The organism is Nocardia carnea NBRC 14403, from assembly GCF_000308515.1.
In the GTDB taxonomy this organism is placed as follows: Bacteria; Actinomycetota; Actinomycetes; order Mycobacteriales; family Mycobacteriaceae; genus Nocardia; species Nocardia carnea.
Map to the genome: position 1 here is coordinate 57,672 of NZ_BAFV01000007.1, position 111,555 is coordinate 169,226.

The window sequence follows — 111,555 nt, forward strand, 5'->3', positions numbered from 1 at the left end:
ACTGGTGGTCCAGCGGGACGTGTGCTGCGGTTGCGTGAGGGTGTTGGACAGGCCACCGCCGCATTTGCCGATCGAACCGTTCAGGATCGCCTTACCGGTGTCGTTCAGGACGGCGTCGAGTACGGGCCGGGTTTCGGGGTAATCGGCGGCGATACCGTTGAGGATCCACGCGATGGCGGGCGCGACCCCGGGCATGCCGTCGCTGCGCGCGATATATTCCGCGGGACCGGCCGGGGGGCCACCCACATAGGCGCCGCGGATGTTCAACTCGGGGGCATACACCGGTTGCAGTTCGGCCGCCGCCGCTGCTGCCATCCCGCCCTGCGAGTAGCCGTAGAGTACGACCGGCGAGCCGGGATGGAAGCCGCTGCCGGGCAGGTGCAACGCGGCACGGGCGGCATCCAGGACCGCGTAACCCTGGGTTTTGCGATTGAGGAAGTTGTGGACACCCGGGGCGGCGAGGTCGTGATAGTCGGTCATCATCACCGCCATGCCCTGGGCCAGCAGGTATTGGATCGCCATGACGTCGTATTCGAAAACCATATCGGCCGGCGGCTGGAACCGGACCACCTGCGACACCATCGCCGACGGCGCGCATTCGGGGCCCTGCCCCTGCGTACCGCCCGCATAAGCGACCAACGGGCGTTCCCCCGGACCGCGCCACGGCGCGGTCGGCTCCATGTACGTGCCCACCACCGTGGTCGGGGCATCATGGGTATCGCTGCTGGCATAGGTGAGCCGTGTCGACCGCACCGGTGTCGTTCCGGGCAGCCCCGGCACGGGCAAGGCCACCTGCGATACCTCGGTACGAAGAATCTCGCCCCCGGGGCCTTGCGACTGCGATAGCCCCGGTTGTGTCCAGGCGGATGGTGCGACCGCCACGGCGCCGGCGACCATGAGAGATCCCGACAGCACTGCGACCCACGCGCGTTTTCCGGACTTCATAGCGATCCTCCTGCGTACGGCTGGTCCCGGCAGCTATCGAACCGAAAGGCGCCGTGAACGCGAGCGCAACACCAAGGGCTTCGAGCAGAAAACGTGGCGCCTCGACTCGATAGTTCTAGATCGACTTGCGAGTATCGCTGGTCGAACGCGGAACCGGGCATATATGCACGTCGTGTCGCCGAAGAATCCGAGACCGGGCTCCGGCCGGGTAACAGTTCGGTCCCGGTTCGGTCGACCGGGCTCGGGCCGATTACACCGCAGTAGCGGCGGGTTCAGTCCCGCCGGGTGTCGGGATCGACGCGAACCCGACCGAACCCCTCGTCCAGGAGAGCTGCGCGGTCCGCCTTTCCGCCCGACCGCACCCACTCGCCGGATACGGCGTCGAGCACCGCGGTCGCTGCGTTGGTGAGCAGATCCGCGGTGTAGGCGTCGATATCCGCACCCGAGCGAGTTCGCAGTGCTTCGCTGACGCGCCGGCGCCATTCGGTGCGCCGGTGGTGCAGCCCGCCGACGAGCGCGGGTGTTGTTTGGATGAGGCGGAGGGTGGCGAATGCCTGCTCGCCGGCGTGGATCTCGTCTTGCCAGGCCCGCAGGACATGGTGCAACGCCGCCCAGGGGTCTTCTTCGGGGGGCCGGGCGGCGATGCCGGCGACCACCTTCTCTCCGGTGAGGTCGATACCGTCGAAGACGACGTCTTCTTTGGTGGGGAAATATCGGAAGAAGCTGCGTTTGGTCATCCCGGCCGAGTCGGCGATCTCCTCGACGGTCGTCTCGTCGAACCCCTTACGGACAAACAGGTCGAGGGCTACCTGCGCGATTTCGGCCTGGACTGCTCGGCGGGTCCGTTCACGCAGTCCTTCTGTCATGCACTCAGACTACTTTGTGTCATTTGGTGGCTATAATGTCACCAAGTGACAGCCGATTGGAGTGGTGAGAATGGAAGGCAAAACCGTGCTGGTGACCGGAAGCACCGGAGGTATCGGGAAGGAGACCGCACGAGCCCTGGCCGGTCTGGGCGCCGGCGTCATCCTCGTCGGTCGCGACAAGGGTCGTGCCGATGCGGCCGTGGACGAGCTCCGCACCTCCACCGGAAATCACCGCATCGCAGCGATCACAGCCGATATGTCCCGGCTCGGCGACGTCCGGCGCCTGGCCGAAGAAGCCGCTGCCCGGACCGGTGGCGTGGACGTGTTGATCAACAACGCGGGGGCGACGCGATCGCACCGAACACTGACCGAGGACGGCATCGAAACCGCGTTCGCGGTCAATGTGGTCGCGCCGTTCTGTCTTGCGCACTGGCTGATGCCGGCTCTGACGGCCGCCGGGTCGGCCCGGATCATCAACATCACCGGTGGTATCCCGAAGGGGCGGATCGACCTGGACAATCTGCAAGGCGAGCAGTCCTACATCGGACTGTCGTTCTACAACCAGACCAAGCTGGCGCAGATGGCGATGAGCTACCGCTTCGCCCAGGAGCTCGACGGCACACGAGTGACGTTGAACGTGGCTTATCCCGGGCACGCGTACACGTCGATGAACAAGGACCTCACCGCCGAAACCTATCCGCCGGCGGCACGCCCGATCGTGCCCGTCCTGCGGCTCGCCATGCCGATCTTCTACGGTCGCCGGGCACTGGTCAGGGCCACTCGCTCCAGTGTGTATCTCGCGTCCAGTCCGGAAGTCGAGGAGGTGCACGGCAGGTACTTCAACAGCAAGGCCGCGCCGGCCCGATGGCCCGATGCTGTTCTGGACAAGAACACGCGACGCGTTGTCTGGGAACTGTGCGAGGCCCAGCGCGACCGCCTGGCCACGTGGTGATCGGGCGCCGAGGTGGGATTCCGGTGCGGACGATGGTCGGCGCTCGGCCGGCCGCCGCGCCTCCCACGACTTCTGTGCCGCCGCATTAGCATCCAAGATCGTTGGCTTCGCAGTATCGGTTTCCGCAGATCGTCGGCGTACGGCTCAGGAAAGCAGGTCGATGAAAACCCTTCTCGCGCTGCTCGTTCGAATCGGCCTGGTATTCGTCTGCCTGGGCCTCGGTTCCGCGGCCTCGCCGGCGGCGGTCGCCCAACCCGGCCCTACGGTATCGAATCCCGTACTGGTGATCGGCGGATTCGATGCCGACCAGGGGATTCTGGAGAAGCTGCGCGAGGCTTTGGACGAATGGGGATATTCGGCTTATTCCATGGTTCTTCCCGCGGTGCCGTCCCTCTCCGGGGCGCCGACGGGGTCGGCTCCCATCGCCGAATCGGCAGCCGCGGTCGCGCAGGCCGTGGAGGAGATCCGGCGGGAGACCGGTGCGGCGCGGGTCGATGTCGCCGCGCATTCGATGGGCGGGCTCGCCGCCCGGCACTGGGTCAAATTCCTCGGCGGCGGCGAATCTGTCGGTACCTACGTCGATTTCGGCACGCCGAATTCGGGCCAGTCGCTCGGCTTGCTCTGTTCGCTCTTCTGGCCCGGATGCCTGGATATCGCGCCCGGTTCGCCGTTTCTGCGGGCACTCAACGAACCACCCGCGGTTCCGCCCGGACTCACCGCCTACCACCTGTTCTCGGAAAACGAAGGCCCGGAACGTGAGCCGCTGCCGGGCGCGTTCAACGCCGGCGTTCAGGATTTCTGCCCGGGCCGGCACGTGATTCACCGCGATGAACCACGCGACGGCGCGTTCCAGGAGCTGATCGTCTCGGCCTTGCGTGGAGGCCCGCTGGCCACCAGCTGTCCGTAGCAATACTGCTCCCGGAGCGCAGAACTCGATCAGCCATGCACGCTGGTGCGTCCGGCTAGGACGCGTCCGCCAGGACTCGCGTCATGGTGGCGAGCGGGCCCGGCGTACGTGCTCACGGAACCTCGTCCCGATCCGTTCCGAATCGATCGTTCGGGTCCGTTCCTGATCGCTCCCGCAACTACCTCACCTTCCGGAGCGTGGCTGTCCATCGCAGGCGATTTCGATGCGCTACTGAACAAGGCCGACTACCGGCGGTGATCAGGTGGTTCGCTGGAGGTGGCCGACGACTTTCAGATCGTCGGCCACCACAGCGTGGAACGTGTCAGTCGGCGTAGGTGAGGACCACGTCTCCCAGCACCGGCGCGTCGTCGCGGTCGACGGCCGTGGCGCTGATGGTCAACGTGCCCGGTTCCTGCCAGATGCGTGACCGCAGCGTCTCACCGGGGAACAGGACCCCGGCGAACCGCGCCTTGAAACCGGTGACCCGTGTCGCCGCGGACTCCAGCACCGTATCGGTGGCGGTTTTGCAGATGATCCCGTACGTGCACAGCCCGTGCAGGATCGGTGCCGGGAAACCGGCTCCCTTGGCGAATTCCGGGTCCGAGTGCAGCGGGTTGCGGTCGCCGCAGAGACGGTAGAGCAGCGCCTGCTGCGGCAGGGTCGCGGTGGTGACGTCGAAATCCGGGGCCCGGTCGGGGAGTTCGGCCTTGTTGCTGGGGCCGCGTTCGCCGCCGAAACCGCCTTCGCCGCGGGCGAAGATGGAGGACCGTTCGGTCCACAGGGCTTCGCCGTCGGAGCCGGTGACGGTGAATTCCTGCACGATCACCGCGTTGGATCCCTTGTCCCAGATCTCGCTGATCCGGCCGGTGCGGGTCGCTTTACCCGAGGCGGGCAGCGGCCGGTGCACCTGGATCTCCTGTGCGCCGTGAACCACCTTCGCGAGGTCGATATCGACGCCCGGGAATTTCACCTTCGGCGGGTCGGTATCGCGCAGGGTGTGCGCGACGGTGGCGAAGGTGGGCAGGACTTGCGGCTCCCGATCGTCTAGGTAGCGCAGTTCGGCGGGATCGGTCCAGCGGTGACCGGCGCCGATACCCAGGTGGTAGAGCGCGATATCGGAGGCGGTCCAGGAGAATTCCTTGCTCGGCAGTTCCGCGCCGAGCGCTACCTGTGGATCGATGGGCATAACTTCTCCTCGGCTCAGGCCTCGGCCGGTGACGCGGCGGACCCGGCCTTCTTGCGGTCGATGATGTCGTGGACGGCGAGGTAACCGAAGGCGATGGCCGGGCCGATCGTCGCGCCGGGGCCGGCGTAGGTGTGGCCCATCACCGGGGTCGACACATTGCCGGAGGCGTAGAGGCCGTCGATCGGGGTGCCGTCCTCGCGGAGTACGCGGGCCGCGGTATCGGCGACCAGGCCACCCTTGGTGCCGAGATCGCCGGGCACCATCTTGGCGGCGTAGAACGGCCCCTGGACCAGCGCGGCGAGGCACGGGTTGGGTTTGACGGTGGGGTCGCCGTAGTAGCGGTCGTACTGGCTGTCGCCGCGGTGGTAGTCCTCGTCCTTGCCGGAATCGGCGAACTTGTTGAACCGTTCGACGGTGGCGGCGAGTTTATCGGCGGGAACCCCGATCTTCTCGGCCAGTTCCTGCAGGGTCGCGGCCTTGACGATCAGGTCGTTCTCCATCCAGCGCGACGGGAACTTCAGGCCCGGCTGCAGGCTGGCGAACATGTACCGGTTGCGGTAGCGCTGATCGAAGACCAACCAGGTGGGGATGTTCTCGCCCGGACCCTCACCCTGCCCGTATTCGCCGCCGTACATGGTGTGCACGGCCTCCACGTAGGGCGCGGATTCGTTGCCGAACCGCTCACCCTTCGGGTTGATCATGATCGAACCGGGCAGGTTGCGTTCGGACAGCGCAAACCACGGCTTTCCACCCTTGAAGATGGTCGGACCCCACCAGGCGTCCTCCATGAAGCCGATCGCGGCACCCGCGTCCATACCGGCGAGGATGCCATCTCCGGTGTTGGTGGCGGCGCCGGTCGTCCACTCAGTGGTAATCGGTTCGCGCTGGTACTTGGCGCGCATCTCGGCGTTGTGCTCGAACCCGCCGCTGCCCAGCACCACACCGTGGCGGGCGGTGAAGCGGACGGTTTCGCCCTTGTGGGTGGCCTCGACGCCGGTGACCTTGCCGTCCTCGATCACCAGTTTGTTCATCGGGGTGTCGAGCAGCACGGGCACGTTCGCGTCCATCAGGCCCTTGCGCATACCGGCGATGATGGCCTGACCCATCACCATCAGGTGCTTACGGGTGAATTTGGCCCAGTAGGTGCGCACGCCGACCCGCAGCGCCCGGATCATGCCCTTGGGGTGGCGGCGGATCAGGTTCAGCCGGACGAAATCGGCCTGGGTGACGGCGACGTTCAGCGGAGCTTTGGAGTAGGGCGGGTGGATGTTGAAGCGTTCGTCGCCGAGGATCATGGCGTTGAACGGTTTGGGTTCACAGGATCGGCCACCGGCCCGGCCGCCCGGAGCTTCGGGGTAGTAGTCGGAGTATCCCTTGACCCATTCCATTTCCAGCGGACTGTTGGCCAGCACGAAATCGAGGGCTTCCGCACCGCGGTCGATATAGGTGTCGATACGTTCGGCGGGCACCACGTCGCCGATGATGCTGTGCAGGTAGCGCCGCGCTTCCTCGCGGTCGTCGGGACCGCCCGTATCGCGCAGGGCCTTGTTGCCGGGGATCCACACCCCGCCACCCGAGCGCGCGGTGGACCCACCGTAGTAGGGCGCCTTCTCCAGGAGCACCACACTCAGCCCGTTGTGCGCGGCGGTGAGGGCGGCGGTCATTCCGGCGGCGCCGCTGCCGACCACCACCACATCATATTCCCGATCGTTCATGTAGAACACGTTATAGAATGATGGCGCTGTTGGTCTATGTTGTGTGGCAGAAGACTTATTCTGCCGCGTAACCGGCAGCGAAACTCGTTTCAATTCTGGTGGAGTGGCTCGATGGCGCAAGAATGGGATCTGACCGCCGACGTGGTGGTCGTCGGATACGGAGCGGCCGGAGCGGCGACGGCGCTGCAGGCCACCGAAGACGGTGCCCAGGTACTCGTCCTGGACCGGTTCACCGGCGGGGGAGCGACCGCACTGTCCGGCGGGATCATCTACGCCGGCGGCGGCACCTGGGTGCAGCGCGCGGGCGGGGTCGAGGACACTCCCGAGCAGATGCTGGCCTATCTGGAACGCGAAGTGGGTGACGCGGTCACGCCGGCTACCCTGCGCCGGTTCGTCGACGGCAGTCCCGCCATGATCGACTGGCTGACCGGGCACGGCGTGCCGTTCGAGGCATCGCTGTGCCCGTACAAGACCTCGTACCCGAACAACGACTACTACCTCTATTACTCCGGTAGCGAGATCTCGGGCGCTTTCAACGACATCACTCCGGCGCAGCGCGGTCATCGGGTCAAGGGGTGGGGCACGTCGGGTAAGAAGCTGTTCGAGCCGCTCGCCCGGTCCGCGGCGAACAAGGGTGTGCGCGTCGAATCGCTCACGACGGCGACTGCGCTGCTCACCGACGACACCGGCGCGGTGGTCGGCGTGCAATGCCGCACCCTGCGCGATGCACCCGCCCAGGTCCGCTCGCGCTACATCCGGATGGCCGCGATCGCCGCCAAACCCGGTATCTACTACCCGCCCCTGCGCCGCGCCCTGGAAAAGCAACTCGCCCGCCTCGACCGCCGCTACGGCACCACCATCCGGGTATCCGCCCGGCGCGGTGTGGTGCTCACCGCGGGCGGGTTCATCGCCAACCGGGAGATGGTGCACGCCTACGCCCCCGCCTACAAGAACGGGCTGGCCCTGGGCAGTTCCGGTGACGACGGCAGCGGTATCGAGATGGGTCGCAGTGTCGGCGCCGCCACCGCCCGGATGGGAAATGTCTCGGCATGGCGGTTCCTGCTGCCGCCGAGCTCGTTCACCGGTGCGCTGCTGGTGGACGGAAAGGGTCAGCGGGTCATCGACGAGACCCGCTACGGCGCTGCGGTCGGTGACGCTCTGATCAAACGGCACGACGGTATCGGTTTCCTGCTCGCCGACGAGGAACTCATGCGGAAGGCGATCTCGCAGATCGGTCCGCAGGCCGCCTGGTTCCAGCGAATGCAGTTCGAGGTCATGCGCCGTAAAGCCAAGCGCGGCACGACTCTCGACGCCGTCGCGGCCGCCGCGGGCATCGATGCGAAGGGTCTGCGGGAAACGGTCGCCGAGCACAACAGCGCCTACGCCACTGGAGCCCCCGACCCGGTCGGCAAACCCGCCGAATACGTCCGTCCCGTCGGCGCCGGCCCGTACTGGCTGGTCGATGTCTCGATCAAACGGAGCCTGACCAACCCCTGCCCGATGTTCACCGTCGGCGGGCTGGTCGTCGACGAGGACACCGGCGCGGTGAAGGGCGCCGACGGCGCCGATATCCCGGGCCTCTACGCCGCCGGCCGCACCGCCGCCGGAATCTGCGTGAACTCCTACGTCAGCGGGTTGTCCCTGTCCGACTGCATTTTCTCCGGTCGGCGCGCAGGTCGCAGCGCGGCGGGTGAGCAGTCTGCCGCCTCCACGCCTGCTGCCGCCCGTCCTTCCGTGGATTGACGAGGGCGCAGCTGCCCGGAACCTCGCTGCACAAGGCCGGAAGAGCGCTGTGCGCCCGGGTCAGGCAGGGGCGAAGATCTCGTTCAGGGTGGTCGCGGTAAGCACGCGGGGTGTCCACGTTTCCAGTTCGTCGGTGTCGGCGGAGCGCACCCGGTCGACCGTTTCGGCGGGCAGCGTCCCGAATTTTGCGGCCAACAGCTTGAGCAGCACGCGGGCCTCCCCTTCGGCGCGGCCTTCCACTCGGCCTTCGGCGCGGCCTTCGGCGCGGAGTCGTTCTGCGGTGGTCACAGCTACCTCCTTGGCTCGCGGACCGAGCTGATTCAACAGGGCTTGCAGATCCTCGAGACCGGTATCGCCCTCCAGGAAAATGTACTCGAACACTCGCCACAGGTCATCTGTGGTCAAGTCGTTCAGATCGGCGGTAAAGCGTTGCAGATCATGGCCGAGGTTTGTGTTCTTGGCGGTGATTTTGTGCAGGATCAGCACCAGCCGCGCCGGCGGGGTGAGATCACGGGCCTGGATCGCGGCGATATCGACCTGGGACAGGTCGTCGAGCAAGATCTTCAAGCTCGGCAGGTACTCGGCCAGTTCGGCGCGAGTCCGGTCATCGATATCGATCAGCTCGCCCAGTTCGGTCGGATAGTTCCATCGTTCACCTCTGGGCCCGGAATGCACGACCAGCGGGATGACAGCGGGTAGAGCTTTGCTGTTCGGGTGGGCGTCGAGGTGCTGGGTCCAGGTCATGAGCATGTAGCGCAGCATCCGCATCGGCATGAACCTGTCCGGACACGACTGGTGCTCGACAAGGACGTAAACGTAGGCGTTGTGGCCGGACAGGCGGGTATGGAACAGCAGATCACTGTAGAACGCGCGCAGGTTCTGCTCGACGAAACCGGCCGGTTGCAACTCCAAACAGTCGAAGTCCAGACGGGCGGCGAGTGGTCCGGGCAGGTTGGCGCGCAGTATTCCGGCGATCTCGGCTTTACGGGAGCAGATCGCTTTGAACAGTCCATCGTGTGGAGTCGACGATTGCACGGCCATAGCCGGCGACGTCGCTGGTCAGTGGAACTCTATTGAATTTTACGGTCGGGCCGCGTGGCCGGTTACCGCCTGTCCAAATTCATGGGTGTTCCCCGAACAGCTTTCCATATACCTCTGATGCGCGGACTCTGAGTTCCTTCTCGTCTATTCCTCCCACTTCTTCACGTAGGGCTGGCTCTGACACGTAATCGTCTACAGATGCGAATAGCTCGTCTAAGATATCGAAGTCGGGTCCTGTTGCTTGGTTCCTGTCGTTTTTGAAGTGGTGAAGGTAATTTTGTCCGAATTCGTCAGCGCCGGACTTGCCGGATAATAGCGACTCCAAAATGGGCTTGTATCCCGCGACCATTCGTGCAATGGCAGCACTATTCTCATTCATCATCCATCGCCAAGTTTTCCTCCTTCGAGTACATTCTGTTTTTGCCCATCACTCAGCTTCCATCCCGATACAAATTTTCCAGAAGGTTTGGAACCCCTCTTTTCCGCAGGGGAGTGGTAACCCCAAAATCGGTGGCGTGTTTGAATTTGGCCTCAATTTGTTTCGGGTTCGTCTCCAGGGGGATCCCTGGCACAGGATTTACCCCTGGGCCAGGTGGTTGGCTGCTATCGGCTGCGACCGCGTCTTCGGCGTTTCGATGGTGTCGTGGAGGTGTTCGAGTTTGGTGTGGGTGTCGGTGGTATTGACGACTTTGCCGGCGTTAACGGTGGTGCCGGATGAATCCTTCCAGCGATTTCGGGGTAACTGTTCTGATGTCACGTCGATGAATCAACGGCGGTCGATCACCTTTTGGAGGTCTACGACCAGAAGTCCGTGGGTGGCGTCGGCGCTGCATAATTGATCGAATAGCCAGCGCGCCGTTGATTCCTCACGAATTTTATTCGAATTCAGATCTCGGACGGTGACAACAGTCCGGAATTTCGAGAACGGAATTCCGAGGTCGTCCTCGTAGTCGTGCGACGTTTCTAACTCCACGGCGGTGTTGTCGAGAATGAAAGCTTTCAACGTGGCGCCGTCAGGCGCTTGTTGCGTACGTGGGCGGGCGCCAGTAATCGTCTGGATAGATGTAACTAGCGTTGGCTCGTCCATGTCTGTGTCGATGAATATCTGGTGATACGAGCTCACCACATACCTCCTATGGCCAAGTGATTTCCCAGCCGTCGCCAATTATGCGGACAGTGGTCATTTTATCCGGACTGGCGCCGAGGAACCTATTCAAACCGCGCTGCGCTTCGTCTTGCGATATTCCGCTATGTTCCGCGTTGATAATTGCATTCGGTGCCTGCCCGCTCGCTGAGTTCAACGCATTCTTCACCGTGTTGTTCGACGCGCCTTCGTTGAGGGTTTTGAATTCCGTTGGGACGCCATTCACAAGCGCGTCAGGAGTTCTCGTTTCTCCTTCCGCCACTCCCTTGACATTCTTTCCTTCGTTCGCGAGTATCTCGGCGATTTCTCTTTCAGCCGGATCGAATGACTTCTCCGATTCGTCTATCTCACCACGTTCTGGAGCAGAAGTGGCTTCGACGGCGTCCTCGGCGGTTTCGATGTCCTCGTGGATGCGTTCGAGTCCGGTGCGGGCGGCGGTGATGTTGCGAGTGAGGGTGATCGAGTCATGTAGTTCTGCGGCGTCGATGATGGTGCGGAGGTCGCCTACGGTGTTGTCGATGATATCGGCGGCTTTGCCGGAGCGGACGGCGGTGACGGCGGCGGTGCCGACACCGAAGGTGATGACGGCGGCTTCGATCTCGAGGGTGCGTGTGACGGTGACTTGCTTGTCGAGTGTGTCGGCGAACACAGACAGCATGGCCCCGAGTTGGGTTCGCATCTTGTCGTGTCCGGCTTTCTGGTGTGCGCATTCGCCAGCCAGTTCGGTGAAGGTGGCGATAAGGTCTTCGGCGGCGGTTTTCATGGTCCGTAGGTCGTCGTCGATAGTGTCGACCTCGGGTGCGGTGACGGTGGCGAACAGTGTGGCGACACGGCCGAGTTCGGTGGGCAGCTCGGTGGTTTCGAAGGCCGCGGCGATAGCGTTCCAAACGGTGTAAGCGGCGTGGAGTTTGTGGGTGTCGCCGTTGGGGATGGGTATAGCGATCTTGCGGGCGAGGTCGAGTCCGTCGTCGACCAGGCTGGCCCCAGGGCCGCCGACGGAGGTCGGTGGTGGAGGCTGAGGGGTGAATATCAGGGGCGGATCGGCTGGTTTCGCAGGCGGTGGTGTGCCGGAGGTCGGATCGTGGTCGGCGAGGGCGTAGATGTGGCCGATCTGGTTGAGTGCGCCGATGTAGCGGTCGGCGACGGTGATCAGAGCTGCCACGAGCTGGTCGGTGTCCTGGACGTGTTTGTTGTAGTAGTCGGCCCCATTGTTTTCCGGGTCCGATACTGCCGGCCATGGCCGTGGTGCTTTCGAGGGCTTTCAGGTGGAATGTGTAGTTGGTGAAGAATTCGCCGACGGCGTGGTTGATGCGGGTGGCGGCGTCGTAGTAGGTGGCCGGGTCGACGTTGATGTAGTTCATCAGCCGCTATCGGTTGCCGAGGATGCGTCGCACGGTGTCGATGGCGGTGGTGTAGCGGGTGTGGGCATCGAGGGCGGCTTGGCGCATCGCGTCGACGCCGTCGCTGACGTCGGTGGCGCCGGTTGACCAGTCCCGGTAGGCGTCGGCTTGGGCGCGGGCGGCGTCACCGGTCCAGGTGTGTTGCAGGGCATCCATGCGTTGCTGGAGGCTGGTGAGGCTGTCGTTGAGGAACCCAACGAAATTGCCTGCGCGGGCGGTGAGGTTGTCGAGTTGGTCGAGGTCGACCTGGAAGGCTTGTGAATCGTCGGGCACGATGGATCCCCCGGGATATGGCTAAAGGTTCAGCGATGGGTAGCTCTGGGAATTGGTGTCGTCCTGTTCGACGAACGATGCGGTGGTGACGCCCAGGAGTTCGGCGATGGTCGACAATGCTTCCAGTACCTCGACAGCGCCACGTTTGGTTTCGTCCCAGCCCGCGCGGTAGGCGGTGGCGGAGTGGCCTTTCCATACCCCGAGCACGGCGTCGATATCGGTGTCGAGGGAGTGGAGGGCGTTCACCAGCTGGTCGGCGGTGAGCTGAACGAACTTACCCGCATCCAAGACATGGTCAGGAACTACCTGCAAGCCCGGATCCGCTGGCCCCTCTGACAAAACGTCCCCCCGAACTCATCGAACAATCGCTGTACCAACAGTACTGGCAGGGCGGGCACTGTCAATCGAACGGTTACAACCCACGGATAGCTCACATTGCTTGGTCTTCGCGGTGATCGCTCAGGGTGCGGTCGAGGAGGTTCTGGAGGTGGATGGCGAGGTCGGCGGTGGTGGTGGGGACGGCGTTGACGGTGGCGGTGGTGCGGACTCGGTAGCGGCCGTCGGGGTAGTCGATGAGGTGGAAATCGCGGGCGGGGCGGCGCGGTGGTCGTAGGCGGCGCCGGGGTAGACGGCGAAGTGGACGACGCTGCTGCGGGAGCGTTCGAAGAAGCGGTGGGCTTTGCGGCGGGCGGGGCGTGGGGCGTCGTCGGAGAATCGGGTGAACGGGGTGTCGTCTTCAGATTCGAGGGTGGCACGGTCGATGAACTTCCTGCAGCACATCATGACGATCCTCGACATGAACGGCCGCGCAGCCGTGGTCCTGCCCGACAATGTGCTGTTCGAGGGCGGGGCCGGGGAGACTCTGCGCCGCAAACTGCTGACCGATTTCGACCTGCACACGATTCTGCGGCTGCCCACCGGCATCTTCTACGCCCAGGGCGTGAAAGCAAATGTGCTTTTCGTCGATAAGAAGCCTGCCGCTGAACAGCCCTGGACCAGCAAACTGTGGGTATACGACCTGCGCACCAACCAGCATTTCACCCTGAAACAGAACCCGCTGCGCCGCCGGCATCTCGACGAGTTCGTCGCGGCCTACTTGCCCGGCGAAGACCGTGCCCGGCGGACGGAATCGAGCGGTGGAAATCGTACGGCTACGACGAACTCATAGTCCGCGACAAGACCAACCTCGACATCACCTGGTTGCGCGACGAGTCGTTGGAAGACACTGACAACCTGCCTGCTCCCGAGATCATCGCCCGCGAGATCGTAGAAGACCTGACCGCAGCTTTGGCGGAGTTCGAAGCGGTCGCGGCGGCGTTGGAACAGAGTGGGGCAGCAGGGTGGTCGAACTGATGGTGCGGTGATCGGTTTCAGGTGGTTCTTTCGTTATTGAGGACGAGAACTGGCCGGAAGAGTCGCTACCTTGGTGTTCGTGACGGATACCGCAGAAACCGCCGGCGCGGATACCCTTCCCGACAACCTCGTCGCTCGCTACCGGCACGACGGCTATCTCCATGTACGCAATGTCCTCGACCCCACCGAGCTGACCGAGTTTCTCGCCGACGCTCGGGACCGGTTGGACCGGCAGCACACGGTCGCCTGGGACGCCGAGGACGGGAACGTGATGGACTGGGTGGTCGAGCCCGAGCGGATCAGTGAACCGATGCGCCGGTTGGCATTACATCCCGGAATCACCGGGATCGCCGAACGTCTGGCAGGCCGGCCGCTGCGGCTCTATAAATCCGAGCTGCTGCGCAAAGGTACCTCCGGTAGCGCGCCGACCCCGTTGCACACCGATGACCCCGCATTCCCGTTGGACGCCGCTCCGGTAACTCTTACGGCTTGGGTGGCACTCGTCGATGTGCCCGTCGAGCGCGGGTGTATGACGTTCGTGCCCGGATCACATCGCTGGCCCGAGGATACGGTTCCGCAGTTCGAGGACCCATTCGCAGCCAATCCCGAAGCCCGTTGGTGGCCACAGGTCACCGTGCCGATCCGGGCGGGCGACTGCACTTTCCACAGTTCGCGGCTGATCCATCGCGCCGGAGCCAATACGACGGATATCGCACGGGTCTCGCTGGCGACGGTGTACATGGACGAGGCGGCGATCTACCGCCCGATCCCGGGAAACACCTATTACGACCCGGTACCCGACCGGGAACCGGGTCAACCGCTGGACAGCGACCGCTATCCCCGAGTCGGTTCCGCCGCCGGTGCCCGATGACGGGCAAAATCGACTTCAAGAAGACCCTCGACGCCTATCAGGCGAAACGCTACCGGTTCCGGATCGTAGAGGTACCCGATATGAACTACCTCATGATCGACGGCCACGGTGATCCGAACGCCTCACCCGTGTTCACCGCGGCGGTCGAAGCCTTGTACCCGGTGGCCTACAAGCTGAAGTTCGCGAGTAAACGCGACCTCGGGCGCGACTACGTCGTAATGCCACTGGAGGGGCTGTGGTGGGCCGACGATATGGACTCCTTCACGGGGGCTCGGGACAAATCGCGGTGGGACTGGACGCTGATGATCATGGTTCCGGACTGGACCGACCGGGAGATGTTTGCGGCCGCGGTCGTGCAGGCCGGGGCGAAGAACCGCCCGGCCCGCCTGGACGACGTGCGTCTGGAGACGTTGTCCGAAGGACGTTGTGTGCAGACCTTGCATATCGGCTCCTTCGATGACGAAGCCGAGGTCCTGGCGCGCATGCATCAGGAGTTCATCCCGGACAACGGACTGCGCATGGCCGGTAGGCACCACGAGATCTACCTGAGCGATTTCCGCAAGGTTGCGCCGGAGAAGCTGCGGACGGTACTCCGCCAGCCGGTCGAGGATTCGCCGAATTCCTTCGCCGACCCGGCTTCATCGGGCTCGGCGGACTGAACGCCACTCCGGTGTATTCGAGGGGCCGTTCGCTCCGGGCGTGTGACTGGCCCGCGTAACTTCCGGCCGAGTCGCGACGCCCGGCATCACGCCGCGATATCCGGCAGTGCCGGGTAGTCGATATAGCCCTCCGCACCGCCCACATACATCAGCCGGCCCTCGCGGATTTCGTTCAGCGGCGCCCCGATACGCAGACGCCGGACCAGGTCCGGAGTGGTCAGGAAGGCGCGGCCGAGGGCAATGAAGTCGGCACCGGCGGCAAGCAGGGCTTCGGCCTCGGCAACGATGGCCGCCGGATCGCGGGAATCGCCCGAATTCGCGGGATTGGCGATGAGGGTTCCGGGCCAGCTGTCGCGGAGCCGGCGCAGCAGCGGGTCGGCCGGGTCGGACCGGACTGTGTGCAGGTAGGCGAGCCCCCGGTCGGCGAGTACGGTGGCGAGGGCCGGATAGAGGTCCGCGGTGTCATCTTCTTCGATCCCGTTGACAGGGTTCGCCGGGGAAATACGCAACCCGACGCGGTGCGCGCCGATGGCGGCCGCGACCGCTTCGACGACCTCGACCGTGAAACGGATCCGGTTCGCGACCGTGCCGCCGTATGCGTCGGTGCGCCGGTTGGTGTTCGAGGCCAGGAATTGATGCAGCAGATAACCGTTCGCACTGTGTACCTCGACCCCGGCGAAACCGGCGGCAACCGCATTGCGGGCGGCGGCCGCGAAATCGGCGACGGTCCGCTGGATCTCGTCGATGGTCAACTCTTCTGGGACCACCGCTTCCCGGCGGCCGTTCGGGGTGTGAATCGTTTCGGGCAGCGCGATCGGCGAGGGAGCGACGGGTATCAGCCCACTGTTGTCGGGATGCCCGACCCGGCCCCCGTGCTGCAGTTGCAGGAACATCCGGCCACCTCCGTGCTGTACGGCCTCGGTGACCTGCCGCCAGCCCGCGACATGCTCTGCGCGGTGGATACCGGGGATGTTCGGGTAGGTCTGACCGACCGGATTCGGGGTGGCGGCCTCGGCGATGATCAGCCCGGCCGTGGCGCGCTGGGCGTAGTAGGTCGCCATCAGGCCGGTCGGTGTACCGTCCGCGGCCGCGCGGTTGCGTGTGAGCGGCGCCATCACCAGCCGATGCGACAGTTCGAGTTCACCGAGACGAGCCGGGGTGAATAGACGGCCGGTTGCTGTGGTTGTCATGTCTGGACGGTAAGACTTCACATCAATGTGAGGTTCAAGTCCGAATGAGGAACTGCGAGGTGAGAATGCGAATCGGCGAGCTGGCGCGGCGGACCGGAGTCAGTGAACGTTCACTGCGCTACTACGAGGAACAGATGCTGCTGACGGCCGACCGTACGCCGGGCGGCCACCGTGACTACCCGGAACCGGCGGTGGACCGGGTGATCCGGATCCAGGAGTTGTTCGCGGCAGGGCTGTGCAGTAAGAAGATCGTGCAGATCCTGCCCTGTATGCGCGATACCGCCGGCGGCGCCGGCGAGTATGCCACCCCCGAGCTCGTGAGCGAGCTGGAAGTCGAGCGCGACCGGATCAACCGGATGATTGCCGACCTCGTCCGATCCCGGGGGGTGCTCGACGAGGTGATCGAGCGGGCCGGCGCGGATTTCGCCACTGCACACACGTGACCGGGACGGCCGAACCGGCCTTCGACGCGATCGTCCGGCCGGCCGCGACGCCGGAGTCGGTCCGGATATCGTCGGCCCGATAAAGAACCTGATCGACCGGCAGTTCGCCGACGGCCGGGCGGGCGAGGGTTGGTGCCGACCGTCGAGGAACTGGCCCGGTCCGGGCACCTGTCGCCCGGACCGGCTGCGTAGCCGCCGCGCGTGCGGTCCGTCGGCTGGACCGTACAGGCCACGCACTATTCGAGCGGAATATCCGGCTCGTCCGTGTGCTCGGCTCGCGGTCCGTGGATCCTGCGGTCGGCCTCGGCTATCGCGATGTCGTTGATACTCGCTTCCCTGCGCCGCATCAGGCCGTGCTCGTCGAACTCCCACAGTTCGTTGCCGTAGCTGCGCCACCAGCGGCCCGCATGGTCGTGCCATTCGTACTGGAAGCGAACGGCGATGCGGTCGTCGCCGAAGCTCCACAAGCTCTTGCGGAGTGCATAGTCCAGTTCCCGCTCCCATTTGGCAGTCAGGAATGCGACGATCTCGTCGCGGCCGGTGACGAATTGATCGCGATTGCGCCACACGGAGTCCGGTGTGTATGCAAGGGCCACTCGTTCGGGGTCCCGGCTGTTCCACGCGTTCTCGGCGGCTCGAACTTTCTGGTGCGCGGTTTCCGCGGTGAACGGGGGAAACGGGGGTCGGATATCGGTCATGGCAACCTCTCAGGGTGCGGATCGGTCACGACGCCGGTGGGAGACCGGTTGCGGCCTGCTGTGCGGCGAGCGCCGTCTCGAGTTGACTGATTCGTTCTCGTAGCGGTTCGGTGGCGGCCCGCATTTCGTCCACGGTGAATCGTGGGGTGATGTATTTGGGGCAATTCCAGTCGAAGGCGACGACTTCGACCGTGAGAACGCCTTCGATCCGCCCGGTGGCCCTGAGTGGTTCGAGGGTATCGGGCGCCGGTTCTGGGTCGAATCGCGCGTGTCCGAGTATCTTGAGTCGCTTGCGATTCGGGTAGTCCACCGCGATGATCGCCACCCGGTCGTCGTGGTCGAGGTGACCGGCGGTGATGTACTGCCGATTGCCGGTGCTTTCCACCCAGGCCAACTGGGTTGGGCCGGTGACCTTCACGAAACCGGCCGGCCCACCGCGGTGCTGTACGTAGGGCCAGCCGTTGCTGCCGGTGGACGCGATGTAGAAACTGTCGCGGTGCTGCAGGAACTCGGCTTCCGCCGCGCCCAGGCCGGTGGGCACGGGCGCGGCGGAAAGCGCGTGTTCGTAGCGGTCGAGTGAGCCTTTCCGGCGCTGGTGCGCCTGCTCCTCCGCTCCGAAAGTGAGCGCGAAGAAATGCTCCATGGTCAGAAGGCCAGGATGGAGTATCCGTTGTCGACGAGGGTGCGCAGGCTGGCCACGCCGGAGGTGCCCGGCAGCGGGTTGTCCTTGATCAGATCGAGGCCGGCGGCGGTGGCGCCTTCCCGGCCGCCGAAGAGATCGCTGCAGCCGCATGAGATGCCGGCGATGGTGTGACGCACCGCCTGGTAGACGTCGTAGGCGGGATGCTCGGGTGATTCCAGCAGTTCGGGCCAGCGGGTGCCTGCGCCCTGGAATTGCACCCGGACCTCGTCGCCGGCCTGGTCGAAATCGTAGGCGGCGGCGAGGGCGTTGAACATGCGGCCGAGTGCTTCGTCGCCGCCGTTCGGGTCGCTCATCACGAGTACTGCGGTCTTGGTCGCGGTGCCGGAACTCATTGTTGTCTCCTTTGCGGCCTGCGTGAGAACGGTCGTTCTCGACGGGCTTCTGTAGTGTAGGAGAACGACGGTTCTCAACGCAAGGAGGTCATTGTGGCGGATGAGGCCGAAGCAGTGCAGGTGCTCGCCGCCGCCGATCGCCTGTTCAACGAGCGCGGGGTGCAGGCAGTCGGGATGGACAGCATCCGCGACGCCGCGAAACTACCGCTGAAACGGCTCTACCGGCTGTTCCCTTCCAAATCCGCGCTCGTATGTGCGGTCCTGGAGCGGCGCGACGGTGACGTGCGCACAGCGATTGCCGAATATGTGGAGGCGCGGGCCGATACGCCGCGCGAGCGGATCTTGGCCGTTTTCGACTACCTGCTCGAATGGTTCGCCGACCCCGACTTCCGGGGATGCCTGTTCATCAACACCGTCGGAGAACTGGGCGGTACCTCGGACGAGGTCGGCCGGATCGCCCGCCGGCACAAGCTCGCACTGCGTGACTATCTGGCCGAACTCGTCGCCGAATGTGCCTTCCCGGCCGGGTTGGCGGACCAGTTGATGATTCTCGCCAACGGCGCCATGGCCACGGCCGCCGTGCAGGGCGACGGGCCTCGGGTGGCACAGCAGGCGCGCGCCGCGGCGGCGACCTTGCTGTCCGCCGCCGAACGCAGCGAAGGTTCGTGATAGGCGCTGCTGTGGGATGCTCCGCGGCGCGGACTCGGCCGACCAGCGGTCGCGGCAGCTGCCGACATCCGTGGGCTCACGCTGCTGCCTCGCGGCGGCAACTTCGACTGCGTGGCGGCGTCGCCGGTCGGCCGGTGTCGAGGAACGGTCGCCGGAACTAGAGCCAGGTGTCCAAGGTGGTGGTGGTGAGGAAATCGTCCAGGTCGGCGCGCCAGGGGGCCGGGGTGGTCTTCTCCGGTTCGATGGCGGTGTACTGGCCGCGGTAGAACAGCAGCGGGCGGCCGTTCGCCGTCGCGGCGGTTTCCGTCATGGCCAGGACCCGGCCGATGACGATGTAGTGGTCGCCACCGTCCACCACGCGGTCCACCGCGCATTCGATGGTGGCCAGCGAGTTGTCGAGCCGGGGGAGCCCGAGTTCGGATGTGTGCCAATCGATTCCGGCGAACTTATCCGGTTCGCGAGACCCGAACCTCGCGCAGACCGGCTGCTGTTCCTCGGCCAGGACGTTGGCGCAGAACCGGCCGTTGGCCTCGATCGCGGCCCAGGAACGCGAGCCTTTGGTCGGGCAGAACAGAACCAGCGGCGGGTCGAGGGACAGCGACGCGAAGGACTGGCAGGCGAAACCGACCGGAGTGTTGTCGTCGGTGAATGTGGTGATCACCGTGATGCCGGTGCAGAACTGCCCGATGGTATTGCGGAACTGCCGGGGGTCGATGGTGGGCTCGGCTGCCGCTTCGGGGGCGCCGTCCGCCGGATCCGCTGATGCCGTCACGTTCATACCGTCCTTGCTGGTTCACGAAAGCTGCCGGCGGGCGGACCGCCGGATTGCGGCCGGCCCGGAGCGAGTATCGCACCGGGCCGGCCGTAGATCACTTGAATCCCACGGAGAAGTCGTGTCCCCACAGGCTCACCGCGGTGGATTCGCGCGCGGTCCAGCTGTGATCGTCGACTTCCAATCCTTCACAGCCGAATTCGATATCGAATCCGCCCGGGGTCTTCATATAGAACGACAGCATCTTGTCGTTGATATGCCGGCCCAGGGTCGCCGACATCTTCACCTTCTTGCGCTGCGCGCGATCCAGGCAGAGGCCGACATCGTCGGAGTTCTCCACCTCGACCATCAAGTGCACGATGCCGGTCGGGTTGGGCAGCGGCAGGAACGCCAGCGCGTGATGGCGCGGGTTGCAACCGTAGAACCGCAGCCACGCCGGGTCCCCGGCCTCCGGGCGACCCACCATCTGCGGCGGCAGCCGCATGGAGTCCCGCAGCCGGAAACCGAGAACATCCTGGTAGAACGCCTGCGCGGCCGCATCGTCGGTGCAGGTCAGGACCACGTGTCCGAGGCCCTGCTCCGCGGTGACGAATTTGTGGCCGTAGGGGCTGACGAACCGGCGGCCGAGGTACTGCGCGCCGTAGAACGCTTCGAGCGTGTTGTCGGAGGGATCCTGGAACCGGATCATGCCCTCGACGCGGCGTTCGTCCAGCTCCTCCTTGGTGCCCTCGGTGTAGGCGATGCCTTCCTTCTCGAGGGTTTCCCGGAGTCGCTGCAGCGCGGGCCCGTCGGTGACCTCCCAGCCGGAGACCAGCAGCCGGTCCTGGTCGCCGGGCACGATCACCAGGCGAGCGGCGAAATCGTCCATACGCAGATAGAGCGCATCGGGATTCGCGCCGGAGCCCTCCATCATGCCGAGCACTTTCAGCCCGTACTCGCGCCAAGCCGCCATATCGGTGGCTTCGATCCGCATATAGCCGAGTGCCTTGATACTCATCGTCATTTCTCCTTGACGCCGAGCAGGAAATCGGTGGCGAGCCGGTTGAATTCCGCGAACTTCTCGAGCTGGGCCCAATGCCCGCAACCACCGAAGACGTGCAGCTGGGCGCGGGGAACCGACTTCAATGCGACCAGTGCGCCGTCGAGCGGGTTGACCCGGTCCTCACGGCCCCAGATGAGCAGTACCGGCTGGCGCAGCTTGTAGGAGTCGCGCCAGAGCATGCCCTTCTCGAAATCGGCGCTCGCGAACGATTTACCCATCGCGCGCATCGCCGCGATCGATTCCGGCTTCTTCGCCGCTTCGAAACGCTCGTCGATCAGTTCGTCGGTGACCAGCGCCTGGTCGAACACCATGATCCGCAGGAACGCCTCGATGTTCTCCCGTGTCGGCTCATACGTGAACTTCGACAGCAGTCGCACGCCCTCGGTCGGGTCGGGCGCGAACAGGTTCGTGCTCAACCCGCCGGGACCCATCAGGACCAGCTTCCCGGCCCGGTCGGGGTAGTCGAGTGCGAACCGCACCGACGCCCCACCGCCGAGCGAATTGCCCAGCAGATGGACCCGATCGGTGATGTCGAGAGTGTCCAGCAGATCCTTCAGCGCCGACGCGCTGTGCACGAAGTACTGCGGATGCTCGGTGGGCTTGTCGGACTGCCCGTATCCGGGCTGGTCCACGGCGATCACATGGAAATCGCGGGCCAGTACCGGGATATTGCGGGAGAAGTTCGACCACGACGAAGCCCCCGGCCCGCCGCCGTGCAGCAGCACGATGGTGGGGCCGTTGCCGACCCCGGCCTCGTGATAGTGCAGTTTCAGATCCGGCCGGACCTGCGCGAACTTCGAGGTGGACTCGTAGGTGAGTTCGGCGGTCGAGGTCATCACACCATCCCGTCCGAAACCGGCAGACCGAACTCGTGGGTGCCGTACATGAGGTAGGCGCGCTCCGGATCGTTGGAGGCGTGTACCCGGCCGGCGTGCGCGTCGCGCCAGAACCGCTGTAGCGGGGTGCCGTTGACCAGGGCGGTGGCGCCGGAGCTCTCGAACAGTTTATCGATCGAGGCGATGGCCCGGCCGGTCGCGCGGACCTGGTCGCGGCGGGCGCGTACCCGCAGGTCGAACGGGATTTCCTTACCTTCGAGCAGCAGTGCGTATTCGTCGGCGACATTGCCCGACAGCTGACGCCATGCGGCATCGATATCGCTGGACGCCTCGGCGATCCGCACCTTGGTGAACGGATCCTCCTTGGCCTTCTCGCCGGCGTAGGCCGCGCGGACACGCTTGCCCTGATGCTCGACATGCGCCTCATAGGCGCCGTAGGCCATACCGACGATCGGCGCCGAGATGGTGGTGGGGTGGATGGTGCCCCACGGCATCTTGTAGACCGGGTCGGTGTTGCGTTCCAGGCCCGGCGACGTCAGATCGTTCATGGTCTTGTAGCTCAGGAACCGGTGCGTGGGCACGAAAACGTCCTTCACCACGAGGGTGTTGGAGCCGGTGCCGCGCAGCCCGACCACGTTCCAGACATCGTCGATCTCGTATTCCGAGCGCGGGATCAGGAAGCTGCCGAAATCGACCGGCTTGCCGTTCTTGATCACCGGCCCGCCGACGAAGGTCCAGTCGGCGTGGCCCGAACCAGACGACCAGGCCCAGGATCCGCTGACCTGGTAACCGCCGTCGACCACGGTGCCCGCACCCATGGGCGCGTAGGAGGAGGAGATCCGGACATCGGTGTTCTCGCCCCACACCTCTTCCTGGGCTTCCTGGCCGAAGAGGGCCAGATGCCAGTTGTGCACGCCGATGATCCCGGCCACCCAGCCGGTGGAACCGCAGGCGCCGGCGATCTTGCGGACCGTGTCGTAGAAGACGACCGGGTCGGCCGCCAGTCCGCCCCACTGCTTGGGCTGCAACAGCCGGAAGAATCCGGCTTCCTGCAGGTCCTTGATCGATTCGTCGGGAATCTGCCGAAGGTCTTCGGCTTCCTGTGCGCGGGCGCGCAGCGTGGGCAATAGCGCTTCGACCCGTTCGGTCACTTCTCGCGTCATCTCCGGCCCTGCTCCTGCCTGGTTGTTTTGCTAACCGGTAGTTATCTGCTCAGCGCAGAATTTACCTCTGAGACTAGAACAGGTTCTTGTTCATGTCGAGAACCGGTGTTCGTGTGCTGCCGATATGGGACTTGTGCTGGATGTCATGCGAATAAGCTGGCGTTCCAGGCGCCAGTTTTGTAACGTGTTCTAGTACAGCAGGAGGAGGAATCGCGATGGCAGTAACCCCGGCAAGCGGTGGTGCGAAGGTGCGGGAGCTCGACGTCGGTTCGACCCCCACCCGGTACGCGCGCGGATGGCATTGCCTGGGCCTGGCGCAGAATTTCCGGGACGGCAAACCGCATTCGGTGCAGGCATTCGGCACCAAACTGGTGATCTGGGCCGACAGCGCCGGCGACTTGCATGTACTCGACGCGTACTGCCGCCATATGGGCGGAGATCTGAGTATGGGCGAGGTAAAAGGTGACGATATCGCCTGCCCGTTCCACGACTGGCGGTGGGGCGCGAGCGGCAAATGCACGTCCATTCCCTACGCCCGGCGGGTTCCGCCGCTGGCGCGGACGCGGCGCTGGACCACCCTGGAACGTAACGGCCAGTTCTTCGTCTGGCACGACCACGAGGGCAACGAACCGCCGCCCGAGGTCACCATCCCCTACATCGAGGGCCCCTACACCGATGCGGACGGGAACCCGAAGGAGGAACTCGACAGCGGCTGGACGCAGTGGACCTGGAACTCGTTGCTGATCGAGGGCGCGAACTGCCGCGAGATCATCGACAACGTGGTGGATATGGCCCACTTCTTCTATATCCACTACGCCTTCCCCACCTACTTCAAGAACGTTTTCGAGGGGCATGTCGCCACTCAGTTCCTGGAGACCAAGGGGCGTCCCGATGTCGGGATGGGCGCCAAGTACGCCGGTGATCAGCTCCTGAAATCGGAGGCCTCGTACTTCGGGCCCTCCTACATGGTCAACCCGCTGGTCAACAGCTACGGCGGCTACGAGATCACGGTCAATCTGATCAACTGCCACTACCCGGTGTCGCAGGATTCTTTCATGTTGCAGTGGGGTCTGACCGTCGAGAAGCCGAAGGGCCTCGACGACGCCACCGCGCAGAAACTGGCGATGACGATGGCCGATTTCTTCGGCGACGGCTTCCTGCAGGACGTGGAGATCTGGAAGCACAAATCCAAGGTCGACAACCCGCTGCTCACCGAGGAAGACGGCCCGGTCTACCAGCTGCGGCGCTGGTACGACCAGTTCTACGTCGATGTCGCCGACGTGACCGAGAAGATGACTCAGCGCTTCGAGTTCGAGGTCGATACGACCAGGGCGAACGAGGCCTGGGAAGCCGAGGTCGAAGAGAATCTGCGGCGTAAGCGCGAAGAAGAGGCGGCCGCAGACCAAGCGGAGGCAGGAGTCTGACATGCCCAGCTGGGCGAAAGCACCCGACTTCGCCGACCAGCCCGCGCGGCGGGACGCGGTGCGGGCCCAGACGGTCGTGGACCGGGAACGGTACCTGGAGGAAGGCCTGACACCGTTGCGGTGTCAGGCCTGCCATACCGAGGTACTGGTTCGTAAGAGCAGTTCCCGGCAGACCTCCGTGCAATGGACCGGCGATCCGGCGGCGCAATGCCCGGTCTTCGCCGAGATCAGCGCCAAAGGGCGCGGTCCGGGTCGCCCGGACACCTGCGAACGGTTGCAGAAAACCATCAAATGGGCCGTGGACGAGGGCGTGCTCGACGTTCCGGAGTAGGGGACCGGCGGGTGGCCAACGACGAACGGCGAATTCTGGCAGGGCATCGTCACCGGCATCATGCGCCTCCGCTGCCCCGGCCTCGCGTCACTCGGTCTCTTGGCGTACTCGGAGCGTTTCAGCGGTCTCGGAACATGTAGCTCGACGCCCTTCGAGATCGCGGGCTCATTGCCCGGCCTGTTTCCTGGGCTCCGGGGCCCCGGTCGCTGCCCCGGGCCGAACCCGGCGGTGCCGTTGAGGAGTTCCGTCTTCAGAAGTCTCGAAGTATGTCTTGGATGCTCCTGTCGGCCCAAGGGCGGCGGTCACGGGAGGTGCTCCTCCTGACCGCCGCCCGATACGGTCGCGTCAGGCGATCCAGGGTCAGCGAGTCCCGCGTTCCCGGTACATGCGGCGCTGCTGTTTGGTGATACTGCGCCAGGCCTGATCGCGTTCGGCCTGTAGCCGCTTATCGGTGCGGGCCTGCAACCAGGCGTTTTCCCGGGCCAGTTTGCGGTAGCTGTGCAGGCGGCGCGGGGTGAGGATGCCGGAGTCGACGGCTTCGCGGACCACACATCCCGGTTCGCGGTCGTGTGCGCAGTCGTCGAAGCGGCAATCGCGGGCCAGCTCCTCGATATCGCTGAATGTCCGGCCGATACCTTCGGCGGCGTCCCACACACCCACGCCTCGGAGGCCGGGAGTGTCGATGAGTGTGCCGCCGCCCGGAAGTGGGCGCAGTTCCCGGTGCACCGTGGTGTGCCGGCCCTTCTTGTCGGCGCCGCGCACCTGATTCGTGGCGAACACCTCCGCGCCCAGCAGAGCGTTGGCAAGTGTGGACTTACCGGCACCGGACGGCCCGAGTAGTGCGACGGTGCCGTCCAGTACGGCGGTGAGTACGTCGAGACCGGTGCCGGTTTCCGCGCTGACGGCCAGCGCCGTCGCACCCGGAGCTATCGCCCGGACCGCATCGAGCGGCAACTCCTGCGCGGCGTCGGCCTTGGTGAGGACGACGACCGGTTGGGCGCCGCTCTCCCAGACCAGCGCGAGCATTCGTTCGATCCGGCCCAGATCCACATCGCCGTCGGCGGCAGTGCAGATCAGCACGGTGTCGACATTGGCGGCGAGGGTCTGGTGTTCGGACCGGCCGGAGACCGACGAGCGCGCGATAACCGAACGTCGCGGCAGCAGCGTCCGGACATGGGACCGGGCGTCCAGGACCACCCAATCGCCGGTGCACAGGCCGCTGACCTCGGAATCAGCGCGTGGGCAGGTGGCACGAACGGGGCCGTCCGGGGTGACTACATCACATTCGCCACGGTCCATCCGCACTATGCGGGCGGGGATGAAACCAGGATCGAGATACGGCAGATATTCCTCGGCGAGGCTCTCGTTCCAGCCGTAGGGGACGAGCAGGTCGTAGTCGACCATTGTGGGGAATTCCTTCGTCGGGCGCCGAACCCGACCGGGCTCAGCGAGGGAGGTTCAGGGTGGGGAACGCTGCGGCACAGACCCGCACGGTCTGCCGCGGCACGACAATCCGACCGACCGTCACGCTCTCCACCTCCCTCACGACTCGCTGTTGTCCCGACACATTGCCACGCCGCCTCCGCCCGCGCAACGGAATATCGCGCGATCGATCGGTTCAGCACCGCTACCTGCAACGGAGAAGGTGGGCTAACATCTTAGCTAAGGAGGTGGGTATGGCCGCCAACGCAGCAGAACAGTTCAATATCCACGAGGCGAAGACGAACCTGTCGCGCATCGTGGAACGCGTCGAACGGGGCGAGGAGATCGTGATCAGCCGGGCCGGTCATCCGGTGGCCAAAGTGGTGCCCCTGGTACGGCGGGTGAACCGCACTGCCCGCGGTTCGCTGCGCGGTGTCGACCTCGGGGCCGACTGGGACTCCGACGAGACCAATGCGGCGATTGCGGACGATTTCGGCATGCCCCGATGAGCTTGCTGCTCGACACCCACGTGGTGCTGTGGTGGCTCACCGACGACCCGGCCTTATCGGACGAACTGAAGGATCGGCTCGACCACGATCCGGACGTATCGGTCAGTGTCGTGTCCATGTGGGAGGTTTCGATCAAGCAGGCCGCCGGGAAACTCGGCGGCCCGCTCGATATGCCCGAGCGTATCCGTGACAGCGGTCTGGTCACGCTCGAGATCAGCGCCGGCCATGCCATCGCGGCCGGCCGGCTTCCGCTGATCCACCGCGATCCCTTCGACCGGATGCTGGTGGCTCAGGCGAGCGCGGAAGGGTTGACGCTGGTCACCCGCGATCCGTGGTGCCATAAATACGAGGTGCCGATCCTGGCTGTATGACGGCCGTACGACTTGGTCGAGCTTGGCGCGGCAGGGACGGCGTCGAGGTCGCCTACCGGCGGGCCTTCGGCGGCACCGAACTGGCAGAACAGAACACCCAGCCGGGACCGGTTGCCGGGTGGCGCCGACGGCACCACCGCGGATCCCGGTAGCCCGGTCAGCTGTGGGCCACCGGCCGTTTCGGGGTGCCGAAGAGCTGGCCGTCGCCGTGGGCGCGTTTGAAGTACAGGTGCGCGTCGTGTTCCCAGGTGATGGCGATACCGCCGTGCAGCTGGATCGTTTCGGCCGCGATCGTGGAGAACGCTTCGGTGCACTGACGGCGGGCAACCCAGACATCCTCGGCCGCCGACGGGCTTTCCTCGGCCAAGGCGATGGCGGCGGTCAGAGCGGTCGATTTGGCGGATTCGGCCAGGACGTACATATCGGCCATCCGGTGCTTGAGGGCCTGGAAGCTGCCGATGACCCGGCCGAACTGCACCCGCGACTTGGTGTATTCCACCGTCGCCTCCAGGCAGTATTCGGCCGCCCCGACCTGTTCGGCGGCCAGCGCCGCCCACGCGATCTGCCGGAGCCGGTCGACGATCGGGGCGGGATCACCGGTGCCGAGCCGTCGGGCCGCGGTGCTGGTGAAAGTGATCTCGGAGAGCGCCCGGGACGGGTCCATGGCCGCCATCCGCCGGCGCTCGACCCCGGTAGCCGACGGGTCCACTTCGAACAGGCCACTGTCCGTGATCACGATCAGAGTGTCGGCGATGGTGCCGTCGAGGACGTAGTGCGCGGTGCCTTGCAGGGTCTCCCCGTCGGCCGCCACTCCGAACTCGTCCCAGCCCGCGGCACCGGCCCAGCAGACGGCGAGCGTGCGGCTGCCTTCGGCGATACCGGGCAGCAGCCGCTCACAGGCTTCACTGTCACCGGACAGCAGTACGGCCTGCGCGCCCAGGACCGCCGAACCGAACATCGGCACATCGGCGAGCGTGCGGCCGAGTTCACCGACCACCAGCAAGGATTCGGGGAGACCGGCGCCGAAGCCGCCGTACTCCTCGGGGATCGCCAGGGCGGCCACTCCGACCTGTTCACACAGCTGCGCCCACAGTTGCGGGTCGTAACCGAGGTCGGTGTCCATGGCCTGGCGAATCCCCGCCCGGGCATCGCGTTTGGCCAGCAGTCCCCGGACCGCCGACACCAGCTCCTGCTGTTCCTCGCTGATCATCTCTTCTCCCGTAGGTCTGACGGACGGATGCCGAGGCGCCTACGTCCGGTTGTGCCACTGTCTGCCGGTTCTCGCATCGCCACGAGCGCGCCGGATGCTCCGGCAGTGCACCCGTGCGGCCCCGGCCGCCGCCCGGGTACGTGTGTTCTCAGGTGAGTGCGCCCGACGGGTCCACCGCTCCGGTGGCGCGCAGTGCTTCGGCGACCCGGCCGCGATGCAGATCCGGGGTACCCCAGGCGGAGCGCAGGGCGGTGACCCGGGTCAGCCACAGCGACAGATCGTATTCGGCGGTGTAGCCGATGGCGCCGTGCACTTGCAGCGCGGCACGGGCCGCCCGGTAGGCGGCATCGGCAGCGGCCACCGCCGCCGCGGAGATATCGCGGACCCGGTTCGGCCCCCCGGTGGTGAGCGCGGCCCGGTACAGCAGCGGTTCGGCCAGATCGAGGCCGATGAACACATCGGCCAGTTTCTGTTTGACCGCCTGGAATTCACCGATCGGCCGGCCGAACTGTTTGCGCTGTTTGACGTATTCGGTCGAGGCGTCGAGCAGGGCCTTACCGGCGCCGAGCAGCTGTGCCGCGTTGGCGAGGGCGCCGAAATCGAATCCGGCCGCGATGGCCGCGCGGGCCTGCGGTCCCTCGGCGACGGTCTCGTCGGCCTCCACAACGAACAGCCGCCGGGCCGGATCCACCGACCGCACCTGTTCGCCCACCCGGCCGGTCGACAGACGGTCGCCCTGGGCCAGCAGTACGAGTTCGGCGCGATCCGCGTCCACCGCGACCGCCGGGCGATCCGCTTCGCCGAAGGCGATGGTGGCCGATACGGTGCCTTCCGAGATACCGGGCAGCCAGCGCTGCGCGGGCGCCGGGTCGGTCTCGGCCAGGGCCTGCAGCACTGCCGGTACGGCCGCCGCGGTTTCCACCAGCGGTCCGGGCGCCGCGGCGCGGCCGATTTCGATGAACGCGACCAGCTGGTCGAGCGGTTCGGCACCGAGTCCGCCGAAATCCTCGGCGATCGTGAGGCCCAGGGCGCCGGCGGCGGCGAGCTGTTCGATCAGGGCGCGACCGGGCGCCGGATCCGTGCCGCTCCACGCGCGCACCGCGGTGGGGGTGGAACCGGATTCGAAGAGTTTGCGGATACTGGCACCGAAGTCCAGATGCTCCGGGCTGAGCGCGAATTTCATCGGCTGCCTCCTCGTGGTAGGCCGAGGAGCCGCTCGGCGATGATGTTGCGTTGGATTTCGTTGGTACCGGCGTAGATCGGGCCGGACAGGGAGAACAGATAACCGTCGGTCCAGCGGCTCGCCTGTTCGGCGCCGGCACCGAGCAGGTCGAGCGCGGTTTCGTGCATGGCGATATCGAGTTCGGACCAGAACACCTTGGTGATCGAGGATTCCGCGCCGAGTTTGCCGCCTTCGTTCAACCGGGTGACGGTGCCGAAGGTGTGCAGCCGGTAGGCCTCGCTGCCGATCCAGGCGTCCACCACCGAATCGCGGGCCGCGGTGCCGGTATCGCCGGTTTCGGTCCACAGGTCGACCAGCCGCTGCGCGGTCGCGCTGAACCGGCCGGGGCTGCGTAGCGAGAGGCCGCGTTCGTTACTGGAGGTGCTCATCGCGACCCGCCAGCCCTCGTTCGGGGCGCCGATCACATCGCTGTCCGGGACGAAGACATCGTCGAGGAAGATTTCCGCGAAACCGGGTTCGCCGTCCAACTGCGGGATCGGCCGGACCGTCACACCGTCGGCGGTGAGCGGGAACATCAGGTAGGTGAGCCCGCGGTGCCGTTCGGCTTCGGGGTCGCTGCGGAACAGGCCGAACGCCCAGTCGGCGAACGCCGCTCGTGAACTCCAGGTCTTCTGCCCGCTCAATACCCAGCCGCCGTCGGTACGGCGCGCGGTGGAGCGGATACCGGCCAGATCACTACCGGCTTCCGGCTCCGACCAGGCCTGTGCCCAGATATCGTCGCCGCGGGCCATCCGCGGCATGATCCGTGCCAGCTGCTCCGGTGTGCCGTGTTCGAACAGGGTGGGTGCGAGCAGGAAGATACCGTTCTGGCTCACCCGGCCCGGCGCGGCCGCCGCGTAGTACTCCTGTTCGAACAGCACCCATTCCAGCAGCGACGCGTCGCGCCCGCCGTATTCGGGCGCCCATGAGACCACGGACAAGCGGGCCTCGGCCAGCGTGTGCTCCCATTCGCGGTGTGCTTCGAATCCCGCTGCCGTGTCCATCGAGGGCAGCGGTTCGGCGGGGACATTGGCGGCCAGGAATTCGCGGACTTCCCGCTGGAATTCCCGGGTGCTTTCGTCGAGATCGAGATCCATTCAGGCTTTCCCGTCGTTCGTCTCCGCGGCGGAACTCGCCTGCGCTTTCATCGATTTGGCGTTCAAACCGCCGAGGGAATCGGTGCCGACCTCGGCGTTGTGAGCGTGTGCGAAATGGTGCAGGCCGAATACCGAATCCATCCCGGACCGCATACCCATGAGGTCCTCGGACTGGTTGACAGCTTTTTTGGTCAACGCCAGCCCGAACTGCGGCATCGCCGAGATCTTCTCGGCCAGCGCCATGGTCTCCGATTCCAGTTCGGCCCGGGGAACGACCCGGTTGACCATGCCCCATTCCTTGGCCTGCGCGGCGTCGAAACGATCGCCGGTGTACAGGAATTCCTTGGCGGCGCGCGGTCCCATCACCCACGGATGCGCGAAGTATTCGACGCCCGGAATACCCATACGCACCACGGGGTCGGAGAAGAAGGCGTCGTCGGCGGCGATGATCAGATCGCAGACCCAGGCCAGCATGAGCCCGCCCGCGATACAGGCACCTTGCACCATGGCGATGGTCGGCTTGGGGATCTCCCGCCAGCGGCGGCACATCCCCAGGTACACCTCCGTCTCCCGGGCGAAGCGCTGATCGCCGCCGGGGCGGTCGACATGGTCCCACCAGAGCGCGGCCTTGTTCTGGTACTTCACGTGATGGTCGCGGCCGGGTGTGCCCAGATCGTGCCCGGCGCTGAAATGTTTCCCGTTCCCGGCCAGCACGATGACCTTGACCTCTGGATCTTCGACCGCTCGCTCGAATGCAGCGTCGATCGCGTAGGTCATCACGGAGTTCTGCGCGTTGCGGTAGTCCGGCCGGTTCAGGGTGACCACCGCGACGGCACCCCGGCGCTCATAGGTCACCACATCGGGTTCGTAGGGAATACTCCCGTTCCCGGTCGGGGATATGTTCTCCGACATTACGAATTCTCCTCACGTAACTGACGTTTGAGCACCTTGCCACCGGCGTTGTAGGGCAGTTCGTTGCGGAATTCGACGAAACGCGGCACCTTGAAATTGGCCAGCGTCTTGGTGGCGTAGGAGAACACCTGGTCCTCCGTGAGCGTCGCGCCCGGTGTGCGGACGATATAGGCCTTGCCCACTTCACCCATCCGGTGGTCGGGGACCCCGATCACCGCGACGGTGGCGACACCGTCGAGCTTGGCGAGTGCCTGTTCGATTTCGGCGGGATACACATTGAATCCGCCGCTGAGGTACATATCCTTCAGCCGGTCGGTGATCTTCAGGTATCCGCGTTCGTCGACCACGCCGATATCGCCGGTGTGCAGCCAGCCGTCCGCATCGATGGTTTTCGCGGTGGCTTCCGGATCGTCGAGGTAGCCGCGCATCACATTCGGGCCGCGCAGCAGTATTTCCCCGACCTCGCTCAACTTCAGTTCGAATCCGGCGATGGGCCGGCCGCTGGTGCCGGAGATGGTCTCGGCATCGTCGTCGACCCGGCACATGGTGCCGAAGCCCGATGATTCGGAGAGACCGTAGGCGGTGAGCACCACATCGAAATCGAGTTCCGCGCGCATCCGTTCGACCAGTGCGACCGGGACCTGCGCCGCACCGGTCACCGCCACCCGCAGACCGCTCAGATCGAATTCGCCGCGGTCCGGGAAATCGAGGATGGTCTGGTAGATCGTGGGCGGGCCGGGCAGAACGGTGATCTTCTCCTGATCGATCAGGCGCATGGTGGTCGGCACATGGAAGACGATCTGCGGGACGATGGTGGCGCCGGTCAGCAGGCAGGTGATGATCCCGGCCTTGTAGCCGAAGCTGTGGAAGAACGGGTTGACGATCAGGTAGTTGTCGGCGGTGTCCAGGGTGGCGCATTCGGCCCATGCGCGCGCCGTCGACAGTGTCTGCCGGTGCGCGATCAGTACGCCTTTGCTGCGGCCGGTGGTACCGGAGGTGAACAGGATGTCGGACAGATCCTCGGCGCCGATCGATTCGCCGCGTTCGAGCACCTGCTCCCGGCTCACCGCGGCGGCGGTCCCGGGCAGGTCGGACCAGTTCAGCGCGCCTTCGATCCGGTCCTGCGGGCCTTCGACGGGCAGTACCACGACGGTGTCGATCTGCAGGTCGGGCGCGGCCGCGCGTAGTTCGGCGAGGCGATCGCGTTTCAGGAACGTGCCGGCGATGAACAGTGCCTTGGCGTCCACCCGGCGCAGCACATCGACGACCTCGTCCGCGACGTAGCGCGTGTTGAGCGGAATCAGGGTCGCGCCCGCATAGTGTGCACCCAGTGCGGCGACCACCCAGTGCCAGGTATTGGGCGACCAGATCGCCACGCGGTCGCCGACCTGGATTCCGCGGGCGAGCAGGGCGCGGGCCACGTCCTGGACCTCGGTGAGGAGTCGGTTCCAGTCGAACCGGACGGGGCCGTCGGCCAGTGCGGGCGCCGAACCGAAGGTCTGGGCGGCGGCGTGCAGTGCCGCGGGGATGGTCTGTGCCACCGGCGGGGTTTGCGCAGGGGTTGTCACGGGTGTCCTCATGGTCGTGCGGCCGTGTGCGGTGCGCGCGGTCTCGAACGGAGTCTACAAAGCAAGTGCTTGGTAGGTTATCCTACCGGCGTGGGTGCTATCCAGACCTCAGAATCCGGTACCGGTCGCAACGGTGGGCGGCAAACGGGCGAACCGGCCGCGCAGGCGCGCGAAACTGTCGAGCGAACCAGCGTGGCCGCGCTGAGCGACAGCGAGTTCGCCGCGCAGGTACGCGGCTGGCTCGACGAAAAACTCGACGGTGAATTCCGGGAGTTGCGCGGCCTCGGCGGGCCCGGCCGCGAGCACGAGGCATTCGACGAACGCCTGGAATGGGACCGCGCCCTGGCCGCCGCGGGCTGGACCTGCCTCGGCTGGCCGGTCGAATACGGCGGCCGGGCGGCGAGCGTGGCCCAGCAGATCATCTTCCACGAGGAGTACGCCAAGGCGAACGCGCCGGCCCGCGTCTCGCATGTGGGTGAGGAACTGCTCGGCCCGACGCTGCTGGCCTTCGGTACCGACGCCCAGCGCGCCCGGTTCCTGCCGGGTATCCGCACCGTCACCGAACTGTGGTGCCAGGGCTACTCCGAACCGGGCGCCGGTTCCGATCTGGCCGCGGTCTCCACCTCCGCCCGCCTCGACGGCGACCACTGGTCGATCAATGGCCAGAAGATCTGGACCTCGCTGGCCCATGTAGCCGACTGGTGCTTCGCGGTATGCCGCACCGAACCCGGCTCGAAACGTCACAAAGGACTGTCCTACCTGCTGGTCCCGATGAACCAGCCGGGTATCGAGGTCCGGCCCATCGTGCAGCTCACCGGCACCTCCGAGTTCAACGAGGTGTTCTTCGACGACGCCCGCACCGAAGCCGATCTGGTGGTCGGCGACCCCGGGGACGGCTGGCGCGTCGCCATGGGCACGCTCAACGTCGAACGCGGTATCTCCACCCTCGGCCAGCAGATCCGCTTCGCCCGGGAACTGGCGGCCATCGAGGAAATGGCCCGCGAATCGGGTGCCCTCGACGATCCGCTGCTCGCGGAACAGGTCGATCGTGCCTGGGTCGGCCTGCGAGTTCTGCGCGCGCATGCCATGCGCACGATGGCCGAAACCGCCGACGACGGGGGACAGGCCTCGGTCGGCAAACTGCTCTGGGCGAATTGGCATCGCGGACTCGGCGAACTCGCCATGGCGGTACGCGGCGCGGCCGGCCTGGTCGCCGCCGACGGTGATCTCGACGAATGGCAGCGGCTGTATCTGTTCACCCGCGCCGATACGATCTACGGAGGTTCGAACGAAGTGCAGCGCAACATCATTTCCGAGCGTGTGCTCGGCCTGCCCCGCGAGGCCCGGCAGTGAGCGGGCCGCTGTCGGTGCCGCCCGCCCAGACCCCCGGCCACGGACTGCTCACCGGCCGCCGCGCCGTGGTGACCGCGGCCGCCGGGACCGGAATCGGCTCCGCCACCGCCCGCCGGCTGCTGAACGAGGGCGCGGACGTGGTGGTCTCCGACTGGCATGAACGGCGCCTGGAAGCGACCCGTGCGGAACTGTCCGAGGAGTTCGCCGACCGCAAGGTGCATGCGATCGTCTGCGATGTGACCAGTACCGCGCAGGTCGACGAACTCGTCCGGGGCGCCGCCGCGGCGCTCGGCGGGGTCGAAATCTTCGTCAACAATGCGGGCCTCGGCGGCGAGACGCCGGTGGCCGATATGACCGACGAGGAGTGGGACAAGGTCCTCGATATCACCCTCAACGGCACCTTCCGCTGCACCCGTGCCGCGCTCAACTACTTCCGGGACGCGAAGCACGGCGGCGTGATCGTCAACAACGCGAGTGTGCTGGGCTGGCGCGCCCAATACGGCCAGGCACACTATGCCGCCGCGAAGGCCGGCGTGATGGCCCTGACCCGGTGCAGTGCGGTGGAGGCCGCCGAATTCGGGGTCCGGATCAATGCGGTGGCGCCGAGTATCGCCCGGCATGCCTTCCTCGACAAGGTCAGTTCCAGCGATCTGCTCGATGCACTCTCCGAACGCGAGGCGTTCGGCCGGGCTGCCGAACCGTGGGAGGTGGCGGCCACCATCGCCATGCTGGCCAGCGATTACACGACCTACCTCACCGGCGAGGTCGTCTCGGTCAGTAGCCAGCGCGCGTGACCTGTGGCCGGCCGGTGCGCGAGCGTGCGCCGGCCGGGTCAGGCCCGGGTGAGGGCGAATATGCGTAGATCGCGGCTGGTCCGTTCGCGATAGGCGGCGTATGCGCTGGTCAATTCGACGAAACGCTGAAAGATCGCCGCCTTCGCCGAATCTTCGACGGGTGTGGCGGTTACGGGGATCCGTTCACCCGCTACGGCCACGGTCGCGGTCGGCTCGGCCAGCAGGTTGGCGGTCCAGGCCGGATGGCGGGCTTGCCCGAAATTGCTCCCGATGATGTACAGCGTGTCATCGTCGTGGACGTACAGCAGCGGCTGGGTGCGGGGTAACCCCGATTTACGACCCGTCGTGGTCAGCAGCAGTACCGGTGCTCCGATCGGTCCCAGCACGGTGTACTTCGCGCCGGTGCGTTCCAGCACCCGGCGATCCAGCGGAGTGAGGGTGCGCACCACCCAGGAACCGGCGATTGTGGCGGCGAACCTGCCTGCCACCCGGGACAGGGTGCTGTCCGGTGATCCCCACTGCCACTGCGGAAACGGCTGCGTCATGGGTGGAATGTACCCGGCGCCGTATCGATGGAACCGGTTCGCGGATCTGCGCGTCCAATCAGATCGGAAGGCAGTGCGGGAGTGCTGTTCCGTGCTTCGGGCCCGGCGGGTCCGGCTCCGATACATGAGGGGGGAGCCGGAAACGCCGGGCCCGGCTCATTTCCCACTACCATGGACCCAAGCAAATGCTTGGTTGTATTATGGCCGGGTGACCGCACCCGACCCCAGCAAATCGGCCCGGCGAACCGAACTCCTCGACTTGGCGGCCGACCTGTTCGCCGAACGGGGCGTGCGCGCGACCACGGTGCGAGATATCGCCGACGCCGCCGGAATCCTCTCCGGCAGCCTCTATCATCACTTCTCCTCGAAAGAGGGGATGGTAGACGAGATCCTGCGCGGATTTCTCGATGAACTCTTCGGCCGCTACCGCGAAATCGCCGATGCGGGCCTGAGCTGCCGCGCCACCCTGGAAGCGCTGGTGCTGGCCTCCTACGAGGCGATCGATCGATCGCATGCCGCCGTCGCCATCTACCAGTCCGAGGCCAAACGGCTGCAGACCTCCGAACGCTTCGCCTATATCGACGAATACAACCGCGAATTCCGGGAACTGTGGCGGCGCGTGCTCACCAGCGGTGTTGCCGACGGCAGCTTCCGTCCCGAACTCGATGTCGATCTGGCCTACCGCTTCCTGCGCGACACCGTCTGGGTGGCAGTCCGCTGGTACCAGCCGGGCGGCGGATCGGTCACTGTCGACACCCTCGCCAAGCAGTACCTCACCATTGTGCTCGACGGGCTCACCGTGCCGGGCCATACCGATTAGGAGAAAAACCTATGGCTACAGCTGCCCGCCGCCCCTACACGCCGCTGCGCGAGGCCTACGTGGTCGACGCGGTGCGCACCCCGGTCGGCAAGCGCGGCGGCGCGCTGGCCGAGGTCCATCCCGCCGATCTCGGCGCGGCCGCATTGCAGGGCCTGCTGTCGCGTAACCCGCTCGACCCGGCGAATGTCGACGATGTGATCGTCGGCTGCGTCGACAACGTCGGCCCGCAGGCGGGCAATATCGGCCGGACCATGTGGCTGACCGCCGGGTATCCCGAGGAAGTGCCCGGCGTGACGGTGGACCGGCAGTGCGGGTCCAGCCAGCAGGCGATCAACTTCGGTGCGCAGGCGATCATGAGCGGTACCGCCGAGGTGATCGTGGCCGGCGGTGTGCAGAACATGAGCGCCATCCCGATCTCCGCGGCCATGCTCGCCGGTAAGGAATACGGTTTCGATTCCCCGTTCGTCGGCGCGAAGGGCTGGGACCACCGGTACGGCACCGGTGAGGTGTCCCAGTTCCGGGGCGCGCAGATGATCGCCGAGAAGTGGGGGATCAGCCGGCTGGATATGGAGCAGTGGGCGCTGCGCAGCCATGAGCGGGCCCGCGCTGCCATCAAGGCCGGCCGGTTCGACTCCGAAATCGTGCCGGTGGGCGATTTCTGGATCGACCAGGGCCCGCGGGAAACCAGCCTGGAGAAGATGGCCTCCCTGCCGGCCCTGGAGGAGGGGAGCCCGCTGACGGCGGCGGTGGCCTCGCAGATCTCCGACGGCGCCAGCGCGACCCTCCTCGCCTCGGAATGGGCGGTCGAGGAATACGGCCTGACCCCGCGCGCCCGCATCATCCACGTCAGTGCCCGCGGCGCCGATCCGCTCTACATGCTCACCGCCCCCATCCCGGCGACCAAGTTCGCGCTGGAGAAGACCGGCCTGACCATCGACGATATCGACGCGATCGAGATCAACGAGGCGTTCGCCCCCGTGGTCCTGGCGTGGTTGAAGGAGACCGGCGCCGATCCGGAGAAGGTGAATGTCAACGGTGGTGCGATCGCGCTCGGCCATCCGCTCGGCGCGACCGGTGCGAAGCTGTTCGCGACCCTGCTCAACGAGCTGGAGCGGATCGACGGCCGCTACGGCCTGCTCACCATCTGCGAGGGTGGCGGCACGGCCAACGCAACCATCATCGAACGTATAGCGCGCTGATCGAACCCGTGCAGGTATCGCCGGACCGGCGATACCTGCACGGTCAGAAAACATTCCGTTCAGCCGACCCGGACGGGTACGTTCGCCCAACCGGCCACGTTCGTTGTGGTCGCCTGGCACAGGCCCGCCCGGTCCACGGTGTATTCGGGCATCACATCGAGCAGCGCGTCCAGCGCGATCCGGCCTTCCAGCCGTGCCAGGGCGGCTTCGAGACAGCTGTGGATGCCGTAGCCGAAACCGAGGTTGTGCCCCAGCGGTATGGCGTGCAGTTCGCGCAGCCGGGCCCGGTCTGCCTCGGGTACGCCGAGCATGGAGCTGATCACTTCGATGGGGAAATGGGTGGAGAAATCGGCCACCACATCGAATGTGCCGCTGGGTAACCGGCGGATATAGGAACCGATGATCTCCCGGATCATCGGTTCCAGTTCCGCTATCGCGCGTGGCGTGAACACCTTGCGGATCAGGTTGCGCATCCGAGTGTGCTCGGGCGGGTCCATCATGATCATCATGGGCGTGGCCGGTTTGGGCTGTCCGGGGTTCAGGACCATGTCCAGGGTGATGCCTTCGGTCGAGGAGAAGGTGGCGAAATCCTTCATCCCGGCTGCGACATCGGCGTACCTCGACAATGCCCAGAGGCCGTGGGCCTGATTGAAATGAACTTGGGCGTGGATCCTGCGGGCGACCTTCGAGGTGCTGAGCCGGCACGGCCACAGCAAGCTGAGTCTTTCCGACGTTGCTGCCACCATCATGTCCTGGCGGAACTGGTTCGCGTGATGCCGGTGATGCGCGACCTCATCCGGCCCATGGTCGAGGGGGCCGATGCCGATATCGTCGCCCTTCCTCGCTCAGCTGCGGCATGTGGCCGGTATCCCACCGGCAGGGCTGGAAATAGATAGTTAGCCTATGTAACAATATTGGAGTGCAGCCGTACCCGGTGACCGATCAGGACGCCACCGTTGTCGACCTGATCGTCACCGCGGGACGGCTCACGCGATCGGTCGGCGAGATCAGCGCCGACGACCTACCCCGCGCCACAGTGCGTGCCCTGGCGGTACTCGACCATCACGGTGCGCTACGGGTCGGCGATTTCGCCCGGATCGATCGCTCGTCACAACCCAGCGCGACCGCGTTGATCGGCCGGTTGGTGTCACAGGGTTATGCCTCGCGGCGCCGCGACCCAGCCGATTCCCGCGGCGTACTCGTGGAACTGACCCCAGCCGGGCGCGCCCGGCTCGCCGCCTTCCGGACGGCCATGCGCAACGCGCTCAGCGAACGGCTCGCCGGATTCGACGCGGAACGACTCACCCGCATGGCGGGCGACCTTCGCGACCTCCTGGCGGCGATCGACACCGCAGCCGAACAGGATTCGCAACCGAGGACCTCTTTATGAGCACAACGACCCGTGCGGCCACCGATACCGCCACCAAACAGCCGAAAGCGGTCTGGGCGGTCGCCTTCGCCAGCGTTATCGCATTCATGGGCATCGGCCTGGTCGACCCGATCCTCAAACCCATCGGTGAACAGCTCGATGCCTCCCCGTCGCAGGTATCGCTGCTGTTCACCAGCTATATGCTCGTCACCGGTATCGCCATGCTCATCACGGGCGTGGTCTCCAGCCGTTTCGGTGCGAAGAAAACACTGCTCGCCGGTCTGGCTTTGATCATCGTCTTCGCCGCGGCGGCCGGAATGTCGAATACGGTCGGGCAGATCGTCGGCTTCCGCGCCGGCTGGGGCCTGGGCAATGCCCTGTTCATCGCCACCGCGCTCGCCACGATCGTCGGCGCCGCCAGCGGTGGGGTCGCGCGGGCCATCATCCTGTACGAGGCCGCGCTCGGTATCGGCATCGCCACCGGACCTCTCGTCGGCGGACTGCTGGGTGGAATCAGCTGGCGCGGACCGTTCTTCGGAGTCTCGGTGCTGATGGCCATCGCGCTGGTCGCCATCGTCGTCCTGCTGCCGGAAAGTCCACGTGCCGCGAAACCGACCTCACTGGCCGCCCCCTTCAAAGCGCTGCGCCACCGTGGACTGCTGATCGTGAGCATCACCGCACTGCTGTACAACTTCGGTTTCTTCACCCTGCTCGCGTACACCCCGTTCCCACTGGATATGGGCACCTACGCCATCGGCTTCATCTTCTGCGGCTGGGGCATCCTGCTCGCGATCTCCTCGGTGTTCATCGCCCCGAAACTGCAGGCCCGGTTCGGCACACTGCCGATGATCGCGCTCGCGGTGGGACTGTTCGCCGCCGACCTGGCCGTGATGGCACTGTTCGCCGACCACAAACCGGTGCTCATCGCCGGTGTGGTCGTTGCGGGATTGTTCCTGGGCGTGAACAACACCCTGATCACCGAGGCCGTCATGATCTCCGCGCCGGTGGAACGCTCCACTGCCTCCGCCGCCTACAGCTTCGTCCGGTTCGCCGGTGGTGCCGCCGCCCCATGGCTGGCCGGCAAACTCGGCGAGACCAGTATCTCCCTGCCGTTCTGGGTCGGCGCCGCCTGTACCGCCGTGGGTGTGGTGGTCCTGCTGGGCGGCCGGAAAGCACTTGCCCATATCGACGACCACGATCCCGCCCCGCACAGCGTGACGGAAGCGCAGGCGGTGACGGTCGGAGACTGACCTCCACAAGAGGTCCCGGCGCAGGCCCCGCCCATCGGCGGGGCCTGCCTTTCTGCGTCCGGGCCACGCCGTGCCCGGCGTAGGCTCGAGAGGTATGACCGAGGCGCAGCGAGACGAGGTCCGGGTCGAGACGAGCCAGAAGCGGGTGCGGGTCTACTTCGGCGGGCAGTTGGTCGCCGATACCGTCCGGCCCGCCCTGGTATGGGAGATCCCCTACTACCCGGCCTACTACATCCCGGTGAGCGATCTGCGCGCGAAACTGGAACCGGACGGCACCACGCATCCCTCGCGCCGCCGCGGAGAGGGGGTCGGCTACGACGTTGTGGTCGACGGGGCCGTCGCGGCCGGTGCAGCGCGGGTCTACCCCGACTCACCGCAGCTCAGCGAGCTGGTTCGGCTGGAATGGAACGCGATGGACGAATGGTTCGAGGAGGACGAACCGATCTACGTCCACCCCCGCGACCCGTACTCGCGCGTCGATATCCTCGCGGGTTCCCGGCACGTGCGAGTGGAGATCGACGGGGTCACCGTGGCGGACTCACGGACACCCCGCATCCTGTTCGAAACCGGCCTGCCCGCCCGCTACTACCTCCCGCTGACCGATATCCGGATGGATCTGTTGCGGCCGTCGGATACGCACTCCAGCTGCCCGTACAAGGGCAATGCCGACTACTGGAACATCGAGGTCGGCGGCAAGGAGTACGAGGATCTGGTGTGGATCTACCGCACGCCCACCCCGGAGAGTCAGAAGATCGCCGGCTTGGCCTGCTTCTACAACGAGAAGGTCGATATGTATATCGACGGCGAATTGCAGGAGCGGCCGAAAACTCCGTTCGGATGAGATGAACGGCGTAGCTCAGTCCGGGCCGATCGACTCGGACTCCAGAGGGCGAATCGAAATATTGCGCCGAGCTGCCAGTGCATCGCCCCAGTCGTAGAGCGCCTGCAGCACCGGCTGCAGTTCCGGATCGGCCAGCCGATAGGTCACCGCGGCGGGAACGCCGTCGTGGACGGTGCGCTCGACCAGCCCGGCGGCCTCGAGCTCGCGTAGCCGCTGGGTGAGCATCTTCTCCGTGATGCCCGCGATGCGGCGCCGTAACTCGCTGTAGCGCAACGGGCGCTCTTTCAGATGGCCGAGGACGACGACCGCCCACTTCCCGCCGATCGTCTCCACCGCCAGTTCGATCGGGCAGGAATAGCCCGCCCGTTGCACACTCACGCACCAAAAAGTACGTTCTTGTGCTCGCCGCGCCAAGCCGGTCGACTGGAACCATGATCATCGAGTACATCCGGTACCGCGTCACCGATTCGGCGGCATTCGAGGCCGCCTATCGGCGGGCGGCGGTGGCCTTGCAGTCCTCGCCGTATTGCCGGACCTATGACCTTGCCCGGTGCACCGAGGAGCCGGAGGTGTACATCCTTCAGCTGACCTGGACCTCGGCAGCTGATCACCTGGAGAAGTTCCGTGGCAGTCCCCAATTTCGCGCGTTCTTCGCCGAGATCAAGGACTATGTGGCCGGTATCGAGGAGATGCGGCACTACGAGCCGGTCGCGCTGGTGCCGTCGCTGTACGAATGGGCCGGTGGCGCCGAGGCATTCGAGACCCTGTTCACCACCTTCTACCGCCGTGTCGACGAGGACCCGGTGCTGGCGCCGGTGTTCGCGGGTATGCACCCGGACCACCCGAAACATGTGGCCGCATGGCTGGGGGAGGTCTTCGGTGGACCCGCCGTCTATTCGGAACGACACGGTGGACACCAGCACATGATCTCCCGGCACAGCGGCCGGGAGTTGACCGAGGAGCAGCGACAGCGCTGGGTGACCCTGTTGACAGACACCGCGGACAAGGTGGGGCTACCGGATGATGCCGAGTTCCGTTCGGCCTTCGCGGGTTATCTGGAATGGGGCACCAGGATGGCCCTGCTCTTCTCCGGCTCGGACGCACCCGAGAGCGTGGATGAACCCATGCCCACCTGGGGCTGGGGCGAGGTGAGGCCGTGGCCGCAGGGGTGAGCGTTCCCGCGACCCCCTGTTCGCTTGCGACGGTGCGGCACCGGCGCCCGTGGGACCGATCCGGTCGTTGTCCATCGGTGTGAAGGCGCGGCGTCGCCGGGACGGGTTTCGCATGGATCGGGCCGGACCGGCGATGGTTTCGGCGCGTCACATAGCGCTGCAGGGGCTCGGAAACCGTGGCCGAATCTCGGCCTGTTTCCGCGGTGCCGGGATCAGCGGCGTAGGCCGATCGTCAAGTGGCGGTGGTCAACGCGGCGACTCCGGGCCCGTGTAGTTCCTCGAGTGCTACCCGACGTCCGGAGATGGCCAAGAGCAGCGACAGTGCGGTTCCACTCACATCCGGGCCGTCGCCGATCGACAGGTCGACATCCGCTGGGGCCAGCCGGATACCGGCGACCGATTCCTTGGCTCCCCCGAAGGACACTGAGGTACGAGCCTGTATCCGCAGCGATCTGACAAGGGCGTCCTGTGGATAGGAGCGGGTAAGTCCCAGGGGCCTGCGTATGTCCTCACCATGAACGATTTCCTCGACGAGCCTGCTGTCCAGCGGTGCGGGAGCAGTCGACCGCCGCGTTGCGACCTGACGAAGCCGCTCCAGCGTTTCCTGCGGCGAGGTACCACGCTCGCGCTGTACACCGCGTGCGTTGTAACGGTGGAAGTCGAAACGCGAACGGACGAGGCCGACTGCGAAGCCGAAGCGCGTCTCCCGAGCGTTGTTGACCAGGTGGGCGGCCACATCGTGCACGGTCCACCCGTCACACAGTGACGGCGTTCCCCACTGCTCGACCTCCAGGTGCGTGAGGTCATCGATCAGTGCTGCACGCTCTGCGTGCACCATCGACCACACATCGTTCATCACGGTTACCTCTCGCTTGACCACTGCGTCTGCCGAATAGGACTCGCGCCGAGGCCGAAACTCATCGCTCGGTGCGTCCAAATCGCATCGCCAGGTGCGACGAGCCAGGAACGACCAGGTCGACGAGTCGCAGATCCGCCGATCGGTCCGATACGTCCCGGTGCCCTCGGAGTGGAGTGAGCAGCCACGTCTGCAGTTGGTCGAGGTCATCCGGGAAGGTCCGGAGACCCCGTTCGGATGATATCGACCCTGCATCCACCAAGCATTTGCTAGGTTCCGCGCATGAGGAAGCTGCTGGCAGTCTTCGGTGCGGTGCTGACAGGGCTGGCGGTGCTCGCCGGATCCGGGTCGGCCACCGCCGACGAACTTCCCGTCGATTTCAACTTTTTCGCCGGTATCGCACCGGAGCTCCTGAATCCGGGCGGTTCGCTGCCCGGGTCCAACGACTACGGGTGTGTACCCGCGCCCGAGCACCCCGAGCCGGTGGTGCTGGTTCACGGCACCGGAGGGTCGCAACAGACCAACTGGGGCGCCTACGTTCCGTTGTTGAAGAATGCAGGGTACTGCGTTTTCTCCCTCACCTACGGTGCTCCGGTGGGCCTGCCGTGGCCGGCCACGGCAGTCGGGGGAATGGGCGATATCACCGAGAGTGCCCGCCAGTTGGGCGTGTTCGTCGACGGTGTTCTCACCGCGACGGGGGCGTCCCGAGTGAATATCGTGGGCCATTCGCAGGGGACGGTGATGCCGGCCTACTACGCGAAGTACCTCGGCGGCAGGGACAAAATCGGCAAGTACGTCTCGCTGGCTCCCGCCTGGAACGGCACCGCCGTGGCCGGTGCGGACAGCATTCTGTCATTCGCTCGGCAGCTCGGCATACAACCGGGGCACTTCCCCATCTGCCACGCGTGCGCCGAACTGGATCCCGGTTCGCCGTTCATGCACGCGATCCGGGCGGGCGGGCACTACCTGCCCGAGATCGAATACACCAATATCGCCACGCAATACGACGAGCTCATCGTTCCGTACACCTCCGGTCTGCCACCGGGCGGTAGCAACGTCCACAACATCGTGGTCCAGGAAGGATGCCCGGTCGACTACACAGATCACGCGGGATTGGCCGGGTCACGCCGAGCGGCCTATTTCGTCCTCAACGCCCTCGACCCCGAACATCCGCAACCCGTACCCTGCGACCGCGCCGCCCCCTTCTCGGGTGCGCCGTTCTGAGCGCCGGGCCGCGAACCTGCGGCCCGGCCTCGGCCGCGCCTATCGCACCGCGGTACAGACGTCTCCGCACCCATTGCGCTCACACGTCCCGGATGACGACCCGGTCACCACACAGCTTCGTCCAGTCGTCCCGGTCGGAGGTGAGTATCAGCGCGGGGCCAGGGGCCCGCAATGCCATAGCGGCGACCAGGGCATCGATGGCGTATTTGTGGCCGTGCAACCCGCCTGCTGCGCGAAGCAATTTCACCGCGGCCAGCGAGTCGTCTGGTAGTGCTGGTTCGACTCGTAATCGCGAAAGGTACCAATTCAAGCGTGCGATATCGGTTCTTCCGTGGGCCGCCTCGACGATCGGCAGCACAGACACATGTACTACGACTCCCGCTCGGCGAGCAGCCTCAATCCGAGCGGTGAGCGCCCGGTCCTGCTGTAGCAGCAGCCCGAATGCCTGGCAGTCCAGGACGATCGATCGGATTTGGGGCTCGTTCACGCGGCGCCGCGGCCGGTGGACGCGCCGGCCTGACCGAACATATCCCTTGCTGCCGCCTCGATCTCGGCTTCGGTGAGTGGTTCGTGCGTGGATTCGAACTCGGCGACGATCTCGGCCAGTCCGTCCATTTCCAGCTGGTGGCGCACCGCTTCGGCGATATATGCCGATACATTGCGCTGACCGGCACGTTCGCGTACGGCGGTTAGCAGGTCGGTCGGCATGGATACCGATACGTTCGAGGTCGAGCCTGCGCGTGTAGTCGACACCTGCCTATTGTACGACAAAAACTATTACATGCGACGCCGGGTGGCCGGGGTGAGAACCTCCGGCCGGGGAGGCGAGCAGGCAGAAAAAGGCCCGCCCACGCGTGGTGGGCGGGCCTGGTGTTCATCCGGTCAGCTAGCGGATTCGGCGCCCTGGGGAAGGGCGGCGAGGGTGTCGATCCGGGCGACCGCGTCCGTGACAACCCGGTCGATGAGTTCCTGGCAGGTCGGGAGATCGTCCAGGATGCCGCTCACCTGACCGGCCGCGAGCACACCGGCTTCGGTATTGCCCTCGACCAGCCCCGCGCGCAACAGCATCGGGGTGTTGGCCGCCATGATCACCTGCGACCAGGTGAGGTCCTTGGCTTTGCGCATGGCCAGGCCGTCGCGGACGAGGGTCGACCACTTCATTCCGGTCATGCTCTTGAACTTGGTGGCGTTGCCGACCGCCGCGGTGAGTCCGCGGATACGGCCGGAACCCTCCAGCTTCTGCACGAGTTCGGTGTTGAGCACCCGGTGCGGCATACCGTCGACCTTCGTCGAGACCACCGTTTCGCCGAGCTGCCGGCGCAGGTACTCCTGTTTCACCGAATCCGGGACGCTGCTCTCCTGGGTGAGCAGGAACCGGGTGCCCATGGCGACGCCGGCGGCGCCGTAGGCGAGGGCGGCGGCCAGGCCGCGTCCATCGTAGAAACCGCCGGCCGCGACGACCGGGATATCGACGGCGTCCAATACCGACGGCAGCAGCAGGGTGGTCGCGACCGGGCCGGTGTGCCCGCCGCCTTCACCCCCCTGGACGATCACAGCGTCGGCGCCCCACGAGGCGACCTTCACCGCATGCTTGGCGGCGCCGATCGACGGAACCACCACCACGCCCGCATCTTTCAGCTTGGCGATGAGATCTTTCTTCGGCGCCAGCGCGAACGAGGCGACTTTCACGTTCTCGCGGATCAGCAGGTCGATCCGCTCTGGGGCATCGGAGGCATCGGCACGGATGTTCACGCCGAACGGTTTATCGGTCTGCGCCTTGGTTTTGGCGATGGCCGTTTCCAGTTCGGCGTAGGTCATGGTGGCCGAAGCCAGAATTCCCAGACCGCCCGCGTTGGAGGTGGCCGAAACGAGGCTCGGTCCCGCCACCCAGCCCATCCCGGTCTGCACGACGGGATGTTCGATGCCGACCAGTTCGGTCAGCGGGGTCCGCAGCCGGGGTGTCACTGCGGGACCTCCTTCTCGCGGATCTTCTTGGGATCCAGGACCTCACGGATGATCCGCAGTTCCTCGATGCTCGGCAACCGGCTTTCCTCGGCGGTGCCCAGGTCGGCGATTTCGAACGCGGTGTTCTCCGCAACCTCTTCGGCGGTGACGCCGGGGTGCAGGCTCAGTGCACGCATTGTGTGGCCCGGCCCGCCGAAATCGAAAACGCCCAGGTTGGTCACCACGTGGTGGACCTTCATGAACCGGTAGGCGGGGTTCTCGGGGTCGATCTTGTCGTAACCGATGCCGGCGACGATATCGACGTTGTCGCAGAACACGCGCCGGGTGTGCCGCGCAACCCAATAGCTCGTCGGGTGGTTGATCGTGTTCCCCGGCGCGCCACGGACCCCGAACATCTGCCGGGTCGGCTGCTGCAGCGGTCCGAAGGCGGAGAGGTTCTGGTTGCCGTAGCGGTCGATCTGGTTGGCGCCCATGACCACGTGGCGGCGGCCCGAAGCCAGTACGTCGAAAACGCGGCGGAACGGGATCCAGCCCTCCACCGGTGCCTTACCGCCGATGGGCGGTGTTTCGGCGAGGAAGAACGCTTCGCCGTCGGAGAGCAGCAGATCGGGTTCGAAGGTGAGTTTGGCGAGCCGGGCGCCCAACTGTGCCATCGGTGTCATCGGGCTGGCGAAGATTTCCCCGGCATCCCGGAAGATCTCGGCGCAGGCGATCGCGCACACCTCGGCCCGGGTGATGGTTTCGGTGCTGGTCACGACTGCTCCTCCTTGAATCGCGCGACGGCGGCCTGGTAGTCGTCTTCGGAGCCGCTGAGGTAGGTGTCGACGAAGGACTGCCAGGTTTCCGGCGATTTGGCGGCTTCGACGTAATGCCGCTGGAACTTCTCGTCCCGTCCGTAGCTCTCCCCGCCGAGGGTGAAATGCGCGCCGTTCGGCGCCTCGGCCACCGCGTCGACCAGCATGCGGTTGAGCAGCAGCGACTGCGGCGGGACGGTTTTCACCAGTTCCTCGGTGTCCACGATGCGCTCCACCGACAGGTATCGCTTCTCGGCGGCCATGCAGAACAGGTCGTCCATGTAGGGATCCACACCCTGGTACGCGGCGTTGCCGTGCACGTCACCGATGTTCAGGTGCACCAGCGCCGCATCGAGGTTCAGTGCGGGCATGGCGATCAGGGTTTCCGATTTACCGTCCGGTCCCGGGTAGGGCGAGGTGACGGTGGTCAGTTCGCCGTCCCAGAAATTCGGCACATCAGAACCGAGGCCCGCGCGGATCGGCAGGAACGGCAGCCGCGCCGCGGCCGCCTCCAGCCCGCATTTGAGCATGCCCTCGTCCATCTCCCGGGCCACGATCTGCCCGGAGGTGCGGGCTTTGGCGAACCACGGATCGTAGAACGGCGCGGAATCGAGGGAGACGAAACCGTAGTAGGCCTTGCGGACCTTGCCGGCCGAAAGCAGCAGCCCGAGGTCGGGGCCGCCGTAGGTGACCACGGTGAGGTCGGTGACATCCGACCGCAGCAGCGCCCGCACCAGGGCCATCGGCTTACGCCGCGACCCCCAGCCGCCGATGCCGATGGTCATTCCGCTGCGCAGTTCGCCGACGATTTCGTCGAGCGATTTCCGCTTGTCTCGCATGGTTTTACGCTCCATGTCAGTTCTTGTCCTTCTGCGCTGCCAGGTCGTCGTCGAACCGCTCGCGGATCTCGTCCGAGGCGCCCGAGAGGTTCAGTTCGAAGGTGAAGCCTTGCTCGTAGCGGTAGCTGCGGTGCACGTCCTGTACGTCGATACCGTTGAGCGCGCGTTTGGCGGCCCGGATCACGCGGCCGTCCTTGGCGGCGATGTTCTTGGCGACATCGAGTGCCGCGGCGTCGAGTTCGTCGCGGGGGACCACCTTCAGCACCGAGCCGTAGTGGTGCAGCTGCTGCGCGGTGGCGGTGCTCGCGGTGAAGAACAGTGCGCGCATGAGGTGTTGCGGGACCAGCCGGGAGAGGTGGGTTGCCGCGCCGAGCGCGCCGCGGTCGACCTCGGGCAGGCCGAAGGTGGCGTCCTCGGAGGCGATGATGATGTCGGAGTTGCCGACGAGGCCGATACCGCCCCCGAGGCAGAACCCCTGGACCGCGGTGACAACCGGGACCGGGCAGTCGTAGACGGCGGCGAAGGCCTCGTAGCAGCCGTGGTTGGCGTCGATCAACGCCTGGTGGCCCGGTGTGCGCTGCATTTCCTTGATATCCACGCCGGCGTTGAAGCCCCGGTTCTCCGCGCGCAGCACCACCACGCGGGTCTGCGGGTCGCGGCCCGCGGCGCGGATCTCGTCGGCGAGGGCGAACCAGCCGTCCGAGGGTATGGCGTTGACCGGCGGATAGTCGACCGTGACCACGGCGATACCGGCGGATTCCGAATGGCGGGTGATCCCCATCGCGTATCCCATCTCGCATTCTCGAGCATCTTGGCTAAGCAAGCAATTGCTTGGTAGGTTAACACGGTGGCACTCGAAATCGACCTGTCCGATCACGTCGTTCTGGTAACCGGAGGCGTCCGCGGTGTCGGCGCCGGTATCAGCCGGGTCCTGCTGGCCGCCGGCGCGACCGTGGTGGCGTGTGCGCGCCGACCGGCGGAAACGCCGGTGGAAGTGGACGGGCGCGCCATCGACTTCCTGCCCTGCGATGTGCGTGACGCCGAGGCGGTGCGGAAGATGATCGCGGAGATCGTGCACCGGCACGGCCGGCTCGACGCCGCGGTGAACAATGCCGGGGGAGCGCCCTACGCGCTCGCGGCCGACGCCAGCCCGAAATTCCACACCAAGATCATCGAATTGAACCTGCTCGCCGCCCTGCACGTCGCGCAGGCAGCGCACGCGGTGATGAACGAACAGGAATCCGGCGGATCGATCGTCAATATCTCCAGCCTCAGCGGTCACCGGCCCTCGCCCGGTACCGCCGCCTACGGTGCGGCCAAGGCCGGAGTCGACGCGCTCACCGTCTCGCTGGCCGCCGAATGGGCGCCCCGGGTCCGGATCAACTCGCTGGTCGTCGGCGCGGTGGAAACGGAACTCGCCGAATTGCACTACGGCGATGCCGACGGTGTGGCCGCTGTCGGGCAGACGATCCCGATGGGCCGGATGGCGCGGCCCGCAGATGTCGGCAACGGGGTGGCGTTCCTGCTGTCCCCGCTCGCCGCATATATCAGCGGCGCCACCCTGCAGATCCACGGCGGCGGCGAGCCGCCGGCCTTTCTCTCGGCCGCCAACGCCGCCCATTCCACCGGCGCAGCGAAACCCGCACAGTCCTGACGCGGCCGGCGCCGCCCCACCGACGCGACAACACCAGTTACGACCATCGACGATAGGAACGGATATGGCAACCGAGGGCATCTGCGCCGGACGGACAGTCATCGTCACCGGCGCCGGCCGGGGAATCGGCCGCGCGCACGCACTGGCCTTCGCGGCCGCGGGCGCGAAGGTCGTGGTCAATGACATCGGCACCAGCCTCAGCGGTGAATCGACGGCGGAAACGCCGGCCGAGCAGGTGGTTTCCGAAATCCGCGCCGCCGGCGGCGAAGCGGTCGCCAACGGCGACGATGTGGCGAGCTGGGACGGTTCGCAGCGGCTGATCCAGCAGGCCGTGAACACCTTCGGCGGGCTCGATGTACTCGTCAACAACGCCGGCTTCGTCCGCGACCGCATGCTGGTCAACCTCGCCGAAGATGAATGGGATTCGGTGGTCCGGGTCCATCTGAAGGGCCATTTCGCCACCATGCGGCACGCGGCCGCGTATTGGCGTGCGGAATCCAAGGCCGGACGGCCGGTCGACGCCCGGATCATCAACACCAGCTCCGGCGCCGGCCTGCAGGGCAGCGTCGGCCAGGGCAACTACGGCGCCGCCAAAGCGGGTATCGCCGGCCTGACCCTCACCGCGTCGGCCGAATTCGGGCGTTACGGCGTCACTGTGAACGCCATCGCGCCCTCGGCCCGCACCCGGATGACCGAAACGGTTTTCGCCGACATGATGGCCAAACCGGAGGACGGTTTCGACGCCATGGCGCCGGAGAACATCTCGCCGATCGTGGTGTGGCTGGGCAGTCCGGAATCGGCCGGGATCACCGGCCGGATGTTCGAGGTCGAGGGTGGCCGTATCGCCCTCGCCGAGGGCTGGCGGCACGGTGTTCCGGTGGACCGCGGAACCCGCTGGGACCCGGCCGAACTCGGCCCGGTGGTGGCGGAACTGATCTCCAAGGGCGCTGCGCCCGAGCCGGTCTACGGAGCGTAGCCGGCCTTTTCCGAGCACCCGGCGGGCCGCATAGTCGAGTCTGCGCCCGCCGGGTTGCTCTGCGCCCGTGGATGGACCGGGCGAGTGAATGCGGGTAAACGCACCCCTGGCCTGCCCCTCCGGCGAGCCTGCGGTCGCGCTGGGCGAATGTCCGGTTGCGCCCCGCCACGGTCGTCTACTGCCGAAGTCCCGTACCCGGTCCGGTCGCGTCCCATGTAGTCGAGCAAGCCGTGGGCAGCACGGTTCGGGCGCGCTGTAGCCTTCGCGACTGCGTGCCTTACTTCCCGGCCGGGGCGAGCGGACCTTCGCGTGCCGTTGAACGAACAGCGGCGGTGCGTGCTGAGCCACTGTTTCGGCGATCGTGCCCGATTGCTCCCTGCGTCCACAGCCGGGGCGGATGCACGATCCGCGAGACATTCACGCCTGCGGGTTCGGGGTCTCTGGACGTCGGACGGTCCGGAACCCGGATGGTTGGGTGAACGCACCCGGAAAACCTGTTCCCTCGTGCGATGGCGGATCCGGCGTGACCTGTGGGTTCGTTGGCGGTGCAGCGCCTACTTCGCGTACAGCGCACGCGGGCGGATGGGTTTGCTCGGTCCGGGGTGTGTGTGGGGAACTGGGGAGTTCTCGCGCCGTTGGCTGGTACCGAGCGGTCGATGGCGTCCTCCGGCCTAGGGATGCCCCCCGCGCAGCGCCGCCGGCGATTTCTGGTCGGCCGACCAGAGCCGGTCCGAATCCGGCGACTCCCGGCTGTGGGCGACGGGCACCGACCGGACTCGGTCCGGTGTCCGGGCGGCTCAGCTACCTGACCAATCGAGCGGTAACTGTGAGTAATCCCATGCTCGATTGCGATATCACCGCTGTGGCCTGTCGCTCCACCTGCGGCGAAGCGTGCGGCGGCTGCTGTCTCGCGACTTTGTTATGCGCCGGTCAGGGCCCTGGTTTACCATGGGCAACCAGCTGTTCGTTCTGCCCGGAAGGCGTCATCACCGGGGGATCCGCAATATCGATCGAGGGGATGGCTGGCGCATGGCCGTTGGTCGCAGCAAGCGATTACTCGCAGTAGCCGGGGCAGTGGGTTGCCTGGCGCTACTCGGGGGGCCGGGATACGCAGCCGCCGAGCCGGGCCGCTCGCCCAAGGTGGAGCAGGGGCCGACCGGAAGTGGTGGCAACGGGGCGACGCCGCCCGGCGATGCCGGTGCGGAATCGGGCCCCAGTGCACCCCTCGAGATTCCCGGCCGGGCGAACGAGACGCCCGCGGGGCCCGGGGCAGCCGCGCCGGCCCAGGGCGACCGCCCGGGCGCCGGACTCGGTACCGGCAGTGCGGGTGCGCCCGCGCCCACCGATGCACCGCCCGCGCCCGCCGGTGTTCCCTCCGCCCAGGAACCGAGCGGTCCGCCTGCCGCGCCGGGCGCCACCGGGAGCAGTGGTTCGGAATCCGGCGAGGTCGCGCAATGGCAAACTTTGGATATTCCGGGCCGCGATAGTTCCACAGAAACCGGTCCGGCAGCCGACTCCGCGGCTCCTGCCGCATCAGTGCCCGCACCCAGCGAGGTTGCCGAACCCGTGGGCCCCATCGGTCTGGGCACCGCGCTCGGCACGATTCTCGGTACCGGTTCGGCAGCGGTCGGGTCGGCGGCGCTCGCGCCCTTGGCGGTGACCGGCTCCGCCGCCGCGGGGACGGGCTCCGCTGCGCTCGGTACCGGTTCCGCCGCAGTGGGTTCCGCCGGAGCGGGTCTGGGGGTCACCGGATCGGCCGGCCTCGGTACCGGTTCCGCAGTGCTCGGAACGGGCTCGGCCGCAGTGGGTTCCGCTGGAATCGGCGTGCTGGGTACGGGCTCGGCGGCCCTCGGTTCGGCGGGGGTCGGGGTACTCGGTACCGGTTCGGCCGGGCTCGGTTCGGCCGCAGTGGGTTCCGCGGCCACGGGTTCGGCGGCCGCCGGTTCCGCCGCGACCGGCTCGGCGGCCCTGGGTTCGGCCGGTGTGGGTTCGGCCGCCCCGCTGCTTCTTCTCTTGTTGCCCCTGCCGCCGGTTCCGCCGGCTCCGGTCGGGCCGCCGCTGGCGCTGCCCGCCCCCGGTGGCGGCGGTGCGGGCCCCGGCGCGCCCAGTGTGGTGGACGTCGCGGTCGGGGCGGGTCTTCCTGCCCCCGCGGCCCCGGCTCCCGCCGCGCCCGGTGGTCCGGCGCCTGCTCCGAGCGCGCCACCCGTGGCCGCTGCGCCGCCGAATCACACCGTGCGTCCGACCAGCGCCGAAGGCGTGCTACCGGAACCGGCGCTGCTGTCGGTGATCGGTGGGCTCGTCGCCCTCGCCATCGCCGGTGGCGGTTCGGCCGTGATGAGCTATCAGAGCGCCGCACAGGCACAGGCGCGTATCGATGCCGCGCGCTCCGAATTCTTCGGAACGGGTGCGTGATCGCGATGACACAGAGCAAAACACAAAGCACTCGCGCCTACCGTCGCGTCGCGGCCGCCGTGGACGCGGTGTGCGCGATCGCCGCCGACGCCGACGCCACCACCTTGGACCAGGTGGTGGACGCAGTGGCCACCGAGCGGGGCAGGCCGATCGAGATCACCGACGCCGATCTCGGCCCCGGGGTCTGCGGGCAGCGGCGGTATTACCCGGCCAAGGACATCATCGTGCTGGCCAGCGCGCTGCCGAGTCGCGACCATACGCTCGCGCACGAGCTGGGCCATATCGTTTTCGACCACGAGGGTGCCCCGGCCACCGAGGTGACGCTCGAGGTGAGTGACGATCTGATCGCCTACATGCTGAGTCAGCGTGCACATCAGACCGCCGTCGAGGACGGCGAGAACGACCAGGCCGAATGGGAGGCCGAAACGTTCGCCGCCATGCTGATGACACGTTTGCGCGTTTTCAACAGCCGGGGCGCGGGCGTCTCGGTCCTTCGATTCGATGAGGCTCTGGGATGACGTTCTGGTTGACCGCCCTCCTGGTTTGGGTCGCCGCCGGCGCTCGGGTGGGACGTGTTCTCGTCAAACCGGCGACCACCGCCCGGGTGGCGATCGTGGTCGCCGTTGCCGCCGTGGCGTTGGCCTGTACCGCGGCGATACCTGATGTGGGGCTGGCGATCGACAATCTATTGCCCGGTGGTCTGCCCGGTGGGTTGCTGTCCGAGGGCGTGGTCGTCGGTGCCTGGCTGCTGTTCGTCACCGCGACCTCGGTGGTTGCTTCCGCGGCCTGGCCGGTGGTTTCGCGCCGGAATCTGCGCCAGATCGCCTGGGGGATATACGGTCTCGGGGTTCTGGCGATCGCCGCCGCGGTGCTGTGGTCGTTCACCCTCGGCTGGGCCGTCGTCGCGGCGGCGGGGATTTTCATCGTGGTGACCGGGCTGCGCAATCTCAGTTGGACGGCGCTGGGTCGCGGTATCGCTATCTATATCGCCGGAACCGCACTGGTGATCGGCCTGGCCGCCGGGCAGATTCAGCGCGGCCTCACCGACGCTCCCGGCGCCGAGCCGGGCATGCCGACGTGGGCGTGGCCGCTGTGGCAGGTTGCCGCGCTGCTGATCGCGTTCGGTGCGGTGTGGATCGTGGTCGAGATGTGGTTGCGGGCGCGGTTGTTGCTGCGCCGCGTGCAGAGCCTGCACAAGGTGATGGTGAAGCGGTTCCCGGAGGTGGTCCAGGAGGAGACCGGGACATCCACCCAGCTCAAGGCCTCGGATCGGGTCGCGCAGATCATGGACGCGCTGTACCTGCAGTCGGGCGGGGGAGTGGAGATCGCTGCCGCCGGTGATCCCCCGCCGGCGATCGGCCGGCGGGCCGAGCGCGTTGCCGAGTGGGCCAAGCATCCGCTGGGACCGGCCGTGGTGGATGCCCGGTGGATCGCGCCGCCGGAGGGGATCAGCCCGCGCGGCTGGGTGCAGGCGATTGCCCAGGCCTTCGATGCGCTGCCGGAACAGGCCGCACAACCGGAGCCTGCTACACGCTAGTTGCCCGAGGTATGCGGTACGTCCGTTACGTCACTGTGATAACACTCGGAGCGGCTCGGGAATGATGCCGAGTGGTCGGTACTGTGATTATCGGACACCGCAGATCTCGAGGCTTGACGATACTGCTGCCGCAGAAATTCTTCCCTGCTCGGCCGCCGGTATGACGGTTACCCCCTGGCAGGAACGAGCACGGTGCGAACCCGAGGGGGATCGCACCGTGCCTGTTTCCGGTTCTATTCCGTTCCGTCCGGAGGAACTTCGGGCAAACCCTCGCTGGCACGCAGTTTCTCCGCCATGGAGGTCAGCAGGTTCTGCGACTCCTCGGAGAGGTCGAAGGCCCGGCTGGACAGCCGACGCAGCCCGTAACCCTGTAGCTGCGCTAGGAGTTCGAGGTCGTGGTCGATCTTCGCGGCGTAGATGTCGTTGAAGAAGTAGTCGGGCTTGACCTTGAAGAACTTCGCCAGGGCGGCGACCGTCTCATCGGACGGATTCGTCCGCTGGCCCGACCGTAACTGCGACAGATACGGTTTGGAGATCGGATGACCGGATGCCGTCAGTGCGGCCGCTACCTCTGCATTGGTGTGCGGCTTACGCCCCGGGGGATGCACGGTTTCGAACAGCTTGTTCAGCCGCGCCGCGAAATCAGCCATTGTGAGCCGCCCAATTCCCTTCACTGTACTAACAGTCGTTATCTCGGATACCTATCATTGATATTAGCGGCTCAGTAACTGAAAACCTACGCCTGGTTCAGGATTTCCTTGAAGCTTCTAGGTTGTATCCGGGGAAGTGGACCGCGGTATCGCGTTTGCGGGTTACCCCGCACGGAACTTGTGGGCCGGTAATACCGCCAGGTAGCCGCCCCTCCGGGGGGTGTTCCCGGACGGGCGGCGAGTAGCCTTCGGATTGCTGATGCCCCTTCTGGAGCGCTGTATAGCACTTTGTGTGGCGTACGACACGTCTGCTCAACGGTGAGATGAACGTTCAACCTACGTGTGGAAATTACGGAGATCCGGGGCTCATGCCTGTGAAGGGGCACTAACACCCCGGATCCGCTGGATCATCGGTCGTGAATTCGACGTACTGTCACAGTCGTTCGATGATCGTTCCCGTCGCGAGTGCGCCACCGGCGCACATGAGAATCATTGCGGTGCTGCGATCGGACCGTTCGAGTTCGTGCAGGGCGGTGGTGATCAGCCGGGACCCCGTCGAGCCGACCGGATGGCCCAGCGCGATCGCGCCGCCGTTCACATTTACCCGGTCGAAATCCGGCTTGTGGACCTGAGCCCACGACAAAGCGACAGAGGCGAAAGCCTCGTTGATCTCGAACAGATCAATATCGTCGATGGTCATCCCGGACCGTTCGAGCAGCCGGCTGCAGGCCTGCACCGGTCCGTCGAGATGGAACTCCGGCTCCGAGCCCACGAGGCACTGGGTCACCACCCGGGCCCGCGGCCGCAGGCCCTCCCGCTCGGCGGCCTTCTCGTCCATGAGCAGCACCGCCGCGGCACCGTCGGAGATCTGCGAGGAAGTGCCGGCGGTGTGGATGCCGCCCTCCAATACCGGCTTCAGCTTCGCCAGGCTCTCCGCGCTGGTCTCCCGTAGCCCCTGGTCGCGGCTCACCTCCTGCTTCTCGCCGGTGGGGTTGCCCTCCTTGTCGACCACCGGGGCGGTGACCGTCAGTACCTCGCGATCGAAGCGGCCCTCGGACCAGGCCTGGGCGGCCAGCCGCTGCGACCGGACACCGAGCGCGTCGATATCTTCGCGAGTGATACCGCGCCGCTTGGCGATCCGCTCGGCGGCCTCGAACTGGTTGGGCATATCGATATCCCAGGAGGCCGGCCGGCGCGGGCCGGCCTGGTCGCCGACATTGGCGCCCAGCGGCACCTGGCTCATCGCCTCGACACCGCACGCGACCCCGATATCGATGGCGTCGGTGGCGATCAGCCCGGCGATCAGATGGTTGGCCTGCTGGGCCGAGCCGCACTGGGCGTCGATGGTCGTGGCGCCGATCTGCCACGGCAGCCCGGCGGCGAGCCAGGCGGTCCGCGTGATGTTGTTGGATTGTGCGCCGGCCTGGGTGACGCAGCCGCCGATGATCTGCTCGACCTTGGCGGGATCGAGGTGGGCGCGATCGAGCAGTCCGCGCTGGGCGAGACCGAGGATCTCGGCCGCGTGGAGCCCGGAAAGCCAGCCGTTGCGCTTACCGATGGGGGTGCGAGCTGCCTCGACGATAACGGGTGTGCCCATCTTGAACCTTTCGTTTCGGACAGAAAACTGTAACGTGTTCCGCACACGGGCGGAGGTAAGTTCAGTCCGGTTTCTTTCCTCGTTCTTATGCCTGTGCTTCAATGATTGTAGAACGTGTTTCAGTTTGTCGAAGGAGACATCTGGTGGTGGATACGCGCATGGGCCGGCCGAACCTGCCGGAGGGGTTCGACGTCACGGACCCCGATATGTACATGCAGCGGGTACCGATCGAGGAGTTCGCCGAACTCCGCCGTACCGCGCCGATCTGGTGGCAGGAGAAATCGCCCGAGGTCGGTGGTTTCCACGACGACGGCTTCTGGGTCGTCACCAAGCATGCCGACATCAAGGAGATCTCGCGGCGCAGTGATGTCTTCTCGACCTTCGAGAACACAGCGCTGCCGCGGTTCAACGACGATATCGAGCGCGAGCAGATCGAGCTGCAGCGTTTCATCCTGCTGAACATGGACCCGCCCGAGCACACGCGGATGCGCAAGATCATCTCGCGTGGGTTCACGCCGCGCGCGATCAACTCGCTCCGGGACGAGCTGTCGAAGCGTACCGAGGCCATCGTCAAGGCCGCGGCCGAGAACGGGTCGGGCGATTTCGTCACCCAGATCGCCTGCGAACTGCCCCTGCAGGCGATCGCCGAACTGATCGGCGTACCGCAGGAAGACCGGATGAAGGTGTTCACCTGGTCCAACGAGATGACCGGCTACGACGATCCGGAAATCGATGTGGATCCGGTGCAGGCCTCCACCGAACTGCTCGGCTACGCCTATGCGATGGCCGAGGCCCGCAAGGCCTGCCCGGCCAACGATATCGTCACCACCCTGGTCGAGGCCGATATCGACGGTGAAGCCCTCAAATCCGAGGAATTCGGATTCTTCGTGATGCTCCTGGCGGTCGCCGGTAACGAGACCACCCGCAACGCCATCACCCACGGCATGATCGCCTTCCTGGAGAACCCGGATCAGTGGGAGCTGTACAAGAAGGAACGCCCCAAGACCACGGCCGACGAGATCATCCGCTGGGCCAGCCCGATCACCACCTTCCAGCGCACCGCGCTCTCCGACACCGAACTCGGTGGCGTGGAGATCAAGAAGGGCCAGCGGGTCCTGATGGTGTACCGGTCGGCGAACTTCGACGAAGACGTCTTCGAGAACCCGATGAAGTTCGACATCACGCGCGAGGACAACCCGCATGTGGCCTTCGGCGGAACCGGGGCGCACTACTGCATCGGCGCCAACCTGGCCAAGCTGGAAATCGACCTGATCTTCAACGCGATCGCCGACCATATGCCCGATATCTCCAAGCTGGGCGATCCGCGACGGCTGCGGTCCGGCTGGCTGAACGGCGTCAAGGAATTCCAGGTCGACTACAAGACCTGCCCGGTGACGGGGCAGACCGCGAGCTGAGCGCCGCGGCACCACGCCTCCGGCCCCGGGTACCGCTGGTATCCGGGGCCGGAACGTAACCGGCTCAGAGTGTGCGCCCGCGCCGTTGTGGCGGCGGCGCGGCCCACAGTTCGGCCCCGCATCCACAGGGTGCGGGGCCGAAGCTTTGCAAGGGGCCGGGAGCGGTTCCATACCGGGCTCTCGAGATCCGGGCCCACCTCTCCGGCCGGGCGATGACGACGGCCGTGGCTCTGTTGCGCCGGAGCTGCCGCGCCGCCGGTGCCGTGGCCGGTTGCCGGCATTCGGCGAGTGAACACGAAACGGCCCCGCACTTCCGAGGAGTGCGGGGCCGTTTCGGTATAGAAAGCCGATCGGCGGGCGGACCGTGAGGGGTCGGCCTGCCGCCGATCAGCCGACCGGGGTGGCCGTGGCCATCGCGCGATCTACTTCCCAGAACGCACGGAGGGCCAGAATCTTCCCGGAGTCGTCCACCTTGTAGGTGAAAACACCTTCGGCGTCGATACGATGCCCGCCGATGGTACTGCGGATCGTGCCGGTGAACGCGACCTCCGCGCCGCAGGCGAAGGAATCACCGAACAAGAACTCGATCGAATCGGTGCCGGCGATCGCCTTGTCCCAGAACGCCGAAATCGCCTCGGGGCCGCGGTGTCCCTTGCCTTCGGGGTCGAAACCGGAGGGGCCGATCGGGTCCTCGACGATCCCGTCCGGCGCGAACAGTGCGAGCCAGGCGTCCTTGTCCCGGGCGCGGACAGCGGCCTGCGAGGCCAGACCGGCTGCACGTGCGGGATGTTCGTCGCTGCTCATGAGTTTCCTCTCGACAAGCCGTGGTGGCTGTCCGTTCAGGTGATCGGGTTCTGGATGTTCTCGTCGGCGAATTTGCGCAGCGCGTCCTTCTTCGCCTCGATATCTCCGTCGAATCCGATACCGGCGGCCAGCCAGGGGATCACGATCGCGTCGGTGACGCCGGCGTCGTACTGCTCCTGGTAGCCGTCGCGGCCGAACTTGTCCACGCAGACGGCCTGGATCTCGAACGGCACATCGGCGCGGTCGTGTTCGGCGCGTAGTTCACCGAGCCGGGCGATGGTGGACTGCAGATCTTCGAACTTCATCATCGCCGAGGTCCAGCCGTCGCCCACCCGGGCCGCACGGCGCAGTGCCACCTCGGTATGGCCGCCGATGTAGAACGGAACCGGTTCGCTCGGCGCCGGACTCATCTGTAGTTCGTCGAAATCGAAGAATTCACCGTGGTACTTGACCATGCCGCCCGCGAGGACCTTTTTGATGACCTCGATCATCTCGTCGACCCGCGCACCGCGGCGCGCATACGGCACCCCGCACCATTCGAATTCCTCCGGCGCCCAGCCGATCCCCACACCGAACCCGAACCGGTTACCGGAAAGATTCGCCACCGACCCGACCTGGCGGGCGAGCAGCAGTGGATTCCGGGAACCGAGTTTGAGCACGTTGGTGTAGAAGCGGAGCCGGGTGGTCACCGCGGCCATGGCGGTCGCGGCGATCAGCGGATCCACCCACGGGGTGTCCGGGCCCCAGAACCGGGCGCCGTCCGGGGTGTAGGGATATTTCGCTGCCTGGGATTTCATATAGAACAGCGAATCCGGCAGCGCGATCGAGCTGAACCCGACCTCCTCCGCGGTTTTAGCCAGTTCGGGCAGCTGTTCCAGCGGGCTGAGCGCGACCCCGAGGCTGAATTTCAGCGTCATGGGCGTTCCGACCCGACGACCCACATCGAGAAGTACTGCGAGCCACCACCGTAGGCGTGGCCGAGCGCCTTGCGGGCGTTCTCGACCTGGTAGTCACCGGCCCGGCCCATCACCTGCTTGGCGGCCTCGGCGAAGCGGATCATGCCGGACGCGCCGATCGGGTTGGACGAGAGCACTCCGCCCGACGGGTTCACCGGCAGCGTTCCGCCGATTTCGGTTTCCCCTTTGTCGGTGAGCTTCCAGCCGTCGCCGGGGGCGGCGAAACCGAGGTTCTCCAGCCACATCGGCTCGAACCAGGAGAAGGGCACATAGATTTCGGCGGCATCGATCTCGGCCAGCGGGTCGGTGATCCCGGCCTGCGCCCAGAGCGCCTTGGCCGCATCCTGCCCGGCCTGCGGGTTCACCTGGTCGCGGCCGGCGTAGGCCAGCGGTTCGGTACGCATGGCGGTGGCGTGGATCCAGCCGACCTTCTTGCCGGACGCCTCCACTGCGGTGGCCGATTCCTCGCCGCCGATCACCACGGCGCAGGCGCCGTCGGAGGAGGGGCAGGTTTCGTCGAACCGGATGGGATCCCACAGAACCTGCGAGGCGAGGACCTCTTCCATGGTCTTGTCACCCTGTTTGAGGTGTGCGTGCGGGTTCTTGGCCCCGTTGCGGCGATCCTTGGCGGCAACCATCGCGCCCACGTGCAGCGGCGCGTTCGACCGTCGGATATAGGACCGCACGTGGGGCGCGAAGTAGCCGCCCGCACCCGCGCCCACCGGCATGGTGAACGGCACCGGAATCGACAGTGCCCACATGGCATTCGATTCCGACTGCTTCTCCCAGGAGATGGCGAGCACCTTCTCGTGCACACCGCCCTGCACCATATTGGCGGCCACACACGCCGTGGAGCCGCCGACCGAACCGGCGGTGTGCACGCGCAGCAGCGGTTTCCCGGGCGCACCCAGCGCATCCGCCAGGTACAGCTCGGGCATCATCATGCCCTCGAACATGTCCGGGGCCTTGCCGATCACGATGGCGTCGATATCGGCCATGGTCAGGCCGGAATCGGCCAGTGCCCGGTCGATCGCCTCCCGGCACATCCCGGCCATCGAGACATCGCCGCGCTTGGCGACGTGATGGGTCTGTCCGGTGCCCAGCACCGCGGCGGGGAAACTCATCGGCGGGCCTCCGAATCCAGGACTGTCACAAGGTTCTGTTGCAGGGCCGGGCCGCTGGTGGCGTGCGCCAGCGTGCGCTCGGCGGTGCCCGCCATGATGGGCAGCGCGGCATAGCCGATGCGTTCCAGCCCGGTGGCGAACATGGGGTTGGCGGCCAGCGCACCGCCGGTCGGATTGACCTTGGTCTCCGGTTTCAGTCCCAGCGCCTCGGCGAGGATGAGCTGCTGGTGGCTGAAGGGTGCGTGCAGTTCGGCGACGTCGATACCGCTGGTATCGCCGTTCGTCACTGCCTGCCCGGCGGCGGCCGCCGAGGGGGAGACGGTCAGATCGCGGGCGCCCAGCACGCTGGAATCGATCCGATGCGACATCCCGGTGATCCACGCGGGACGTTGGCACAGTTCGCGGGCGCGATCACCGGCGGCGAGCACGATCGCGGCGGCACCGTCGGTGATGGGCGCACAGTCGTGTTCCCGCAGCGGGTCGGCGACGTAGGGCGCGGCGAGCAGCTCGTCGATCGATTTACCGTCGACGGTGTGCGCGGCCGAGGCGGCGGCCATATCGCGTTCGGTCCAGCGTCCGGCGTCGAGCCCGGCCCGGGCCTGCAACCCGGCGACGGACAACGCGTCCGGCCACAGCGGCGCGACCAGGTAGGGGTCGAGCTGGGTGGTGAGGACCTTGCGCAGGGTGCTCGCGGAGGATTTTCCGAAGCCGTAGACGAGAGCCGTCTCGACCTGTCCGGAGCGGATTTTCACCCACGCCTCGTACAGGGCCCAGGCGGCGTCCATCTCCACATGCGATTCGTTGATCGGCGGGACGGCGCCGATCGAGTCGATCGCGGAGATGAACGAGAAGGACCGGCCGGCCAGGTAGTCCGACGATCCGGAGCACCAGAAGCCGATATCGGACTTGGTGATGCCCAGCTGGTCGTAGATCTGCTGGAAACAGGGCACCAGCATCTCCACGCCGTTGGTGGTGCCGTAGGTCTCCGACACATGCGGTGCGTGCGCGAAGCCGACGACGGCGATCTCGGTGGCGTTGTCGATGGAACGCTCGGTGATGGTCACGCGGGGAGCCCTCTCACAGGTGATGCTTGTAGGTGTCGTAGTCGGCATCCGGCTCGCCGGTCGGCTCGAAGTGGTCGATATTGGCCATGGTGTGGCCCCACTCCTCACGCGGCTTCCAGACCACCTTGACCCGCAGACCCATCCGCACCTCGCTCGCCTCGATGCCGAGAACGAGATGCAGGAAGGGGATATCGGCGCCGTCGAGCAGTACATACGCGGCCACATACGGCGGTTTGAGCCGCTGGCCCATGAACGGCACGTTCACGATGCAGAAGGTGGTGACGGTGCCCGTCTCGGCGAGTTCCACCATGTCCGCGGTGGACCGTCCGTCGACCGGGTCGACACCACGCGGCGGGAAGTACACCTTGCTGTTCGCATCGGCGCGGCCGCCGACCAGCTTGCCCTCCATCAGGCCGCGCAGGAACGCGGTCTCCTCCGGGGAGGCGGTGTGCTTGTAGTCCATCCCGATCGGGGTGGTGATCATCGTGACCGGTTCGGCATCCGAGGCCGGTGCCGGTTCCGCCGTCGGGGCGTCACCGGGTTCGAAGCAGACGATGTCGTGGATGGTCCCGGTGAGCTCGTCGGCCCAGCGGGCGGTCACCCGCATCCCGCTGCTCATCTGCTCCGGGTTCTGCACATCCACCGCGTGCAACAGTGCGGTATCGGCGCCGTCGAGCTGGATCAGCGCGTAGGCGAACGGCCGGTCGAACGGCTGGCCGGGCAGCACATCGCGGACCCAGGTCCAGGATTTGACGGTGCCGGTGGTGGCGACCTCCACGAACTCCGACAGCGGGTCGGCGGTCACCGGATCGAACTCGGCCGGTGGCACCAGCACCCGGTCGTCCGAGCCCCGGATACCGAAGATGCGCCGTTCGCGCAGGCCGGTGAGGAACTTGCCGATGATGGGTCCCACAGAACGCGTGTAGTCGAACTCCATCCGCAAGGGCGCACTGAGCACATCGCTCGGTTTCAGTCCTGGCGGGCGTTCCTGCGTAATTACCGTGGGTGCAGTATTCCCATGAGTCACGATATCGAGTAGAACAGGTTCTTATTCTGCTGGCAAGCAGTAGGCCGGGAAAGGGGTCGGTTGTGAAGTTCGGATTGCAGCTCGGATACTGGGGCGCGGCACCGCCGCAGCATGCCGCGGAAGTGGTGGTGGCCGCGGAGGAAGCCGGCTTCGACGCGGTGTTCGCCGCCGAATCCTGGGGTTCGGACGCCTTCACCCCGCTGGCCTGGTGGGGTTCGGCCACTGAGCGGGTGCGGCTGGGCACCTCGGTGGTGCAACTGTCCGCGCGCACCCCCACGGCCACGGCCATGCACGCGCTGACCCTCGACCATCTCAGCGGCGGCCGGGCCATTCTCGGGCTCGGCGTCTCCGGCCCGCAGGTGGTCGAAGGCTGGTACGGGCAGCCGTTTGCCAAACCGTTGCAGCGCACCCGCGAATACGTCGATATCGTGCGCAAGGTGCTGGCCCGCGAGGCCCCGGTCACCAACGACGGACCGAACTATTCGCTGCCCTACACCGGCCCCGGCGCCACCGGTCTCGGCAAGCCACTGAAGCCGATAACCCACCCGCTACGTGCGGATCTGCCGATCTGGCTCGGCGCCGAAGGCCCCAAGAATGTGGCACTCACGGCGGAGATCGCCGACGGCTGGCTCGCGATCTACTACACGCCCCGGATGGCCGGCGTCTACAACGAATGGCTCGACGAAGGCTTCGCCCGCCCGGGTGCCCGGCGTTCGCGGGAAGACTTCGAAATCGCCGCCACCGCCCAGGTCATCATCACCGACGATGTCGCCGCCGAGATCGAACGGATGCGCTGGATCACCTCGCTCTACATCGGCGGCATGGGCGCGCCGGAACTCAACTTCCACGCCCAGGTGTATCGCCGGATGGGCTACGAGAAGGAAGTCGACGAGATCGGCACGCTGTTCCAGGCGGGCAAGAAAGCCGAGGCGGCCGCCGCCGTCCCCGACGAACTGGTCCTGGAGACGGCGATCATCGGCAACGAGGCGCAAGTCCGTGAGCAGATCGGTGTGTGGGAAGCCTCGGGTGTGACCATGCTGTTGGTCTCGGTGCCCGACGTAGATCAACTGAAGCGTGTGGCGCCACTGCTCGACGCCGGGTGAACTTGTTTCAGAAATCGCCGCACGCTACCCGCTGTGCGTCCCGCAGGTAGCGTGTGGCGAAATCGCCACATCCCGTCAAGTGTGTGTCAATGTGGCGGTTTCTTGGCACGTGGCGGGCTCGGTTCTAATGTGGCGTTATGGCAACAATGGGCAGCGCTGACGGGCTGCGTGTGCGGTCGGCGTCTGCGCTGGGTCGCGTGGTCCGTGCTGCCCGTAAGTCGCGGGGGATGACACAGGCCGAACTAGCCGAACTCGCCCAAACGAATCGCTACTCGCTCGCTCAACTCGAAGAGGGCGATACGACGAAAGCGATCGAGCGACTGTTCGACGTACTCTCCGCTCTCGAGCTTGAGCTCACCGTCCGTCCTCGACATGAGCGAACCGAATGACGGTCCTTGACATCTTTGGCGGGCGCGGGCCGGCCCTTGCTGAGGCGCCACCGTGCCACTCGGCGTTGCTGTAGGGATGCGGTTACACTGCATGCCGATATCGCAGGGCTGACTGGGAGGGTTGGGGGTGGAGGCTGGCATCGGCGGATCCTTCGCCGGGTACACCATTGAAAGCGTGCTCGGTCAAGGCGGAATGGGCACGGTTTACCTTGCTCGGCATCCTCGATTGCCGCGTTCGGTGGCGCTCAAACTGGTCAATCGTGACGTCTCGGCCGACCCTGAGGTGCGGCGGCGGTTCGAGCAGGAAGGCAATGTCGTCGCCCGGTTGGATCACCCGGGCATCGTGGGAATTTACGACCGGGGGGCCGATAACGGTCACCTGTGGATTGCCATGCAGTACATCCGGGGCAGCGATGTCGCGAAGTTGGATCCGCGATCTATGACTCCAGATCGCGCGCTGCGGATCGTCACCCAAACCGCTGCGGCGCTCGATCATGCGCACGCGCAGGGTGTGCTGCATCGCGATGTCAAGCCGGCCAATATTTTGCTGGCGCAGTCGGAAACGGGCCGGGAAGAACGTGCGGTACTTACGGATTTCGGTATTGCGCGCATGCTCGATTCCAGTACCAAGCTCACCGCCACGGGTACATTTACCGCCACCTTGGCCTATGCCTCGCCGGAGCAGTTGTCCGCCGAGCACGTGGACCATCGCGCCGATCAGTATTCACTCGCCTGCACACTGTTCGCCCTGCTGGCCGGTCAGACTCCATACGCGAACACCAGCCCCGGGCAGGTTGTCGCAGGTCACCTGAGTAAGCCGGTGCCGCAGCTGGGGAACTTCCGCTCAGATCTACCGCCGGCGCTCGACCAGGTTTTCGCGCGGGCGCTGGCCAAGAACCGTGAGGAGCGGTTCGGAAGCTGCGGAGAATTCGCCTCGGTTGCATCCGATGTGCTGGGCGGCAAGGCGGTTCCAGTTCCTGCTTATACCGGTCCGACCGTGGTGAATCAGGCGGCCACCGTGCTGAATCCAGCAGCAACAGTGGTGAATCCGGCAGCGCAGATGGCAGGGCACCAACCGCTGCCGGGGCCGATGTATCAAACTGATCCGGCGGAACAGCACATGTACGGCGTGCATCCGTACCAGGCGGTGCCCGCGCCGGCCCGAGTCGCGCCCGCACCGCGCCGAAAGTCACGTGCATTACGAATACTTGCGGGCATCGGTGCCGTGGTTGTCTTGGTTGCGGCGGGAGTGTTCGTGCAGCGCGACGCCATTACCGCCTGGATCAACCGGTGGGATGATGAGCACCAGGTTGTTGCGGATGCCTTCCCGAATCTACTGGCCGAAGCGCAGTTTGCGGTTGGGTGGCTCGGCGCAACCTGCTACTCGACGAGTTATATGGACGGCCGGGTGGTCGCGGTCCGCTGTTCGAACAACGACACCGGGGTCAGTTACCAGGTGAAGATGTACGGCAGCGAAGCCGAGGCGACTGCTACCGTCGATAGCTTTGTCCGTGATCGTGCGGCCGATCAGGTTGTCACGCACCCGAGTGCCGACGGCCAGGTGACGGTGACCATCGAGCCGCCGACGCCGGGAAGCTTTGCCAACGGTGTCGTTTACACGCGCTTCCCGGATGACGAACAGCGGTCCAGATTCGTCTTCGAGCTCGAATGGGCGAACCACTCCGCTTCCGACGTATTCGAGCAGTGGTGGCCGCAGGCGCCGCTGGGTGCGGGGACGGAGAACTGAGATGATGAGGCTGGGAGTCGGCGACTCGTTCGCCGGCTACGATATCGAGGGCGTGCTCGGCGAAGGTGGAATGGGGACGGTCTATCTCGCCCGGCATCCACGGTTACCGATGCAGGTCGCACTAAAGTTGCTCGTCCCGACTGCATCGGCCGATAAAGAACTGCGTCTGCGGTTCGAACAGGAAGCCGGTGTCATCGCACGCCTCGAACATCCGAACATCGTCGACGTGTACGACTGCGGCGCCACGGATGGACATCTGTGGATCGCAATGCAGTACATCCGCGGTGGTCACGCCGGGCAACTCACACCGTACAACTCGCCTCCAGGGCGAATCCTGAGCGTTGTCGCACAAACGGGTGACGCACTGGACTATGCCCACTCGCGCGGCATTCTGCACCGAGACGTCAAGCCTGCCAACATCCTGCTAGCCGCAGCCGACGCCGGACGCGAAGAACGCGCCGTGCTCACCGACTTCGGTATCGCACGATTGATGGAATCCGATGCGGGACTCACCGCCGACGGATCATTCACCGCGACAATCGCCTATGCCTCACCCGAGCAGTTATCCAGCGTACCCGTCGATCACCGCTCCGACCAATACTCGCTGGCCTGCACCCTGTTCATGCTGTTGACCGGACGAGCACCGTACGACTACACCAACGCGGGACAGGTGATCACAGCGCACCTGGTCAAGCCGCCGCCACGAGTGTCCGAGGTTCGGCCGGACTTGCCCGCCGTACTCGACGAGGTCATTGCGCGGGGTATGGCCAAGCAGCCAGATGAGCGATTCGCGAGTTGCGGCGAATTCGTTGCGGCTGCTCGGGCCGCGTTTGCCGTCGAATTCGCTCCTGCTCCGCGCCGGGTGGCGCCGACGATGATTGCGAAGCCTCTCTCGGCCCCGTCGCACCCGGTTGCGGCGATGCCGGTGCCACAGGGTGCTCCGCCACCTATGCAGTCCATACCTCCGATACAACACGTGCCAGGGCTGCCCTCGTCACGCCCGGCTCGACGAGGTCCCCGTAAGGCGCTGATGGCGGTGGGGGCCGTGCTCGGCGTTGTCGTGGTCGTCGGCGTTGCCGCTGCGACCTTCCTCCCGGGGTTGATCGCTCAGTGGGACACCAGAGAATGGGGAAGCCGGAACCAAGCCCTCGCGGAGACGTTTCCGCAGCTGGTCTCCTCCCGCGAGTTCGGAATAGGATGGCTCGAATTGCAGTGCAACGCGACGATCCCGGGCCTGGCGCCAGGGCTACTGCGTGAAGGTGGCGTATACGAGAACGGTGTCACCTGCGACGACGCGGATTTCAGCCAACACATCACGGTATTCGACTTCGGTAGCCCCGATGCGGCGAAGGCATACATCGACGGTCTCGCCGCCCTGCCCGGTGCGCGTGTCTGGAATGAGCGGCACCCCGACCTTCCGTCATCGCTTCCGATCGTCAGCGACGGTTCTGTCGGCGCCGGCATACTCACTGGGTTTCCGGATGACCCGGTACGCGGCCGGTTTGTGGTCAACTTCGTCAAAAAGGGTGACACGCTCTCTGATGAGCACGTTATCGAAAATATGTGGAGGAAGGCGCCGCTTGGCCGGTAAGGTGACCACCGACGTATTCATTTGCCGCGACAGCTCACCGACTCATCGGTAGTCCTCGGCGCACAACACTGGCGGATACAGCCCCTTCTCGACCACACGAATACCGTTCCACGGGCAGATCCGGTTTCCGTGCGGGCCGATGCGGCCGGCTCGGACCGGTGCGAATTCCAGGCACCCACCAGGACATGCGATCGAGGCGATCGGCCCCCACGGTCTTCCGCCGTGATGAACGACGATCCGCAGTTGTCGCGTGGTGATGAACGGTTCGCAACCGCACGGCGGCGCGGCATCCCGAACTCCGAGTCCCCCTGCCTGTTCCTGGTGGTTCGACCCAGCTCGAACGCTGAGCGACGTCCTGGAACATTATATCGAGGGAGCGCGAATCCTGTGTGGAGACAGTGTGATTCGAGTTCTTCGACTCAACCATGCCACCTGAGCGACTCCCCAGGTCGATCAGCGGCGTTGTTCGGCTCGGGCCGGGCCGAACAACGGACGTTCGGCACCGAATCAGTGCGGTTCGGTGGTTTCCCAGGGATTGATGATAGCGAGGCCCAGGTCCGTGAAGTCCTTGACGTTGCGGGTCGCTACCGGGCAGTCGTTGGCGAGGCAGATCGCGGCGATCTGTGCGTCCCCGTATCCCATCGGCCGGCCGCGGCGACGGCGTTCGGCGACGATTCGGCCGTAGATACGTGCCGCGCGGAAGTCGTAGGCTTCGGCTTCGTCGCCGAATTCGTCGAACAGTTCGGTCGCCAAGGTGACCAGGCCCGCCTTACGGGCCCCCTCCGGTACAAGCTCGGGCAATGGATCGCGGTGCAGCGCAGGAACTACACCCAGGGGAGTCTGTCCGCGGAAAGGACCGAGATCCTGGCTGGGCTGGGCGTCGAATTCACTCCGCTGCGGAACAAATGGGAGGCCGGGATCGCCGCGCTGCTCGACTATCGCCGCGAATACGGCGACACCTTCGTGCCGCAGCGGTATGTCGCCCCTGGACGGGTTTCGCCTGGGGGAGTGGGTCGCCCATCGCCGCCGCGACCTCCTCATCGACCGGCTGTCGCCCGAGCGAATCGCCGAACTCGACAGTGCCGGAATGATCTGGGACGTCCGCGCCCACCGGTGGGAGCAGGGGCGCGCCGCGCTGGCGGTCTACTGCCGGGAACACGGCACCGCGCGGGTACCGTACGGCTACCGCACCGGGACGGGTTCGCCCTCGGTGCCTGGCTCCGCACGCAGCGGATCGCGCGGCGTGACGGCACGATCGGCGAGCAGCGCATCGCCGCGCTCGACGAGCTCGGTATGGACTGGGGGACTTACTCCGAGTGATCCCAGGACGGTTCCCGTCCAAGCGCGGTGGGTCGGGTCCGGTGCCAGGCCCGTGGGGTGGCTCTGGAACGGGCGCATCGTGGGGGCTGGTGAGGGGTGGTTCCGGTTGCGCACGTGGACGAATGTCCGATACCGTCGCTGCAAGCTCGCGGGGGCGGAGGAGCCGGTTCGGTCCTGCGGGAGATGTTCCGGATCGACACAGGGAGCAAAGTGGGCAACTGGCGAAGGTCGGGGTATGCCGTGCTGGTGGGGGCGAGTGTCGTTCTGGCGGCGGGGTGTGGGGAGTCCAACGGTGGGTCCGCGGAGCCGGAGGGGTCGGCGGCCGGGCAGTCGGTGGCACCGCAGGTACCGGAAAAGTTCGACCCCTGTGTAGACATCCCGCAGGAAATTCTCGATACGGAAAACCTGCATTCGACGAATAGCTCTACGTCCAAGGATGAGATGCGGCGCGGTGATATTGCGTGGAGCGGTTGTCGTTGGGTGGTGTCTGATGGTTATTCCACCAGCATCAGTGCGACGAACCTGACCATCGACATGGCGCGCGAGAAGGATGTGCAGCAAGTACGGGAAACCGTTGTGGCGGGCCGAACGGTCATCGTTACACAGCGTGACGATTCGGGGGATAGTTGCACACTCAACGCGGAGTTGGTGGGGGGAAGTCTCGAATTCGGGGTCACCAATCCACCATCGGGCAGGCTGACGGGGGACCAGGATGCCTGTGATATCGGACTGCGGTTGGCGGAGAAGGTGCTTCCGCTGGTGCCGGCGGACGCATAGGGTAGCGGTGAGGTATAGAAGTACCAGAACAGGGGCGGGTCATGGCGGATGAGGGTAGGCGTCCCTTTCAGAGTCAGATCGACGCGGCAAATGAGGGCCAGTTGTCGATGTCGTTCAGTGGGGATGTCCGGCTCAACGCGGAGGAGTTCGTCTACCTGGACCGGGACTGCCAGGCGATGAAGGACAAGATCCGTGAGCTCCAAGAGATCGCCGACAGGATCGCGGACCGGGAGGTATGGGGTCTGGGCGAGGCCCCGGCGAGCTGGATCAAGTCGGGCAAGGTCTTGGTGAAGCGTTTCCGCGACAAGGCCAATGGTGACGAGTCGGGCAATAGCGCGCACGCCATTCTGGAGCGTCATTACGTGATCATCGACGGTATCCAGGAGCTGCATCGGGTGATCGCGCAACGCTATCTGGACACCGATAGCGAGTTCGCGTCCCGCTACAACGAGGTGATGGCGTCCGCGCCGCAGGGATTTCAGGGGAAGCAGTGAGTGACGTCGGCTACGAGCAGTCGAGGATCCGAGGGCAGGACGCGGAGGATAACCCGACGGCCTATTCGCATGTGGAGATCAAACAGGTTTTCGACACCATGATCCCGACGGAGGCCTCCGCCGCCAGCGATGACTACGCGGCGCTCGCGTCGGGCTGGGAAGAAGGCGTCACCACGTTCGCGGCCCGGATCCGGCGTTCGAGCCAGTCGGCGTGGGAGGGCCCGGCGGCAGAGTCCGCGCGGAAGGCGATCGACGATTACGCGACCGACGCCACGAACCTGACCCCTGCCCTGCAGGGATTGGCGAACCGGGTCGACGATGCGGCGAACGCGGTATTGAACACCCAGCGCAACCTGCCGCCCGTGGTGGACGATCCGCAGAGCTGGTGGAACCCCGGAGACTGGTTCGACGACCACGAAGGTGACGTGAGTAAGGCCGACGAGAAGGCTCAGGAACAGTTCGTCACCCATTACCGAAGCGGCGTGGTGGCGGCGGATTCCCAGATCCCGGTATTGCCGCTGCCGAAGGACCCGGCGGCGGTGGAGCAGCCCGGCGGGGGTGATCCAGGAGTTCCGGGGAACACCAGCACCGGCGGAAACCCGGCCGGCCCCTCGGACAATCCGACCGGGCCGGGCACCCCGGGGCAGGAACTCCCCGGTGCGGAACAGCCCGGCGAAGAACGGCCCGGCGCGCAGCAACCGGCCGGGGAAGAAACCGGCCCGGGGGATACACAGCCGGCGTCCACCGAACCCGCCGGTACCACACCGCAATCCACAGTGCCGAGCACGACCGGTAGCCCTGGGATGCCGAGTGCCCCCGGTGGCCCTGGAAGCCCGGCCGGTACCCCCGGTCCGGGGGCTCCGGGGCCGGGCGTACCCGGACCGGGCCAGACCGTGCAGGGCTCGCCCGCACCGGCCGGGGTACCGGCGGGCACTGCCGGGGCCAAAGCACCGTCCGGTGCGCCCGCCGGGCGTGGCGGTATGCCGATGATGGGTGCCCCCGGCGGGGCTCGCGGCGGTTCCGGTGACGACGATGGCAACCGGCAGACCCCGGATTATCTGATCAACGAGGAGAACACCCGCGAACTGCTCGGGGAGGAAGCACCGACTCTGCCCGGCGGTGTGCTCGGCGCCGAGGCCCCCTCCGCGCAGCCCGCCGAACGACCTCCGGGTTACTGACCGCGCCGCACCGCCGGGCATAGTCGGCCCCGACCGCCCCGGCCGGAGCCGGTCGGGCCGCGTTGCAGGGCGGCACCTGCCGGGTGGTGCGCTGCGGCAGATGACCGCAATCCCCGGGTGCGCAGTACCCATCCGATACCGCCCACCGAAACTGCTGTCCTTCGGTCGGCGATCATCCGATCGTCGGCCCGCGAACGCTCTCCTGGAATGGATTTCACCCGCATGGCCTGGACCTGGGAACCGGACACCTTTGCCGCGCACTGGTTCGACGAGGGCAACGACCGGATGCCCGCACCCCTGCGCTACCGCAGCCGATTCCCCACGGTCGGCGGGTTCGAGGCGCATCGCGCGGCGGTCCGTGCCGGTGCTGATACCGACGAGCGGGAGCGCATCGGCCTTCTCGTGCACACCCTCGCGCACTGCGATATGCGGATCGAGATCCGGTTCGGTTCGGTGAAACACCGGGGCGGCGACGGCCACACCCGCAAGGATCTGCGTGTCGTCGGCGCCCGGACCTACGCGCACGCAGTGGTGCTGAGCCAGACCGCTGTCCGCGGCGAGGACAGCGATATCCGGGCCCAGTTGCTGCGTGCGGACCAGCTGCCCGCCGCCCTCGCCGCCGCCCTTCCGCCCTGCGAACCCGGCCGCGACAAACCCGTCACTTTCGACCTCGCCGACGTACAAGCTGCCAAGGAAGCCGGATTTTCCGTCCAGGACACCAGAAGTCCCCGCGGCCGTTTCGCTCAGCTGGCTCGCCGCCCGGCCGACGGAGGTGGGCAGGCCATCCTCCGGCTCGGCAATTTCCATGCCGCCCCCAACCGCCATCGGGTCCTGCAATGGGGCGATTTCACCGGCGACGGCCGCTATGTCGAACAACGCAACCGCACCCACCTCGAACTGCGTCCCGCGACTGCCCAGGGTTTGATCGCCATCTTCGCCGGGTGGATCGACCAGGCCGAACGCACCCTCCGCGAAGAAGCCGAAGACGCCTATTACTGACAGGCAGTAGCGGTATGCGCAGGCCATTCTGCGCTCCAGGGGGTTCCGTGCCGAGCTGACCATGGGACCTGCGCGGTGCCCGAACCTGTGCGCAGAATCGTGGGTGGTGTTCACTGGTAGTCCTCGGCGGTGAGTAGTGGCGGATACAGACCCTTTTCGATCACGTGGATATCGGTCCAGGGGCAGCGCGAGAAGCCGTGCGGTCCGATCCGTCCCGCCTGGACCGGTGCGAATTCCGGGCATCCAGCAGGACAGGCGATCGAGGCGATCGGACCCCACGGTCTCCCACCGTGATGAATGACGATCCGCAGTTGTCGTGTGGTGATGAACGGTTCGCAACCGCACGGCGGCGCGGCGTCCCGGACCCCGACCTCGATCCAGGGGCACAGACCGACGACATTGCGGAAATGCGGTGCGATCTGCCCACCGATCACCTGGGCGCCGCGTAAGCAGAACAGCGATTCCGGACATCGGATGATGAGTTCTTCCTCGTCATGCCGGGCAATGTCCAGTGCCTCCAGGGGGATCCAAGGCTCGGTGTGCAGGTCGCAGGTATCAACGGTCACACTGCGCCCCGGGATGGTTCGCGCGGTATCGGGCGATGACACCGTCGATTTCCTGTTGGGTCCGGGTCTGGTGCCCCCGCCCCGTGTCGAGCTCGCGCAGGCTTCGCGCAACTCGTTCGAGCACATCGAGGTCGTAGCATTCGGCCGCCCGCCAGAGTCGGGACGCTGCCTCTTCCGTTCGGTGACTGGGTGTCGTTCGCCGAGGTAGCGCGGGTGCCCAGGTCTCGGACTGCTCGGTGTGGATCCGCGGCATGACTGCCTCCGCTCGTCGATCGCTTCTCGTCGGGCCGTGCTCTATCGCCGGCCCAGTAGAGCGGATTAACCGGCGAATCCAGTCGTGCTGCGGATGATCCGATCGAATCGATTCGAAGGCCGAGAACACGATCCGACGGACGCTGGACGCTCGTCCGCGAACCGCACCCCTCTCATCCAGAGAAAACGGATGCCATTTTTGGATATCGGCTCGGGTCGGCGTACCGCGCATCGGCCCACCTGTTCCACGGCGGAACTGCCATATCCAAATGGAACGATTCACAATGGGGCAGTTGTGCTTTGGTCGTAATCGGTGCGAGTATCGGCTGGCTCCAGCGCGATGCGCGGGGAATCCGACCGGTGGTCAGAACAAATTCGAGGGCGTGATTCAGGGGAAAGTAGGTTGTCATGGCAGATATCGGGTCGACCCTTCCGCGTCGCCAAATCGGGCGATATCTGCGGGACCTACGGCAGGGCGCCGGGCTCACCATCGCGGAAGTGGCGCGGCGTATCGAACGCGGTGCCACCACCGTGCAACGACTGGAAACCGGGGCAGCCGACCGGATCCGGCTATGGGATATCGAAGCGATCTGCCGCGTATGCGGTGCCGACGAGACAACGATCGAAGCACTGAAAGGCCTTGCTCAGCAGGGCGACAGCAAGAGATGGTGGCATCAGTACGGTGATCTGATCCCGCTGGACTTCGACGTGTACATGGGCCTGGAAGCGGGTGCGCGGAAACTGACGTCGTTCCAAGAACTCGTCCCCGGCCTGTTGCAGACGCTGGACTACGCACGGACGCTCACCCGGGTCGCGCACCCATCCGCGCCGGACAGCGAGATTGCCCGGCGTGTAGAACTGCGCGGGCGTCGCCAGATCATGCTCACGAAGAAGAACGAGCCTGTACCATTCGACGTCGTATTGGATGAATCGGTGCTGCACAGGGTGATCGGTAGCCGCCGGATCATGGAGGCGCAACTTCGGCACCTTGCAGACATAGGAACACGGGCGAATATCGTTATCCGTGTGCTCCCCTTCACCGCGGGTATTCCGTTGGGAGACTTGACCGGGCCGTTCATGATTTTGGACTTCGAAGTCCTGCCGGCAGGTACTTCCACCGAACCGCCCGTCGTCTACGCCGAGGGTTACACCGGGGACATGTACTTCGAAGATCCGGACGTGGTCGAGCAATATCGAAACGCGCACGCTGACCTGCGGCGGGTAGCCTTGAATGAGCAGGACAGCAGGCAACTGCTTCGCGAGAAGGCAAGGGAGTTCGCAAGGTGAGCGTCGATCTATCCGATACCCGCTGGTTCAAGAGCAGTTACAGCGGCGGCAGCCGGGAGTGCGTCGAGGTGGCGTTCATCAAAGGCAATGTAGTCGGTGTGCGCGATTCCAAGGATCGCGGCGGCCCGGCTCTGTCCTTCACCCCTGCGGCCTGGGCCGCCTTCACATCGAATGCCCGCTCCGGCCGATTCGACCGCCGGTAGCTCACAGTGAAGTAACCATGGACGACCGAAGACCGGTGTCGATCGCGATTCGACCCGATCCTGCGGCACATATGCAGGCCAGGCGCCCCGCGACCTTCGTGGTGGCGGAGCCACTACCGGATCGGTGCAGCAGGCACGGACGCGATGCCGCGGTACGGCTATCGATCGAAGCGGAGTTCGCCGAGCCCGATCCGGAATCCCAGCAGTTGACCTTCATCCATGACATAGTCGACGGCCCCGGCCGCGGCTCCTTGGTGAACGCCTTCCGGACCCCAGCCGCCGACGCGATAGTTACAGCGCAATGGCCCTGCTGCCCATCCTGCCTGCGCCATATGCGGTTCTTTCGCTGGACGGGCCGCGTGCTCGTCGGAGTCGCGATACTGATCCCGTTCCTATCCCTCGTCCCGATAGCCGCGCCGGACTGGTTCCGCTCGCTCGCCATCTACGACAACACGATTGCGTTCCACCAACTGGCTTCGTTCCTTGCGTCTACTTTCCTCTCGTTGCTCATAGCCGCACGTGGCGCATTCAGCTACGCGCGGCCGATACTGCAGGCCCGGCTGAACGAAAACCGCTTCGCGCTGGCCGTATCGGCCGCCCACCCGGAATTCGCTACGGAATTGGATGACCTCCGCACGCAGGGTTTGGCGGCGTCATAGTCGAAGGGCGTGGTCACTTGGACGGTGGGTTGCTGGCGATCTGGACGGTGGGTCGGTGGTCATTTGGACGGAACGTGCACGGCCACGCCTGGTCAGTACCGATTGCCAAAGATAACTTTTAGTTTTGCGAACCATGATGCTCAAAACTAAAGGTTATGTTTAGGTGCTAGGGTTGTTTTGTGCGGCATGACGAGAGCGGACGTCGCGATCAGCTGTGGGAACTGGCCACTCGGCAACGGGGGTACTTCACTGCCGCCGATGCTCTGCGCGTCGGCTATTCGTACCAGGCGCAACGGCATCACAAGTCCCATGGCAACTGGATACCGATAGATCGGGGGATCTACCGGCTCCGTGAATACCTGGCACTGCCAGGGCAGGAAACCGATCATCTCGTCCGCTGGATGCTATGGAGCGGTGGCGCGGCCGTTGCCTCCCATACGACCGCACTTGCCGTCCATGACCTGGGTATCGCCAATCCCGCCGAGGTCCACTTGACCGTGCCCCCCGGCTTTCGACGGAAAAAGGCCGCGGTCGTTCTCCATCGCGCGACGCTGGACGACCACGAGATCGAAGACCACGAAGGTTTCCGTGTCACCACACCGCTGCGCGCTGTGCTGGAAACGGCCCAAGCAGGGATCGATCAAGACGTGGTCGACTCGGCGGTGACCGAACTTCTCGACCGCGGATTCAGCAGCCGCCGGCGCCTGCTACACGGCGCACAGGAGGTTGGCCCGCGAGCCGAGCTCGCCATCGAACGTGCCCTCAGAGGAGGAGACGGGTGAAGCGTTACCGCAATGGCGTCGACCTGCGGCAAGCTCTGGAGATCCGTTTGAAACGTGAGGCCGATGAACAATCCACCGATCTCGGCAGGCTTCGCCGTCGCGTGGTCTTCGACCGGCTGGCGGTGCGACTGGCAATCGACCCCGAGAACACCTGGATTCTGAAGGGTGGCGCGGCTTTGGAGTTCCGGCTCTACCCGCGGGCTCGGGCCACCAAAGACATCGATCTGGCACTCGCCGCAGGACAGGTCGACGGATATACGGTTCGGGATCTCCTGATCGACGCGATGGCGGACGATGTAGATCAGGATTGGTTCAGCTTCCAAGTATCGCAGCCAACGGCGCTACGCGCCGACGCCGGCGGTCGTGAGGCTTGGCGGTTCTCCCTCAACGCCTTCCTGGGTGGTAAATCGTTTGCAGGAGTCCGCTTGGATGTTGCTGACCGACACGCAGAGCTCGCCGCGACCGAGCAGTTGGAGCTTCCCGGCATGCTGCAGTTCGCCGGAATCCCGCCCCGGGTGATCGAAGCTGTGGACCGCAACCAGCACTTTGCCGAGAAGCTACATGCACTCACCAAGGACTATGGTGACCGTCCGAATACCCGGGTCAAAGACTTGGTCGATCTCGTCCTCCTGATCGAAGCTGGTCTCCAGCCGGGTGCAGTGCTCGTCGCTGTGGTCCAGCATGTGTTCGGGATCCGACAGACGCATCAACTACCGCCCCGTCTGCCGGACCCACCGCCCCTCTGGCGGGACCAGTATCCGGTCGCCGAAGCCGGTCTCACCGACACTGGACCGGACCTTGCCGCGGCCATCAAGGTCGTCCGGACCTTCTGGACGGCGGCGGTCGGCAGCACTACCTGAGCGGGGTAGCCACTTACGCCGCCCGATACCGGGCCCGTCCGAGCCGGCGGACCGAATCCGCCGAACCCGGCAATCTCAAGCCGGTTCGCTCGCCGGTTCCTCCGTCCATTCCGGCGGGAGATCGAACAGCGGGAAAAGCCGTTCGGTATCGAGGAAGAAGTTCAGGCCCGCGATCACGCCGTCCTGCATTTCCAGCACCGTGACCGACCACGGCACCCAGCGGCCCGGTTCGCCGCTCGGCTTGTAATGGCCGAAGGCCGGGTGGCCGTTGGCGCCGCCCAGCGGAACCAGCCGGGAATTGCGGCAGGCCGCGCCCGTGCCGAGCATGAAGGCGGCCACGTTCTCCGGGCCGGAGACCCAAAGATCGAAGGGCGGCATGGACAGCGCCACATCGGTTTTCAGCAGTGTGGTGAGCGCGTCCATATCGTAGGACTCGAAGGCGGTGACGAAATCGTTGATCAGTTTGCGCTGATCGGTATCGGTTTCGTCGTAGCTGTCGGTTTCGGCCGGTTTGACCTTGCTCATGGTGGCGCGGGCGCGCTGCAGGGCGCTGTTCACCGACGCGGTGCTCATGGTGAGTGCCTCGGCGGTTTCGTTGGCCGAGAAACGCAGCACCTCGCGCATGATCAGGATGGCGCGCTGGGTGGCGGGCAGATGCTGGCAGGCCGCGACGAACGCCAGGCGCAGGCTGTCCTTGGCGCTGAGGTGATCGGCCGGATCGGACCCGAAGGCGAGCGAGTTCGGGATGGGTTCGACCCAGACGTAATCGGGTTTGGGCGGGCCGAGCGGATGATCGGGGCTGCCGGGGCTGGACAGGTCCATCGGCCGGGCCCGGCGCTGCGGGCCGTCGAGCATATCCAGGCAGATATTGGTGGTGATCTTGTACAGCCAGGAACGCAGGCTGGACCGGCCCTCGAACGAGTCGTAGGACTTCCAGGCGCGGGTGAAGGCGTCCTGGACGGCGTCCTCGGCCTCGAAGGACGAACCCAGCATGCGGTAGGCGTAGGCGCAGAGCTCACGCCGATGTGATTCGAAGGATCTCAGTACGTCGGCGTCGATCGTGCCGGTCTGCTCGCTCATGGTGCCACTGTGGCACAGCGCACCGACACGTGAACAGAGGATGAAAAAGCCTGTTCACAGGTGCGCCACTGCAGTCCCGGCAGGCACAACCGCCACATATGCGACATCCGTCGAGGCGCCGTCCGGCGGTGTCCTGGTTCGGCGGGATCGCGCCCGGAAACTGCCGGTCTCGCCCTTCCGGCGGCGGCGCGCCCGGTCGTCCGGCGCTCTCGGTTGCCCGCCGGAGCGCCGATTCCGCGGCCGGTCGTCGTCCACCCCTATGGACGTGGGGTAGCGCCTGAAGCCGATCAATGAGTCGCCCGGCACGCTACGGCCCGTCGGATGCGCGGGACCTGTTCGGGCGCTCGTCGAGATCGGTGGCCGATGTTCGTCATCACATTCCCCCCGCAACCCGTGTGCCGGCAGCCTTCGGGAGGAGTGGCACAGGAAGAATGCTCCCGGTCTTCGAAGTTCGCCGGGCCGCGGCGAAAAGTCTCCGGCGCCGCCGATGAGTTTCCGATGCGGTCGCCGTCTCTACCCATAAGCCGGCCAGAGACCACGCCAACCGCTTCGAGAGGACCGAAACCGTGAGCAGCAAAATGATTTTCGTGAACCTGCCCGTCACCGATCTGGCACGTTCCAAGAATTTCTACGAATCGCTGGGCTGGAAGGTGAACGACGATTTCACCGACGAGAACGCCGCTTGCATCGTGGTCGACGACAATATCTGCCTGATGCTGCTCACCCACGAGCACTTCGGGGTGTTCAGCAAGCGCCCGATCGCCGACACCAAAGCCACCACCGGGGCTGCCTACGCACTCTCGCTCGGCAGCGCCGACGAGGTGGACCGGCTCACCGATGCGGCCGTCGCCGCCGGTGGTACCGAAGAGGTCAATACCGATAAGCAGGCGCAGGAAGCACAGGTCGGGATGCACGGACGCACCTTCCTGGATCCGGACGGGCACCAGTGGGAGCCGTTCTACATGAACTACCCCGGCGCCGAATAACAGCGCGTACTGATACGAATGTCCCGGTCGACAGCTGTCGACCGGGACATTCTGCTGTTCGGTCCGCGCTTACGTGGCCGCCGCTGTGAGCCGGACAGGGCGTCGGCTATGCGCGACCCCGAACGCTCACTTACCGCTGAAGGTGGGCTTGCGCTTCTCCTTGAAGGCCTTCGGACCTTCCTTGGCGTCTGCGGACTGGAAGACCGCCATGCCGAGCTTGGCGTCGATCTGGAACGCCTCTTCCTCGGGCATGCATTCGGTGTCGCGGATGGTCTGCAGGATCGCCTGGACCGCGAGCGGGCCGTTGGCGGCGATCAGGTCGGCCAGTTCGAGGGCCTTGTCCAGCGCCTGGCCGTCCGGGACGACATGGCCGACGAGGCCGATGTCCTTGGCTTCGGCGGCCGTGAGATGCCGGCCGGTCAGCAGGATATCCGCGGCCACGGTGTACGGGACCTGGCGGACCAGCCGGACCGCGGAGCCGCCCAGCGGGAACAGGCCCCAGCGCGCCTCGGAGACGCCGAACTTGGCGCTCTCGGCGGCGACCCGGATATCGGTACCCTGCAGGATCTCGGTACCGCCGGCGATGGCAGCCCCCTCGACAGCCGCGATGAGCGGTTTCGTGAGGCGACGGCCCTTGAGCAGTGCCTCGATCTTGGACAGATCCCAGCCGCCTCCGGCGAACGAGTCCCCGGGGTGCTGCTGGGTCATACCCTTGAGGTCGGCGCCCGCGCAGAACGCGCCGCCGGCGCCGGTCAGGATCGCGACCCGGATCTCCGGATCGTTGTCCACCTGATCCCAGGCGTCGCGCATGATCGCCATCATTTCGCCCGAGAGCGCGTTACGGGCCTCGGGGCGGTTCATGGTGACGATGAGGACGTGGCCGCGCTTCTCGACGAGGCATTGAGGCATCGTTGTTTCTCCTGTTACTCGGACCCTTGCCAGAAACAGTAACACGTTCTATTTTTGACCTTGTGACGTACAACATAGCCGACCTCGTCGAACACACAATCGATCTCGTGCCGGACCGGGTTGCGCTGGCTGACGACCACCGCTCGGAGACCTTTGCCCAACTGGAGGACCGCGCCAACAGGCTGGCGCACTACCTGCTGGAACACGGAGTGCAGCCGGGCGACAAGGTCGGCATCTACTCGCGCAACACCATCGAAGCCGTCGAGTCGATGCTGGCGGTCTTCAAAGCGCGGGCAGTGATGGTCAACGTCAACTTCCGCTACGTCGAGAACGAGTTGCAATACATCTTCGAAAATTCGGACATGGTGGCGCTGATCCACGAGCGCCGCTACACCGACAAGGTGACCAATGTCCGGTCGAAGGTGCAGCAGTTGAAGACCGTGCTCGTCGTCGACGACGGCACCGACGCCGCCACCGCCGAAGGCTCGGTGGATTACGAAGCGGCCCTGGCGGAATCATCCGGCGAACGCGATTTCGGCGACCGCTCGAACGACGACATCTTCATGCTCTACACCGGCGGCACCACCGGGATGCCCAAGGGCGTCATGTGGCGCCACGAGGACTGGTGGCGCGTGCTCGGCGGCGGTATCAACTTCATGACCGGCGAATACGTGCAGGACGAATGGCAGCAGGCCAAGAACGGCGCGGCCGGCGGCCAGATGGTGCGGTACCCGATCCCGCCGCTGATCCACGGTGGTTCGCAGACCGCCGTCTTCCACGGTCTGTTCGACGGCGGCAAGACCATCATGATCCCGGAATTCGACGCGCACACCGTCTGGCAGGCCGTCGACGCACACGCCATCAACATGATCTTCATCACCGGCGATGCCATGGCCCGGCCGATGCTGGACGCGCTCGAGACCGGCCATCCGGAAAAGGGTGAGCCCTACGAGCACGCCAGCCTGTGGGCCATGGCGAGCAGTGCGGCGCTGTTCTCACCATCGCTCAAGGACCGCTATATCGAGCTGCTCCCGAACACGGTCATCACCGATTCGATCGGCTCCTCGGAAACCGGGTTCGGTGGTATCTCCATCGCCGCCAAGGGCGCCACCCACACCGGTGGCCCGCGAGTGAAGATCGACGCGTCCACCGCGGTGATCGACGACGACGGCAACCCGGTGGCACCCGGCTCCGGGCAGGTCGGCCTGCTGGCCCGCAAGGGGCATATCCCGGTCGGCTACTACAACGACCCGGTGAAAACCGCGGCGACGTTCAAGGAATTCAACGGCGTCCGGTACTCGATCCCCGGCGATTACGCGCGGGTCGAGGAAGACGGCGCCGTCACCATGCTGGGTCGCGGCTCGGTGAGCATCAACAGCGGCGGCGAGAAGATCTACCCCGAAGAGGTCGAGGGCGCAATGAAATGCCACCCCGAGATCTTCGATGTGCTGGTGGTCGGTGTTCCCGACGAACGCTGGGGTCAGCGAGTGGCGGCCGTGGTGCAGTGCCGCGGCGATAAGCGCCCCACGCTGGAGGAACTGCGCCCGGTGCTGACCCAGGAGATCTCCTCCTACAAGATGCCCCGCAGTCTGTGGTTCGTCGACGAGATCAAACGCTCCCCGGCCGGTAAGCCCGACTACAAGTGGGCCAAGGCGTATACCGAGGAGCGCGACGCCGACGAGCACTCCCAGGCGGGTAGTTCGTCGTAATCTCGGATTGACTCGGGACTGCCGGACTTCGGCGGTCCCGAGTCGTTTTATATGCTGGGTCCTCCGCAACTCGAAGCCAGAGGACGGATCATGGAGCAATTCGCCGACGACGATCGTGCCGAGCAGGCCGATGAGAATTCGCGATTGTTCGACCTGGTTGCCGATCACGTCCTGGCGGTGAGCGCCGAACTGAATCGGAGACTCGCCTGAGCAATGCCTTCTCGACTCACCGGATCGGAACGATCAGGTCCACGGTGGGGAAGTATCCTTTGAAGCGCTGCTCGTCCCGTGTCAGTAGCCGGTATCCGGCAATTGCCGCGTGCGCGCCGATATAGAAGTCGGGCATGGGTGAGCGTTTCGTGCCGTCGTTTCGGCGATAGCGTTGATAGGCCTTGCCGGCCAAGAATCCGGCCCGGAAGGGCAGCGGTTCGCGGATGAAGTCGTCGGCCGGCAGCAGCCTGTCCAGCGTCTCGACTGTTTGATAACCGACCGACACCTCGGCGTACACGATCGGATTGATCACCACACGGCCGTAGTCGACTGCGTCGGCCAGCCTGTCAGCCGACCACTGCGCCCAGTTCTTATCGTCGGTCAGTACGTCCAGCAGTACGCAGGAATCGACCAGTGTTGTCGGGCCGCCGATCGGGTGCAGATTAGTCACCACGAAGCAGTTCCATGATTTCGTCGGTGCTCATACCCTCGATCTCTTTGCTGTTCGCGGTGCCACGCATTCGATCGACCAGTCGCCGGCCGCGGGTGGGGGTGTTATCGCTGCGGACGATTCGAAGTGCGCCATCGACCTCGATCACCTCCACGTCGTCTCCTTCGCGAAGGTTGAATTTTGTGCGTAGCGCCGAGGGGATAGTGACCTGTCCTTTGCTGTTGAGTATCACCGCGTGCTCCCGTTCTACGTAATACGTGTGATACGTAATACTACGCGCTGCCATCGGCAGCAAGTTGGTCAGATAGCAGGCTGCAGCGCGCTCAGTCGGCAAGCCTGTCGATCAGTGTGCGGTGCCGATCGGCAAACCGGTGTGATAATTCGCGAACCTGGGCATCGGGGGTTTCCTCCGTGGTCTCCGCTGCCGTTCCGCTGTGGGCCAGTCTGGCGGCGGCGATATCGCCTGCATGATCCACTGCCCAGCCGGCAATAGCCGAGAGGGGATCGAGGAGTGTTTCGCCCAAAGGCGTGAGGCTGTACCGGACCGTTGGCGGGGCGGTCGGGTAGGCCGTCCGGTCGACGAGGCCGTCCGCTTCGAGGATGCGCAGGGTTCGGGTCAGCATGCGGCGGCTGACGTCTTCGATCGAGCGGTGCAGTTCGTTGTAGTGGTAGGGGCGGCGCGCCAGTCGGGCAATCACCAGCAGGGTCCATTTATCGCCGAGGATTCGGACGATATCGGTGACCGGGCAGGCCTCATAGTCGGCGCTGGGGACGGTCGCGGGGAGTTCCGCCGCGGCGAAGGAGGGGACCTGCGCTGGGGTGGGGAACATAAAAGTGCCTTCTTCCGGGGGCGGTAATCGCTGTCGAGGATGGGGATCGACAGGTGGACCGATGGAGGTGCGATGACGAGGACCGTTGTTATCAGTGGTGGTACCGATGGTATGGGGCGCGCGTTCGCGCTGGAGCGGCTTGCCCTGGGTGATCGGGTAGTGGCAATCGGCAGCAACCCGGCCAAGGGCGATTCGTTGCTGGCTGCCGCCGGGCCCGACTCGGACCGTGCGCGTTTTCTGCAGGCCGACCTGAGTTCGGTAGCGGAGACGCGAAAAGTCGTCGCCGAAATAGCGTCGGAGTACGCGGCAGTCGATGCGCTGCTGCTGTTCGCGAACCGGACCTCACCGAAACGCATCCAGACCGAGGAGGGATTCGAGCGTACCTTCGCGCTGTACTACCTCAGCCGGTATCTGCTCTCGTACGGGTTGGTTCCGCTGCTCGAGCACAGTGCACAGCCGGTGATCGTGAACATTGCCGGAGTCGGTGTCCGGAAAGGGGCGGTGAACTGGGACGACCCGCATCTCGCGCACGGCTACAGCGTGGTCCGTGCCCAGTTGCAAGCCGGGCGGGCGAACGACCTGCTGGGAGTTTCGTTCGCCGGACGATACGGCGGGAAGATCGGGTACGTCCTTTACCACCCCGGATTCACTCGTAGTGGCGACCTCTCACCACTGAATCCGGTCGCCAGGACAGCCATCAGAACCCTCGCCGCGCTCGCCGCCCGGCCCGTACGCACCGCGATTCACCCGATCCACGATTTCGTCGATACTCCGGCCGCGGTGCCGCTGCGCGCCATCGATCGCGGCCGCTCCCTGGATCTGTCGCTGCCCACCCTCGACCCGGGGACAGCCGAACGCCTTTCCCGGCTCACCGAGAAGCTGCTGGCAGCGCAGGCGTGAAGAATTGCCGGACGCCCCGGAGGTTGATCAGGCGGTCCGCCACCCCCGCGCTCCGGAGTGTCACCCGCGGCGGGGCTGGATGCTGCCTGTTGCCACTCTCCCGGCATCCTGCGGGACTTGCTCAGGGCATCCCGCGGGACTCACTCGTGGCGTCGCCCGGGACTCAGGCGAAGGTCTGGCTGTCCGCGGCATAGCTGGGCCGCTCGTGCTGATTGCGACGCCGCGCGGTGCGAGTACGGTGCCACGAGTGGCCGGTATTCCGCATTCGGCTGTCCGATTCATCGGTCCCGGGGCGGGATTCGGGGATTTTCCTGATGCAGGGCAGTGCAACCGTCTGCGAAACTCGGCGGGACGTGATCGTTCCGATCGAAAGTGAGTCCGTGGGTATCACTCGTTTCCTCGCCTTCGTAGCGATTCTCGCGGTCACGCTAGGGGCGGCGGCCACCGCACCCGGGACGGCCGCGCCCATCCCCTCCGGGTCCGAGCTCGGTGCGGCGCTGCCGCCCCCGACCGGCCCGTTCCCGGTCGGTGTCCAGGAGTTCCACCTGGTCGACGATCGGCCCGACCCGTGGGTTCCGGATCGTGACCGCGAATTGATGGTCTCCGCCTGGTATCCCGCATTGGCGCCGATCGGCCGGCCGGACCCCTATGCCACGCCCGAGGAGTCGGCGCTCATCCTCGCATCCCTCGGCTTGGAGGGTTTCGCACCGGACTCGCTCAACAAGATACGAACGCACGCTTATATCGATGCGCCGAGATGGGGGCACCCACTACCCACGGTCGTGCTTTCGCCCGGTTTCAGTATGCCGCGAGCATCGCTTACCGGCCTCGCCGAGGAACTCGCCGGCCGCGGCTATCTCGTGCTCGGCATCGACCACACATACGAGGCCTCCGCCGTGACCTTCCCGGACGGTCGCATCACCGAATGCGCAGCCTGCCGAGGCCGACTGGACGCCGTGGCGGTCGCGCGCAACCGTGCACAGGATGTGTCCTTCGTGCTCGACGAACTGTCCGGACGACTACCGCTGGACTCCTCCCGGATCGCCATGGGGGGCCATTCCGCGGGCGGCTTCACCGCACCCTATGCACTCGCCGAGGACAGCCGGATCCGCGCGGGATTCAACCTGGACGGAACGTTTCCCGCCGCGCCTTACGGCCGGGCTGTCGACCGGCCGTTCCTGATGATGGGGGCACCGCTGCACGCACCCGACGGCAAGTCCGGCGCGAAATGGGCTACGGCCTACGACGGGTTCGCCGGCTGGAAACGCTGGTTGTCGGTGGACGGCACGTCACATTCGTCCTTTACCGACTACGCGCCGATCGCCGCGGCCCTCGGTTACCGGGTCCCGGATACGACGATCGACGGCAAACGCGCGATGGATCTGACCCGGCGATACGTCACCGCCTTCGTCGACTTCCACCTGCGCGGTATTCCGCAGCCGATCCTCGAAGCGCCGGACCCGGCGAGCCCCGAGGTCCGCTTCCACTGATCGGATGTGCAACCCGGTCGCCTGGTTGCTTACTCACAGGGAACGGCGAACCGGTAGTCGCCGTGGTTTCCGGTTGCTCCGGCAGGACGCTCGACCACTGAACCGCGCGCCCGGTCCGACTCGTCCGCGGCTGTACCCGGACAGGAATCGACTACTACTTTCCCTCGCGCCTCCACCTGAAGTCCGTTCGGCGCCGACCGGCACCGTTGTGGGGGCGCCACAGTCGCGAGGACAGGGTCGCACCTTCGCTGAACACCGAGCACGCCGTCGAAGAGCAAGTTCGCGCCGTCGACCCGTCGGGATGCCCCGGGCTGGTCAGCGGCAACTCCGCTGACCAGCCCGTGGGCACTAAGCGGATTCGGGAACGAACTGGGCCAGGGGGAGTAGGTGGTTGGTTGCTCCGCCGAGGGCGAATTCGTTGTGTTTGGCGGCGGTGAAGTAGTTGTGCGCGATGTGGTCGCGGTCGATCCCGACCCCGCCGTGTACATGGACCAGCGTGTGCGCCACCTGGTGCCCGGCTTCGGCCGCCCAGAATTTCGCGGTGTGGATCGCGCCGGTGGCGTCGAGGTCTTCGCTGAGCTGCCAGGCCGCCTGGGTGGTGGTGAGGCGCAGCCCCTGGACGCTGATGTAGCTGTCGGACAGGCGCTGGGCCACGGCCTGGAAGCTGCCGACGGCGCGGCCGAACTGTTCGCGTTCGCGGGCGTAGCCGGCGACCAGTTCCAGGGAGCGTTCGAGGGTACCCAGCTGCTGGGCGGCCAGGCCGAGCCAGGCGCGGTCGAGCAGCCAGGCGAGGATCTGTGCGCCGTCGGCCACGGTGCCGAGCAGTTCGGCGGGGGAGTCGGTGAGTTCGACCAGCGATTCCGCACTGAGGTCGGTGACCTGCTGCGCGGTGACTGTGACGGATTCATGGGCCGGATCGACCAGGAAGACGGCGGCCTGACCCGATACCGAGGCGAGCACCAGGATCCGGGCGGCGCGGTCGGCGACGGGGACGGTGGTCTTCACACCGGTCACCTGCCAGGTGCCGCCCGATTCGGCGGCAGTGGTGGTGGGCCGAGCCGGATCCCAGTTGTGCTCCTCGGCCACGGCGACGGTCAGAATCGACGTGCCGGCAGCAGCCGCGGCAGCGAGTTCACGCTGCGGCGCGGAACCGAACCGGGCCAGCGCGCCCGCGCCGAGAACGATCGACCACAGGTAGGGGACGGCCGCCACGGACTTGCCGAGTTCGCGCAGGATCGCGGTCTGTTCCAGCGTGCCGAAACCGCTACCGCCGATTTCCTCGGGCAGCGCGGCCGCCAGCACCCCGGTCTCGGCGAGCGATTTCCACAGCGGTTCGTCGAACTTGGCGGTGCCGCCGTCCAGTTCGCGCAACCGGTCGGCGGTGACCAGTTTCTCGCAGACCTCGCCGGTGAGCCGGGCCAGGTCCAGCTGGGCTTCGGTGGGAGTGAAATCCATGGTGAACTTCCTACTTCTGGAATCGGGCGTGATCAGCGGGCGGAGGCGGGCTGCTTCAGCGCGGTCATGGCGATGATGTCGCGCTGGACCTCGTTGGTTCCGCCGCCGAAGGTGAGGATCAGCGCCGAGCGGTGCATCCGCTCCAACCGGCCGCGCAGTACCGAACCGGGGGAGTCCTGGCGCAGCGACGCTTGTGGGCCGAGCACCTCCATGAGCAGCCGGTAGGCCTCGGTGGACAGTTCGGTGCCGTACACCTTGCACGCCGAGGCGTCCCACGGCCGGGGGGCGGCGTCGCCGCCCGCATCGGCGCGGCTGGCGATCTCCCAGTTCATGAGCTTGAGGTATTCGACCTTGGCGTGGACGCGGGCCAGGTTCAGCTGGACCCATTCGCGGTCGAACACCCGCGATCCGTCCGCTGCCTTCGTCTCCTTCGCCCACGCGGTCGTCTGCGCCACGGCCAGCTGCAGGGCGGCGGCGGAGGTCAGGGCGACCCGTTCGTGGTTGAGCTGGTTGGTGACCAGCGGCCAGCCACCGTTCTCCGGACCCACCAGGGAGGTCACCGGGACGCGCACATCCTGGTAGTAGGTGGCGCTGGTATCGGGGCCGGCCATGGTGTGCACCGGGGTGTAGGAGAAGCCTTCGGCGGTGGTGGGCACGATCAGCATGCTGATGCCCTTGTGCTTTTTGGCGGCGGGGTCGGTGCGGACGGCCAGCCAGACGTAGTCGGCGTAGGCGATGAGGCTGGTCCACATCTTCTGCCCGTTGATCACGTAGTCGTCGCCGTCGCGTACGGCGGTGGTGCGCAGCGAGGCCAGATCGGTGCCGGCGCCGGGTTCGGAGTAGCCGATGGCGAAGTGCAGGTCACCGGCGGCGATCTTGGGGAGGAAGAATTTCTTCTGTTCCTCGCTGCCGTAGTGCATGATCGTCGGCGCGACCGAGTTGATGGTGAGGAACGGTACCGGGGCGCCGGCGATGGCGGCCTCGTCGGTGAAGATCAGCTGGTCCAGCATGGGCCGGTTCTGGCCGCCGTATTCCTCGGGCCAGCCCAGCGCGAGCCAGCCGTCGCGGCCCATCTCGGCGACGACCTCGCGGTACACATTGCCCTGCCCGTATTCGCCGGTCTGGGCGCTGAGCGCCGCCCGCCGTTCCGGGGTGATCAGTCGCGCGAAGTAGGCGCGCAACTCGGCGCGTAGCTGGTCGTGTTCCGGGGTATACGCGATGCGCATGGCGGTACCTCGAGCCTTCGTTCTGCGGGTTGGAGATGGGCTTGGACGTGGGATCGTGCCGCGCTCACCCTCGCGGAGCGCGGAAGGATCTCCGATACCTGGCTCCGATCATTGCATATGCACTGAAACATGTTCCAGTATTGAAAGGTAATCAGCCCATGTAGCCCGCCCGCGCGAACCTCGCTTGTTAGGCTTGCGCCATTGGGCGGGAAAAGGAGTTTCGATGAAGGTCAGCGTTGACTTCGATCAGTGCGAAGCAAACGGAATCTGTGCGGGAATCGCTCCCGACGTGTTTGAACTCGATGACGAGGACATGCTGCACGTCGCCGAGGGTGAGGTGGCACCCGACCAGGAGCCGGCGGTTGCGGATGCGGTTGCGCAATGTCCGAAAGCGGCTTTGCGTTTGCTGTGAATCTGCTCTTGCCGTGAATAAGAACACGTTCTAGAGTCGGCCCGGTGAGCGATACAGATACCAGCCTTGCCGGGCGAGTTGCGATCGTGACCGGAGCGGGTGCGGGCCTGGGTAGGGCCGAAGCGCTCGCTCTGGCCGGAGCCGGGGCCTCGGTGGTGGTCAACGACCTCGCCGAGTCCGACGCCGTAACCGAGACACTGGAGCAGATCCGGGCCCTCGGTGCCAAAGCGGAGTTCGTCGCGGGCAGTGTCGCCGAGCGGTCCACCGCCGATGCGTTGATCACTGCCGCCAGCGAATCCTTCGGCGGCCTGGACATCGTGGTCAACAATGCGGGCATCACCCGCGACAAGATGCTGTTCAACCTGTCCGATGAGGACTGGGACGCGGTCCTGTCGGTACATCTGCGCGGGCATTTCCTGCTGACCCGCAATGCGGGTGCCTACTGGCGGGCACGGTCGAAGGAAGCCGGCGCCCCGGTGTACGGCCGGATTGTCAACACCTCTTCCGAGGCGGGGCTCCTGGGGCCTGCGGGTCAGGCCAACTACGCGGCGGCCAAGGCCGGGATCACCGCGCTGACCTTGTCGGCTTCCCGGGCGCTGGAACGCGTGGGTGTGCGCGCGAACGCGATCTGCCCGCGGGCGCGCACGGCTATGACCGAACAGGTCTTCAGCGCCGCGCCCGAGGACGAGGTGGATCCGCTGTCGCCCGACCATGTGGCGCGTCTGGTGGCCTACCTGGCCTCCCCGGCCGCCGAACGGGTGAACGGACAGGTTTTCGTGGTCTACGGACCGATGGTCGCGTTGATGGCGGCGCCGGAGGTCGAGCAGCGCTTCGACGCGGCGGGTGCGCAATGGTCTGATGACGATCTGGCCACCACGCTGACCGGTTACTTCGCCGGGCGCGACGAAGGCCGTACCTTCTCTGCAACGGCGCTGCACGAACTGGGTTGACCCGATTCTGCCGAGGCGGGTTGCGCGATTTGTTCGTGCGACCCGGCCGGTGAGAGTTGTACAAACGTCCAGTAGTTGGTAAACAAAGGGTTCGCACTGTGCCCGGCCTCACACAATGATGCCCAAGGCGTATGAAACAGGTTCCAGTCTCGCTGTCTGAGATTGTTACAAGTCAACAGTTCACAAGCCTCAAAATGGCCCCAAATAGGAAATGAACGTGTTCTACTTAGCGGGGCGTGTCCCGGGGTGTGACCCCAACGGCCGCCAGCGGGACCAGTCAGGCAAGGAGGATCCACAGTGAACGACGTCCTTGCCGTGCCATTGCGGGCCGTAGGCGGATTCTTCGAACTCACCGCGGCGGTGGCCCGGGCGAGTTTGCGGCGACCTTTCCAGCTACGCGAATTCATCGACCAATCGTGGTTCGTGGCGCGGGTTTCGATCTTGCCGACCGTTCTGGTCGCCATACCGTTCACCGTGCTAGTCGTATTCGTCCTGAATATTCTGCTGCGCGAAATCGGCGCCGCGGATCTCAGCGGTGCCGGTGCGGCCTTCGGCGCGGTGACCCAGGTCGGGCCGATCGTCACGGTGCTCATCGTCGCCGGTGCCGGCGCCACCGCCATCTGCGCGGATCTCGGCGCCCGCACCATCCGGGAAGAAATCGACGCCATGAAGGTGCTCGGTATCGATCCGATCCACCGATTGGTGGTGCCCCGGGTATTGGCCTCGATGTTCGTCGCCCTGATGCTGAACAGCCTGGTCTGCACCATCGGTATCGTCGGCGGCTTCCTTTTCTCGGTATTTCTGCAGGACGTGAATCCGGGTGCATTCGTCAACGGCATCACGCTGCTGACCAATCTTCCCGAGTTGATCATTTCCGAGGTAAAGGCCGGTCTTTTCGGCCTGATCGCCGGATTGGTCGCTTGCTACCTGGGTTTGAATGTCAAAGGTGGTCCCAAGAGTGTCGGTGATGCGGTGAACCAGACAGTGGTTTTCGCCTTCATGGCGCTGTTCGTGGTGAACGTCGTGGTCACGGCGGTCGGTCTCAAGTTCTCGGTGCGGTGACGCGATGTCGGCCTCGGTGATCATCCAATCCCGCTTCCCCAGGGCGGTGCGGCGCGTCCGCAGATTCTCGAACTCGTTCGACGATCTCGGTAAACAGGCCGTGTTCTACGGCCGCGCGGTCGGCTCCATGCCGCGCGCGCTGGTGCACTACCGCACCGAAACCATCCGCCTCATCGCCGAGATCAGCATGGGGACGGGTGCCCTGGCGGTCATCGGCGGCACCGTGGTGATCGTCGGCTTCCTGACCCTGTTCTCCGGGGCCACCATCGCCGTCCAGGGCTACAGCTCCCTCGGCAATATCGGTGTCGAGGCGCTGACCGGCTTCTTCGCCGCATTCCTCAATGTCCGTATCGCGGCACCGGTCATCTCCGGAATCGGCCTCGCCGCGACCATCGGTGCCGGTTCCACGGCACAGCTGGGCGCGATGCGGGTGGCCGAGGAGATCGATGCGCTCGAATCCATGGCGATCCGGCCGATGCCCTACCTGGTCGGAACCCGGGTACTCGCCGGGATGATCGCGATCGTGCCGCTGTACTCGCTGGCCGTGATCGCCTCCTTCATCGCCAGCCGGTTCGCCACCGTCGTGATCTACGGGCAGTCGGCGGGCGTGTACGACCACTACTTCTCCACCTTCCTCATCCCGAGCGACATTCTGTGGTCGTTCGTTCAGGCCATTGTCATGGCGTTGGCGGTAATGATGATCCATACGTATTACGGCTTCACAGCGAAGGGCGGCCCGGTCGGGGTCGGTATCGCCGTGGGTAATGCGGTCCGTACCTCGCTGATCGCGGTCGTCTCGGTGACGCTGCTGATCTCCCTGGCCCTCTACGGCACCTCCGGCAACTTCAACCTTTCCGGATAGGCGCCATGACTGAGATGAAGCGATCGAACAGCAATCAACTCGGGCGCAATCCCGGCGCCACCAGCAGCGTCCAGGATCCCGGCGAACCCGCGGCGCCGCTGCGCCCGGTGAGCGGGTGGGCCGGTTTCCAGAAGAAGTTCGGGTTCAAACTGGCCGGCGGCGCGATGGTGCTGGTGCTGGTGGCGGCGGTGTTCGTCTCCTTGACCATGTTCTTCGGCGGTTTCACGCCCAGTGTCACCGTGACAGTCGCGGCCCCGCGAAGCGGTCTGGTGCTGGACCCGGACGCCAAGGTAAAAGTGCGCGGCGTGCAGATCGGTACCGTCGCCGCGCTGGAAACCACCGGCGACGGTACCGATCTGCGCCTGGCCCTGGACCCCGACAAGCTGAGTCTGGTCCCCGCCAATGCCACGGTCGATATCCGGTCGACCACGGTGTTCGGCGCCAAATACATCAACTTCGTGATCCCGCAGGACCCGCAGGAGCAATCGCTGCAACCGGGCGCCCGGCTGACGACCGACAAGGTCACCGTCGAGTTCAACACGATATTCCAGCATCTCAGTGATGTACTGGCCCAGGTGGAACCGGAGAAGATGAGCGCCACGCTCACCGCGCTGGGTACCGCGCTGCAGGGTCGCGGTGAATCCCTCGGCCAACTGCTGGTGAACAGCAATTCGCTGCTCCACGAGATCAACCCCATGCTGCCGGCCCTGCAGCGCGATCTGCAGGCCACCGCGGCCGTGGGCAACTTGTACGCGGATGTCTCCGGGGATCTGCTGCGGACCGTCGACAATGTCACGGTGAGCACCCGCACCATCGCCGAAGCCGAATCGGATGTCGATGCGTTGCTGGCCAATCTCACCGGTCTCGCCGACACCACCGGCGCGGTCCTGCACGAGAACGAGGGACAGCTGGGCACCGCCCTGGATCTGCTGCGGCCGACCACGGAACTGCTCAACGAGTACAAGCCCGCACTGGCCTGCCTCATCGGTGGCGCGGCCAAGGCGATGCCGGTCGGTGAAGCAGTCTTCGGTGGTCTACAGGAGGGTGTGGCCCTGAACACCGGTTTCATGTACGGCACGCCGGCCTACACCTATCCGAACGACCTGCCGAAGGTGAATGCCACAGGTGGGCCGCGGTGTGCCGGGACAACCGACCGCGTGCCGGGCAGCCATGCCGACTATGTCGTCACCGATACCTCCGAAGGGCATCCCTACATTCCCTCCACCAAGTTGAATCTGAACGCTCCCAAGGTTTTCCAGGTCCTGTTCGGCGGACTCCCGGGGGTGGGGCAGCCATGAAAAACACCGCAACCACAGTCAAGCTCACCATCTTCACCCTGGTGATGAGCCTGGTCTTCGCCGGTTTGGCGATCGTCTTCTCCCAGGTGCGCTTCTCCAGCCAGAACGGCTACCACGCCGTCTTCACCAGCGCGTCGGGCATGCTGCCCGGGGACAAGGTGCGTATCGCCGGGGTACCGGTCGGCTCGGTTTCGTCGGTGAAGGTCGACGACGAATACCACGCGCATGTCGAATTCGATGTCGACACCAAGTACCAGCTGCTCACCAGTACCAAGGCCACGATCCGCTACGAGAACCTGGTCGGCGACCGCTACCTGGAACTGCTGGAAGGCCCGGGGGAGGCGTCCACCCTGCACGAGGGCGGCACCATCGGCCTGGACAAGACCGCACCCGCCCTCGACCTCGATATGCTGCTGGGTGGTTTCAAACCATTGCTGCGCGGACTCGATCCGGCACAGGTCAACGACCTGACCAACGCGCTGCTGCAGATCTTCCAGGGCCAGGGCGGCACGCTTGTCGAGCTGCTCAACAGCAGCGGCTCGTTCACCAAAACCCTCGCCGACCGGGACGCGCTCATCGGCAGCGTGATCAACAACCTGAACTCGGTGCTGAAAACGCTCGACGACCGCGGCGACCAGTTCGCCACCACGATCGACGAACTGCGCCGGCTGGTCAGCGGTCTCGCCGAGGACCGCGATCCCATCGGCGCCGCGCTGCCGCGGATCGCCGATGCCACGCGCGCGACGAACGATCTCCTGGTACAGGCCCGTCCCGATCTGGCCGCGACCATCGCCCAGACCGGCCGGCTGGCCACCAACCTCGACAATGGTTCGGACACCGTGCAGTACGTCCTCGACGAACTGCCGGGGGCCTACAAGATGCTGAACCGCATCGGCTCCTACGGCTCGTTCCTGAACATTTATGTCTGCGCGACCAACTTCTTGGTCGACGGCCCGGACGGTAAGCCCCTGCTACTCGAACTGCCCGGTGAGCAGACGACCGGAAGGTGTGCGAGCGAATGAAGGAGCAATCACGCGCGGTGACCATCGGCGTCGTCGGATTGGTACTGGCAGTCGCGGTGGCGCTGTCGGCGCTGCAATTCGAGCGGCTGCCGTTCATCCGCGGCGGCGCCGTGTACACCGCGCATTTCGCCGATGCCGGCGGGCTCGTGACCGGTGACGATGTGGAGGTCGCCGGGGTGAAATCCGGCCGCGTCGAGGAAGTGGGCCTCGACGGTGACCGCGTGCTGGTCCGGTTCAGCGTCGACGATTCGATCGCGCTGGGTGACAAGACCTCCGCCGCGATCAAGACCAATACGGTCCTCGGCCGTAAATCGCTGGCGGTGAACCCGGACGGCGACGGGACCCTGACGGTCACCGAAACCATTCCGATCGAACGCACCACCTCGCCGTACTCGCTGAACGAGGCGCTCGGCGATCTCGGTCAGACCGTGCAGGATCTGGATCTGCAGAAGGTGAACCAGACGCTGGACGAGCTGTCGGCCGCCTTCGCCGATACTCCGGCACCGCTGCGTTCGGCTTTGGACGGTGTGACGGCGCTGTCGCGCACCATCAACGCCCGCGATCAGGCGCTGTCGGATCTGCTCTCCCGCGCGCAGAGCGTCACCAAGATCCTGGCCGACCGGGCCGATTCGATCAACGCGCTCCTGGTCGACGGGAATCAGCTGCTCGGCGAACTGGACCGGCGGCGCACCGCGATCAGCCAGATGATCACCTATGTCAACTCGCTGGCCCAGCAGTTGTCGGGACTCGTCCACGACAACGAAGCCCAGCTGAAACCGGCACTGGACAAACTCAATTCGGTGCTCGATCTGCTGGAGCGCAATCGGGACAACATCACCGAGGCGCTCGACGGCCTCGGCCCGTTCTCCGCGGCGCTGGGCGAACAGGTCGGCAGCGGCCCGTACTTCAACGCCTACGTCGTCAACGCCAGCAGTGAAACCCTGCATCCGCTGGTGGACGCGCTGGTCTGGCCGCAGCACCTGCCCGAATCGCTGCGTGCTTATCTGCTCGAACCCGGTCCCAGTATCGGCCCGTCCGCACAGGAGCCGCCGCGATGAGTACGGTCAAGGACACACTTCGCGCACTGCCGAAGAAATGGGTGGGGATCGTCGCCGGGGTACTGGTGATCGCGCTGGTCGCCACCGGCGGTTACCTGGCGTACAACCAGCTCACCAAGAACGAGATCACCGCGTACTTCACCTCCACCGCCGGTATCTACCCCGGTGACGATGTGCGAGTGCTGGGCGTACCCATCGGCGAGATCGATTCCATCGAACCCGGCAAAGAGCAGGCGAAGGTGACCATGACGGTCGACGGCAGCGTCGACCTGCCCGCCGACGCGCGGGCCGTGATCATCGCACCGTCGCTGGTCTCCGCGCGTTTCATTCAGATCGCCCCCGCCTACACCGGTGGGGAGACGCTGAGCGACGGCGCGGAGATCCCCATCGAACGGACCGCCGTCCCGGTGGAATGGGACGACATCAAAACCGAACTCCACAAACTCTCCACCGCACTGGGCCCGGTCGGCGACGATCCCCAGGGCTCCTTCGGCCGCTTCGTGGACACCGCCGCGGAAAACCTCGACGGTAACGGCGAAGCGTTCCGCAGCACGCTGCGCGAACTGTCGGCCACGCTGACCACGTTGTCCGACGGACGCACCGACCTGTTCGGCACCATCCGCAACCTGCAGAAGTTCGTGGACGTGCTCTCCAAGAGCAACGAGCAGATCGTGCAATTCGGCGGCCGGCTGGCCTCCGTATCGTCGGTCCTCGCCGGGGTCTCCGAGGATCTGGGCGCCGGCCTGGACAATCTGGACCTGGCGCTGGCCGATGTGAAACGCTTCCTGGACGGCAGCGGAACCGAACTCACCGAAGGAGTCCAGCGGCTGGCCGATGTCACCCAGATCCTGGTCGACAAACGACCGGAACTGGAACAGGCGCTGCACTCCGGGCCGAACGCGCTGGTGAACTTCTACCAGATCTACAAACCCGCCCAGGGCACGCTGACCGGCGCCATCTCGCTGAACAACGCCGCCGATCCGATCAGCTTCCTGTGCGGTTCGGTACGGTCCCTGGAACAGCACGAATCCGATACCAGTGCCGATCTGTGCGCCGAATACCTCGCGCCGGTGATCAGCTCGCTGGCGATGAACTACGTGCCCATCATGACCAACCCCGCGACCGGTGTCACCGCGTTCCCGGACCAGTTGGACTACACCACTCCGGACCTGCCCGGCAAGGTGGATCCGCAGAAGGTGGGCCCCCCGGCGGCTCCCGCGCCCGCACCCGTCACGGTTCCGGCCGGTGTTGCGGGGCTGGCGATCCCGGGGATTCCGCTTCCCGAAATTCCCGGCCTGCCCGGAGGAGGACGATGATGCGCCGACTCGCGCTGCGGGTACCGGACATCCGGCCGAAGTTGCCCGCGCCGGGTATCCGGCGCCGGGCGGCGGCGCTCGCCGTCGGGCTCGCACTGGCGCTCCCGATCACGGGCTGCCAGTACGACGGGCTCAACTCGTTGCCGATGCCGGGCACCGAAGGTACCGGTGACGGTTCGTACACCGTGCAGATCCAGATGCCGAACGTCACCACGCTGACCCGCAATTCGCCGGTGCGCGTCGACGATGTTTCGGTAGGGGCGGTCACCGATATCGAGGTCGAGGACTGGCACGCGCTGGTCACGGTCTCCCTGAACCCCGATGTGGTGCTGCCTGCGAACGCCACCGCCAAGATCGGTCAGACCAGTTTGCTCGGCAGCAACCACGTGGAACTGGCGCCGCCGGCCGATACCGCCCCCGAAGGGCAGCTCGCCGACGGTGACGTGATCCCGCTGGAGCGGGCCGGTGTCTTCCCGACCACCGAACAGGTGCTGTCCTCGCTGTCGGTGGTGCTCAACGGCGGCGGTATCTCGCAGCTGGAGAACATCACCCGCGAACTCAACACGGCCCTGGTCGGCAACGAGGAGGAGATCCGGGATCTGCTCCCGCAGATGAACGATCTGATCGGCAACCTGAACGCCCAGCGCGACGACATCATCTCCGCGATAAGCGGACTCGACCGGCTCTCCGGCCAGTTCGTCGAGCAGACCGATGTGGTGGAAGCGGCGATCGAGGAAATCCATCCCGCGCTGACCGTGCTGGCCGATCGCCGCCAGAACATCACCACCACCATCACCAAGCTGGGTGAACTCAGCGATGTGGTGAACCGGCTGATCGCCAACAGCGGCGACGATCTGACAGCGAACCTGGCCAACCTCGCCCCGGTCCTGCAGACGCTGGCCGATACGGGCGGCGACCTCACCGAGTCGCTGAAAATCCTTGCCTCGTTCCCGTTCCCGTTGACGAACCTCGACAATGCGATCAAGGGCGACTACCTGAACCTGTTCATGACAGTGGATATGACCGGCAAACGGCTGGACTCGAACTTCCTCACCGGAACCGGGCTCGGCGGCATGTTCGGCGGCGTGGAGGTCGCACTCGGCCAGGTGGCCGGACCCGCCGGCGAACAAGGCAACCCGTTGACCACACCGCTGGCCCCGCCCCCCGGCGCGCCGGCGCCCGGCGACCAACCGCAACCGACCATTCCCGGGCTGCCGCCGATCCCCGGCCTGCCCGCCATTCCCGGGCTGACGGTGCCGCTGCCCGGGCAGCCGCAAGGGGGCGAGGGCCCGTGACGCTCAGCCGTTTCGTCCGCATCCAGCTGGTCATCTTCTCCATCCTCACGGTGGTCGGCCTGGCCGTCATGGGCGGCACCTATGTGGGTGTGCCCGCCATGCTCGGCATTGGGCGTATCGATGTCACCCTGCAACTCGCCGCCACCGGCGGGCTCTACCAGAACGCCAACGTCTCCTATCGCGGGACGAACGTCGGTGTGGTCCGCGAGGTCCGGCTCACCACCGAGGGTGTGGAAGCCCACCTGTCGGTCGACAGCGACTACAAGATCCCGGCCGATTCCAAAGCGCTGGTACGTAGCGTTTCGGCGATCGGCGAGCAGTACGTCGACCTGGTTCCGCCGGAGCAGCCCGGAGACGCCAACCTGTACGACGGCAGCGTGATCCCCGTGGACCGCACCGAACTGCCCCAGGATGTGGGTGCCCTGCTCGACCAGGCCGACCGGCTGCTGGCCAGCGTCGCCGACACCCGGCTGCGCCAGGTCATCGACGAAGCGTTCCGGGCGTTCAACGGTGCCGGACCGGACCTGCAACGGTTCCTCGACTCCGCGTCCCTGCTGGTGCAGGAAGCCAACGACAATGTCGAGCCGACCAAACAGCTGATCGAACAGATCGGCCCACTGCTCGACACCCAGGTCGACTCCGATGCCGCGATCCGATCGTGGACCCGCGATCTGGCGGTCGTCACCGACCAGTTGCGCGCCCACGACCCGGCCCTGCGCAGCATTCTCGCGAACGGTCCCGCGGCGATGGAACGGGTCACCCAGCAGTTCGACGAACTGCGGCCGACCCTGCCACTGCTGCTGAACAACCTGGTGAGTGTGGGTCAGGTCGGTGTCACCTACCACGCCGGCCTGGAACAGATCCTCGTCGTCTACCCGCCGCTGATCGCCGCACTGCTCACCGCCGTACGCGGCCCCATGGAGTACGGCGCGCTCGTCGACTTCATGACGGTGCTCAACGATCCGCCGGCCTGTACCACCGGGTTCCTGCCGCCCGACCAGCGCCGCGGCCCCGACCAGGTCGATACGATCCCGACACCCGAGGGCCTGTACTGCAAGACCCCGCAGAACGACATCAGCGCGGTGCGCGGTATCCGCAACACACCGTGTATGGAATTCCCGGGCCGCCGCGCACCGACCCCGGAACTGTGCCGCACCGGATTCGTTCCCGAGGGCACGAACCCGCCGTTCGGGCCGCCGCAACCGGTGGCCCCGGCCGCCGCGCCCGCACCCGGTGTCGCGCCGGCCGCCGCGCCCGATCCGGGGCCCGGGGTTGCGGGAGTACCCCCGGCACCTGCTAGTTTCTCGGGCGCAAGCACCCCCGCTGCCGCTCTCTCGTACGATCCGGCCACTGGGGTCTATACCGGAACCGACGGTCGCAGCTACCGTCAGGGCGATATCGCACCCGACGGATCAGGCGCCGTACCCGCGGATTGGCAGGCAATGTTCGAGGAGCAGCAGAAATGAGCGAGACCAAGGACCCCCGCCGTACCCGTAGGCGGGCCAGCCGGACGGCGGGTCCACCGGTCGAGGACGCGACCGAACAGCTCACCGCCGATTCGGCGGCCGCCGGGTCCACCGCGGACGAGGCCGCCGGCGAGGCCGTGAGCGCCGCCGCGGGCGAATCCGCGGGGGCTTCAGCGGAGACGCCGGCGGACGCCACTGCGGCGAAGCCGGACGATGTCACTGCGGCGAAGCCGGACGATGTCACTGCGGCGAAGCCGGACGATGTCACCGAGCGGATCGGTACCGCTACCGAATCGGCGTCCGTCGCCGGATCGGGAGATGCGGACGAAACCGTGCGGATCGACAAGTCCGCCACGGAAACCGTGGCGCTGGGCAAAACCGGAACCACAGCGGAATCCGCCGGGAAATCGGACTCCGGTGACCAGGAAACCGGCGCGACCGTCGTCTCGATGGAGAAATCGACCGCCACCGAATCCGGTGGGGCCGAACCCGCCGCGAAGGGCGGCTCGTGGAAGCGGATCGTCGCGCTCGCCGCCGCTGCGGTGCTGGTGATCGGCCTGGTCGGTGCCGCGGTGGTCTCGATGATCGCCGTCCAATCCACCGAGCAACGTGACGAACGCCGGGCCGAATATGTGGCGACCGCACGCCAGACAGTCATCAACCTGACCACCATCCGCGCCGATACGGCCAAGGAGGATATCGACCGCATCCTCACCATGGCCTCCGGTGAATTCAAAACCGAGTTCGACGGCCGGGTGGATCCGTTCGCCGAGATCGTCAAGCAGGCGAAGGTGCAGTCCACGGGTGAGGTGGTCGAGGCCGCCGTGGAACGCGACGACGAGAACTCCGCGGTGATCCTGGTGGCCGCCAAACAAACCCTCACCAATGCGGGCGCCGAAGGCGAACAGCAGCGGTACTACCGCTTCCGGGTGACCGTGCAGCGCGCGGACGACGGTGCCCTGACCGCCTCGGACGTGGAGTTCGTGGCATGAGCGGGAGCGAGCCGGACACGGCAGCGGAGCACAGCATGACCGAGGAACAGCGCCCCGCCGAGAGGACCGGCATGAAACTGCGCAACAAGATCCTGCTCGGCGTCACGGCGGTTGTTGTCGTCGCCGCCGCGGTGGTGGCCGGTATCGGCGGCTACCGGTACTGGGACTACCGCCAATCGGAGCAGTCGCGCACCGACGCCGTCGCCGCCGCGAGCCGCACGGTCTCGGCCATCTTCAGCTACGAGCACCAGACGGTGGAGAAGGAACTGCCCAAGGCCGCCGAAAGCCTGGCCCCCGATTTCCGTGGCGACTTCCTCCAGCTCATCGAGAAGGCGATCGTGCCGGGCGCCAAGGAAAAGGAACTGACCGTCAAGGCCACTACCCAGGCCGGCGGCGTGGTCTCTGCCGACCGCGCCCACGCCGAGGTGCTGCTGTTCCTGAACCAGGTCACCACCAGCAAGGAAGCACCCCAGGGCACCACCACCGGCAGCCGTGTCCGGGTCGCCCTGGACAAATCCGATGACCAGTGGCTGGTCGCCGCGGTCACCCCGATCTGACCTGCTGACGGTAGCTGCCGTCAGGGTTTCGACTGCGGACTCACGAAATGCCCCCACCGGTGCCGGTGGGGGCATTTTCGATGAAAGCCCGTCAGCGGCTGTGAAGGTGTAGTCGAAGCAGTCGGCGGCCGGTCAGGAACAATACCGGCGCATCGCCCCGTCGGCCCGCAACCGCCGCAGGTCCTATTCGGAGTAGTCGTCCCCGTCGTCCGAGTCTGCGACCAGTGCTTTCCCGGCGACCTGCCCCTTCGCGAGGGCATCGAGGAAGGCGCGCGCCCAGCGGTCGACATCGTGGGCGAGGACCTGGCGGCGCAGGGCGCGCATACGGCGGCGGCGGGTTTCGCGGTCGTCGGTGAGGGCGGAGACGATGGAGTCCTTCACGCTGTCCAGGTCGTGCGGGTTGCACAGGTAGGACTGGCGTAGTTCGGCGGCCGCACCGGTGAACTCGCTCAGGACGAGGGTCCCGTTGAGGCCGCTGTGGCAGGCCACGTACTCCTTGGCAACCAGGTTCATACCGTCACGCAGCGGGGTCACCAGCATGACATCGGCGGCGACGAAGAAGGCGATGAGTTCCTCGCGGGCGATCGGGCGATGCAGATAGTGCACCACCGGATAGCCGACCCGGGCGAACTCGCCGTTGATGCGCCCGACCTGGCGTTCGATATCGCCACGCATCTGGATATAGCTTTCGACCCGTTCTCGGCTCGGCGTGGCGAGCTGCACCATCACGGTGTCGGCCGGGTCGATACGGCCTTCGTCGAGCAGCTCTTCCAGCGCATTGAGCCGGATATCGATGCCCTTCGTGTAGTCGAGCCGGTCGACACCGAGCAGGACATGTTTGGGACTGCCGAGTTCCGCGCGGATCTGAGCGGCGCGCTCGCGCACCGAACGCCGCCGTGAATGCTCGTCCAACCCCGCGGAGTCGATGGAGATCGGGAACGCACCCACCCGCACCGTCCGGAAGCCGACCTGCACCACACCCATCTTCGACCGCACCCCGACCGTGCCGCGCGAAGTGGGCTGGCCGGCCAGCCGGCGGGCCAGGTACAGGAAATTCTGGGCACCGCCGGGCAGATGGAACCCGATCAGATCCGCCCCCAGCAGACCCTCCACGATCTCGGTGCGCCACGGCATCTGCATGAACAGTTCGACCGGCGGGAACGGTATATGCAGGAAGAAACCGATGGTGAGATCGGGCCGCAGCATCCGCAGCATCTTCGGCACCAGCTGCAGCTGATAGTCCTGCACCCAGACCGTGGCCCCCTCGGCCGCGACCTTGGCCGTCTCCTCGGCGAAACGCCGGTTCACCTGCACATAGGCCGACCACCAGGCCCGGTTGTACACGGGGCGGACGATCACATCGTGGTAGAGCGGCCACAGGGTCGCATTGGAGAAACCCTCGTAATAGTCGGCGACCTCCTGCGCCGAAAGCGGTACCGGATACAGCTCCAACCCGTCCTCGACGATCGGATCGACGTCGACATCGGGCACGCCGGCCCACCCCACCCAGGCGCCGCGATTGCTGCGCAGTACCGGCTCCAGCGCGGTCACCAGACCGCCGGGGCTCCGTTTCCAGCGGGTGCTTCCGTCCGGCAGTTTTTCCAGATCCACCGGAAGCCGGTTGGCCACGACGACGAAACCGGAACCGGCCCCGCGCTCGCGCAGGGGTTCGGCGTCCACCGCCTCGGGCTGGGCCTCCACCAGATCGATCGGACCCGTGACCGGTCCGGAGCCGTTACCGGTTCCGGACGGACCCGCGGATATGCCGGTTTCATCCTGGGGGGTGGAATCGCTGGACGGCTGATCTGTCATCTGGTCCACTCACGCATCCTTACGCGCGGCGCTGTACGCCATGTAGTTGTGTGGATCCGCTGACGTCGCCGTTGGCGCCGGCGGCCCACATGACCGTCAGCGCCCGGAGGCGATAGCTTGCGTGACCAGGCGCTCGGCCATGCGGATAAGGCTCAGCTTATTCGGTTCGGGCGCCCGGGCCGATCCCCAACATCGACAGGAGCATCCGGCATTCGTCGGCATCGGCGGCATAGGCGGCCACGACCCGCTGCGCCTGACGAGCGGTCTCGTCGGCGAGGGGTTCCAGTTCGTCGTCGGCGATACCGTTGGCGCTGCTTTTCGCGGCCATCTCAATCCTCCCGGCAGGTGCGCTGGTATGTGAAATGTCAATGGTATCTGTCCTAGGAAGCGGTCGCTGCGGCCGCGGTAACACAACGCCCCTTCGAGGGCTATACCGTGGGCAGCGAAAACGATCAGGAAGGGGCCGTCAGCATGCCGTTGGCCACGGTGAACGGAATATCGCTCAACTATCAGATCAAAGGAGACCGTTCCAAGGGCACCGATGTGAAAGGCGGCGGCCCGCTGGTCGTGCTGATCATGGGGACGGGCAGCCCGGGCCGTGTCTGGGAGCTGCATCAGGTACCGGCCCTGATCGCCGCCGGCTACCGGGTCTGCACGTTCGACAACCGGGGAATCGCGCCGTCCTACGAGGCCGCCGGCGGCATGACCATCGACGAAATGGTGGCCGATACGGCCGGGCTGATCGAGTTCCTGGACGAGGGCCCGGCGCTGGTGGCCGGTACGTCGATGGGCGCCCGGGTGGCGCAGGAACTCGCCCTGGCCCGGCCCGAGCTGGTGCGTAAGGCCGTGTTCCTGGCCGGGCACGGCCGGCTGGACCGGTTCCAGAAGACCCTCTCGCTGGGCGAACACGAACTCGACGAGAGCGGGGTGAAGCTGCCGCCGAAGTACGAGGCCGCCCTCACCGCGGTGATGAACCTTTCCCCCGCGACCATGGCCGACGCCAACGCTGCCCGTGACTGGCTGGACCTGTTCGAGTTCACCGGCGGTCCGGCGACCCCCGGGATCCGTGCCCAGCGCAAGATGGACCACGAATTCGACCGGGTGCACGCCTACCGGGCCATTCGGGTGCCGTGCCTGGCGGTGGGTTTCGCCGATGACCGGATGATCCCGCCGTACCTGTCGCGGGAGGTCGCCGAGGCCATTCCGGGCGGTCGCTACCAGGAAGTTCCGGATGCCGGCCATTACGGCTACCTGGAGCGACCCGATACAGTGAACAAGATCCTCCTGGAGTTCTTCGCCTCCTAGGGGGAACCCGAAGTTAACGCCGGCCTTGCTAGGGTCGACACATCGTTGGGTTCGCAAAAACGGCAGCCGAAGGTCCGCCTTCCTGCCGTGCCGGACCCGGACAGATCCGTACACATACGCGCGAGCACCCCTGTGAGGTGAAATGAGCACCAACCCGTTCGACGACGAGGACGGCCGCTTCTTCGTTCTGGTCAACGACGAAGAACAGCATTCCCTGTGGCCGGCCTTCGCCGAGGTCCCGGCCGGCTGGCGCGTGGTCTTCGGTGAGGACAGCCGCGCCGCCTGCGTGGAGTACGTGGAGCAGAACTGGACCGATATGCGGCCCAAGAGCCTGCGTGACGCCATGGCGGCCGACGAAGCGGCCCGCAAGTAGCGCAGCCCGCTTACCTCTTGCACGGACCACCGCTGCGCGGCACCGTATTCCGGTGTCGCGCAGCGGACGGTACCGAGTATGATGGCTGCGCCCACGCCTCCTTAGCTCAGTGGTAGAGCACTCGCCTTGTAAGCGAAAGGTCGTCAGTTCAATCCTGACAGGGGGCTCCGACCGAAAGGCCCCCACCGTTGTCGGTGGGGGCCTTTCGAATGCGTCGGAGCGGGCTGATCGCCGTCAGATGGGGACGGAGGCGCGATCCGCCGGTCACGGCAGCTGTCGCCGCGCGGTGCTTCGATCAGGCGGGGACGTTGGTTCCGTAGCCCAGGTCGCGCAGGGCCTGCTTGATCCTGGTCTGTGCGTCGTCGAGGGATTCGGGGGCCGGATTCGGATCCGCTCCGGAGATATCGAAGTTGCCCATGGTGAAGGCCGGGAAGACGTGGACGTGCAGGTGGGGGACCTCCAGCCCGGCGATCAGCAGGCCGGCCCGGGGCGCGTCGAACGCTGCCCGCACGGCCTGGCCGACCTTCTGCGCTACACCGTTGAGGCGCGCGAAGACCTCGGGTTCGATGTCCTGCCACTGATCGATTTCCTTGCGGGGGACCACCAGGGTGTGCCCCTGGGTCACCGGCGCGATGGTGAGGAAGCCGACGAATTCGTCGTCCTCCCAGACGAACCGGCCCGGCAGATCCCCGGCGATGATCGCACTGAAAACAGAAGCCATACGGTGAGCTTATGGCGCGCCGGGGCCGGCCGGACACCGCCGGGTGTCCTACACGCCGACGAAGTGGGACAGGATGCCCTGGACCTCGTAGATATCGACCTGGCGGTTGAACCTCTTCTGCAGGGGGGTGTCGGAACCGGAGATCCACACCAGCAGTTCGGCGTCCAGGTCGAAGGTGCCGGCGGTTTCCACCGAGAAATGGGTGATCGCGCGGTACGGGATGCTGTGATAGCTCACCTTCCGGCCGGACAATCCCTGCTTGTCGACGAGGATGAGGCGGCGATTGGTGAACAACATGGCGTCGCGGACCAGGATGTAGGCCGAATAGACCTGTTCGCCGTTGCCCAGTAGCCGCTGGAATTCCTGTTGTGCCTGCGCCGGTTCCACCTGCCCGGCATTCCCCATGATCCCGTCCATCAGACCCATGACGACCGTCCTCCCGTCCGCGCGTTGACCCTGGCGGGCCGGTGCGCGAATTACCCGCCCGCTTCGGGGGTTTCACCACCATCATCCACAAGGTGGCGCGGGCGGGCGCCGACCGGCGGGAACACGCTGGTAACGGGGCTGCCGCGCGGCGGAACCGGACGACCCGGGAGGCCGGGACCGGCTGCCCGGTGGCGTTCCGGCCGTGGCATCCGCGACCCCTCGTGCGCGCGGCGGTGAGCGTCCGGCACTGCGCGGCCCGTTTCCCGGCACGCTCTAAGCTGTCCGGGTGCGAGTACTCGTCATCGGTTCCGGAGCCCGTGAACACGCCCTCGTCCTTGCGCTGCGCCGTGACCCGGCGGTGAGTGCGCTCATCGCGGCACCGGGCAACGCCGGTATCGCCCAGCACGCGCAGGTGCGCCCGGTGGACGCCGGATCGGCGGAGGCCGTGGCCGCGCTGGCGCGGGAGGTGGCCGCAGATCTGGTGGTGATCGGTCCCGAGGTGCCGCTGGTCCTGGGGGTGGCCGATGCCGTGCGCGCGGCCGGTATCGCCTGTTTCGGTCCGTCGGCCGAGGCCGCCCGGATCGAGGGTTCGAAGGCGTTCGCCAAGGATGTGATGGCCGCGGCCGGGGTACGGACCGCGCACAGCGAGGTCGTGGACACCCCGGCTGAACTGGACGCCGCGCTGGACCGTTTCGGTCCGACCTGGGTGGTGAAGGACGACGGTCTGGCCGCGGGTAAGGGGGTCGTGGTCACCCAGGATCGCCTGGCCGCCCGTGATCATGCCGCCGAACTGCTCGAACAAGGGCATCCGGTGCTGCTGGAATCTTTCCTCGACGGTCCGGAAGTATCGCTGTTCTGCCTGGTGGACGGGGAGACAGTGGTGCCGCTGCTGCCGGCGCAGGACCACAAGCGGGTGGGCGACGGCGATACCGGGCCCAATACCGGCGGGATGGGCGCCTATACGCCGCTGCCGTGGCTGCCCGACGGCATGGTCACGCAGATCGTCGACGAGGTGGTGGCCCCGGTCGCCGCCGAAATGGTCCGGCGTGGCTGCCCTTTCAGCGGTCTGCTGTACGCCGGCCTGGCGATGGGGGCGGCGGGCCCGGCGGTGGTGGAATTCAACTGCCGATTCGGGGATCCGGAGACGCAGGCGGTGCTGGCGCTGCTGGACAGCCCCCTGGGCGAGCTGCTGTTCGCCACCGCGACCGGCACTCTGGCCGAGACGCCCGCACCGCGCTGGCACGGTGGGGCGGCGGTCACGGTGGTGCTGGCCGCGGAGAACTATCCCGGCCGGCCGCGCACCGATGATGTGATCACCGGGGCGAGCGATGCGGCGACCGATGATCCGGCAACCGTCCTGCATGCGGGAACGTCGCAGCGTGCGGACGGTGCACTGGTCTCCGCGGGCGGCCGGGTGCTGAGCATCGTCGGCACCGGTGCGGATCTGACTGCCGCACGCGTTGCCGCCTACGACCGCTTGGCGGGGATCAAACTGCCCGGTAGCCACTACCGCTCGGATATCGGGCTCGCCGCGGTCGAGGGCCGTATCGAGCTCTGACTCTCGAGGGTGCACGTTGCCGAGCATCCGGGGCGCACGGTTGCCGATCCCCAAGGGGTCCCGAGGCAGAGGTTGCGGGGTGCGAGGTGAGGTAGCAGGCGGGCCTGAGGGCGAACCTCCCGGGCGCGAGGCAACGTTTCCTCGGGCGCGAGGCTGAGCTACCGGACGCGAGACGCCGAACTCCCCTTCGCGAGGTCGAGTTCTCTGGTGCGAGGTCGAGTTCCCGGAGTGCGAGGTCCAGTTCCCTGGGCGCGACGCGGAGCCTCCCGGTCGCGGGACGCAGAACTTCCGAGGTGCGCGACGCCGGCCGTCCAGGAGGTGCGGCGTCGCGCCCCGGAACCGGGTGCGGTCAGTATGCCCCGAAGACGTTGTCGATCGAGCCGTACCGGGCTGCGGCATAGTTGCAGGCCGCGGCGATATTCGCGACCGGATCGTAGATATCCCACGAGGTGCCTTCCACATGGTGGGCGGCGAAGGTGGGATCGATGACCTGCATGAGCCCCTTGGACGGGATACCGGCCGCGGCATTGGAATCCCAGAGATTGATCGCGTGCGGGTTACCGCCGGACTCCCGCATGGCGGTGCGGTGGATCCCCTCGTAGCTCGCCGGGATACCGCGCTGGCCGAGGATATGCAGCGCGTTGCGGATCCAGCCGTCCAGATTGTCGGGGAAGCTCGGCGGCAGCAGCTGCGGGAGCGGTTGCGGCAGGGGGTGGACGAACTGTTGTAGCTGATCCCGCTGCGGTTGCGGCAGCTGCTGTTGCCACTGGTCGGCCTGCTGTTGCAGTTGCTGCGCGGGGCCTTGCAGTTCCGCGGGGACGCCGGCAATCGGCGCTTCGGCGGCGGCCTGCACGGGGACCGCGAGGGCGGCGGCGACAACGGCCAGTGGCAACAGTTTTCGTAGATACATGACGAACTCCGGCAGCGCGGGATCCACGCCGCCGCGATATCGCCGGCGCCGTTGTTGCGCTGTTTCCTTTTGTGATTGCGTTGTGGAATCTGAGGGTTCAGTTGTCCGCGGCCGGTAACGCGGTATCCCGTGCGCCGATGGGGTCGGCGGTCGTGGGGCGATGGATATTCGGATGAATATCGGTGCCTCGATAAGCAGGCTTGCGCCCTGTTCTCCGGCGAATCACAGAATGATTGCGGAAGGTTAACAAAAGGTGAACCAGTCGCGAACTGACGGTTCTATTCTGCTGAGAGAAACGGCTGTACCTGGCATTTCTGAGGTATCGATCACACCGGGGGTGTGCCGGGGTGCACCCGCTATCGGGGTACCGAATATTTGCCGGGTGGCAGATCAGCCGTAAGAAAGGCCGTGCAGTGCCAGCCAGCGCTGCGGATCGACATGCTGACCGCCCATGATGATCTCGAAATGCAGATGTGGGCCACTGGAATCACCGCGATTGCCCATTCGGGCGATCTGCATACCGGCGGGCACCCGCTCGCCGACCGAAACGAAGAAATCGTACATATGGCCGTAAACGGAAATGGTGCCGTCGTTGTGCCGGATCCGCACCCATAGGCCGAACCCCTGGGCCGGACCCGCGTCGATGACCGTACCGTCGGCGACGGCGTAGATCGGCGTCCCGATCGGTCCGGCGACATCGATACCGCGATGGAAGGTGCCCCAGCGGCTGCCGAAACCGGAGGTGAACGTGCCGGGAGCCGGGAGGACGAATCCGCCGGGCCCGGGCGGTATGGCACCGGGTGGTAGCGCACCTTCGGGAGCGCCGGGCGCGCTGTTGATCCACGGTTGTTCCTGCCCTGCAGCCGCAGCGGCCGCCTCTGCTTTCGCGCGCTGCAGGGTCGCGCGGGCGGCGGCGGCCACCACGGCCTGTTCGCGGAGCCGCTCACCGTTGTCGATGGCATCGAGATAGCGGCGTACCGAGGGCACCGGGGTGGACAGTTGCAGCGGATGGGCGACCGCCACACGGTGGGCGATACCCGGCGCGGGGGATTGCTCGGTCACCAGTAGGCCCGCGCCCGCATCCCCGGCGGCCAGTAGCAGGGTGAGTCCCAGACCGCCGAGGAGGAAACGGTGCCGCCGTGCGGAATCGGCGATATCCTGCGCCGACGGGCGGCGCTCGAGGAGTTCGGTGAGCTCGGCGCGGGTCGGGATCCGGTCGCGCAGTGCGGTGAGCTGCCGGCGGGTCCACCGGTGCGCGGCCGCCAGCCGCTGCCGCGGTGTCGGGTGCGTTTCCCGTTCCTGCGTGGCGCGTTCCCGCCAGCCGGGCGCGATGAGCCGGCCACCGCCCGTCGTCAACGCGTGGCGCAGCAGCGTACGAGGTTCCGGGGCCGGTGTGCCGTCGTCTTCCGGATTGTCGGGGAGCGCCACGTCGCAGGCGATTTCCGGTTCGTCCGACAGGGTCCCGATGGTCGCCGTGGTCGCGGATTCCGGTTCCTGCTCCACGGGCGTCGCCCCGCGCCGGGTGGTCCGGTTCCAGCTACGGCGGAGGGGCCCGGGACCGCTACCGGAAGCGGTGGATCCGGGCTCGGCGGGTGGCGGGCCGGCGGCCGGCCGGCTGGCCTTGTCGAGCATCAGAGCAGACCATAGCCGTCGAAGCGTCCGAAGCGGTGTTCTACCGTCGGTCGGGTGTCCACTGAATCTCGGCGCTCGACCATTCCACCTTTTTACGTGATGGATGTCTGGAAAGCCGCCGCCGAACGCGCCCGAACGCACGGTGATGTGCTGAGCCTGGCCGCGGGCCAGCCCTCCACCCCGGCTCCGGCGCCGGTGCTGCGTGCTACGAAGGCGGCGATAGATGCCGAATTGTTCGGTTATACCGAGACTTTCGGCATTCTGCCGTTGCGTGAGGCCATCGCGGAACATCATCGGCGCACGTACGGTCACCCGGTCGACCCGGACGACGTCGTGGTCACCACCGGGTCGTCGGGGGCCTTCACGCTGATCTTCCTGGCGGCGTTCGACCCCGGCGACACGGTGGTGGTGGCGCGGCCGGGCTATCCGGCCTACCGCAACACGCTGGCGGCGCTGGGCTGCCGGGTGGTGGAACTGGACTGCCGTGCCGAAACGCGGTTCCAGCCCACCGTCGCGATGCTGGACAGCCTGCCCGAAGCGCCGCGCGGATTGATCGTGGCCAGCCCGGCCAACCCGACGGGCACCATGATCGAGCCCGCCGAACTCGCGGCGGTGGCCCGCTGGTGCGATGCGCACGGCACGCTGCTGATCTCCGACGAGATCTATCACGGCATCACCTATGGCGGGGAGCGCACCGCATCGGCCTGGGAGACCTCCCGGTCGGCGGTGGTGATCGGATCGGTATCGAAATACTTCTCGATGACCGGCTGGCGGCTGGGCTGGATGCTGGCTCCCGCGGCGATCCGTCCGGCACTGCAGCGGCTGGCCTCGAACATGACCGTCTGCCCGCCCGCGATCTCGCAGTATGCGGCGGTGCACGCCTTCGACGCCGAGTCCCGGGCCGAGCTGGACGGCCATGTGCAGCGGTACGCGACCAACCGCCGGATCCTGCTGGACGGCCTGGCCGCGCTCGGCATCACCGATCTCGCCCCCGCCGACGGCGCCTTCTACGCCTACGCCGATATCGGGCACCTCACCGAGGATTCGATGGCATGGTGCGCGGACGTCCTGGCGCATACCGGGGTGGCGCTGGCGCCCGGCCTGGATTTCGACACCGTGAACGGGAACCGGACCATCCGGCTTTCCTTCGCCGGAGCCACCGCCGATATCGAAACGGCGCTCACCCGCCTGGCGGGTTATCTGCAACAGCGGGCTTGACACAATCTCTCTGCCCGGCAACAACTTTGCACAGTACGACACCATCGCTGCGAGGATGCGGTAGAAACATCGATGGCTGTTTCCCCTTTCCCTCATTTAGCACGGATGTACTGATGACGACTGGCACGATGGCACGGTGATAACCGCGACGACTCCGAAAGGTGAACGGCGTCGCCAGGCGCTGGTGGCTGCGGCCGCTGAACTGCTGCTCGAAGGCGGTTTCGATGCGGTGCGGCACCGATCGGTCGCGACCCGCGCCGAACTCCCGCTGGCTTCGACGACGTACTACTTCGAATCGCTCGAGGATCTGATCGCACGCGCCGTGGAGTTCAGCGGTAACGCCGAACTCGAGGCGATGCGGCGGCGCGTCGGTGAGGTGACCCACCGCCGCCGCGGTGCGGAGGCGACCGTCGACCTGGTACTCGACCTGCTGATCGGCTCCGACGGGGTGGACGACGGCGCGCGGGGCCGGTTGATCGCCCGCTACGAGCGCACCGTCGCCTCCGCGCGGCATCCCGAGCTACGCGAGGTCCAGCTCCGACTACGCGGGCAGCTCGACGAGCTGCTTGCCGATGTGCTGCGCCGATCCGACCGGATCGTGCGGCCCGAACAACTTCGCAGGCTGGTCGCGGTGGTCGACGGCGCGGCGGT

121 protein-coding genes and 1 tRNA gene (2 of these 122 running past the window's edge) are annotated in these 111,555 nt (G+C 66.1%); 66 read left to right on the forward strand and 56 right to left on the reverse strand.

Going from position 1 to position 111,555, the window contains the following annotated elements; all coding sequences use genetic code 11:
* Both ON22_RS02010 and ON22_RS02015 read right to left on the reverse strand, forming a co-directional pair.
* Positions 1-945, reverse strand: the 5' portion of a protein-coding gene (locus ON22_RS02010) for a lipase family protein (RefSeq protein ID WP_033243998.1). The gene continues 333 nt to the left of window position 1, outside the view; 945 of the gene's 1,278 nt are visible here — the first part of the coding sequence; it begins with the start codon at positions 943-945; its stop codon lies beyond the left edge, outside the window.
* A 272-nt stretch (positions 946-1,217) separates the two neighbouring features.
* The gene (locus tag ON22_RS02015; protein WP_033243999.1) at positions 1,218-1,811 is read right to left on the reverse strand and encodes a TetR family transcriptional regulator; all 594 of its coding nucleotides are present in this window, start codon (positions 1,809-1,811) and stop codon (positions 1,218-1,220) included.
* A 70-nt stretch (positions 1,812-1,881) separates the two neighbouring features.
* Between ON22_RS02015 and ON22_RS02020 the strand changes: the two genes are divergently transcribed.
* Positions 1,882-2,763: an SDR family NAD(P)-dependent oxidoreductase gene (locus ON22_RS02020; RefSeq protein ID WP_033244000.1), complete on the forward strand. Its 882-nt coding sequence runs from the start codon at positions 1,882-1,884 to the stop codon at positions 2,761-2,763.
* 160 nt (positions 2,764-2,923) lie between these two features.
* Positions 2,924-3,670: a lipase family alpha/beta hydrolase gene (locus tag ON22_RS02025; protein WP_033244001.1), complete on the forward strand. Its 747-nt coding sequence runs from the start codon at positions 2,924-2,926 to the stop codon at positions 3,668-3,670.
* Positions 3,671-3,992: 322 nt separating this feature from the next.
* Here ON22_RS02025 and chsH3 read toward each other — a convergent pair whose 3' ends face one another.
* Positions 3,993-4,856, reverse strand: a complete 864-nt coding sequence (gene chsH3 / locus ON22_RS02030) for an enoyl-CoA hydratase ChsH3 (RefSeq protein ID WP_033244002.1) — start codon at positions 4,854-4,856, stop codon at positions 3,993-3,995.
* A 14-nt stretch (positions 4,857-4,870) separates the two neighbouring features.
* Complete coding sequence (gene kstD / locus ON22_RS02035; RefSeq protein WP_033244003.1) at positions 4,871-6,580, reverse strand: 3-oxosteroid 1-dehydrogenase; 1,710 nt, start codon at positions 6,578-6,580, stop codon at positions 4,871-4,873.
* 102 nt (positions 6,581-6,682) lie between these two features.
* Between kstD and ON22_RS02040 the strand changes: the two genes are divergently transcribed.
* Positions 6,683-8,314, forward strand: a complete 1,632-nt coding sequence (locus tag ON22_RS02040) for an FAD-binding protein (RefSeq protein ID WP_033244004.1) — start codon at positions 6,683-6,685, stop codon at positions 8,312-8,314.
* A 60-nt stretch (positions 8,315-8,374) separates the two neighbouring features.
* Here ON22_RS02040 and ON22_RS02045 read toward each other — a convergent pair whose 3' ends face one another.
* The 6 genes from ON22_RS02045 to ON22_RS02070 form a co-directional block, all read right to left on the reverse strand.
* Complete coding sequence (locus ON22_RS02045) at positions 8,375-9,355, reverse strand: Rpn family recombination-promoting nuclease/putative transposase (RefSeq protein WP_033244005.1); 981 nt, start codon at positions 9,353-9,355, stop codon at positions 8,375-8,377.
* 79 nt (positions 9,356-9,434) lie between these two features.
* Positions 9,435-9,737: a colicin immunity domain-containing protein gene (locus tag ON22_RS35410; RefSeq protein ID WP_081595260.1), complete on the reverse strand. Its 303-nt coding sequence runs from the start codon at positions 9,735-9,737 to the stop codon at positions 9,435-9,437.
* Between the two features lie 384 nt (positions 9,738-10,121).
* On the reverse strand, positions 10,122-10,478 hold the full coding sequence (locus ON22_RS34330) for a hypothetical protein (RefSeq protein WP_156052278.1): 357 nt from the start codon (positions 10,476-10,478) through the stop codon (positions 10,122-10,124).
* A 10-nt stretch (positions 10,479-10,488) separates the two neighbouring features.
* Positions 10,489-11,661: a CdiA C-terminal domain-containing protein gene (locus tag ON22_RS37485; protein ID WP_051157063.1), complete on the reverse strand. Its 1,173-nt coding sequence runs from the start codon at positions 11,659-11,661 to the stop codon at positions 10,489-10,491.
* Between the two features lie 205 nt (positions 11,662-11,866).
* Positions 11,867-12,172, reverse strand: coding sequence for a WXG100 family type VII secretion target (locus ON22_RS02065; protein ID WP_033244007.1), 306 nt, complete (start codon positions 12,170-12,172; stop codon positions 11,867-11,869).
* A 21-nt stretch (positions 12,173-12,193) separates the two neighbouring features.
* On the reverse strand, positions 12,194-12,484 hold the full coding sequence (locus ON22_RS02070) for a WXG100 family type VII secretion target (RefSeq protein WP_157170394.1): 291 nt from the start codon (positions 12,482-12,484) through the stop codon (positions 12,194-12,196).
* A 139-nt stretch (positions 12,485-12,623) separates the two neighbouring features.
* Between ON22_RS02070 and ON22_RS36470 the strand changes: the two genes are divergently transcribed.
* The 5 genes from ON22_RS36470 to ON22_RS02085 all read left to right on the forward strand — a co-directional run bounded on the left by ON22_RS36470 (position 12,624) and on the right by ON22_RS02085 (position 15,055).
* Entirely contained in the window at positions 12,624-12,785 is a 162-nt protein-coding gene (locus tag ON22_RS36470; protein WP_156052279.1) for a hypothetical protein, read from the forward strand.
* Positions 12,786-12,932: 147 nt separating this feature from the next.
* On the forward strand, positions 12,933-13,340 hold the full coding sequence (locus tag ON22_RS35420; RefSeq protein WP_231508544.1) for an HsdM family class I SAM-dependent methyltransferase: 408 nt from the start codon (positions 12,933-12,935) through the stop codon (positions 13,338-13,340).
* 32 nt (positions 13,341-13,372) lie between these two features.
* Entirely contained in the window at positions 13,373-13,525 is a 153-nt protein-coding gene (locus tag ON22_RS37765) for a hypothetical protein (protein ID WP_231508545.1), read from the forward strand.
* A gap of 79 nt (positions 13,526-13,604) precedes the next feature.
* Positions 13,605-14,396, forward strand: a complete 792-nt coding sequence (locus ON22_RS02080; RefSeq protein WP_033244520.1) for a phytanoyl-CoA dioxygenase family protein — start codon at positions 13,605-13,607, stop codon at positions 14,394-14,396.
* Complete coding sequence (locus tag ON22_RS02085; protein WP_033244009.1) at positions 14,393-15,055, forward strand: GyrI-like domain-containing protein; 663 nt, start codon at positions 14,393-14,395, stop codon at positions 15,053-15,055. The genes ON22_RS02080 and ON22_RS02085 overlap by 4 nt, the downstream gene beginning before the upstream one ends.
* An 86-nt stretch (positions 15,056-15,141) precedes the next feature.
* Here the strand turns inward: ON22_RS02085 and ON22_RS02090 are convergent, their stop codons facing one another.
* Positions 15,142-16,245 (reverse strand): alkene reductase, encoded by a 1,104-nt coding sequence (locus ON22_RS02090; RefSeq protein WP_033244010.1) that lies wholly within the window; start codon positions 16,243-16,245, stop codon positions 15,142-15,144.
* 65 nt (positions 16,246-16,310) lie between these two features.
* Here ON22_RS02090 and ON22_RS02095 point away from each other — a divergent pair, with 65 nt between their 5' ends.
* Positions 16,311-16,688 carry a MerR family transcriptional regulator gene (locus ON22_RS02095; RefSeq protein ID WP_033244011.1) on the forward strand — a complete coding sequence of 126 codons (378 nt, stop codon included), beginning with the start codon at positions 16,311-16,313 and terminating at the stop codon, positions 16,686-16,688.
* 236 nt (positions 16,689-16,924) lie between these two features.
* On the opposite strand, the gene ON22_RS02100 is transcribed toward ON22_RS02095, so the two are convergent.
* From ON22_RS02100 to ON22_RS02110, 3 genes are read right to left on the reverse strand one after another with little or no spacing between them, the layout of a single operon-like run.
* Positions 16,925-17,386 (reverse strand): nuclear transport factor 2 family protein, encoded by a 462-nt coding sequence (locus tag ON22_RS02100; RefSeq protein ID WP_033244012.1) that lies wholly within the window; start codon positions 17,384-17,386, stop codon positions 16,925-16,927.
* Positions 17,387-17,411: 25 nt separating this feature from the next.
* Positions 17,412-18,029, reverse strand: coding sequence for a pyridoxamine 5'-phosphate oxidase family protein (locus tag ON22_RS02105; protein ID WP_033244013.1), 618 nt, complete (start codon positions 18,027-18,029; stop codon positions 17,412-17,414).
* A gap of 2 nt (positions 18,030-18,031) precedes the next feature.
* On the reverse strand, positions 18,032-18,421 hold the full coding sequence (locus ON22_RS02110; RefSeq protein ID WP_033244014.1) for a hypothetical protein: 390 nt from the start codon (positions 18,419-18,421) through the stop codon (positions 18,032-18,034).
* Positions 18,422-18,514: 93 nt separating this feature from the next.
* Here ON22_RS02110 and ON22_RS02115 point away from each other — a divergent pair, with 93 nt between their 5' ends.
* On the forward strand, positions 18,515-19,090 hold the full coding sequence (locus ON22_RS02115) for a TetR/AcrR family transcriptional regulator (protein WP_306306575.1): 576 nt from the start codon (positions 18,515-18,517) through the stop codon (positions 19,088-19,090).
* A 157-nt stretch (positions 19,091-19,247) separates the two neighbouring features.
* Here ON22_RS02115 and hsaB read toward each other — a convergent pair whose 3' ends face one another.
* The 4 genes from hsaB to hsaA all read right to left on the reverse strand — a co-directional run bounded on the left by hsaB (position 19,248) and on the right by hsaA (position 22,903).
* A complete protein-coding gene (gene hsaB / locus ON22_RS02120; RefSeq protein ID WP_051157066.1) occupies positions 19,248-19,868 on the reverse strand; it encodes a 3-hydroxy-9,10-secoandrosta-1,3,5(10)-triene-9,17-dione monooxygenase reductase subunit in 621 nt (206 codons plus the stop codon).
* 91 nt (positions 19,869-19,959) lie between these two features.
* The gene (hsaC, locus tag ON22_RS02125) at positions 19,960-20,859 is read right to left on the reverse strand and encodes an iron-dependent extradiol dioxygenase HsaC (RefSeq protein WP_033244016.1); all 900 of its coding nucleotides are present in this window, start codon (positions 20,857-20,859) and stop codon (positions 19,960-19,962) included.
* A 2-nt stretch (positions 20,860-20,861) separates the two neighbouring features.
* Entirely contained in the window at positions 20,862-21,740 is an 879-nt protein-coding gene (gene hsaD, locus ON22_RS02130; protein ID WP_033244017.1) for a 4,5:9,10-diseco-3-hydroxy-5,9,17-trioxoandrosta-1(10),2-diene-4-oate hydrolase, read from the reverse strand.
* Positions 21,740-22,903 carry a 3-hydroxy-9,10-secoandrosta-1,3,5(10)-triene-9,17-dione monooxygenase oxygenase subunit gene (gene hsaA, locus ON22_RS02135; protein ID WP_033244018.1) on the reverse strand — a complete coding sequence of 388 codons (1,164 nt, stop codon included), beginning with the start codon at positions 22,901-22,903 and terminating at the stop codon, positions 21,740-21,742. Before hsaA ends, hsaD begins: the two co-directional genes overlap by 1 nt.
* A gap of 215 nt (positions 22,904-23,118) precedes the next feature.
* Between hsaA and ON22_RS02140 the strand changes: the two genes are divergently transcribed.
* Together ON22_RS02140 and ON22_RS02145 are read left to right on the forward strand one after the other, a co-directional pair.
* Positions 23,119-24,327 (forward strand): 3-ketosteroid-9-alpha-monooxygenase, oxygenase component, encoded by a 1,209-nt coding sequence (locus ON22_RS02140; protein WP_033244019.1) that lies wholly within the window; start codon positions 23,119-23,121, stop codon positions 24,325-24,327.
* Position 24,328: 1 nt separating this feature from the next.
* Positions 24,329-24,658 (forward strand): hypothetical protein, encoded by a 330-nt coding sequence (locus ON22_RS02145; protein ID WP_033244020.1) that lies wholly within the window; start codon positions 24,329-24,331, stop codon positions 24,656-24,658.
* A 360-nt stretch (positions 24,659-25,018) separates the two neighbouring features.
* Here ON22_RS02145 and rsgA read toward each other — a convergent pair whose 3' ends face one another.
* Entirely contained in the window at positions 25,019-26,062 is a 1,044-nt protein-coding gene (gene rsgA / locus ON22_RS02150) for a ribosome small subunit-dependent GTPase A (RefSeq protein WP_033244021.1), read from the reverse strand.
* A gap of 272 nt (positions 26,063-26,334) precedes the next feature.
* Between rsgA and ON22_RS02155 the strand changes: the two genes are divergently transcribed.
* Both ON22_RS02155 and ON22_RS02160 read left to right on the forward strand, forming a co-directional pair.
* A complete protein-coding gene (locus ON22_RS02155) occupies positions 26,335-26,589 on the forward strand; it encodes a type II toxin-antitoxin system Phd/YefM family antitoxin (protein ID WP_033244522.1) in 255 nt (84 codons plus the stop codon).
* Positions 26,586-26,960: a type II toxin-antitoxin system VapC family toxin gene (locus ON22_RS02160; RefSeq protein ID WP_033244022.1), complete on the forward strand. Its 375-nt coding sequence runs from the start codon at positions 26,586-26,588 to the stop codon at positions 26,958-26,960. The genes ON22_RS02155 and ON22_RS02160 overlap by 4 nt, the downstream gene beginning before the upstream one ends.
* Positions 26,961-27,117: 157 nt before the next feature.
* On the opposite strand, the gene ON22_RS02165 is transcribed toward ON22_RS02160, so the two are convergent.
* The 5 genes from ON22_RS02165 to ON22_RS02185 form a co-directional block, all read right to left on the reverse strand.
* Positions 27,118-28,170 (reverse strand): acyl-CoA dehydrogenase family protein, encoded by a 1,053-nt coding sequence (locus ON22_RS02165; RefSeq protein WP_033244023.1) that lies wholly within the window; start codon positions 28,168-28,170, stop codon positions 27,118-27,120.
* Between the two features lie 148 nt (positions 28,171-28,318).
* Complete coding sequence (locus ON22_RS02170; protein ID WP_033244024.1) at positions 28,319-29,353, reverse strand: acyl-CoA dehydrogenase family protein; 1,035 nt, start codon at positions 29,351-29,353, stop codon at positions 28,319-28,321.
* Positions 29,350-30,489, reverse strand: a complete 1,140-nt coding sequence (locus ON22_RS02175) for an acyl-CoA dehydrogenase family protein (protein ID WP_033244025.1) — start codon at positions 30,487-30,489, stop codon at positions 29,350-29,352. The genes ON22_RS02170 and ON22_RS02175 overlap by 4 nt, the downstream gene beginning before the upstream one ends.
* On the reverse strand, positions 30,490-31,401 hold the full coding sequence (locus ON22_RS02180; protein ID WP_033244026.1) for an enoyl-CoA hydratase: 912 nt from the start codon (positions 31,399-31,401) through the stop codon (positions 30,490-30,492).
* Complete coding sequence (locus ON22_RS02185; RefSeq protein ID WP_255218505.1) at positions 31,401-32,969, reverse strand: FadD3 family acyl-CoA ligase; 1,569 nt, start codon at positions 32,967-32,969, stop codon at positions 31,401-31,403. The genes ON22_RS02180 and ON22_RS02185 overlap by 1 nt, the downstream gene beginning before the upstream one ends.
* 192 nt (positions 32,970-33,161) lie before the next feature.
* Between ON22_RS02185 and ON22_RS02190 the strand changes: the two genes are divergently transcribed.
* Complete coding sequence (locus tag ON22_RS02190; RefSeq protein ID WP_033244524.1) at positions 33,162-34,322, forward strand: acyl-CoA dehydrogenase family protein; 1,161 nt, start codon at positions 33,162-33,164, stop codon at positions 34,320-34,322.
* Complete coding sequence (locus ON22_RS02195; protein WP_033244027.1) at positions 34,319-35,116, forward strand: SDR family oxidoreductase; 798 nt, start codon at positions 34,319-34,321, stop codon at positions 35,114-35,116. Before ON22_RS02190 ends, ON22_RS02195 begins: the two co-directional genes overlap by 4 nt.
* A gap of 38 nt (positions 35,117-35,154) precedes the next feature.
* Here ON22_RS02195 and ON22_RS02200 read toward each other — a convergent pair whose 3' ends face one another.
* On the reverse strand, positions 35,155-35,661 hold the full coding sequence (locus tag ON22_RS02200; protein ID WP_033244028.1) for a nitroreductase family deazaflavin-dependent oxidoreductase: 507 nt from the start codon (positions 35,659-35,661) through the stop codon (positions 35,155-35,157).
* A gap of 208 nt (positions 35,662-35,869) precedes the next feature.
* Here ON22_RS02200 and ON22_RS02205 point away from each other — a divergent pair, with 208 nt between their 5' ends.
* Both ON22_RS02205 and ON22_RS02210 read left to right on the forward strand, forming a co-directional pair.
* Entirely contained in the window at positions 35,870-36,481 is a 612-nt protein-coding gene (locus ON22_RS02205) for a TetR/AcrR family transcriptional regulator (RefSeq protein WP_033244029.1), read from the forward strand.
* A gap of 44 nt (positions 36,482-36,525) precedes the next feature.
* A complete protein-coding gene (locus ON22_RS02210; protein ID WP_033244525.1) occupies positions 36,526-37,680 on the forward strand; it encodes an acetyl-CoA C-acetyltransferase in 1,155 nt (384 codons plus the stop codon).
* 59 nt (positions 37,681-37,739) lie between these two features.
* Here ON22_RS02210 and ON22_RS02215 read toward each other — a convergent pair whose 3' ends face one another.
* Positions 37,740-38,423 (reverse strand): cytochrome P450 family protein, encoded by a 684-nt coding sequence (locus tag ON22_RS02215; RefSeq protein WP_156052281.1) that lies wholly within the window; start codon positions 38,421-38,423, stop codon positions 37,740-37,742.
* Positions 38,424-38,599: 176 nt separating this feature from the next.
* Here ON22_RS02215 and ON22_RS02220 point away from each other — a divergent pair, with 176 nt between their 5' ends.
* From ON22_RS02220 to ON22_RS02230, 3 genes are all read left to right on the forward strand, one after another.
* The gene (locus ON22_RS02220) at positions 38,600-39,070 is read left to right on the forward strand and encodes a MarR family winged helix-turn-helix transcriptional regulator (RefSeq protein WP_086007648.1); all 471 of its coding nucleotides are present in this window, start codon (positions 38,600-38,602) and stop codon (positions 39,068-39,070) included.
* Positions 39,067-40,299: an MFS transporter gene (locus ON22_RS02225; RefSeq protein WP_033244031.1), complete on the forward strand. Its 1,233-nt coding sequence runs from the start codon at positions 39,067-39,069 to the stop codon at positions 40,297-40,299. The genes ON22_RS02220 and ON22_RS02225 overlap by 4 nt, the downstream gene beginning before the upstream one ends.
* A gap of 94 nt (positions 40,300-40,393) precedes the next feature.
* A complete protein-coding gene (locus ON22_RS02230; RefSeq protein WP_033244032.1) occupies positions 40,394-41,140 on the forward strand; it encodes a DUF427 domain-containing protein in 747 nt (248 codons plus the stop codon).
* 15 nt (positions 41,141-41,155) lie between these two features.
* On the opposite strand, the gene ON22_RS02235 is transcribed toward ON22_RS02230, so the two are convergent.
* A complete protein-coding gene (locus ON22_RS02235; RefSeq protein WP_197039655.1) occupies positions 41,156-41,518 on the reverse strand; it encodes a winged helix-turn-helix transcriptional regulator in 363 nt (120 codons plus the stop codon).
* A gap of 53 nt (positions 41,519-41,571) precedes the next feature.
* Between ON22_RS02235 and ON22_RS02240 the strand changes: the two genes are divergently transcribed.
* The gene (locus tag ON22_RS02240; RefSeq protein WP_033244033.1) at positions 41,572-42,312 is read left to right on the forward strand and encodes a group II truncated hemoglobin; all 741 of its coding nucleotides are present in this window, start codon (positions 41,572-41,574) and stop codon (positions 42,310-42,312) included.
* 232 nt (positions 42,313-42,544) lie between these two features.
* Here ON22_RS02240 and ON22_RS02245 read toward each other — a convergent pair whose 3' ends face one another.
* Entirely contained in the window at positions 42,545-43,168 is a 624-nt protein-coding gene (locus tag ON22_RS02245; RefSeq protein WP_033244034.1) for a maleylpyruvate isomerase family mycothiol-dependent enzyme, read from the reverse strand.
* A 94-nt stretch (positions 43,169-43,262) separates the two neighbouring features.
* Between ON22_RS02245 and ON22_RS36475 the strand changes: the two genes are divergently transcribed.
* Positions 43,263-43,409 (forward strand): hypothetical protein, encoded by a 147-nt coding sequence (locus ON22_RS36475; RefSeq protein WP_156052282.1) that lies wholly within the window; start codon positions 43,263-43,265, stop codon positions 43,407-43,409.
* A 41-nt stretch (positions 43,410-43,450) separates the two neighbouring features.
* Positions 43,451-44,392, forward strand: a complete 942-nt coding sequence (locus tag ON22_RS02250; protein ID WP_033244035.1) for an esterase/lipase family protein — start codon at positions 43,451-43,453, stop codon at positions 44,390-44,392.
* A gap of 79 nt (positions 44,393-44,471) precedes the next feature.
* Here ON22_RS02250 and ON22_RS02255 read toward each other — a convergent pair whose 3' ends face one another.
* From ON22_RS02255 to ON22_RS02280, 6 genes are all read right to left on the reverse strand, one after another.
* Complete coding sequence (locus ON22_RS02255; RefSeq protein ID WP_197039656.1) at positions 44,472-44,756, reverse strand: PIN domain-containing protein; 285 nt, start codon at positions 44,754-44,756, stop codon at positions 44,472-44,474.
* A gap of 119 nt (positions 44,757-44,875) precedes the next feature.
* Positions 44,876-45,145 carry a hypothetical protein gene (locus ON22_RS02260; RefSeq protein ID WP_033244037.1) on the reverse strand — a complete coding sequence of 90 codons (270 nt, stop codon included), beginning with the start codon at positions 45,143-45,145 and terminating at the stop codon, positions 44,876-44,878.
* Between the two features lie 129 nt (positions 45,146-45,274).
* A complete protein-coding gene (locus tag ON22_RS02265) occupies positions 45,275-46,357 on the reverse strand; it encodes an NAD(P)H-dependent flavin oxidoreductase (protein WP_033244038.1) in 1,083 nt (360 codons plus the stop codon).
* Positions 46,354-47,112 (reverse strand): CoA-transferase subunit beta, encoded by a 759-nt coding sequence (locus ON22_RS02270; RefSeq protein WP_033244039.1) that lies wholly within the window; start codon positions 47,110-47,112, stop codon positions 46,354-46,356. The genes ON22_RS02265 and ON22_RS02270 overlap by 4 nt, the downstream gene beginning before the upstream one ends.
* Positions 47,109-47,990, reverse strand: coding sequence for a CoA transferase subunit A (locus ON22_RS02275; protein ID WP_086007650.1), 882 nt, complete (start codon positions 47,988-47,990; stop codon positions 47,109-47,111). The genes ON22_RS02270 and ON22_RS02275 overlap by 4 nt, the downstream gene beginning before the upstream one ends.
* Before the next feature lie 16 nt (positions 47,991-48,006).
* Entirely contained in the window at positions 48,007-48,771 is a 765-nt protein-coding gene (locus tag ON22_RS02280) for an enoyl-CoA hydratase family protein (RefSeq protein ID WP_033244528.1), read from the reverse strand.
* Positions 48,772-48,837: 66 nt separating this feature from the next.
* On the opposite strand from ON22_RS02280, the gene ON22_RS02285 reads away from it, so the two are divergent.
* The 5 genes from ON22_RS02285 to ON22_RS02310 all read left to right on the forward strand — a co-directional run bounded on the left by ON22_RS02285 (position 48,838) and on the right by ON22_RS02310 (position 54,569).
* A complete protein-coding gene (locus tag ON22_RS02285; protein ID WP_033244041.1) occupies positions 48,838-49,644 on the forward strand; it encodes an SDR family oxidoreductase in 807 nt (268 codons plus the stop codon).
* Positions 49,645-49,708: 64 nt separating this feature from the next.
* On the forward strand, positions 49,709-50,620 hold the full coding sequence (locus ON22_RS02290) for an SDR family oxidoreductase (RefSeq protein WP_033244042.1): 912 nt from the start codon (positions 49,709-49,711) through the stop codon (positions 50,618-50,620).
* A gap of 1,029 nt (positions 50,621-51,649) precedes the next feature.
* A complete protein-coding gene (locus ON22_RS34345; RefSeq protein ID WP_156052283.1) occupies positions 51,650-53,032 on the forward strand; it encodes a hypothetical protein in 1,383 nt (460 codons plus the stop codon).
* A 5-nt stretch (positions 53,033-53,037) separates the two neighbouring features.
* Positions 53,038-53,550, forward strand: a complete 513-nt coding sequence (locus ON22_RS02305; protein WP_033244531.1) for an ImmA/IrrE family metallo-endopeptidase — start codon at positions 53,038-53,040, stop codon at positions 53,548-53,550.
* Complete coding sequence (locus tag ON22_RS02310) at positions 53,547-54,569, forward strand: hypothetical protein (protein ID WP_033244043.1); 1,023 nt, start codon at positions 53,547-53,549, stop codon at positions 54,567-54,569. The genes ON22_RS02305 and ON22_RS02310 overlap by 4 nt, the downstream gene beginning before the upstream one ends.
* A gap of 233 nt (positions 54,570-54,802) precedes the next feature.
* Here ON22_RS02310 and ON22_RS02315 read toward each other — a convergent pair whose 3' ends face one another.
* Both ON22_RS02315 and ON22_RS02320 read right to left on the reverse strand, forming a co-directional pair.
* Entirely contained in the window at positions 54,803-55,219 is a 417-nt protein-coding gene (locus ON22_RS02315) for a helix-turn-helix domain-containing protein (protein ID WP_033244044.1), read from the reverse strand.
* Between the two features lie 433 nt (positions 55,220-55,652).
* The gene (locus tag ON22_RS02320; RefSeq protein ID WP_033244045.1) at positions 55,653-56,816 is read right to left on the reverse strand and encodes a steroid 3-ketoacyl-CoA thiolase; all 1,164 of its coding nucleotides are present in this window, start codon (positions 56,814-56,816) and stop codon (positions 55,653-55,655) included.
* A gap of 158 nt (positions 56,817-56,974) precedes the next feature.
* On the opposite strand from ON22_RS02320, the gene ON22_RS02325 reads away from it, so the two are divergent.
* The gene (locus ON22_RS02325; protein ID WP_033244046.1) at positions 56,975-58,231 is read left to right on the forward strand and encodes a cytochrome P450; all 1,257 of its coding nucleotides are present in this window, start codon (positions 56,975-56,977) and stop codon (positions 58,229-58,231) included.
* A 387-nt stretch (positions 58,232-58,618) separates the two neighbouring features.
* Here the strand turns inward: ON22_RS02325 and ON22_RS02330 are convergent, their stop codons facing one another.
* Genes ON22_RS02330 through ON22_RS02350 form a run of 5 tightly spaced genes read right to left on the reverse strand, consistent with a single transcriptional unit; the run spans position 58,619 to position 63,206 of the window.
* The gene (locus ON22_RS02330) at positions 58,619-59,035 is read right to left on the reverse strand and encodes a nuclear transport factor 2 family protein (protein ID WP_033244047.1); all 417 of its coding nucleotides are present in this window, start codon (positions 59,033-59,035) and stop codon (positions 58,619-58,621) included.
* A 35-nt stretch (positions 59,036-59,070) separates the two neighbouring features.
* On the reverse strand, positions 59,071-59,946 hold the full coding sequence (locus ON22_RS02335) for a TIGR03619 family F420-dependent LLM class oxidoreductase (protein ID WP_033244532.1): 876 nt from the start codon (positions 59,944-59,946) through the stop codon (positions 59,071-59,073).
* 2 nt (positions 59,947-59,948) lie between these two features.
* Entirely contained in the window at positions 59,949-61,115 is a 1,167-nt protein-coding gene (locus tag ON22_RS02340) for a thiolase family protein (protein WP_033244048.1), read from the reverse strand.
* Entirely contained in the window at positions 61,112-62,179 is a 1,068-nt protein-coding gene (locus ON22_RS02345; protein WP_231508546.1) for a thiolase family protein, read from the reverse strand. The genes ON22_RS02340 and ON22_RS02345 overlap by 4 nt, the downstream gene beginning before the upstream one ends.
* A 13-nt stretch (positions 62,180-62,192) precedes the next feature.
* The gene (locus ON22_RS02350) at positions 62,193-63,206 is read right to left on the reverse strand and encodes a Zn-ribbon domain-containing OB-fold protein (protein WP_373280837.1); all 1,014 of its coding nucleotides are present in this window, start codon (positions 63,204-63,206) and stop codon (positions 62,193-62,195) included.
* Between the two features lie 62 nt (positions 63,207-63,268).
* Here ON22_RS02350 and ON22_RS02355 point away from each other — a divergent pair, with 62 nt between their 5' ends.
* The 4 genes from ON22_RS02355 to ON22_RS34350 all read left to right on the forward strand — a co-directional run bounded on the left by ON22_RS02355 (position 63,269) and on the right by ON22_RS34350 (position 68,036).
* The gene (locus tag ON22_RS02355; RefSeq protein WP_033244049.1) at positions 63,269-64,309 is read left to right on the forward strand and encodes an LLM class F420-dependent oxidoreductase; all 1,041 of its coding nucleotides are present in this window, start codon (positions 63,269-63,271) and stop codon (positions 64,307-64,309) included.
* A 137-nt stretch (positions 64,310-64,446) separates the two neighbouring features.
* Entirely contained in the window at positions 64,447-64,698 is a 252-nt protein-coding gene (locus ON22_RS35425) for a helix-turn-helix domain-containing protein (RefSeq protein ID WP_081595267.1), read from the forward strand.
* A 127-nt stretch (positions 64,699-64,825) separates the two neighbouring features.
* Positions 64,826-66,445, forward strand: coding sequence for a serine/threonine-protein kinase (locus ON22_RS02360; RefSeq protein ID WP_231508547.1), 1,620 nt, complete (start codon positions 64,826-64,828; stop codon positions 66,443-66,445).
* A 1-nt stretch (position 66,446) separates the two neighbouring features.
* Complete coding sequence (locus ON22_RS34350; RefSeq protein WP_051157072.1) at positions 66,447-68,036, forward strand: serine/threonine-protein kinase; 1,590 nt, start codon at positions 66,447-66,449, stop codon at positions 68,034-68,036.
* 507 nt (positions 68,037-68,543) lie between these two features.
* On the opposite strand, the gene ON22_RS02370 is transcribed toward ON22_RS34350, so the two are convergent.
* Positions 68,544-68,837, reverse strand: coding sequence for a PIN domain-containing protein (locus tag ON22_RS02370; protein WP_157170395.1), 294 nt, complete (start codon positions 68,835-68,837; stop codon positions 68,544-68,546).
* Positions 68,838-68,846: 9 nt separating this feature from the next.
* Between ON22_RS02370 and ON22_RS36480 the strand changes: the two genes are divergently transcribed.
* The 5 genes from ON22_RS36480 (at position 68,847) to ON22_RS02395 (ending at position 72,804) form a co-directional block, all read left to right on the forward strand.
* Positions 68,847-69,356, forward strand: coding sequence for a helicase associated domain-containing protein (locus tag ON22_RS36480; protein WP_157170396.1), 510 nt, complete (start codon positions 68,847-68,849; stop codon positions 69,354-69,356).
* 210 nt (positions 69,357-69,566) lie between these two features.
* Positions 69,567-70,133, forward strand: a complete 567-nt coding sequence (locus ON22_RS02380) for a DUF3558 domain-containing protein (protein ID WP_033244538.1) — start codon at positions 69,567-69,569, stop codon at positions 70,131-70,133.
* Between the two features lie 107 nt (positions 70,134-70,240).
* Positions 70,241-70,627: a hypothetical protein gene (locus ON22_RS02385; protein ID WP_231508548.1), complete on the forward strand. Its 387-nt coding sequence runs from the start codon at positions 70,241-70,243 to the stop codon at positions 70,625-70,627.
* Positions 70,624-71,805, forward strand: a complete 1,182-nt coding sequence (locus ON22_RS02390) for a hypothetical protein (RefSeq protein ID WP_051157075.1) — start codon at positions 70,624-70,626, stop codon at positions 71,803-71,805. Before ON22_RS02385 ends, ON22_RS02390 begins: the two co-directional genes overlap by 4 nt.
* A gap of 207 nt (positions 71,806-72,012) precedes the next feature.
* Positions 72,013-72,804, forward strand: coding sequence for an ESX secretion-associated protein EspG (locus ON22_RS02395; RefSeq protein WP_231508549.1), 792 nt, complete (start codon positions 72,013-72,015; stop codon positions 72,802-72,804).
* Between the two features lie 110 nt (positions 72,805-72,914).
* Here ON22_RS02395 and ON22_RS02400 read toward each other — a convergent pair whose 3' ends face one another.
* On the reverse strand, positions 72,915-73,370 hold the full coding sequence (locus tag ON22_RS02400) for a hypothetical protein (RefSeq protein ID WP_033244052.1): 456 nt from the start codon (positions 73,368-73,370) through the stop codon (positions 72,915-72,917).
* A gap of 660 nt (positions 73,371-74,030) precedes the next feature.
* Between ON22_RS02400 and ON22_RS02410 the strand changes: the two genes are divergently transcribed.
* The 5 genes from ON22_RS02410 to ON22_RS02430 all read left to right on the forward strand — a co-directional run bounded on the left by ON22_RS02410 (position 74,031) and on the right by ON22_RS02430 (position 77,413).
* Positions 74,031-74,909 (forward strand): helix-turn-helix domain-containing protein, encoded by an 879-nt coding sequence (locus ON22_RS02410; protein ID WP_033244054.1) that lies wholly within the window; start codon positions 74,031-74,033, stop codon positions 74,907-74,909.
* Positions 74,906-75,112, forward strand: a complete 207-nt coding sequence (locus ON22_RS02415; RefSeq protein WP_033244055.1) for a DUF397 domain-containing protein — start codon at positions 74,906-74,908, stop codon at positions 75,110-75,112. Before ON22_RS02410 ends, ON22_RS02415 begins: the two co-directional genes overlap by 4 nt.
* Before the next feature lie 17 nt (positions 75,113-75,129).
* On the forward strand, positions 75,130-75,771 hold the full coding sequence (locus ON22_RS02420; RefSeq protein ID WP_156052286.1) for a hypothetical protein: 642 nt from the start codon (positions 75,130-75,132) through the stop codon (positions 75,769-75,771).
* A 179-nt stretch (positions 75,772-75,950) separates the two neighbouring features.
* Complete coding sequence (locus ON22_RS02425) at positions 75,951-76,553, forward strand: type IV toxin-antitoxin system AbiEi family antitoxin domain-containing protein (RefSeq protein ID WP_033244057.1); 603 nt, start codon at positions 75,951-75,953, stop codon at positions 76,551-76,553.
* On the forward strand, positions 76,550-77,413 hold the full coding sequence (locus tag ON22_RS02430; protein WP_197039657.1) for a nucleotidyl transferase AbiEii/AbiGii toxin family protein: 864 nt from the start codon (positions 76,550-76,552) through the stop codon (positions 77,411-77,413). Before ON22_RS02425 ends, ON22_RS02430 begins: the two co-directional genes overlap by 4 nt.
* Positions 77,414-77,488: 75 nt before the next feature.
* Here ON22_RS02430 and ON22_RS02435 read toward each other — a convergent pair whose 3' ends face one another.
* Positions 77,489-78,493, reverse strand: coding sequence for a sigma-70 family RNA polymerase sigma factor (locus ON22_RS02435; protein ID WP_033244058.1), 1,005 nt, complete (start codon positions 78,491-78,493; stop codon positions 77,489-77,491).
* 566 nt (positions 78,494-79,059) lie between these two features.
* Here ON22_RS02435 and ON22_RS02440 point away from each other — a divergent pair.
* Positions 79,060-79,479: a VOC family protein gene (locus ON22_RS02440; RefSeq protein WP_081595268.1), complete on the forward strand. Its 420-nt coding sequence runs from the start codon at positions 79,060-79,062 to the stop codon at positions 79,477-79,479.
* Positions 79,480-79,605: 126 nt separating this feature from the next.
* Here the strand turns inward: ON22_RS02440 and ON22_RS02445 are convergent, their stop codons facing one another.
* Positions 79,606-80,388 (reverse strand): crotonase/enoyl-CoA hydratase family protein, encoded by a 783-nt coding sequence (locus ON22_RS02445; RefSeq protein WP_051157076.1) that lies wholly within the window; start codon positions 80,386-80,388, stop codon positions 79,606-79,608.
* Between the two features lie 62 nt (positions 80,389-80,450).
* On the opposite strand from ON22_RS02445, the gene ON22_RS02450 reads away from it, so the two are divergent.
* The gene (locus ON22_RS02450) at positions 80,451-82,097 is read left to right on the forward strand and encodes an acyl-CoA synthetase (RefSeq protein WP_033244060.1); all 1,647 of its coding nucleotides are present in this window, start codon (positions 80,451-80,453) and stop codon (positions 82,095-82,097) included.
* Between the two features lie 226 nt (positions 82,098-82,323).
* Here the strand turns inward: ON22_RS02450 and ON22_RS02455 are convergent, their stop codons facing one another.
* The 3 genes from ON22_RS02455 to ON22_RS02465 are packed head-to-tail and all read right to left on the reverse strand — an operon-like array spanning position 82,324 to position 83,588.
* Positions 82,324-82,761, reverse strand: a complete 438-nt coding sequence (locus tag ON22_RS02455; protein WP_197039658.1) for a type II toxin-antitoxin system VapC family toxin — start codon at positions 82,759-82,761, stop codon at positions 82,324-82,326.
* Positions 82,751-83,044: an AbrB/MazE/SpoVT family DNA-binding domain-containing protein gene (locus ON22_RS02460; protein WP_231508550.1), complete on the reverse strand. Its 294-nt coding sequence runs from the start codon at positions 83,042-83,044 to the stop codon at positions 82,751-82,753. The genes ON22_RS02455 and ON22_RS02460 overlap by 11 nt, the downstream gene beginning before the upstream one ends.
* A gap of 37 nt (positions 83,045-83,081) precedes the next feature.
* A complete protein-coding gene (locus tag ON22_RS02465) occupies positions 83,082-83,588 on the reverse strand; it encodes a winged helix-turn-helix transcriptional regulator (protein ID WP_063820518.1) in 507 nt (168 codons plus the stop codon).
* Positions 83,589-83,660: 72 nt separating this feature from the next.
* Between ON22_RS02465 and ON22_RS02470 the strand changes: the two genes are divergently transcribed.
* Together ON22_RS02470 and ON22_RS02475 are read left to right on the forward strand one after the other, a co-directional pair.
* Positions 83,661-84,488, forward strand: a complete 828-nt coding sequence (locus ON22_RS02470; RefSeq protein ID WP_033244062.1) for an SDR family NAD(P)-dependent oxidoreductase — start codon at positions 83,661-83,663, stop codon at positions 84,486-84,488.
* A gap of 380 nt (positions 84,489-84,868) precedes the next feature.
* Positions 84,869-85,978: an alpha/beta hydrolase family protein gene (locus ON22_RS02475; RefSeq protein WP_157170397.1), complete on the forward strand. Its 1,110-nt coding sequence runs from the start codon at positions 84,869-84,871 to the stop codon at positions 85,976-85,978.
* 348 nt (positions 85,979-86,326) lie between these two features.
* Here the strand turns inward: ON22_RS02475 and ON22_RS02480 are convergent, their stop codons facing one another.
* Both ON22_RS02480 and ON22_RS02485 read right to left on the reverse strand, forming a co-directional pair.
* A complete protein-coding gene (locus ON22_RS02480) occupies positions 86,327-87,433 on the reverse strand; it encodes an acyl-CoA dehydrogenase family protein (protein ID WP_033244063.1) in 1,107 nt (368 codons plus the stop codon).
* 32 nt (positions 87,434-87,465) lie between these two features.
* On the reverse strand, positions 87,466-88,659 hold the full coding sequence (locus ON22_RS02485) for an acyl-CoA dehydrogenase family protein (RefSeq protein ID WP_033244064.1): 1,194 nt from the start codon (positions 88,657-88,659) through the stop codon (positions 87,466-87,468).
* Between the two features lie 223 nt (positions 88,660-88,882).
* On the opposite strand from ON22_RS02485, the gene ON22_RS02490 reads away from it, so the two are divergent.
* The 12 genes from ON22_RS02490 (at position 88,883) to ON22_RS02545 (ending at position 100,949) form a co-directional block, all read left to right on the forward strand.
* Positions 88,883-89,071, forward strand: a complete 189-nt coding sequence (locus ON22_RS02490; protein ID WP_043739765.1) for a ferredoxin — start codon at positions 88,883-88,885, stop codon at positions 89,069-89,071.
* A gap of 44 nt (positions 89,072-89,115) precedes the next feature.
* Complete coding sequence (locus ON22_RS02495; RefSeq protein ID WP_063820519.1) at positions 89,116-90,021, forward strand: 3-oxoacyl-ACP reductase; 906 nt, start codon at positions 89,116-89,118, stop codon at positions 90,019-90,021.
* 297 nt (positions 90,022-90,318) lie between these two features.
* Positions 90,319-91,083, forward strand: coding sequence for an MlaE family ABC transporter permease (locus ON22_RS02500; RefSeq protein ID WP_033244067.1), 765 nt, complete (start codon positions 90,319-90,321; stop codon positions 91,081-91,083).
* A gap of 4 nt (positions 91,084-91,087) precedes the next feature.
* Entirely contained in the window at positions 91,088-91,945 is an 858-nt protein-coding gene (locus tag ON22_RS02505; RefSeq protein WP_033244068.1) for an MlaE family ABC transporter permease, read from the forward strand.
* Positions 91,946-92,109: 164 nt separating this feature from the next.
* Positions 92,110-93,243, forward strand: coding sequence for an MCE family protein (locus ON22_RS02510; protein WP_051157088.1), 1,134 nt, complete (start codon positions 92,110-92,112; stop codon positions 93,241-93,243).
* Positions 93,240-94,265 carry an MCE family protein gene (locus tag ON22_RS02515; RefSeq protein WP_033244069.1) on the forward strand — a complete coding sequence of 342 codons (1,026 nt, stop codon included), beginning with the start codon at positions 93,240-93,242 and terminating at the stop codon, positions 94,263-94,265. Before ON22_RS02510 ends, ON22_RS02515 begins: the two co-directional genes overlap by 4 nt.
* Positions 94,262-95,323, forward strand: coding sequence for an MCE family protein (locus tag ON22_RS02520; protein WP_033244070.1), 1,062 nt, complete (start codon positions 94,262-94,264; stop codon positions 95,321-95,323). Before ON22_RS02515 ends, ON22_RS02520 begins: the two co-directional genes overlap by 4 nt.
* Positions 95,320-96,639 (forward strand): MCE family protein, encoded by a 1,320-nt coding sequence (locus ON22_RS02525; protein ID WP_051157077.1) that lies wholly within the window; start codon positions 95,320-95,322, stop codon positions 96,637-96,639. The genes ON22_RS02520 and ON22_RS02525 overlap by 4 nt, the downstream gene beginning before the upstream one ends.
* Entirely contained in the window at positions 96,639-97,934 is a 1,296-nt protein-coding gene (locus tag ON22_RS02530; RefSeq protein WP_081595271.1) for an MCE family protein, read from the forward strand. Before ON22_RS02525 ends, ON22_RS02530 begins: the two co-directional genes overlap by 1 nt.
* Positions 97,931-99,400 (forward strand): MCE family protein, encoded by a 1,470-nt coding sequence (locus ON22_RS02535; protein ID WP_033244071.1) that lies wholly within the window; start codon positions 97,931-97,933, stop codon positions 99,398-99,400. The genes ON22_RS02530 and ON22_RS02535 overlap by 4 nt, the downstream gene beginning before the upstream one ends.
* Complete coding sequence (locus tag ON22_RS35430; RefSeq protein ID WP_051157078.1) at positions 99,397-100,392, forward strand: Rv1363c family protein; 996 nt, start codon at positions 99,397-99,399, stop codon at positions 100,390-100,392. The genes ON22_RS02535 and ON22_RS35430 overlap by 4 nt, the downstream gene beginning before the upstream one ends.
* Positions 100,389-100,949: a h domain protein gene (locus ON22_RS02545; RefSeq protein ID WP_306306576.1), complete on the forward strand. Its 561-nt coding sequence runs from the start codon at positions 100,389-100,391 to the stop codon at positions 100,947-100,949. Before ON22_RS35430 ends, ON22_RS02545 begins: the two co-directional genes overlap by 4 nt.
* Positions 100,950-101,132: 183 nt before the next feature.
* Here ON22_RS02545 and ON22_RS02550 read toward each other — a convergent pair whose 3' ends face one another.
* Together ON22_RS02550 and ON22_RS37175 are read right to left on the reverse strand one after the other, a co-directional pair.
* Positions 101,133-102,761, reverse strand: a complete 1,629-nt coding sequence (locus tag ON22_RS02550) for an alpha,alpha-trehalose-phosphate synthase (UDP-forming) (RefSeq protein ID WP_231508596.1) — start codon at positions 102,759-102,761, stop codon at positions 101,133-101,135.
* Between the two features lie 157 nt (positions 102,762-102,918).
* Positions 102,919-103,089: a hypothetical protein gene (locus tag ON22_RS37175; RefSeq protein WP_168433875.1), complete on the reverse strand. Its 171-nt coding sequence runs from the start codon at positions 103,087-103,089 to the stop codon at positions 102,919-102,921.
* A gap of 143 nt (positions 103,090-103,232) precedes the next feature.
* Between ON22_RS37175 and ON22_RS02555 the strand changes: the two genes are divergently transcribed.
* From ON22_RS02555 to ON22_RS02565, 3 genes are all read left to right on the forward strand, one after another.
* Positions 103,233-104,066 (forward strand): alpha/beta fold hydrolase, encoded by an 834-nt coding sequence (locus ON22_RS02555; protein WP_033244551.1) that lies wholly within the window; start codon positions 103,233-103,235, stop codon positions 104,064-104,066.
* Positions 104,067-104,208: 142 nt separating this feature from the next.
* Entirely contained in the window at positions 104,209-104,439 is a 231-nt protein-coding gene (locus ON22_RS02560) for an MbtH family protein (RefSeq protein WP_030522889.1), read from the forward strand.
* 95 nt (positions 104,440-104,534) lie between these two features.
* A tRNA-Thr gene (locus tag ON22_RS02565) sits at positions 104,535-104,606 on the forward strand.
* A 128-nt stretch (positions 104,607-104,734) separates the two neighbouring features.
* On the opposite strand, the gene ON22_RS02570 is transcribed toward ON22_RS02565, so the two are convergent.
* Together ON22_RS02570 and ON22_RS02575 are read right to left on the reverse strand one after the other, a co-directional pair.
* Positions 104,735-105,160, reverse strand: coding sequence for an HIT family protein (locus ON22_RS02570; RefSeq protein ID WP_033244073.1), 426 nt, complete (start codon positions 105,158-105,160; stop codon positions 104,735-104,737).
* 48 nt (positions 105,161-105,208) lie between these two features.
* Positions 105,209-105,586, reverse strand: coding sequence for a PH domain-containing protein (locus ON22_RS02575; protein WP_051157079.1), 378 nt, complete (start codon positions 105,584-105,586; stop codon positions 105,209-105,211).
* Between the two features lie 286 nt (positions 105,587-105,872).
* Between ON22_RS02575 and purD the strand changes: the two genes are divergently transcribed.
* Complete coding sequence (gene purD, locus ON22_RS02580; RefSeq protein ID WP_033244074.1) at positions 105,873-107,144, forward strand: phosphoribosylamine--glycine ligase; 1,272 nt, start codon at positions 105,873-105,875, stop codon at positions 107,142-107,144.
* Between the two features lie 349 nt (positions 107,145-107,493).
* Here purD and ON22_RS02585 read toward each other — a convergent pair whose 3' ends face one another.
* Together ON22_RS02585 and ON22_RS02590 are read right to left on the reverse strand one after the other, a co-directional pair.
* On the reverse strand, positions 107,494-108,081 hold the full coding sequence (locus tag ON22_RS02585; protein WP_231508551.1) for a transglycosylase SLT domain-containing protein: 588 nt from the start codon (positions 108,079-108,081) through the stop codon (positions 107,494-107,496).
* 363 nt (positions 108,082-108,444) lie between these two features.
* Positions 108,445-109,686 carry a M23 family metallopeptidase gene (locus ON22_RS02590; protein WP_081595272.1) on the reverse strand — a complete coding sequence of 414 codons (1,242 nt, stop codon included), beginning with the start codon at positions 109,684-109,686 and terminating at the stop codon, positions 108,445-108,447.
* A gap of 54 nt (positions 109,687-109,740) precedes the next feature.
* On the opposite strand from ON22_RS02590, the gene ON22_RS02595 reads away from it, so the two are divergent.
* Positions 109,741-110,904, forward strand: a complete 1,164-nt coding sequence (locus ON22_RS02595; RefSeq protein ID WP_197039659.1) for a pyridoxal phosphate-dependent aminotransferase — start codon at positions 109,741-109,743, stop codon at positions 110,902-110,904.
* Between the two features lie 136 nt (positions 110,905-111,040).
* On the forward strand, positions 111,041-111,555 hold the 5' portion of the coding sequence (locus ON22_RS02600) for a TetR/AcrR family transcriptional regulator (protein WP_033244076.1). Its footprint extends 124 nt past the window's final position; 515 of the gene's 639 nt are visible here — the first part of the coding sequence; it begins with the start codon at positions 111,041-111,043; the stop codon falls past the right edge of the window.

Excerpts from the sequence above, each read along its gene's own strand:
- ON22_RS02015 (WP_033243999.1), bottom strand. The coding sequence starts at position 1,811 with ATGACAGAAGGACTGCGTGAACGGACCCGCCGAGCAGTCCAGGCCGAA.
- ON22_RS02020 (WP_033244000.1), top strand. The coding sequence starts at position 1,882 with ATGGAAGGCAAAACCGTGCTGGTGACCGGAAGCACCGGAGGTATCGGG.
- ON22_RS02025 (WP_033244001.1), top strand. The coding sequence starts at position 2,924 with ATGAAAACCCTTCTCGCGCTGCTCGTTCGAATCGGCCTGGTATTCGTC.
- chsH3 (WP_033244002.1), bottom strand. The coding sequence starts at position 4,856 with ATGCCCATCGATCCACAGGTAGCGCTCGGCGCGGAACTGCCGAGCAAG.
- ON22_RS02040 (WP_033244004.1), top strand. The coding sequence starts at position 6,683 with ATGGCGCAAGAATGGGATCTGACCGCCGACGTGGTGGTCGTCGGATAC.
- ON22_RS02045 (WP_033244005.1), bottom strand. The coding sequence starts at position 9,355 with ATGGCCGTGCAATCGTCGACTCCACACGATGGACTGTTCAAAGCGATC.
- ON22_RS35410 (WP_081595260.1), bottom strand. The coding sequence starts at position 9,737 with ATGATGAATGAGAATAGTGCTGCCATTGCACGAATGGTCGCGGGATAC.
- ON22_RS35420 (WP_231508544.1), top strand. The coding sequence starts at position 12,933 with ATGAACTTCCTGCAGCACATCATGACGATCCTCGACATGAACGGCCGC.
- ON22_RS02085 (WP_033244009.1), top strand. The coding sequence starts at position 14,393 with ATGACGGGCAAAATCGACTTCAAGAAGACCCTCGACGCCTATCAGGCG.
- ON22_RS02090 (WP_033244010.1), bottom strand. The coding sequence starts at position 16,245 with ATGACAACCACAGCAACCGGCCGTCTATTCACCCCGGCTCGTCTCGGT.
- ON22_RS02095 (WP_033244011.1), top strand. The coding sequence starts at position 16,311 with ATGCGAATCGGCGAGCTGGCGCGGCGGACCGGAGTCAGTGAACGTTCA.
- ON22_RS02100 (WP_033244012.1), bottom strand. The coding sequence starts at position 17,386 with ATGACCGATATCCGACCCCCGTTTCCCCCGTTCACCGCGGAAACCGCG.
- ON22_RS02105 (WP_033244013.1), bottom strand. The coding sequence starts at position 18,029 with ATGGAGCATTTCTTCGCGCTCACTTTCGGAGCGGAGGAGCAGGCGCAC.
- ON22_RS02110 (WP_033244014.1), bottom strand. The coding sequence starts at position 18,421 with ATGAGTTCCGGCACCGCGACCAAGACCGCAGTACTCGTGATGAGCGAC.
- hsaB (WP_051157066.1), bottom strand. The coding sequence starts at position 19,868 with ATGAACGTGACGGCATCAGCGGATCCGGCGGACGGCGCCCCCGAAGCG.
- hsaC (WP_033244016.1), bottom strand. The coding sequence starts at position 20,859 with ATGAGTATCAAGGCACTCGGCTATATGCGGATCGAAGCCACCGATATG.
- hsaD (WP_033244017.1), bottom strand. The coding sequence starts at position 21,740 with ATGACCTCGACCGCCGAACTCACCTACGAGTCCACCTCGAAGTTCGCG.
- hsaA (WP_033244018.1), bottom strand. The coding sequence starts at position 22,903 with ATGACGCGAGAAGTGACCGAACGGGTCGAAGCGCTATTGCCCACGCTG.
- ON22_RS02140 (WP_033244019.1), top strand. The coding sequence starts at position 23,119 with ATGGCAGTAACCCCGGCAAGCGGTGGTGCGAAGGTGCGGGAGCTCGAC.
- ON22_RS02145 (WP_033244020.1), top strand. The coding sequence starts at position 24,329 with ATGCCCAGCTGGGCGAAAGCACCCGACTTCGCCGACCAGCCCGCGCGG.
- rsgA (WP_033244021.1), bottom strand. The coding sequence starts at position 26,062 with ATGGTCGACTACGACCTGCTCGTCCCCTACGGCTGGAACGAGAGCCTC.
- ON22_RS02155 (WP_033244522.1), top strand. The coding sequence starts at position 26,335 with ATGGCCGCCAACGCAGCAGAACAGTTCAATATCCACGAGGCGAAGACG.
- ON22_RS02160 (WP_033244022.1), top strand. The coding sequence starts at position 26,586 with ATGAGCTTGCTGCTCGACACCCACGTGGTGCTGTGGTGGCTCACCGAC.
- ON22_RS02165 (WP_033244023.1), bottom strand. The coding sequence starts at position 28,170 with ATGATCAGCGAGGAACAGCAGGAGCTGGTGTCGGCGGTCCGGGGACTG.
- ON22_RS02170 (WP_033244024.1), bottom strand. The coding sequence starts at position 29,353 with ATGAAATTCGCGCTCAGCCCGGAGCATCTGGACTTCGGTGCCAGTATC.
- ON22_RS02175 (WP_033244025.1), bottom strand. The coding sequence starts at position 30,489 with ATGGATCTCGATCTCGACGAAAGCACCCGGGAATTCCAGCGGGAAGTC.
- ON22_RS02180 (WP_033244026.1), bottom strand. The coding sequence starts at position 31,401 with ATGTCGGAGAACATATCCCCGACCGGGAACGGGAGTATTCCCTACGAA.
- ON22_RS02200 (WP_033244028.1), bottom strand. The coding sequence starts at position 35,661 with ATGACGCAGCCGTTTCCGCAGTGGCAGTGGGGATCACCGGACAGCACC.
- ON22_RS02225 (WP_033244031.1), top strand. The coding sequence starts at position 39,067 with ATGAGCACAACGACCCGTGCGGCCACCGATACCGCCACCAAACAGCCG.
- ON22_RS02230 (WP_033244032.1), top strand. The coding sequence starts at position 40,394 with ATGACCGAGGCGCAGCGAGACGAGGTCCGGGTCGAGACGAGCCAGAAG.
- ON22_RS02240 (WP_033244033.1), top strand. The coding sequence starts at position 41,572 with ATGATCATCGAGTACATCCGGTACCGCGTCACCGATTCGGCGGCATTC.
- ON22_RS02245 (WP_033244034.1), bottom strand. The coding sequence starts at position 43,168 with ATGAACGATGTGTGGTCGATGGTGCACGCAGAGCGTGCAGCACTGATC.
- ON22_RS02250 (WP_033244035.1), top strand. The coding sequence starts at position 43,451 with ATGAGGAAGCTGCTGGCAGTCTTCGGTGCGGTGCTGACAGGGCTGGCG.
- ON22_RS02275 (WP_086007650.1), bottom strand. The coding sequence starts at position 47,990 with ATGCGAGACAAGCGGAAATCGCTCGACGAAATCGTCGGCGAACTGCGC.
- ON22_RS02280 (WP_033244528.1), bottom strand. The coding sequence starts at position 48,771 with ATGGGGATCACCCGCCATTCGGAATCCGCCGGTATCGCCGTGGTCACG.
- ON22_RS02290 (WP_033244042.1), top strand. The coding sequence starts at position 49,709 with ATGGCAACCGAGGGCATCTGCGCCGGACGGACAGTCATCGTCACCGGC.
- ON22_RS34345 (WP_156052283.1), top strand. The coding sequence starts at position 51,650 with ATGGCCGTTGGTCGCAGCAAGCGATTACTCGCAGTAGCCGGGGCAGTG.
- ON22_RS02305 (WP_033244531.1), top strand. The coding sequence starts at position 53,038 with ATGACACAGAGCAAAACACAAAGCACTCGCGCCTACCGTCGCGTCGCG.
- ON22_RS02310 (WP_033244043.1), top strand. The coding sequence starts at position 53,547 with ATGACGTTCTGGTTGACCGCCCTCCTGGTTTGGGTCGCCGCCGGCGCT.
- ON22_RS02315 (WP_033244044.1), bottom strand. The coding sequence starts at position 55,219 with ATGGCTGATTTCGCGGCGCGGCTGAACAAGCTGTTCGAAACCGTGCAT.
- ON22_RS02320 (WP_033244045.1), bottom strand. The coding sequence starts at position 56,816 with ATGGGCACACCCGTTATCGTCGAGGCAGCTCGCACCCCCATCGGTAAG.
- ON22_RS02325 (WP_033244046.1), top strand. The coding sequence starts at position 56,975 with ATGGGCCGGCCGAACCTGCCGGAGGGGTTCGACGTCACGGACCCCGAT.
- ON22_RS02330 (WP_033244047.1), bottom strand. The coding sequence starts at position 59,035 with ATGAGCAGCGACGAACATCCCGCACGTGCAGCCGGTCTGGCCTCGCAG.
- ON22_RS02340 (WP_033244048.1), bottom strand. The coding sequence starts at position 61,115 with ATGAGTTTCCCCGCCGCGGTGCTGGGCACCGGACAGACCCATCACGTC.
- ON22_RS35425 (WP_081595267.1), top strand. The coding sequence starts at position 64,447 with ATGGCAACAATGGGCAGCGCTGACGGGCTGCGTGTGCGGTCGGCGTCT.
- ON22_RS34350 (WP_051157072.1), top strand. The coding sequence starts at position 66,447 with ATGATGAGGCTGGGAGTCGGCGACTCGTTCGCCGGCTACGATATCGAG.
- ON22_RS02385 (WP_231508548.1), top strand. The coding sequence starts at position 70,241 with ATGTCGTTCAGTGGGGATGTCCGGCTCAACGCGGAGGAGTTCGTCTAC.
- ON22_RS02395 (WP_231508549.1), top strand. The coding sequence starts at position 72,013 with ATGGATTTCACCCGCATGGCCTGGACCTGGGAACCGGACACCTTTGCC.
- ON22_RS02410 (WP_033244054.1), top strand. The coding sequence starts at position 74,031 with ATGGCAGATATCGGGTCGACCCTTCCGCGTCGCCAAATCGGGCGATAT.
- ON22_RS02420 (WP_156052286.1), top strand. The coding sequence starts at position 75,130 with ATGGACGACCGAAGACCGGTGTCGATCGCGATTCGACCCGATCCTGCG.
- ON22_RS02435 (WP_033244058.1), bottom strand. The coding sequence starts at position 78,493 with ATGAGCGAGCAGACCGGCACGATCGACGCCGACGTACTGAGATCCTTC.
- ON22_RS02445 (WP_051157076.1), bottom strand. The coding sequence starts at position 80,388 with ATGCCTCAATGCCTCGTCGAGAAGCGCGGCCACGTCCTCATCGTCACC.
- ON22_RS02460 (WP_231508550.1), bottom strand. The coding sequence starts at position 83,044 with ATGGCAGCGCGTAGTATTACGTATCACACGTATTACGTAGAACGGGAG.
- ON22_RS02465 (WP_063820518.1), bottom strand. The coding sequence starts at position 83,588 with ATGTTCCCCACCCCAGCGCAGGTCCCCTCCTTCGCCGCGGCGGAACTC.
- ON22_RS02470 (WP_033244062.1), top strand. The coding sequence starts at position 83,661 with ATGACGAGGACCGTTGTTATCAGTGGTGGTACCGATGGTATGGGGCGC.
- ON22_RS02480 (WP_033244063.1), bottom strand. The coding sequence starts at position 87,433 with ATGGATTTCACTCCCACCGAAGCCCAGCTGGACCTGGCCCGGCTCACC.
- ON22_RS02485 (WP_033244064.1), bottom strand. The coding sequence starts at position 88,659 with ATGCGCATCGCGTATACCCCGGAACACGACCAGCTACGCGCCGAGTTG.
- ON22_RS02490 (WP_043739765.1), top strand. The coding sequence starts at position 88,883 with ATGAAGGTCAGCGTTGACTTCGATCAGTGCGAAGCAAACGGAATCTGT.
- ON22_RS02505 (WP_033244068.1), top strand. The coding sequence starts at position 91,088 with ATGTCGGCCTCGGTGATCATCCAATCCCGCTTCCCCAGGGCGGTGCGG.
- ON22_RS02510 (WP_051157088.1), top strand. The coding sequence starts at position 92,110 with ATGGTGCTGGTGCTGGTGGCGGCGGTGTTCGTCTCCTTGACCATGTTC.
- ON22_RS02515 (WP_033244069.1), top strand. The coding sequence starts at position 93,240 with ATGAAAAACACCGCAACCACAGTCAAGCTCACCATCTTCACCCTGGTG.
- ON22_RS02520 (WP_033244070.1), top strand. The coding sequence starts at position 94,262 with ATGAAGGAGCAATCACGCGCGGTGACCATCGGCGTCGTCGGATTGGTA.
- ON22_RS02525 (WP_051157077.1), top strand. The coding sequence starts at position 95,320 with ATGAGTACGGTCAAGGACACACTTCGCGCACTGCCGAAGAAATGGGTG.
- ON22_RS02530 (WP_081595271.1), top strand. The coding sequence starts at position 96,639 with ATGCGCCGACTCGCGCTGCGGGTACCGGACATCCGGCCGAAGTTGCCC.
- ON22_RS35430 (WP_051157078.1), top strand. The coding sequence starts at position 99,397 with ATGAGCGAGACCAAGGACCCCCGCCGTACCCGTAGGCGGGCCAGCCGG.
- ON22_RS02545 (WP_306306576.1), top strand. The coding sequence starts at position 100,389 with ATGAGCGGGAGCGAGCCGGACACGGCAGCGGAGCACAGCATGACCGAG.
- ON22_RS02550 (WP_231508596.1), bottom strand. The coding sequence starts at position 102,761 with ATGACAGATCAGCCGTCCAGCGATTCCACCCCCCAGGATGAAACCGGC.
- ON22_RS37175 (WP_168433875.1), bottom strand. The coding sequence starts at position 103,089 with ATGGCCGCGAAAAGCAGCGCCAACGGTATCGCCGACGACGAACTGGAA.
- ON22_RS02555 (WP_033244551.1), top strand. The coding sequence starts at position 103,233 with ATGCCGTTGGCCACGGTGAACGGAATATCGCTCAACTATCAGATCAAA.
- ON22_RS02560 (WP_030522889.1), top strand. The coding sequence starts at position 104,209 with ATGAGCACCAACCCGTTCGACGACGAGGACGGCCGCTTCTTCGTTCTG.
- ON22_RS02570 (WP_033244073.1), bottom strand. The coding sequence starts at position 105,160 with ATGGCTTCTGTTTTCAGTGCGATCATCGCCGGGGATCTGCCGGGCCGG.
- ON22_RS02575 (WP_051157079.1), bottom strand. The coding sequence starts at position 105,586 with ATGGGTCTGATGGACGGGATCATGGGGAATGCCGGGCAGGTGGAACCG.
- ON22_RS02590 (WP_081595272.1), bottom strand. The coding sequence starts at position 109,686 with ATGCTCGACAAGGCCAGCCGGCCGGCCGCCGGCCCGCCACCCGCCGAG.